The sequence below is a fragment of the Paenibacillus sp. QJM3NY_38 genome (genome assembly GCF_056173265.1).
Genome location: NZ_CM149665.1, coordinates 2,065,687 through 2,181,029, shown reverse-complemented (window position 1 = coordinate 2,181,029; position 115,343 = coordinate 2,065,687). Strand labels below are relative to the sequence as shown.

At 50.2% G+C, this 115,343-nt stretch carries 100 protein-coding genes and 1 other RNA gene (2 of these 101 only partly in view); 7 read left to right on the top strand and 94 right to left on the bottom strand.

Annotated features, from left to right (window positions below; all coding sequences use genetic code 11):
- The 10 genes from carB to lspA all read right to left on the bottom strand — a co-directional run.
- Nucleotides 1-2,275 carry the 5' portion of a carbamoyl-phosphate synthase large subunit gene (gene carB / locus AC0VZ8_RS09555; protein WP_475486708.1) on the bottom strand. 935 nt of this gene lie to the left of the window's left edge, so only the first 2,275 of its 3,210 coding nucleotides appear in the window; its start codon is at nucleotides 2,273-2,275; the stop codon falls past the left edge of the window.
- A 1-nt stretch (nucleotide 2,276) separates the two neighbouring features.
- The gene (locus tag AC0VZ8_RS09550; RefSeq protein WP_071223009.1) at nucleotides 2,277-3,413 is read right to left on the bottom strand and encodes a carbamoyl phosphate synthase small subunit; all 1,137 of its coding nucleotides are present in this window, start codon (nucleotides 3,411-3,413) and stop codon (nucleotides 2,277-2,279) included.
- A 60-nt stretch (nucleotides 3,414-3,473) separates the two neighbouring features.
- Nucleotides 3,474-4,775, bottom strand: a complete 1,302-nt coding sequence (locus AC0VZ8_RS09545) for a dihydroorotase (RefSeq protein WP_071223008.1) — start codon at nucleotides 4,773-4,775, stop codon at nucleotides 3,474-3,476.
- Nucleotides 4,776-4,895: 120 nt separating this feature from the next.
- Complete coding sequence (locus AC0VZ8_RS09540; protein ID WP_201259439.1) at nucleotides 4,896-5,807, bottom strand: aspartate carbamoyltransferase catalytic subunit; 912 nt, start codon at nucleotides 5,805-5,807, stop codon at nucleotides 4,896-4,898.
- Nucleotides 5,807-6,367 (bottom strand): bifunctional pyr operon transcriptional regulator/uracil phosphoribosyltransferase PyrR, encoded by a 561-nt coding sequence (gene pyrR, locus AC0VZ8_RS09535; protein ID WP_071223006.1) that lies wholly within the window; start codon nucleotides 6,365-6,367, stop codon nucleotides 5,807-5,809. The genes AC0VZ8_RS09540 and pyrR overlap by 1 nt, the downstream gene beginning before the upstream one ends.
- Nucleotides 6,368-6,682: 315 nt before the next feature.
- A complete protein-coding gene (locus AC0VZ8_RS09530) occupies nucleotides 6,683-7,936 on the bottom strand; it encodes an LL-diaminopimelate aminotransferase (protein ID WP_071223005.1) in 1,254 nt (417 codons plus the stop codon).
- Between the two features lie 153 nt (nucleotides 7,937-8,089).
- Nucleotides 8,090-10,054 (bottom strand): ribosomal protection-like ABC-F family protein, encoded by a 1,965-nt coding sequence (gene abc-f / locus AC0VZ8_RS09525; RefSeq protein ID WP_475486707.1) that lies wholly within the window; start codon nucleotides 10,052-10,054, stop codon nucleotides 8,090-8,092.
- Nucleotides 10,055-10,196: 142 nt separating this feature from the next.
- Nucleotides 10,197-10,352, bottom strand: a complete 156-nt coding sequence (locus tag AC0VZ8_RS09520) for an RAxF-45 family protein (RefSeq protein WP_475486706.1) — start codon at nucleotides 10,350-10,352, stop codon at nucleotides 10,197-10,199.
- Between the two features lie 154 nt (nucleotides 10,353-10,506).
- Complete coding sequence (locus AC0VZ8_RS09515; protein ID WP_475486705.1) at nucleotides 10,507-11,478, bottom strand: RluA family pseudouridine synthase; 972 nt, start codon at nucleotides 11,476-11,478, stop codon at nucleotides 10,507-10,509.
- Nucleotides 11,478-11,978, bottom strand: coding sequence for a signal peptidase II (gene lspA / locus AC0VZ8_RS09510; protein WP_071223002.1), 501 nt, complete (start codon nucleotides 11,976-11,978; stop codon nucleotides 11,478-11,480). The genes AC0VZ8_RS09515 and lspA overlap by 1 nt, the downstream gene beginning before the upstream one ends.
- A 209-nt stretch (nucleotides 11,979-12,187) precedes the next feature.
- Between lspA and AC0VZ8_RS09505 the strand changes: the two genes are divergently transcribed.
- On the top strand, nucleotides 12,188-12,934 hold the full coding sequence (locus tag AC0VZ8_RS09505; RefSeq protein ID WP_071223001.1) for a TraR/DksA C4-type zinc finger protein: 747 nt from the start codon (nucleotides 12,188-12,190) through the stop codon (nucleotides 12,932-12,934).
- 73 nt (nucleotides 12,935-13,007) lie between these two features.
- Here AC0VZ8_RS09505 and AC0VZ8_RS09500 read toward each other — a convergent pair whose 3' ends face one another.
- The 38 genes from AC0VZ8_RS09500 to AC0VZ8_RS09315 all read right to left on the bottom strand — a co-directional run bounded on the left by AC0VZ8_RS09500 (nucleotide 13,008) and on the right by AC0VZ8_RS09315 (nucleotide 56,056).
- On the bottom strand, nucleotides 13,008-13,355 hold the full coding sequence (locus tag AC0VZ8_RS09500; RefSeq protein ID WP_260064224.1) for a DUF5665 domain-containing protein: 348 nt from the start codon (nucleotides 13,353-13,355) through the stop codon (nucleotides 13,008-13,010).
- Between the two features lie 236 nt (nucleotides 13,356-13,591).
- Nucleotides 13,592-16,681: an isoleucine--tRNA ligase gene (gene ileS, locus AC0VZ8_RS09495; protein ID WP_475486704.1), complete on the bottom strand. Its 3,090-nt coding sequence runs from the start codon at nucleotides 16,679-16,681 to the stop codon at nucleotides 13,592-13,594.
- Nucleotides 16,682-17,463: 782 nt separating this feature from the next.
- Nucleotides 17,464-17,958 carry a DivIVA domain-containing protein gene (locus AC0VZ8_RS09490; protein ID WP_071222998.1) on the bottom strand — a complete coding sequence of 165 codons (495 nt, stop codon included), beginning with the start codon at nucleotides 17,956-17,958 and terminating at the stop codon, nucleotides 17,464-17,466.
- Between the two features lie 172 nt (nucleotides 17,959-18,130).
- Nucleotides 18,131-18,913: a YlmH family RNA-binding protein gene (locus AC0VZ8_RS09485; RefSeq protein WP_216533916.1), complete on the bottom strand. Its 783-nt coding sequence runs from the start codon at nucleotides 18,911-18,913 to the stop codon at nucleotides 18,131-18,133.
- A 7-nt stretch (nucleotides 18,914-18,920) separates the two neighbouring features.
- Entirely contained in the window at nucleotides 18,921-19,193 is a 273-nt protein-coding gene (locus tag AC0VZ8_RS09480) for a YggT family protein (RefSeq protein WP_220686033.1), read from the bottom strand.
- Nucleotides 19,194-19,201: 8 nt separating this feature from the next.
- Entirely contained in the window at nucleotides 19,202-19,648 is a 447-nt protein-coding gene (locus AC0VZ8_RS09475) for a cell division protein SepF (RefSeq protein WP_009589651.1), read from the bottom strand.
- 2 nt (nucleotides 19,649-19,650) lie between these two features.
- Nucleotides 19,651-20,340, bottom strand: a complete 690-nt coding sequence (locus tag AC0VZ8_RS09470; protein ID WP_260064230.1) for a YggS family pyridoxal phosphate-dependent enzyme — start codon at nucleotides 20,338-20,340, stop codon at nucleotides 19,651-19,653.
- 8 nt (nucleotides 20,341-20,348) lie between these two features.
- Nucleotides 20,349-21,206: a peptidoglycan editing factor PgeF gene (gene pgeF, locus AC0VZ8_RS09465; RefSeq protein WP_475486703.1), complete on the bottom strand. Its 858-nt coding sequence runs from the start codon at nucleotides 21,204-21,206 to the stop codon at nucleotides 20,349-20,351.
- A 70-nt stretch (nucleotides 21,207-21,276) separates the two neighbouring features.
- Nucleotides 21,277-21,576 carry a YlmC/YmxH family sporulation protein gene (locus tag AC0VZ8_RS09460; protein WP_233354800.1) on the bottom strand — a complete coding sequence of 100 codons (300 nt, stop codon included), beginning with the start codon at nucleotides 21,574-21,576 and terminating at the stop codon, nucleotides 21,277-21,279.
- Nucleotides 21,577-21,771: 195 nt separating this feature from the next.
- Nucleotides 21,772-22,554, bottom strand: coding sequence for an RNA polymerase sporulation sigma factor SigG (gene sigG, locus AC0VZ8_RS09455; RefSeq protein WP_006209087.1), 783 nt, complete (start codon nucleotides 22,552-22,554; stop codon nucleotides 21,772-21,774).
- Between the two features lie 77 nt (nucleotides 22,555-22,631).
- Nucleotides 22,632-23,354, bottom strand: a complete 723-nt coding sequence (gene sigE, locus AC0VZ8_RS09450; protein WP_071222992.1) for an RNA polymerase sporulation sigma factor SigE — start codon at nucleotides 23,352-23,354, stop codon at nucleotides 22,632-22,634.
- A 170-nt stretch (nucleotides 23,355-23,524) separates the two neighbouring features.
- Nucleotides 23,525-24,571 (bottom strand): sigma-E processing peptidase SpoIIGA, encoded by a 1,047-nt coding sequence (gene spoIIGA / locus AC0VZ8_RS09445; protein ID WP_475487667.1) that lies wholly within the window; start codon nucleotides 24,569-24,571, stop codon nucleotides 23,525-23,527.
- 387 nt (nucleotides 24,572-24,958) lie between these two features.
- The gene (gene ftsZ, locus AC0VZ8_RS09440; protein ID WP_194541671.1) at nucleotides 24,959-26,089 is read right to left on the bottom strand and encodes a cell division protein FtsZ; all 1,131 of its coding nucleotides are present in this window, start codon (nucleotides 26,087-26,089) and stop codon (nucleotides 24,959-24,961) included.
- 57 nt (nucleotides 26,090-26,146) lie between these two features.
- Nucleotides 26,147-27,430, bottom strand: coding sequence for a cell division protein FtsA (gene ftsA / locus AC0VZ8_RS09435; RefSeq protein ID WP_009589690.1), 1,284 nt, complete (start codon nucleotides 27,428-27,430; stop codon nucleotides 26,147-26,149).
- Between the two features lie 215 nt (nucleotides 27,431-27,645).
- Nucleotides 27,646-28,401 (bottom strand): cell division protein FtsQ/DivIB, encoded by a 756-nt coding sequence (locus AC0VZ8_RS09430; protein ID WP_071223069.1) that lies wholly within the window; start codon nucleotides 28,399-28,401, stop codon nucleotides 27,646-27,648.
- 60 nt (nucleotides 28,402-28,461) lie between these two features.
- A complete protein-coding gene (gene murA, locus AC0VZ8_RS09425) occupies nucleotides 28,462-29,745 on the bottom strand; it encodes a UDP-N-acetylglucosamine 1-carboxyvinyltransferase (protein WP_071222989.1) in 1,284 nt (427 codons plus the stop codon).
- 16 nt (nucleotides 29,746-29,761) lie between these two features.
- The gene (gene murB, locus AC0VZ8_RS09420; protein ID WP_071222988.1) at nucleotides 29,762-30,667 is read right to left on the bottom strand and encodes a UDP-N-acetylmuramate dehydrogenase; all 906 of its coding nucleotides are present in this window, start codon (nucleotides 30,665-30,667) and stop codon (nucleotides 29,762-29,764) included.
- Between the two features lie 158 nt (nucleotides 30,668-30,825).
- A complete protein-coding gene (gene murG, locus AC0VZ8_RS09415) occupies nucleotides 30,826-31,935 on the bottom strand; it encodes an undecaprenyldiphospho-muramoylpentapeptide beta-N-acetylglucosaminyltransferase (RefSeq protein ID WP_475486702.1) in 1,110 nt (369 codons plus the stop codon).
- Nucleotides 31,936-31,940: 5 nt separating this feature from the next.
- On the bottom strand, nucleotides 31,941-33,038 hold the full coding sequence (spoVE, locus tag AC0VZ8_RS09410) for a stage V sporulation protein E (RefSeq protein WP_071222986.1): 1,098 nt from the start codon (nucleotides 33,036-33,038) through the stop codon (nucleotides 31,941-31,943).
- A gap of 49 nt (nucleotides 33,039-33,087) precedes the next feature.
- Complete coding sequence (gene murD / locus AC0VZ8_RS09405; protein ID WP_475486701.1) at nucleotides 33,088-34,518, bottom strand: UDP-N-acetylmuramoyl-L-alanine--D-glutamate ligase; 1,431 nt, start codon at nucleotides 34,516-34,518, stop codon at nucleotides 33,088-33,090.
- A gap of 3 nt (nucleotides 34,519-34,521) precedes the next feature.
- A complete protein-coding gene (gene mraY / locus AC0VZ8_RS09400; RefSeq protein WP_339222802.1) occupies nucleotides 34,522-35,487 on the bottom strand; it encodes a phospho-N-acetylmuramoyl-pentapeptide-transferase in 966 nt (321 codons plus the stop codon).
- Between the two features lie 4 nt (nucleotides 35,488-35,491).
- Nucleotides 35,492-36,910: a UDP-N-acetylmuramoyl-tripeptide--D-alanyl-D-alanine ligase gene (locus AC0VZ8_RS09395; protein WP_475486700.1), complete on the bottom strand. Its 1,419-nt coding sequence runs from the start codon at nucleotides 36,908-36,910 to the stop codon at nucleotides 35,492-35,494.
- On the bottom strand, nucleotides 36,910-38,394 hold the full coding sequence (locus tag AC0VZ8_RS09390; RefSeq protein ID WP_260064243.1) for a UDP-N-acetylmuramoyl-L-alanyl-D-glutamate--2,6-diaminopimelate ligase: 1,485 nt from the start codon (nucleotides 38,392-38,394) through the stop codon (nucleotides 36,910-36,912). Before AC0VZ8_RS09390 ends, AC0VZ8_RS09395 begins: the two co-directional genes overlap by 1 nt.
- Nucleotides 38,395-38,454: 60 nt before the next feature.
- Nucleotides 38,455-40,398, bottom strand: coding sequence for a stage V sporulation protein D (locus AC0VZ8_RS09385; RefSeq protein WP_216533897.1), 1,944 nt, complete (start codon nucleotides 40,396-40,398; stop codon nucleotides 38,455-38,457).
- A gap of 86 nt (nucleotides 40,399-40,484) precedes the next feature.
- Nucleotides 40,485-42,791: a penicillin-binding transpeptidase domain-containing protein gene (locus tag AC0VZ8_RS09380; RefSeq protein ID WP_475486699.1), complete on the bottom strand. Its 2,307-nt coding sequence runs from the start codon at nucleotides 42,789-42,791 to the stop codon at nucleotides 40,485-40,487.
- 18 nt (nucleotides 42,792-42,809) lie between these two features.
- Nucleotides 42,810-43,223, bottom strand: coding sequence for a cell division protein FtsL (locus AC0VZ8_RS09375; RefSeq protein WP_071222979.1), 414 nt, complete (start codon nucleotides 43,221-43,223; stop codon nucleotides 42,810-42,812).
- A 33-nt stretch (nucleotides 43,224-43,256) separates the two neighbouring features.
- Nucleotides 43,257-44,210: a 16S rRNA (cytosine(1402)-N(4))-methyltransferase RsmH gene (rsmH, locus tag AC0VZ8_RS09370; RefSeq protein ID WP_071222978.1), complete on the bottom strand. Its 954-nt coding sequence runs from the start codon at nucleotides 44,208-44,210 to the stop codon at nucleotides 43,257-43,259.
- Between the two features lie 76 nt (nucleotides 44,211-44,286).
- Nucleotides 44,287-44,724 carry a division/cell wall cluster transcriptional repressor MraZ gene (gene mraZ / locus AC0VZ8_RS09365; protein ID WP_009590832.1) on the bottom strand — a complete coding sequence of 146 codons (438 nt, stop codon included), beginning with the start codon at nucleotides 44,722-44,724 and terminating at the stop codon, nucleotides 44,287-44,289.
- Between the two features lie 207 nt (nucleotides 44,725-44,931).
- Nucleotides 44,932-46,200, bottom strand: a complete 1,269-nt coding sequence (locus tag AC0VZ8_RS09360) for an adenosylhomocysteinase (protein WP_475486698.1) — start codon at nucleotides 46,198-46,200, stop codon at nucleotides 44,932-44,934.
- 40 nt (nucleotides 46,201-46,240) lie between these two features.
- The gene (bshC, locus tag AC0VZ8_RS09355) at nucleotides 46,241-47,872 is read right to left on the bottom strand and encodes a bacillithiol biosynthesis cysteine-adding enzyme BshC (protein ID WP_475486697.1); all 1,632 of its coding nucleotides are present in this window, start codon (nucleotides 47,870-47,872) and stop codon (nucleotides 46,241-46,243) included.
- A gap of 188 nt (nucleotides 47,873-48,060) precedes the next feature.
- Complete coding sequence (locus AC0VZ8_RS09350) at nucleotides 48,061-48,999, bottom strand: ABC transporter ATP-binding protein (protein WP_071222975.1); 939 nt, start codon at nucleotides 48,997-48,999, stop codon at nucleotides 48,061-48,063.
- On the bottom strand, nucleotides 48,996-49,991 hold the full coding sequence (locus tag AC0VZ8_RS09345; RefSeq protein ID WP_071222974.1) for an ABC transporter ATP-binding protein: 996 nt from the start codon (nucleotides 49,989-49,991) through the stop codon (nucleotides 48,996-48,998). The genes AC0VZ8_RS09350 and AC0VZ8_RS09345 overlap by 4 nt, the downstream gene beginning before the upstream one ends.
- 13 nt (nucleotides 49,992-50,004) lie before the next feature.
- A complete protein-coding gene (locus AC0VZ8_RS09340) occupies nucleotides 50,005-50,955 on the bottom strand; it encodes an ABC transporter permease (RefSeq protein ID WP_071222973.1) in 951 nt (316 codons plus the stop codon).
- Nucleotides 50,956-50,957: 2 nt separating this feature from the next.
- On the bottom strand, nucleotides 50,958-51,890 hold the full coding sequence (locus tag AC0VZ8_RS09335) for an ABC transporter permease (RefSeq protein WP_071222972.1): 933 nt from the start codon (nucleotides 51,888-51,890) through the stop codon (nucleotides 50,958-50,960).
- 209 nt (nucleotides 51,891-52,099) lie between these two features.
- The gene (locus tag AC0VZ8_RS09330) at nucleotides 52,100-53,761 is read right to left on the bottom strand and encodes a peptide ABC transporter substrate-binding protein (RefSeq protein ID WP_071222971.1); all 1,662 of its coding nucleotides are present in this window, start codon (nucleotides 53,759-53,761) and stop codon (nucleotides 52,100-52,102) included.
- A 149-nt stretch (nucleotides 53,762-53,910) separates the two neighbouring features.
- Nucleotides 53,911-54,297 carry a DUF3397 domain-containing protein gene (locus tag AC0VZ8_RS09325; protein ID WP_071222970.1) on the bottom strand — a complete coding sequence of 129 codons (387 nt, stop codon included), beginning with the start codon at nucleotides 54,295-54,297 and terminating at the stop codon, nucleotides 53,911-53,913.
- Between the two features lie 12 nt (nucleotides 54,298-54,309).
- Nucleotides 54,310-55,266: a ketopantoate reductase family protein gene (locus tag AC0VZ8_RS09320; protein ID WP_260064249.1), complete on the bottom strand. Its 957-nt coding sequence runs from the start codon at nucleotides 55,264-55,266 to the stop codon at nucleotides 54,310-54,312.
- 139 nt (nucleotides 55,267-55,405) lie between these two features.
- Nucleotides 55,406-56,056: an RsfA family transcriptional regulator gene (locus AC0VZ8_RS09315; RefSeq protein ID WP_071222968.1), complete on the bottom strand. Its 651-nt coding sequence runs from the start codon at nucleotides 56,054-56,056 to the stop codon at nucleotides 55,406-55,408.
- 341 nt (nucleotides 56,057-56,397) lie between these two features.
- Between AC0VZ8_RS09315 and AC0VZ8_RS09310 the strand changes: the two genes are divergently transcribed.
- Nucleotides 56,398-56,634: a DUF2626 domain-containing protein gene (locus tag AC0VZ8_RS09310; RefSeq protein ID WP_006209059.1), complete on the top strand. Its 237-nt coding sequence runs from the start codon at nucleotides 56,398-56,400 to the stop codon at nucleotides 56,632-56,634.
- 254 nt (nucleotides 56,635-56,888) lie between these two features.
- Nucleotides 56,889-58,001, top strand: coding sequence for a coiled-coil domain-containing protein (locus AC0VZ8_RS09305; RefSeq protein WP_475486696.1), 1,113 nt, complete (start codon nucleotides 56,889-56,891; stop codon nucleotides 57,999-58,001).
- An 89-nt stretch (nucleotides 58,002-58,090) separates the two neighbouring features.
- On the opposite strand, the gene AC0VZ8_RS09300 is transcribed toward AC0VZ8_RS09305, so the two are convergent.
- Both AC0VZ8_RS09300 and AC0VZ8_RS09295 read right to left on the bottom strand, forming a co-directional pair.
- On the bottom strand, nucleotides 58,091-59,344 hold the full coding sequence (locus AC0VZ8_RS09300) for an extracellular solute-binding protein (RefSeq protein WP_475486695.1): 1,254 nt from the start codon (nucleotides 59,342-59,344) through the stop codon (nucleotides 58,091-58,093).
- Nucleotides 59,345-59,541: 197 nt separating this feature from the next.
- Nucleotides 59,542-60,873: a PhoH family protein gene (locus AC0VZ8_RS09295; RefSeq protein ID WP_194541654.1), complete on the bottom strand. Its 1,332-nt coding sequence runs from the start codon at nucleotides 60,871-60,873 to the stop codon at nucleotides 59,542-59,544.
- A 117-nt stretch (nucleotides 60,874-60,990) separates the two neighbouring features.
- Here AC0VZ8_RS09295 and AC0VZ8_RS09290 point away from each other — a divergent pair, with 117 nt between their 5' ends.
- On the top strand, nucleotides 60,991-61,653 hold the full coding sequence (locus tag AC0VZ8_RS09290) for a YhcN/YlaJ family sporulation lipoprotein (RefSeq protein WP_194541653.1): 663 nt from the start codon (nucleotides 60,991-60,993) through the stop codon (nucleotides 61,651-61,653).
- A 79-nt stretch (nucleotides 61,654-61,732) separates the two neighbouring features.
- Here the strand turns inward: AC0VZ8_RS09290 and AC0VZ8_RS09285 are convergent, their stop codons facing one another.
- From AC0VZ8_RS09285 to AC0VZ8_RS09260, 6 genes are all read right to left on the bottom strand, one after another.
- A complete protein-coding gene (locus tag AC0VZ8_RS09285; RefSeq protein ID WP_475486694.1) occupies nucleotides 61,733-62,014 on the bottom strand; it encodes a hypothetical protein in 282 nt (93 codons plus the stop codon).
- A 75-nt stretch (nucleotides 62,015-62,089) separates the two neighbouring features.
- Nucleotides 62,090-63,196, bottom strand: coding sequence for an LCP family protein (locus AC0VZ8_RS09280; RefSeq protein ID WP_475486693.1), 1,107 nt, complete (start codon nucleotides 63,194-63,196; stop codon nucleotides 62,090-62,092).
- A 163-nt stretch (nucleotides 63,197-63,359) separates the two neighbouring features.
- Nucleotides 63,360-63,653 (bottom strand): YlaH-like family protein, encoded by a 294-nt coding sequence (locus tag AC0VZ8_RS09275; protein ID WP_071222961.1) that lies wholly within the window; start codon nucleotides 63,651-63,653, stop codon nucleotides 63,360-63,362.
- Nucleotides 63,654-63,692: 39 nt separating this feature from the next.
- Complete coding sequence (gene typA, locus AC0VZ8_RS09270; protein WP_475486692.1) at nucleotides 63,693-65,534, bottom strand: translational GTPase TypA; 1,842 nt, start codon at nucleotides 65,532-65,534, stop codon at nucleotides 63,693-63,695.
- 152 nt (nucleotides 65,535-65,686) lie between these two features.
- Nucleotides 65,687-66,199: a hypothetical protein gene (locus AC0VZ8_RS09265; protein ID WP_260064259.1), complete on the bottom strand. Its 513-nt coding sequence runs from the start codon at nucleotides 66,197-66,199 to the stop codon at nucleotides 65,687-65,689.
- Between the two features lie 246 nt (nucleotides 66,200-66,445).
- Nucleotides 66,446-67,105, bottom strand: coding sequence for a TerC family protein (locus AC0VZ8_RS09260; RefSeq protein ID WP_071222958.1), 660 nt, complete (start codon nucleotides 67,103-67,105; stop codon nucleotides 66,446-66,448).
- A gap of 130 nt (nucleotides 67,106-67,235) precedes the next feature.
- On the opposite strand from AC0VZ8_RS09260, the gene AC0VZ8_RS09255 reads away from it, so the two are divergent.
- Nucleotides 67,236-67,928 (top strand): TerC family protein, encoded by a 693-nt coding sequence (locus AC0VZ8_RS09255; protein WP_475486691.1) that lies wholly within the window; start codon nucleotides 67,236-67,238, stop codon nucleotides 67,926-67,928.
- 122 nt (nucleotides 67,929-68,050) lie between these two features.
- Here the strand turns inward: AC0VZ8_RS09255 and thiI are convergent, their stop codons facing one another.
- The 6 genes from thiI to AC0VZ8_RS09225 all read right to left on the bottom strand — a co-directional run bounded on the left by thiI (nucleotide 68,051) and on the right by AC0VZ8_RS09225 (nucleotide 72,749).
- Nucleotides 68,051-69,289 (bottom strand): tRNA uracil 4-sulfurtransferase ThiI, encoded by a 1,239-nt coding sequence (gene thiI / locus AC0VZ8_RS09250; protein WP_475486690.1) that lies wholly within the window; start codon nucleotides 69,287-69,289, stop codon nucleotides 68,051-68,053.
- Entirely contained in the window at nucleotides 69,286-70,446 is a 1,161-nt protein-coding gene (locus tag AC0VZ8_RS09245) for a cysteine desulfurase family protein (RefSeq protein ID WP_475486689.1), read from the bottom strand. Before AC0VZ8_RS09245 ends, thiI begins: the two co-directional genes overlap by 4 nt.
- A 169-nt stretch (nucleotides 70,447-70,615) precedes the next feature.
- Nucleotides 70,616-71,302 carry a lytic transglycosylase domain-containing protein gene (locus tag AC0VZ8_RS09240; protein WP_475486688.1) on the bottom strand — a complete coding sequence of 229 codons (687 nt, stop codon included), beginning with the start codon at nucleotides 71,300-71,302 and terminating at the stop codon, nucleotides 70,616-70,618.
- Between the two features lie 146 nt (nucleotides 71,303-71,448).
- Nucleotides 71,449-71,811, bottom strand: a complete 363-nt coding sequence (locus AC0VZ8_RS09235) for a hypothetical protein (protein WP_071222953.1) — start codon at nucleotides 71,809-71,811, stop codon at nucleotides 71,449-71,451.
- 69 nt (nucleotides 71,812-71,880) lie between these two features.
- On the bottom strand, nucleotides 71,881-72,105 hold the full coding sequence (locus AC0VZ8_RS09230; RefSeq protein WP_006209042.1) for a DUF1540 domain-containing protein: 225 nt from the start codon (nucleotides 72,103-72,105) through the stop codon (nucleotides 71,881-71,883).
- 137 nt (nucleotides 72,106-72,242) lie between these two features.
- Nucleotides 72,243-72,749, bottom strand: a complete 507-nt coding sequence (locus AC0VZ8_RS09225; protein ID WP_475486687.1) for a YpuI family protein — start codon at nucleotides 72,747-72,749, stop codon at nucleotides 72,243-72,245.
- A 253-nt stretch (nucleotides 72,750-73,002) separates the two neighbouring features.
- Here AC0VZ8_RS09225 and AC0VZ8_RS09220 point away from each other — a divergent pair, with 253 nt between their 5' ends.
- Entirely contained in the window at nucleotides 73,003-74,928 is a 1,926-nt protein-coding gene (locus AC0VZ8_RS09220) for a S8 family peptidase (protein WP_071222951.1), read from the top strand.
- A gap of 81 nt (nucleotides 74,929-75,009) precedes the next feature.
- Here the strand turns inward: AC0VZ8_RS09220 and AC0VZ8_RS09215 are convergent, their stop codons facing one another.
- From AC0VZ8_RS09215 to AC0VZ8_RS09070, 30 genes are all read right to left on the bottom strand, one after another.
- Nucleotides 75,010-75,288: a hypothetical protein gene (locus tag AC0VZ8_RS09215; protein WP_074961960.1), complete on the bottom strand. Its 279-nt coding sequence runs from the start codon at nucleotides 75,286-75,288 to the stop codon at nucleotides 75,010-75,012.
- Nucleotides 75,289-75,724: 436 nt separating this feature from the next.
- An RNA gene (gene rnpB, locus AC0VZ8_RS09210) (RNase P RNA component class A) lies at nucleotides 75,725-76,131 on the bottom strand.
- Nucleotides 76,132-76,285: 154 nt separating this feature from the next.
- A complete protein-coding gene (locus AC0VZ8_RS09205) occupies nucleotides 76,286-77,401 on the bottom strand; it encodes a Nif3-like dinuclear metal center hexameric protein (protein WP_475486686.1) in 1,116 nt (371 codons plus the stop codon).
- Nucleotides 77,377-78,135 (bottom strand): tRNA (adenine(22)-N(1))-methyltransferase, encoded by a 759-nt coding sequence (locus tag AC0VZ8_RS09200; RefSeq protein WP_260064264.1) that lies wholly within the window; start codon nucleotides 78,133-78,135, stop codon nucleotides 77,377-77,379. Before AC0VZ8_RS09200 ends, AC0VZ8_RS09205 begins: the two co-directional genes overlap by 25 nt.
- A gap of 266 nt (nucleotides 78,136-78,401) precedes the next feature.
- Complete coding sequence (gene rpoD / locus AC0VZ8_RS09195; protein ID WP_071223068.1) at nucleotides 78,402-79,532, bottom strand: RNA polymerase sigma factor RpoD; 1,131 nt, start codon at nucleotides 79,530-79,532, stop codon at nucleotides 78,402-78,404.
- A gap of 42 nt (nucleotides 79,533-79,574) precedes the next feature.
- Nucleotides 79,575-81,392 (bottom strand): DNA primase, encoded by a 1,818-nt coding sequence (gene dnaG, locus AC0VZ8_RS09190; RefSeq protein ID WP_071222947.1) that lies wholly within the window; start codon nucleotides 81,390-81,392, stop codon nucleotides 79,575-79,577.
- A 41-nt stretch (nucleotides 81,393-81,433) separates the two neighbouring features.
- Entirely contained in the window at nucleotides 81,434-81,913 is a 480-nt protein-coding gene (locus AC0VZ8_RS09185; RefSeq protein WP_071222946.1) for a YaiI/YqxD family protein, read from the bottom strand.
- A 325-nt stretch (nucleotides 81,914-82,238) separates the two neighbouring features.
- Nucleotides 82,239-84,314 carry a glycine--tRNA ligase subunit beta gene (gene glyS, locus AC0VZ8_RS09180; RefSeq protein ID WP_475486685.1) on the bottom strand — a complete coding sequence of 692 codons (2,076 nt, stop codon included), beginning with the start codon at nucleotides 84,312-84,314 and terminating at the stop codon, nucleotides 82,239-82,241.
- Nucleotides 84,307-85,194: a glycine--tRNA ligase subunit alpha gene (gene glyQ, locus AC0VZ8_RS09175; RefSeq protein ID WP_071223067.1), complete on the bottom strand. Its 888-nt coding sequence runs from the start codon at nucleotides 85,192-85,194 to the stop codon at nucleotides 84,307-84,309. Before glyQ ends, glyS begins: the two co-directional genes overlap by 8 nt.
- Nucleotides 85,195-85,563: 369 nt before the next feature.
- Nucleotides 85,564-86,319, bottom strand: a complete 756-nt coding sequence (gene recO / locus AC0VZ8_RS09170) for a DNA repair protein RecO (RefSeq protein ID WP_071222944.1) — start codon at nucleotides 86,317-86,319, stop codon at nucleotides 85,564-85,566.
- 36 nt (nucleotides 86,320-86,355) lie between these two features.
- Nucleotides 86,356-86,496 carry a YqzL family protein gene (locus AC0VZ8_RS09165; protein WP_074961956.1) on the bottom strand — a complete coding sequence of 47 codons (141 nt, stop codon included), beginning with the start codon at nucleotides 86,494-86,496 and terminating at the stop codon, nucleotides 86,356-86,358.
- A 138-nt stretch (nucleotides 86,497-86,634) separates the two neighbouring features.
- Nucleotides 86,635-87,537: a GTPase Era gene (gene era / locus AC0VZ8_RS09160; protein WP_475486684.1), complete on the bottom strand. Its 903-nt coding sequence runs from the start codon at nucleotides 87,535-87,537 to the stop codon at nucleotides 86,635-86,637.
- 77 nt (nucleotides 87,538-87,614) lie between these two features.
- Complete coding sequence (gene cdd / locus AC0VZ8_RS09155; RefSeq protein ID WP_071222942.1) at nucleotides 87,615-88,022, bottom strand: cytidine deaminase; 408 nt, start codon at nucleotides 88,020-88,022, stop codon at nucleotides 87,615-87,617.
- A gap of 19 nt (nucleotides 88,023-88,041) precedes the next feature.
- Nucleotides 88,042-88,425, bottom strand: a complete 384-nt coding sequence (locus tag AC0VZ8_RS09150) for a diacylglycerol kinase family protein (RefSeq protein WP_071222941.1) — start codon at nucleotides 88,423-88,425, stop codon at nucleotides 88,042-88,044.
- Nucleotides 88,425-88,922, bottom strand: coding sequence for an rRNA maturation RNase YbeY (ybeY, locus tag AC0VZ8_RS09145; RefSeq protein WP_071222940.1), 498 nt, complete (start codon nucleotides 88,920-88,922; stop codon nucleotides 88,425-88,427). Before ybeY ends, AC0VZ8_RS09150 begins: the two co-directional genes overlap by 1 nt.
- A 2-nt stretch (nucleotides 88,923-88,924) precedes the next feature.
- Entirely contained in the window at nucleotides 88,925-91,225 is a 2,301-nt protein-coding gene (locus AC0VZ8_RS09140; protein WP_071222939.1) for an HD family phosphohydrolase, read from the bottom strand.
- Between the two features lie 14 nt (nucleotides 91,226-91,239).
- Nucleotides 91,240-92,211, bottom strand: a complete 972-nt coding sequence (locus tag AC0VZ8_RS09135) for a PhoH family protein (RefSeq protein ID WP_475486683.1) — start codon at nucleotides 92,209-92,211, stop codon at nucleotides 91,240-91,242.
- A gap of 6 nt (nucleotides 92,212-92,217) precedes the next feature.
- On the bottom strand, nucleotides 92,218-93,411 hold the full coding sequence (yqfD, locus tag AC0VZ8_RS09130; RefSeq protein ID WP_475486682.1) for a sporulation protein YqfD: 1,194 nt from the start codon (nucleotides 93,409-93,411) through the stop codon (nucleotides 92,218-92,220).
- Nucleotides 93,408-93,701 (bottom strand): sporulation protein YqfC, encoded by a 294-nt coding sequence (gene yqfC / locus AC0VZ8_RS09125; protein ID WP_071222936.1) that lies wholly within the window; start codon nucleotides 93,699-93,701, stop codon nucleotides 93,408-93,410. The genes yqfD and yqfC overlap by 4 nt, the downstream gene beginning before the upstream one ends.
- 194 nt (nucleotides 93,702-93,895) lie before the next feature.
- Nucleotides 93,896-94,474: a hypothetical protein gene (locus AC0VZ8_RS09120; RefSeq protein WP_475486681.1), complete on the bottom strand. Its 579-nt coding sequence runs from the start codon at nucleotides 94,472-94,474 to the stop codon at nucleotides 93,896-93,898.
- An 18-nt stretch (nucleotides 94,475-94,492) separates the two neighbouring features.
- Nucleotides 94,493-95,494, bottom strand: a complete 1,002-nt coding sequence (gene floA, locus AC0VZ8_RS09115) for a flotillin-like protein FloA (protein ID WP_475486680.1) — start codon at nucleotides 95,492-95,494, stop codon at nucleotides 94,493-94,495.
- A gap of 94 nt (nucleotides 95,495-95,588) precedes the next feature.
- Nucleotides 95,589-96,950 carry an NfeD family protein gene (locus tag AC0VZ8_RS09110; protein ID WP_475486679.1) on the bottom strand — a complete coding sequence of 454 codons (1,362 nt, stop codon included), beginning with the start codon at nucleotides 96,948-96,950 and terminating at the stop codon, nucleotides 95,589-95,591.
- A gap of 260 nt (nucleotides 96,951-97,210) precedes the next feature.
- Entirely contained in the window at nucleotides 97,211-97,651 is a 441-nt protein-coding gene (locus AC0VZ8_RS09105) for a GatB/YqeY domain-containing protein (protein WP_006209020.1), read from the bottom strand.
- A 16-nt stretch (nucleotides 97,652-97,667) separates the two neighbouring features.
- Nucleotides 97,668-97,841, bottom strand: coding sequence for a 30S ribosomal protein S21 (gene rpsU / locus AC0VZ8_RS09100; RefSeq protein ID WP_005547957.1), 174 nt, complete (start codon nucleotides 97,839-97,841; stop codon nucleotides 97,668-97,670).
- Nucleotides 97,842-98,025: 184 nt separating this feature from the next.
- Nucleotides 98,026-98,385, bottom strand: coding sequence for a histidine triad nucleotide-binding protein (locus AC0VZ8_RS09095; protein ID WP_475486678.1), 360 nt, complete (start codon nucleotides 98,383-98,385; stop codon nucleotides 98,026-98,028).
- A gap of 273 nt (nucleotides 98,386-98,658) precedes the next feature.
- On the bottom strand, nucleotides 98,659-102,108 hold the full coding sequence (locus AC0VZ8_RS09090; protein ID WP_475486677.1) for an AAA family ATPase: 3,450 nt from the start codon (nucleotides 102,106-102,108) through the stop codon (nucleotides 98,659-98,661).
- On the bottom strand, nucleotides 102,109-103,287 hold the full coding sequence (locus tag AC0VZ8_RS09085; RefSeq protein ID WP_475486676.1) for an exonuclease SbcCD subunit D: 1,179 nt from the start codon (nucleotides 103,285-103,287) through the stop codon (nucleotides 102,109-102,111).
- 51 nt (nucleotides 103,288-103,338) lie between these two features.
- Complete coding sequence (gene addA, locus AC0VZ8_RS09080; protein WP_475487666.1) at nucleotides 103,339-107,454, bottom strand: helicase-exonuclease AddAB subunit AddA; 4,116 nt, start codon at nucleotides 107,452-107,454, stop codon at nucleotides 103,339-103,341.
- Between the two features lie 5 nt (nucleotides 107,455-107,459).
- Nucleotides 107,460-110,990: a helicase-exonuclease AddAB subunit AddB gene (addB, locus tag AC0VZ8_RS09075; protein WP_475486675.1), complete on the bottom strand. Its 3,531-nt coding sequence runs from the start codon at nucleotides 110,988-110,990 to the stop codon at nucleotides 107,460-107,462.
- A 602-nt stretch (nucleotides 110,991-111,592) separates the two neighbouring features.
- Nucleotides 111,593-112,966, bottom strand: a complete 1,374-nt coding sequence (locus AC0VZ8_RS09070; protein ID WP_475486674.1) for a class I SAM-dependent rRNA methyltransferase — start codon at nucleotides 112,964-112,966, stop codon at nucleotides 111,593-111,595.
- 336 nt (nucleotides 112,967-113,302) lie between these two features.
- On the opposite strand from AC0VZ8_RS09070, the gene AC0VZ8_RS09065 reads away from it, so the two are divergent.
- Nucleotides 113,303-114,274 carry a Na/Pi cotransporter family protein gene (locus tag AC0VZ8_RS09065; protein WP_475486673.1) on the top strand — a complete coding sequence of 324 codons (972 nt, stop codon included), beginning with the start codon at nucleotides 113,303-113,305 and terminating at the stop codon, nucleotides 114,272-114,274.
- Here the strand turns inward: AC0VZ8_RS09065 and AC0VZ8_RS09060 are convergent.
- Complete coding sequence (locus AC0VZ8_RS09060; RefSeq protein ID WP_113058338.1) at nucleotides 114,271-114,726, bottom strand: NUDIX hydrolase; 456 nt, start codon at nucleotides 114,724-114,726, stop codon at nucleotides 114,271-114,273. The genes AC0VZ8_RS09065 and AC0VZ8_RS09060 overlap by 4 nt on opposite strands.
- Before the next feature lie 86 nt (nucleotides 114,727-114,812).
- On the bottom strand, nucleotides 114,813-115,343 hold the end of the coding sequence (mtaB, locus tag AC0VZ8_RS09055) for a tRNA (N(6)-L-threonylcarbamoyladenosine(37)-C(2))-methylthiotransferase MtaB (RefSeq protein ID WP_194541629.1). 813 nt of this gene lie beyond the right edge of the window; only the last 531 of its 1,344 coding nucleotides appear in the window; its start codon lies off the right edge, out of view — the gene reads right to left on this strand; the stop codon is at nucleotides 114,813-114,815.

The window sequence follows — 115,343 nt, the reverse complement described above, 5'->3', positions numbered from 1 at the left end:
TACCCATCATATAACGGTCGATCAGAACCGGATGATCCGGGTTGATCTTAACCGCCTCTGTCATGTAACTCAGCAGCTCGCTGTCGGAGTAAACAATCTCCATGGCGCGTCCACCGAGTACATACGATGGTCTTACCAGTACAGGATATCCCAGTGATTGCGCGGTTTCTACAGCATCATCAACCGAAGTTACCGTTTTTCCTTTCGGTTGAGCAATCTCCAGTCTGGACAGAAGCGCTTCGAATTTTTTACGGTCCTCGGCTTCGTCAATGCTTTCCAAGCTGGTACCCAGAATCTTCACGCCCGCCTTGCTGAGCGGCTCAGCGAGGTTAATAGCTGTCTGCCCGCCAAACTGTACGATGACACCGATCGGTTTCTCCTGCTCGATGACGTTCATGACATCTTCTAGGAAGAGCGGTTCGAAGTAGAGTCGGTCCGACGTATTAAAGTCAGTGGATACGGTCTCCGGGTTGTTGTTAATAATAACTGCTTCGTATCCCGCCTTCTGGATCGCCCATACAGCGTGCACCGTGGAGTAGTCGAACTCGATGCCTTGACCGATCCGGATCGGTCCGGAGCCCAGTACGACGACCTTCTCCTTGGCGGATTCGATCACTTCATTCTCGGTTTCGTACGTCGAGTAGTAGTACGGTGTCGTTGCTTCAAATTCCGCCGCGCAAGTATCAACCATTTTGTAAACCGGGCGCAATCCATGCTCGCGACGCAGGAATCCGATCGACTCCTCGGTTGTGTGGGTGCTGGCATTGCCTTCCGTGCGCAGCTCCGCTATAGCGCGATCCGTAAAACCGAGTCGCTTCGCTTCGTACAGCGTTTCGTATGTCAGTGCCGCTTCGCTGCGAATGTGATCTTCATACTTAATCAGGCGTTCGATTTTGTCCAGGAACCACCAGTCGATCTTCGTCAGGTCCTGAATCTGTTGAAGTCCATACCCCCGGCGGAATGCTTCTGCGATCAGGAACATCCGCTCATCGTCGGCTTTAATCAGACGCTCCTGGAGCACTTCATCACTCAGCTCATTCGCGCCTTTCAAGTAAAGGCGGTGCACGCCGATCTCCAGAGAACGAACCGCTTTATGGATCGATTCTTCGAAAGTCCGGCCAATCGCCATCACCTCGCCGGTTGCCTTCATCTGAGTTCCGAGCTTCCGGTTAGCATGGATGAACTTGTCGAATGGCCAGCGTGGAATTTTGCTGACGATATAGTCCAGCGTAGGCTCAAAGCAAGCATAGGTCTGTCCCGTTACCGGGTTGACGATCTCGTCCAGGGTGTAACCCATCGCGATTTTTGCTGCCATCTTCGCGATCGGGTAACCCGTTGCCTTGGAAGCAAGGGCAGAAGAGCGGCTGACGCGAGGGTTTACCTCGATGACATAATATTGATAGCTGTTTGGATCGAGCGCGAATTGCACGTTACATCCGCCCTCAATGTTCAGGGCACGGATGATTTTCAGCGATGCCGATCTGAGCATTTGATACTCGCGATCGGACAGCGTTTGGCTTGGCGCCACGACGATGCTGTCACCGGTATGAACGCCGACCGGATCAAAGTTCTCCATGTTACATACCACGATGCAGTTATCGTTTGCGTCGCGCATAACCTCATACTCGACTTCTTTCATTCCCGCGATGCTCTTCTCAATCAAACATTGTGTGATCGGGCTGTAGCGAAGTCCGGAGCTGACCGTTTCACGCAATTCCTCTTCGGTTGCGCAAATACCGCCGCCGGTGCCTCCTAGCGTGTATGCCGGACGCACGATCACCGGATAACCGATCTCATTCGCGAAATCAAGCGCTTCTTCCAGAGTCGTTACGATGGTGCTTTCCGGTACGGGCTGATCGAGTTCGCGCATCAGATCACGGAACAGATCGCGGTCTTCGGCTTTCTCGATGGACTCCAGCTGCGTTCCGAGCAGCTTCACATTCTCCTGCTCCAGAATACCTGCGCGTGCAAGCTCAACTGCCATGTTCAGGCCCGTTTGCCCTCCAAGCGTCGGGAGCAAACCGTCCGGACGCTCTTGACGGATGATCTGTGTAACAAAGTCGAGCGTAATCGGCTCGATATATACTTTATCCGCCATGTTTGTGTCGGTCATGATGGTCGCCGGGTTGCTGTTGATCAGCACAACCTCGATACCTTCTTCTTTCAATGCTTGGCAAGCCTGTGTTCCAGCGTAGTCGAATTCCGCTGCTTGCCCGATGACAATCGGGCCGGAGCCGATGACGAGAATTTTTTTCAATGTATCATTTTTAGGCATATTAATGAGCTCCTTTCACGGCTGCGGCCAGAACCGCCTGGCGCGGTTTCCGGATTTCATTCTGTTTATGGTCTCTTATCATCTCAAGGAATTGATCGAACAGATAGCTGCTGTCGAGCGGACCAGGTGCAGCTTCAGGATGATATTGCACGGAGAAGGCCGGGAATTTCGTGTGCTTCAAGCCTTCGATCGTTTTATCGTTATTGTTAATATGCGTAACTTCCAGATCCGTCCCTTTGATGGATTCTTCGTTTACGGTATATCCATGATTTTGGGAAGTGATGTAGCAGCGTCCGCTGGCAAGCTCTTTTACCGGATGGTTCCCGCCGCGGTGGCCGAATTTCAGCTTCTCGGTATCGGCGCCCGCAGCCAGCGCAAACAATTGGTGGCCAAGGCAGATGCCGAAGATCGGATATTCGCCAAGCAGTTCTTTAACCATGTCGACCGCGTATGGAACGTCTTTCGGGTCCCCAGGGCCGTTGGACAACTGAATGCCGTCCGGGTGAAGTCTGCGGATTTCATCAGCTGTCGTGTCATGCGGAACAACCATCACATCGCAGCCGCGGGAGGTCAGTTCGCGCAGGATTCCGCTTTTTGCACCGAAGTCAACCAGAACGATTCTCTCCTTGGAGCCCGGACTTGTAAACATTTGCGGCGTAGAGGTTTTTGCCACCTGGTTGCGGAGTTCAGCGATCGTCGTATCGCCGAGCATTTCCTTGAGCTCTTCCACCGGTTTGTTTGTAGTGGTCAGAATCCCTTTCATCGTACCGTAGTGGCGAATAATCCGGGTCAGCATCCGTGTATCAATCTCGCTGATACCTGGAATACCATATTCCTTTAATAAACTGTCAACACTGTACTCTGCACGCCAGTTGCTAGGAACAGGCTCATGACGACGAACAACGAATCCGTGGACAAATGGTCGAATGGATTCAAAGTCATCCCGCGTAATGCCGTAGTTCCCGATCAAAGGGTACGTCATGGTCACGATCTGTCCACAGTAAGACGGGTCGCTCAGCACCTCTTGATATCCTGTAATCCCTGTATTGAAAACAACCTCTCCGGTCATTTCAGCATCCGCGCCGAAGGATTTTCCGCTAAACAGCGTTCCGTCCTCCAGTAACAATCTTGCCTGCATCCCGATCACTCCTGTCATCTATGTGTAATTTATTTTATTAGTCAATTGCCCAAGTGTTACTTAGAAACCGCTCTTTTCAGACCATTTCACTTCGCCATCCACCCAAGTCATCACTGGCCAGCCTTTCAGCTTCCAGCCAGTAAACGGCGTGTTGCGGCCTTTCGTTGCGAACTCTTCCGGGTTCACTTCTTTCTCGGCTTCGAGATCAATCATCGTCAGGTCCGCGGCTCTACCGGCTTCCAGCACGCCAGATTCAAGACCGAATACTCTTGCCGGATCGCTTGTCATCCGCTTCACCAGCAAGCTAAGATCCCATTTTCCTGTGACAACGAACTGGGTATAGAGCAGCGGGAATGCTGTTTCGAATCCCACGATACCGAATGGTGCAAGCTCCATGCCCTTCGCCTTCTCTTCCGCGCTGTGCGGCGCATGATCCGTTACGATCATATCAAGCGTTCCATCCAGCAGACCTTCTATACAAGCCTCCACATCACGCGGGGTGCGCAGCGGCGGGTTCATCTTCCAGTTGGCATCCAGGCCGGGAATATCCTCGTCAGAGAGAACCAGATGGTGCGGACATACCTCGGCCGTTACCGAGATGCCAATCGCTTTTGCCTGGCGGATCAAGCGTACGGACTGCTCTGTGCTCACATGGCATACATGGTAATGTACGCCGGTGGCTTCTGTCAGCAGTATGTCCCGTCCGACATGGATTGCTTCCGACTCGTTGGGTATTCCTTTCAGGCCGTGCTTCTGAGCGAACTTGCCTTCAGTCACGCAAGCCCCTTTGACCAGCGAGTCATCCTCACAATGTGCAATGACCGGCATGCCCAGCGCTTTTGCTTGGTTCATGGCATCTTTCATCATCTGTGCGTTCTGCACACCAACGCCGTCATCCGTAAACCCGATCGCACCTGCTGCCTTCAAGGCCTCAAAATCCGTCAGTTCGCGGCCCAACTCGTTTTTCGTAATGGCTGCGTAAGGCAGCACCTTGGCCAGCCCCGCTTCGCTAGCCTTATCCAGAACAAGCTTCACGGTTTCCGGCGAATCGGTCACCGGTCTTGTGTTCGGCATGCAGGCGATGGTTGTAAATCCGCCTTTCACTGCCGAGCGGCTGCCGCTCTCGATCGTTTCCTTGTGCTCATAACCCGGCTCTCTCAAGTGCACATGCATATCGATGAATCCCGGTGTGACCAGTTTGCCCTCGGCATCGATGATCTGAACGTTATCGCCAAGTTCCGGCAAAGCTGCGAGATCACTTGTAACCGACTGAATCAATCCGTCTGCAATGACGATATGTTTATCTTCGAGCTGTCCTTGTTCATTGATCACTTTGGCATTCTTTATCACTTGCATTTGCATCTTGGTCCCCTCCGCAGTAGAAGCACCGTTCGCTTCTTTGTATATTGTATAATAAAAATTCATATTTGTGTATAAATATTAATATTTATTCATCCTGTACACCGTATTTCGCGTTTCGAATCAGCCCATCGCCCGTTCCATAACCGCCATGCGAATCGGCACACCGTTTGCCATCTGCTTGAATATCATCGATTTGGGACTTTCCACGACCGCATCGTCGATTTCAACGTTCCGGTTCACCGGTGCCGGGTGCATAATCATCGTATGCCCGGGCAGCTTGGCCGCCCGTTCTTCCGTCAAACCATACTGCTGCCGGTATTCCGCGCTGGATTTAAATACACCTTCGTTATGGCGTTCCAGCTGAACCCTCAGCATCATCACCACATCTGCCTTCAGTGCCTTCTCCATCGAGACATAGGGTGCATACTGGGCTAGCTCTGGTGCCTGCATCGATTCCGGTGCGCAGAATTGCACATGAGCTCCGAACTTCTGCAGTGCCCACAGGTCTGATCGTGCAACCCGACTATGCTTGATGTCCCCGATAATGGATACCGTCAATCCTTTAAGCTCTCCAAAGCATTTCTTCATCGTGTACAGATCCAGGAGCGCCTGGGTAGGATGTTCGTTGTTGCCGTCCCCCGCATTGACCAGCGGGATCGAGATCCGCTCGGCCAGCTCCTGCAGCACTCCGGAGGGTTTCAGCCGGATGACGCCCGCATCGATCCCCATGGATTCCAGTGTCCTCACGGTATCGTAGATCGACTCACCCTTCTCGACGCTGGAGGCTGCCGCTGCAAAGTTCATCACCTCGGCGCCGAGTCTTTTCTCAGCCATTTCAAACGAAAATCTCGTTCTGGTGCTGTTCTCGAAGAACATATTAACCGCAAATTTCGATTTAAGTACCGGCACCACTTTCTCGGACTGTGCTTCCCAATATGACGCCCGACTCAAGATCGATCCAATCTCGTCTCTGCTAATATCCTTCAAGCCTAAGAGGCTACGTTCTTTCAATGAAATGGCTGTTGTCATGATTATCGTTCCTCTCTTTGGCTAATGGTCACTTCATCCTTGCCGTCGATTTCGGTTAATGCAACCGTAATTTCCTCATGTTTGGAGGTAGGAACGTTCTTGCCGATATAATCCGGCCGGATCGGCAGTTCGCGATGCCCGCGGTCTGCCAGAACCGCCAGCTGTATCATTCTAGGCCGTCCGCAGTCCATCAGGGCGTCCATCGCAGCCCGAATCGTCCGTCCGGTGTACAGCACGTCATCGAACAAAATAACCTTCTTGTCATGAATGTTCAGATGTTCCAGGCTGAGCTTCGCTCCTTCTCCCCGTTCTGCAGCCGCTTCTTTGCTGTCTCGGTCATCGCGGTAGGAAGTCACATCGATCTCTCCCCATGGAATCGGCGTGCCTTCAATCTCATTCATTCGCTCAGCGATTCTCTGAGCCAAGAACACGCCGCGTGTGCGGATGCCGACCAGGACGCAGTCCTCAATCCCTTTATTCTTTTCCAAAATTTCATGGGCAATTCTCGTTAGGGCGCGGCGGATGGCCGTCTCGTCCATAATCACATGCTGTTCGTTGCTCATCCTTAAGTCCTCCTTCTAAACGTTTGATTAGCCCTTTCTAGTTCAGACGATCCGTGAGTTCATTACACACAAAAAAACTCCTTGCCCGGCTGGACAAGGAGTTGATCTCATAGAGATAGTGTGGAAGCTCAGCAACTATCCGCAGACAGAGCTTTGCCTTCTGTTAATGAACCTCGGTTCACGTTACCTTGCCAGCCTCACGGGACTGATTTAAAGGTGCTATTCGATTGAATTCATTATGACAGACCCTACAGGAGATGTCAACCGTAATCAAGTCGAAAGATGTCGCGTACCAAGCGGAGTTATAACATGTCACTAAAATTCAAATTCAACATCGCTAAGTCTTCTGCGAATTTCGGAAATGACGCGTTTCTCTTCTTCCTCACCGTCAGCAATGAAGGTAACGGAGAAGCGTACGAAATGTCCCGCATCATCCCAAGGTACGGTGGAGATCAATTTCTCGCGAATCAGATACTGGGAGAAATCCTCGCCGGATTCAAAACGGCGCCCGCCTTTAACGCCTTTTGGAGCTTCAACGTAGAGGAAGAAGGAGCCCTTCGGCTTCTCGGCTGTAAAACCAAGCCCGTTCAACACGTCCACCAGCATATTGTGACGGCGGGAATACTTCTCAGCGATCTTCTCCGTAATTTGCGGATTGTCCAGACCGTATGCGGCAGCCTTTTGAATGGCGATGAATTGTCCTGAATCGTTGTTGTCCTTCACATCGCCAAACGCTTTAACCACTAGCGGGTTACCGGCGATGAAACCAATGCGCCATCCCGTCATGTTGTAAGATTTGGACAGAGAATGAAGCTCCACGCCAACATCCTTCGCGCCGGGTACGGAGAGAAAACTAAGCGGCTTCAAGCCGTCGTAAGTCAGTGCCGCATAAGGAGCGTCATGGACAACAACAACACCATACTTCCGGGCCCACTCAACGACCTCGGTGAAAAACTCGACCGTTGCGCTGGCACCCGTCGGGTTGTTCGGATAGTTCAGGTAGAGCAGTTTGGCACGGCGGGCAATGTCCTCAGGGATGGAGCTGAGATCCGGCAGAAATCCGTTCTCTTTTTTCAGTTCCACATTGTAAACTTCACCGCCCAAATACTTGGTATGCGTACCGAGTACAGGATATCCGGGAACCGTCATAATGGTGATGTCCCCAGGATTAATGAAGCAGGACGGCAGCATCGCCAGTGCCGGCTTGGAACCGATGGAGTGCAGAACTTCTGTAGCGGCATCAATGCCTTCTACGCCAAATACATTCTTCAAGTAGCGAACGGCTGCTTCCTTGAACTCCGGAATTCCGTTATCCGCATAGCCGCGGTTTTCCCGCTTCCCTGCTTCTTCTGCAAGCTTCGCCACGATGCCTGCATCCGCCATCTCATCCGGCTCGCCAACCCCCATATCGATCAGCTCCGTCCCAGGATGCTCCTGCTTCGCCGCTGCCTTGGCTCTTTTGATCTTCTCGAATTTATAAATGGCTGTATCTTTGCCATAATTAGCACCGCCGATCCGGTTGGCAAAGTTCTGTTGAATGTACGTTTCCTGATATTTATCGATACTCATGATTTGTATTCATCTCCTACTCTAAGCTTTCATACTCATCCTAAATATGCAGGAAAATCACAACGGGAGCCATGCATTATATATCAAATGATTTGTACTTTTTCGGCTGGTGGAGCTGGTAAATCATAAGGTGTTCATATTTGAATTCGTACTTTAAGTTAGCTCCAGCCATTCCGCAAGGAGCTCGTCACGACTCGCGGATAACAGCTCTCGGTCGTTCCAGCGCTGCTCGAGTTGCGACAGATCCGTATCCTCGTGTAAATCGCCGCCTTCTCTCTCAAGCCAGCCGTCAAGCTCCCGAATGCGGGTCTCAATACGAGCAATTTCCTCCTCCAACCATTTGGCCCTTTCAGCGGAAGAACGATCCGCATTTAATTTCTTGGTAAGCAGAGCAGGGCTATCCTTCGCTTGGGGCTGCGGCTCCGCCTTCTGTTTGGGGATACCCTCTCTCCCCGCTGATAAATCCCTTGTCTGAAGTTCAGCTTCAAGCCGTTCTTTCTTATCCCGGAAATCATCATAATTTCCATGATAGACCGTTAACTTCCCTTGATTTAAATCCCACACTTTGCGAGACACTTGATTCACGAAATAACGGTCATGGGAAATGGCAAGAACGGTCCCCGTATAACCCAGCAATGCATCCTCCAACGCTTCACGGGAGGCAATATCCAGATGGTTCGTGGGTTCATCCAGAAGCAGCAGGTTCGGCTTCTGATGGATGAGCAGCGCGAGTCTCAATCGTGTCCATTCCCCTCCGGACAGCTGCCCCACCGATCTGAATACGGCCGCGCCATAGAACAGATACCTTGCCAATATCCCTCGAGCTTCTCCCTCTTCAACTCCGGCCTTCTCCCGGAAATATTGGAGCACCGTTGCCTTCGGATTGTCCGGTTCCTCCTGCTGAGCCAAGTAACCGACATCGACGCGCGAACCCCATTCAAGCGAACCGGAATCGGGTGTCAGCTCGCCCAACAGCACTTTAAAAAGCGTTGTTTTCCCGCTGCCGTTCGAGCCCATCAGCGCGATTTTCTCGCCGAATTCGATTAGACCGGATGCCCCCCTCAGCACCGCCTGTTTCCCATAGGTAACCTCAACTTGTTCAAAGTATGCCACGCGGCGGCCGGAACGATCCTGAGGATTCAGGTCAAACTCAGCCTGTCTTCGTTCCAGCACGGGTCGCTTGACCCGCTCCATGCGCTCCAATGCCCTTCTCATGGAGGCCGCGCGCTTGAAAAACTTCTCATTGCCGCCAATCCGGCCGAACTCTTCAAGCTGCTTGATGGATTCCTTCATCTTCTTGATTACTTTCTGCTGCTCTTGATATTCGGCGAACTGCTGCAGCAATCGCTCTTCCTTCTCTTTCATGAACGCGGTATAGCCGCCATGAGCACTGAAAACTTCGCCATCTTCAATCTCTATCGTTTTGGACACAACCCGGTCCAGAAAATATCGGTCGTGAGAAATAATGACGCAAGTTCCAGGATATTCGCGCAAGAATTCCTCCAACCATTCCGTGCGTGCTAAATCCAGATGGTTGGTTGGTTCATCGAGCAGGAGCAAATCCGGCTGTACAATTAGCTGCGATGCCAGCACGACACGTGTCTGTTCTCCACCCGACAACGAACCAAAGGCCAATCCGTACTCACTCTTGGGTATTTGCAGCCCGGTAGCGATTTTATCGATGCTTGCTTCCAGCTCATAGCCGCCCTCTGTTTCAAACCGTTCCTGAAGCGCTGAGTATTTCCGCAGCACTCGATCGAGCATCTCAGAATCTCCGGCGATGTCCCCGTCACTCATTTTTTCCTCAAGCTCCGTCATTTCCGCTCGGTAATCCTTCAAGTGACGCAATCCCTGTGCCAGTACATCCTGCACCGTCCATGTATCCATATGGCTCGGAATTTGCTCCAAATATCCGATTTTCGCCCCCTTCTTGATGGCCAGCAGCCCTTCGTTGGGCTGCTCCAGACCCGCAAGCAGGCGCATCAGCGTCGACTTTCCGCTGCCGTTCCTTCCGATAAGCGCGACCTTCTCGCTTTCCTGTATTTCAAACGTTATCTGGTCCAGTACCAGATGAGCACCGTGGTATTGCGTCAGTTTCTGTACATTGATCATATTCATTATAGGTTTCCTCCTGTTTGCTGCAAACAATTCAACTCGTTCGCCGAGCGTATAGATTAAGGAGAAGACCGTACTGCAAACGCAAAAAGGGCCTACAGAGCAAGCTCCGCAGACCCTTAAGAATAGTAAGCCTTAATTAGGCTTAATCCGTGTAGGCAGGCAGGTGACTTCTCGCGATGGTACAAACCGTATCATTAAAATTGGACAGACTTCTCCCGTTGTAGAGAAATGCATGAACAATGCCAGCCATAGCTATAGGCAGCTGGCTAATACGGTTGTTAACCATCTCGATATTCATCCTGCTCACCTCCTTCATTAAAGTTATCGTCACTATAACATATCCATGGTTTGGATGGCAAGAGAAATAGCCCCACAAAGTGGAGCCTATGCTTCGATGCTTATTCCAAATGCTTTGCGGGGACCCCAAAACCTATAAATGCAAAAAGGGACCGCTAGCGGCCCCTTAAAATCGTCAACAGTTCTTCCATATCATCCGGCATCGGTGCCGAAAACTCCATGTACTCCCCCGTAGAGGGATGGATAAAACCCAAAATGGCGGCGTGAAGCGCCTGACCGTTTAATTTAATCCCCTTGCTCTTGCCGTATACAGGATCACCTACGAGAGGATGGCCGATATACTTCATATGCACGCGGATTTGATGCGTACGTCCCGTCTCCAGCTTCAGCTCGAGAAGACTGTAATCCCCGAACCGTTCCACTACGGTAAAATGAGTCACCGCATGTTTGCTGTTCCGGTCCGTGACAGTATACAGTTTACGATCCTGCGCGTCGCGGCCGATAGGAGCGTCAATGGTCCCTTGATCATGACTGATGTTGCCGTGCACCAAGGCCAAGTAACGGCGGTTCACGCTGTGATTCTTCAGCTGGGCGGCAAGCGAAGCATGAGCTTTATCATTCTTCGCTGCCATAATCAGACCGGTCGTATCCTTGTCAATCCGATGGACGATGCCGGGGCGAAGCTCCCCATTAATGCCCGATAAGTCGTTGCAGTGAAACATCAACGCATTCACAAGCGTCCCTGACGAATGTCCCGGAGCCGGATGGACCACCATCCCTCGAGGTTTATTCACAACAATGACATCCGCATCTTCATACGCGATCTCAAGCGGGATATCTTCCGGAATAATCTCTACTGCCGATGGCTCAGGAATTTTCAGCAGGATGCGGTCACCCTGACTCACCTTGTAATTGGACTTAACCGGACCTTCATTCACGAAAACATGTCCATCCGTAATCCATAACTGCACCTGGGAGCGCGAGACATCCTCACCGAGGTTCTCCGTTATGTATTTATCTATACGGGTTTTGGCAGATTCGGCATCCACCGTCCATTCGAAAGCTTCCGCTTCGTGCCCCGTCTCACCTGTCCACTCCGGACCTGTATCCATACCGTCTTGCAACATTATTCATTCCCTTCTGTGCCAGAAACTTCACTTGTTGTCTTTATCTTCTCGCGTCTTCCTTCCAGAAGCGTGTCCAATATGATCAATCCCACACCGATGACGATACAAGAATCGGCAATATTAAAAATCGGGAATGTGTAGCTGCCAAAATTAAATTGCAGGAAATCGACAACCTCCCCCATCAACAAGCGATCGATGAAGTTTCCGAGTGCCCCGCCAAGCACAAGCGCAAGAGCGGTCGGCAGCAGCTTCCGTCCTTCCTTCGATACCTTCCGCAGGTACCAGACAATTCCGCCCACAACGATTAGCGTCACAATAATGAAGAACCATAATTGATCCTGCAGTATGCCAAACGCGGCTCCACGGTTTCGGCTGGACGTAATGAGGAAGAAGTCTCCAATCACAGGGATCTGTTCATACATCTCAAGGTTCGAAGCAATCAAGTACTTGGTTCCCTGATCGATAAGAAATAAAACAAATGCAATCAAATAATACACCACTTGTTTATGTCACTCCGTTCTTGTCTTCTCCAATCAGGCGATCACCTCGCTGATTGGTCCGTAACTCGTCTTATTGTAGCACAGCGGCTCAGAAATCGTCCATTCCTGTCCAGTGGCGAGAACATTTTCCGTCAGTAAAACCATCTCAATGGGTGCACTCTATACACATGAACCAGAAGGTCAACTTCGGACCATGAAAGGAGCCTGACATGTCGCATCTAACTCAGGAGCAACTCAATAATTTACAACAAAAGCTGATGGATCGAAAGGTTGAGCTTGAACGGCGCATGGTATATAACGACCAGCATGGGCTGGGGGAATCAGAGCGAGATATGACCGGCGAGCTGTCCCATATTGATAACCATCCCGGGGACTTGGCAAGTGAGATGTTTGAACGAGAAAAAGATCTTGCCCTTCAGGATAGGGTGGATCAGGAGCTGCAGCGAGTTATTTTTTCGCTTGAAGCGATTCATCACGGCCGTTACGGCGTGTGTCTTACCTGCGGCCAGCCGATTCCATACGAACGGTTGGAGGTTCTCCCGGACACACAATATTGTGTAAAGGACACGCCTCGTGAACGAGTCTCCCGCGATCGTCCGGTTGAGGAGGAAGTCCTTGCTCCCGCTTTTGGAAAATCGAGTATGGATGAGCATGAATATGCTGCATTTGACGGCGAGGATGCTTGGCAGATCGTTGAAAGCTGGGGGAATTCCAACTCCCCTGCGCTGGCGGAAGGCAACGAAATTGACAGCTATAACGAGATGGATATCGAGAATGGCGATGATCAAGGCGGATTTGTTGAAGTGTATGAAAATTTCGTTGCAACCAATATCGATGGCTCCGAAGTGTTTATCGTACGAAGCCCGCAATATGTCGATTACCTAAACCGGGGCGAAGGAAGCTATCTGCTTGATCCCCATGGCGATCCTGATGATGATAATGAATCCTTCAGCTAAATAAGCGTTTACGGCCGGCAGCATATTATGAAATCTCAGCGGCTGCCGGGCATTACATATTCATATAGATGACTCACGTCAGTTCAAGCTGACGCTGGACGATCCGGACAATATCTGCAATATAGTCGCCGATAATAGGCAAATTCAACGCACCAAGCGCCTGAAGGACATAAATAATGGTTGCCGCAAAAAAGGTAAAGCCAATCGCGATTCCCACACCGCGGGCCGACCCGGCCAGCAAATTGGTCCAAATCAACTTCCAAGGGCGGTTCAGCAGCTGGGTATACTCCGCGATCCGAGCCTTCTCCAGCTGCTGTGCTATGTCCGTGGTCATGCGGTGTATGGCGCGCAATTGGTCCCGCTCTTCCTCAAGTGATTTTTTTTGTTCAGTTGGCACCCCAGCATCCGGCTTCTCCGCCATTTCTACCGCCCCTTTGCCTAAACTAATCGACTTCAAATTATAGACCCAGAGCAGCTACATTACCTTGTATGCTCGGAATCTGCTTACCATTACATATCAATTCGCTGATTATTATGCATCTATGGGAAGCATCTCATTCGTTTGTGAGAACACCCTTAAGGAATCGATATTTTTTATGAATACAAAAAAACACTGCCCCTGTAGATAAGGGCAGTGTTTTTTAACCAATTTATAACTTAGGCGATGTGGATGCCGATGGTTTTGCCGCCAAGCTCAACCCGCTCCATGCCTTCGCTTTGTCCGAATTGCAAATCGTTCACAAGGACATTCTCGCGCAGCACATCTTCAAATGCGGTGATCGCAACTTTAAGCTCTTCATCCGCATCGAGCGTCAAGTTCACCCGCTTCTCGATCGGCAGGTCCAGCTTCTTCCGCGTATCCTGTACGGCACGCACCACTTCGCGAACCCAGCCTTCCTGCTCGAGCTCCGGCGTGATATCCGTATTAAGCGCAACGGTTAAGCCATAACCTGAAGCGGATGCGAAGCCTTCCTTCGCTTTCTTCTCCACCAGCAGCTCTTCGGACGTGATCTGTAATTCTTCACCTTCCGGCGATGTCACGTTCACGCCGCCCGTTTGGACCACCTTGCGGGTCTCGTCACTGCTCATGGCTTTCAGGAACCCTTGCAGGAAGCCGATATTTTTGCCGTATTTCTTGCCTGCAACCTTTAAGTTCATTTTCAGCGTGAAATCAACGAAACCACTGTCGCTGGTCTCCACCTCAATCGCTTTGACGTTGATCTCATCCTTGATGATGTCTTCATATCCCGCGAGATCAAACTCGCGATCCATGGATACGATGAGCTCAGACAGCGGCTGACGCGTTTTGATCCCGGTCTCGTTGCGGACGTTGCGCGCAAGCTCTACGATCTGTCTAGCCGTCTCCATGTCCTGCTCGAGCGCCTTGTCGATCAACGCTTCGTCTGTTTGCGGGAAGTCGGCCAGATGCACGCTCTCACCGCCGCCCAAGTTGACGAAGATATCTTCGGACAGCATCGGCGTGAATGGTGCCATCAGCTTGGAGAGGGTCAACAGCACGTGCGTAAGCGTCCCGTATGCGGCCAGCTTATCCTCCCCGAGTCCGCTGCCCCAGAAACGGTCGCGCGAACGGCGGATATACCAGTTGCTCAGCTCATCCACGTAAGCTTCGATTGCTTTGGCCGCGTTCAGGAAATCATTCACGGCCAGTCCCTTGTCAACCACTTGAATCAAGCTGTTCAGTCGGGACAGAATCCAGCGGTCCAGCTTGTGGTTCGATCCCTTGAAGTCATGCTCCTTCGGATCATAGCCATCGATGCCGGCATACAATGTCAGGAACGCATGGGTGTTCACCAGCGTATCGACAACCTTGGATTTGGCTTCGCCTACGATTCCTTTCGAAAAGCGTTTGCTGTTCCATGGTGCACTGTCAGCGAGCAGCGCCCAACGGAACGCATCTGTGCCGTACTCTTCGATGATTTCCCAAGGATCGATGACGTTGCCCTTGGATTTGGACATCTTCTGTCCGTTTTCATCAAGAATATGTCCTGTGGCCATAACCGCTTTATAAGGCGCTTTACCCGTAAAGAGAGTCGATACGGCAAGCAAGCTGTAGAACCATCCGCGCGTCTGGTCGATCCCTTCGCAGATCATATCAGCAGGATACTGCTGTTCGAATTTCTCCTTGTCTTCGAATGGATAATGGTATTGCGCATACGGCATCGATCCGCTGTCAAACCATACGTCGATGACTTCCGAGGTCCGTTCCATGACGCCGCCTTCACAGTGAGGGCATTTCACTTTCACTTCATCCACATACGGCTTATGCAGCTCCAGATCCTCCGCTACCTCGCCTACGGCGTTAGCCCGAAGCTCCGCAATGCTGTGCGGCGAGAATTGCCCTTCACAAGAATCGCAGACCCATACGTTAAGCGGTGTTCCCCAATAACGGTTCCGGCTAATATTCCAATCGACCAGATCTTCAAGGAACTTGCCGAAGCGGCCTTCGCGCACATGGCCCGGATACCAGGTGACCTCATTGTTGTTCGCGATCAACTGATCCTTAACCGCTGTCGTTTCGATAAACCAGCTCTCCATCGCATAATAGAGCAGCGGGGATTTACAGCGCCAGCAGAATGGATAGCTGTGCTCGTATTTCTCCTTGCTGTACAGAAGTCCTTTTTCAGACAATGCCTTCACGATGTCCAGATCGCAATCCTTCACGAAGCGTCCGGCAAAATCCGTCACTTCGTCGGTATAACGGCCTTGGCCGTTCACCACACTCACGAAGCTGATGCCATTCTCGCGGCATACGCGATAGTCATCTTCACCGTGCGCAGGAGCCATATGCACAATCCCCGTACCGCTTGCATCGGTAACAAAGGATGCGCCGACGATGAGATTCGCTTTTTCCGCTTTTACAAACGGGAACGGAGGATCGTAAGTCTTGCCGACCAGCTCGGAACCTTTGAGTGTGGACAGAACGGTAAAGTCGCCCTTCATGACATCCTCTACCAGATTCTTCGCCACGATATAGATGCCGTCCTCCTGCTCGACTCGGGCGTAATCCATATCGGGATTCACAGCCAGTGCCACGTGGGATGGAAGCGTCCAAGGCGTCGTTGTCCATGCCAGTACATACTCTCCGCCGTCATGCAGCTTAAATTTCGCCGTTGCGCTAAGGTCTTTAACATCCTCATAACCTTGCGCCACCTCGTGGGAGCTGAGCGTAGTCTGACAGCAAGGACAGTATGGGCTCACGCGATGACCGCGGTACAGAAGGCCTTTATCATGAATCGTCGCCAGAATGTTCCATACACTCTCGATATAGTTGTTCTCAAGCGTGATGTAGGGATGATCCAGATCGGTCCAATAAGCAATTGCCTCGGTCAGCTCGCGCCACTTGTGCTCATATTCAAATACGCTGGCTTTGCATTTTTTGATAAAAGCTTCAACGCCATAATTCTCGATCTCCTGCTTGCCGGAGATGCCAAGCTGCTTCTCTACGCCAAGCTCAACCGGAAGCCCGTGCGTATCCCAGCCCGCTTTCCGAACGACATGGTAGCCCTTCATCGTCTGATAACGGCCCACAAAATCCTTGATGACGCGGCCAAGGACGTGACCGATGTGCGGCGCACCGTTAGCGGTCGGCGGACCTTCGTAGAATACATAATTCGGCTTGCCGGCCCGCAGCTCGATTGATTTCTTAAACGTGTTCTCCTCGTTCCATTTGTTCAAGATGCGCAGCTCTCTGGCCCGCGCCTTCTCCTTGACGTCTACTCTGTTCATACAGATCTTCCTTTCACTCTTTTTCGAGGTTGTTCAAAAAGTCCGATTTTGATAAGAAAACCTCTATCGAGGCCACTTCAAGGATGAGCGACCGCGATGCATAGGTAGGTTTTCTTGCGATATAGAATTTCATCAGTTCCACTGATAACTCATAAATTCTATATCTAACACGAAGTGAATCAAGAAGCAACTCGGCATCGAATCTTGAATTCAGCCGGGCCTAAGTAGTAGCTTCCGAAGTATGTTTCCTACGGAAACATTTCAGGTGCTCACGTACAAACTACGTACGCTCCGCTCCTCACTCCCTAGCTTCATCCAACTGAAGCGTTTTGAAAAAACGCACATCGGAAGCATAAGCCTCGGTGCTGAAAACCGACCTTTTTGAACTCGCCCTTTTTCGTAAATGTTCTGTGAAAATAAAAAAAGGCCTCATCCCCCAAGGGACGAGAACCAGTTCTCGCGATACCACCCTAATTTCGCACGGCCGACTTCAAATATGGAAGTCTGCTCGAGCGACACCTCAATGTCCATGCCTGTTCGTAATAGGCAAGGTCCGATATAACGTTCGGCTGACGGTTCAGCTTACGCACGCGGTTAAACGCTTCAGCTTCACTTCTCCGGGATGATCTTCTGCTTGGTCTGAACGCCGGGCTTTCAGCAACTGCCGGCTCTCTGAGGAACAGATCCTTCGCGTACTATTCCCATCAACGAATGGTTGTATGAATCAACAATATGTTATTAGTTATAGACTTTTTCACGGAAAAAGTCAACCGGATACCCGCCTAGTATACTTCTTTTGGTTCAAGACTCGGTTCCCGGTTCTCGAGCGTCTCCCAGCCTTCTTGTTTCAACAGCTCCAGCTGCGCCTCAACCAGGGAACGGAAGCGGGTGCGGTAGATGGAAGCCTGCTTCTTCAGTTCTTCAACCTCAAGCGCGATTTTGCGGGATTTACCGAGCGCATCATTAATGATCCGATCCGCATTCTTCTCGGATTCCTTAATGATCAGCTGGGCTTCCTTCTTCGCGTTGTTCTTCAGCTCATCCGCCGCCTCCTGAGCGACAATGATGGTCTTAGACAAGGTTTCCTCAATATTCGAAAAATGATCCAGTCTTTCTTGCATCGCAATAAGCTGGTTGCCCAACTCTTTGTTCTCCCGGATCACACTTTCATAATCCTTAATAATCTGATCCAAAAACTCGTTGACCTCGTCCTCATCATAACCCCGAATTCGACGGGCAAATTCCTTGTTATGTATATCAAGCGGCGTCAATGGCATGGTGTGCACCTCCTAAATATATGGGCCTTACAGGACGGTTCATCCGCTGTGTTAGCCAAACCACCCGTCCGTGAAGACAATAGCGGTCATTTACGATTTATCGGTAAATCCATTGTTATTTTGAATAACACTTTGTACTCATTCGACAAAAAAACGGCAATTCCTTCAAAGGTCAGGCATATTTCCCAACCTTGATACGGTACCGCCCTTTTTTCGTCAGGCTTCCTGTCTCCAAAACTTTAAACCGTCCAAAGCCTTGGATGGAAACGACATCGCCTTCTTTTAAATTCGTTGAGGGGTCCTCTTCCACTTTCCAGTTCACGCGGCATCGGCCAGCCTTGATCGGCACCACGATTTTCGTACGGCTGATTCGATATGCATCGCTGGCGATTCCGTCCAGTCTCATGGAAGATACCGTAATATCCATCGTTTCGAAATTCGTGCGGGCAACCTCAAGCTTGTCCAGCGGCAGCAGTTCCGTCATCACATGCACCCGGTGGACCTGGCTGAGATTCAGATGGAGAAACGCGCTGATATCGTCCGCAACGACCGCATGGCAGCCGTCCGCGAGCACATGGATGTCACCAATCTTCGATCTCTTAATGCCAAGACCCAAAATCGAACCCATGTAGTCGCCATGCTCAAGCTCCAGAAACTTCTGATCTCCGGAAGAAATGCTGAGCACCTTCATCTTGAAATCCTCGCCTTCAAGCGCTCGGTAATCCGGAGCGATCCACGCCCGGACGCGTTCTGCATCAGCATGTCCACCATCAAACATGGCATGCACATCCGGATGACGATTCACAAGCGATTCCAGAATGAATCGCTGGCGAGGATCCAGAAAATCCGTCAGTTTCGCTTCATGATATTGTCCGGCATTGACAACCCACTCCCAAGCCCGGTCCACAAACTCCCGTTCATCCTTGTGAAAATGATCGTAGATGTCCAGTTTCATCGCTTATTCACCCAAGGAGATAGCCGAGAATCGCGTATACGCCTCGCTCCGCTAACTGGAGCACAAACAATGCAACAATTGGTGAAATGTCGATCATGCCCATAATCGGGGGGATGAACCTACGGAAAGGCGCCAGATAAGGCTCTACCAGCTTGCCGAGCAGCTCGCCGACAAAGCTTTCCCTCACATTCGGAAGCCATGACATCAAAACATAAACTAAAATCATGTAGAAGTAAATACGGAATAGCGTGCTAACAACGCTAATAATTTCGTAGGTCAAAGCCTAAATCACCTCATTCTGTTATATTCATGCTCGTCTGCTAGAATCTCCGAGATCGAACCTTGGATCTCCACGGTATCCGGCGTGCATAGGAAGATGTTCCCGCCCACCTTCGAGATTCCGCCGCTAAGCGCATACACGGTTCCGCTGAGAAAATCGATAATGCGCAGCGCCTGATCATTCCTCACACGCTGCAGGTTGACCACAACCGTTCGGAATGACCGCAGATGATCTGCAATCTCCTGTGCTTCATCATATGAACGAGGCTCCACTAATACAACCTTCACGTTCTTCTGTGAATGAATGCTTACGATATTGCCGCTTTTTTGGTTCTTCCGATGATCAAACGGCGTTGCCTCCACCGGCTCTTCCTGCGAGGCCAGAACCTCGCGTTCCACAACTTCTTCTTCCTCTTGCAGTCCCAAGAAATTCATAAACCGGTTCATCACGCCCATCGTCAATCCTCCTCTTTCCCTACTAAAATCGAGCCGAGACGCACCCAGGTCGCCCCTTCCTCTATGGCTACTTCAAAGTCATTGGACATGCCCATGGACAATTCGGTCAATGGCTCCGCCGTAAGCGCCTGCTTGTTCAGCTCATCTCTTAGTTGTCTTAAACCACGAAATACAGGACGCGTCTGCTCCGCCGACGATTCGTATGGAGCCATGGTCATGAGTCCGGTCACCTTTACGTGTGAAAGACTGTTGATTTCCTTCAAAAACTCGGCTGCTTTCTCAGGAGGCAAACCATACTTGGATTCCTCGCCCGAGATATTGACCTGCATAAAGGCGGATACCTGCAGATTCAGCGCAGCAGCCCTCTTCTCCAGCTCATGGGCCAGAGACAAGCGGTCGAGCGAATGAATATATTGAAATTTATCAATGACATCCCGAACCTTATTGGTCTGAAGATGGCCGATGAAATGCCATGTGCCGCGGTTTCCAAGAGCGTTCCACTTCGCCTGGGCATCCTGCCAGCGGTTCTCGCCGATATGCAAAAGTCCGTGATCCAGTACCGAAGCTGTCATATCCAAGGAGACATATTTAGTAACCGCAATGATATTTACATCCGTCCGGTTCCTGCCGCTTCTTGCGCAAGCCTCCGTGATTCGCTGTTCCACTTGATCGATACGTTCCTTCAAACTCAAGGGACGACTCACCTCTTTCTCATCCCGATCCAGCTTGCCATACGACCCGTTGTCCCTCCATCTTTACGATAAGAGAAGAACAGATCATGATTGCAGCTTGTACACCATGATGTACATTCGATATGTTCCGCCAATATTCCTGCTTTAATCATAATGTGTCTGTTTATTTCTTTCAAGTTCAGCATGTATTTCCCGTGTCCCTTGTCGATATAAAAAGCTGAATTTGTAACTTTCTCGGATGTGAATTCCTCGATTCCGATATCGCGGACACGATCCATGACCCGATCATCCACCTCGTAGCAGCACTCGCTTATGGATGGACCAATCGCTGCGTGAATGTGCTGGGGCAAGCTTCCGTATTCCACAACCATCCTGTCGACCATTTTCTCAGCGATGCTTCCCACGGTCCCCTTCCAGCCAGCGTGTGCCAAACCGACAGCAGCCGTAACCGGATCCCAAAAATAAAGCGGCACGCAGTCCGCGTAGAAGGACGTCAATAAAACGCCGGGAACATCGGTTACAAGTCCATCCGTATTTTGAAAAGCCGAGGCTCGGTCCAAACTCCCTCTGCCCCTGTCCTTATCATGAACCACGCCAATCTGAACATCATGGACCTGTTCACCGCAAGTCCAGTCTTCCAGAGAAAAACCCAACGCCGCAGCGGTTCGTTTCCGGTTCTCTACAATGTCGCCCGGCTCGTCTCCGACATGAAAGGCCAAATTCAAACTATCATAGGGGGCTCGGCTTACGCCGCCATGCCGGCCTGTGAAGCCGGCCGTGAGTGCGGCGCTTCCTGATCCCCCACTCCATTTTTCGAGCACAAACAGACTCGGTGTCTGCTGATCTTGTCTAACAAACGGTTCCATGCGCATCCCACCTCTATGACCAGTGTAACAGAAAACCCACGCCGGAGACACATTAACCGGATCCGTCTGTTTAGAAGGATCGCCGGTCCGGCCGGTCCAGGTATTCCACCGATTCCTGATCATCGGGCGTTCTTCGCAATTCCTCCATTTTGACAAGGACGACATCCGAGCCAATCTTGACGATATTCCGCCACGGAATGATCAGATCGCTCCCGCCGCCGAACAGCCCCATAAATTTACCGTAACTTGGCACCACAATCGCTTCAATCCGGCCCTGCCGCAAGTCCAGCTCCAGATCGCTGATCTGTCCGAGCCGTTTGCCATCAATGATATTAATAACATCCTTCGTTTGAAAATCAGAAATTTTCATCTTTTTCCCCACCATTTGATTATCAGGTATCATAAGCATCACACCTTAGATGTATTTGAAGGTTTGCCGTCCATCATCTTCAATCCATATCCCTCTGTTCAATATATGAGCCGCTTAGGTAAAATAGCTTATCTAAAATTAAAAAAACGATCCCATAAACGGGATCGTTATCTGTTCGTTTGATTGCTGGTCTTCTTACGTTTTGACGTGCTTCTGCATCTGCTTGATCGCTGACTTCTCCAGGCGGGACACTTGAGCTTGGGAGATGCCGATTTCATCCGCAACCTCCATCTGGGTCTTGCCTTCATAAAACCGCATGGATAAAATCATTTTCTCGCGTTGTCCGAGCTTGTGCATCGCTTCCCGGAGCGCAATTTCCTCAATCCAGGACACATCTTTGTTCTTATCATCACTGATTTGATCCATCACATAAATCGGATCGCCACCGTCATGATAAATCGGCTCAAACAGCGAAACGGGATCTTGAATAGCATCTAGTGCAAAAACAACGTCTTCCTTGGGCACGTTCAGCGCTTCGGAAATTTCAAAAATCGTCGGTTCACGCGAGTTCGCATTTGTCAGCTGATCCCTGACCTGAAGTGCTTTGTAAGCAATATCACGCAGTGATCGGGAGACGCGAATCGGGTTATTGTCCCTTAAATATCGACGTATTTCTCCGATAATCATCGGTACGGCATAAGTGGAAAATTTAACATTTTGCGATAAATCAAAATTGTCGATGGCTTTCATCAATCCGATGCAGCCCACCTGAAACAGATCATCAACAAACTCTCCCCGATTGTTAAACCTTTGGATGACGCTGAGCACCAGTCTCAGGTTGCCGTTCACCAGTTTTTCTCGAGCCGATCGTTCATTGTTCTGCTGCAGATTATGAAACAGTTCCCTCATTTCCACATTCGTCAGAACAGGCAGTTTTGACGTATCCACACCACAAATTTCAACTTTGTTTCGCGTCATGATGACTAACCTCCCAAGGAGAAACATTACTGTACATTATCTCCGAGGGGGGCTATTTTATTCCTTACGATTTCCAGTTACACCATCTTGTTGAATTCTTTGCGGAGCCTCTTTATAATTCTCTTCTCCAATCGGGAAATGTAGGATTGTGAGATTCCAAGCAGATCTGCCACGTCTTTTTGCGTCTTTTCCTCACCGTCCTGAAGACCAAAACGAAGCTCCATAATCATGCGTTCCCGGTCGCTTAATTTATCCAGCGCTTTTTGCAGCAGCTTCCGGTCGACCTGCTCCTCGATATTACGGTAGATGGTGTCATTCTCGGTACCCAATACGTCGGACAAGAGCAATTCATTGCCGTCCCAATCGATATTCAGCGGTTCGTCAAAAGAAACCTCGCTGCGGGTTTTGTTATTCCGGCGCAAATACATCAAAATTTCGTTCTCAATACAGCGCGAGGCGTATGTAGCCAGCTTGATTTTTTTCTCCGGGTCAAACGTATTCACCGCCTTAATCAAACCGATGGCACCAATCGATACCAAATCCTCGATGTTAATGCCGGTGTTCTCGAATTTGCGGGCAATGTAAACGACCAGACGCAGGTTACGTTCGATAAGCATGGCACGGGTGGCTGCATCCCCGGTAGGCAGCTTCTTGAGCAAGAACTCCTCTTCCTCTTTCGTAAGCGGCGGCGGGAGCGCCTCGCTTCCTCCGATATAGTAGATTTCCTGACTCTTCAGGCCTAGCAAAAAAAGTACGCGATAATACTGCAGCTGCAATGCTAATCTCCATTTAACGGGCATCTCTTATCCTCCTAAACGTTTTCCCGTAGGGATAACTGGCTTCATAAACGTAATTTCAATTCTTCTAGTCCGGCATGCTCTGGAAATGTCATAAAGGTTTTCAAAGACTTATTCATGAGTCCGCCGTATTGATGGCAAACTCGAACACTATGAAAATGGCTTCATGGTTATCATCCTGCGTTCTTGGCTGCACCTGATTCCGGACCGGTTCCCCCATTGAGCGATGAAGCGTCCACCTCGGATTTGCAGCTTCCATCGGACACCGGCTTGTTTGAATTGGCATCCATCTTCGTCGTACCTTCTCCTTCCGTTAATGCCGGATGGATAATGGCCCTGTATGCCCTGTCACCCGAGAGCGTCCCGCCATCAAGACCAATCAACACCTTGGATGCCGAATATTCAAATCCTCCCAGTTCGATCCGTACCATGTCGGGCTTTAACGCAAGCATGAAAGCAGCCCCCCGGTTGACACCGCGATAGGGAACAAGCCGCAGACGGTCTTGCCATTCAAATTCCTCTGCCGCGAGCCCCATGATTAATTTGTCCGGTTCCCCCTCCATCAACTGTTTGCTCCATCCCTGAGGCAGGTGGGCTTCCCACAGTGCTGCTTCCATCACCATAACCGGCGTGCGGGTTAAGGGATCACTCAATTGGTTACCTGTATCGAGCAGCCCCACACAGGATATTTTGGCGCTGCCGATCCATACCGACACCTCTCCCAATAAGGCCTCCCGGTTCTCGGTTTTACGTTTCGTGGTCTGAACGGCTTTAAATCCGAATACAACTACAAAAAAGGTAATGCACGCAAACCAGAATCCCACCTTCAATTCAAACGATAGTCCTCCCGATGTCGTATACCATATCCCGCTAAACAGTTCTCCCGAATTTTGGACCAGGTAATGAACACCGATAATGCCTCCGGCCGCCGCAAAATTCACCATATAAAATGCTCCCAAATTTCGCAGATAACTCTGTAAGCTTGCAAAGCCGAAAGCAATCCATAACATGATCAACGAAAGTCCAAATTTGATGAGAAAAGTAAACAAAAATGAGAGTTGCGGGACAAACATCATGACGACATACAGTGCGCCTACCACAGAGGATAATACGAGTCTCCACCACCTTGGCTTGACCCTGCGCATCCAGGCGGTCAAAGCCAGCAACATGCAGTCAATGACGAGGTTTGCCAAAAATATGAGATCAATATAAACAACCAGGTTGTTCACCTGCCTAGTCGAAGAATCACTTCGGTTATCCTTCTGTTGTTTTCTGGGCAACGGGAGATGTTACTAGTATAAGAAGAATAGAATTCAAAGTCTGTCTAAACCTGTGGGCGGATTACAGACTTTTTTTGTCGATGAAGGGCAGTTTTTAGAGACCTGTACCAGGAGCAGCCTCTTAGCGTTATCGGCGATCTCTATCATGGCAGGAAAGTTCGGGGAATATCCTTAATTTCCACTGTAATTGCTGATTGGACTTTCATTCGTGAAAGTGTGACAGCATCAGCTGTTGGCCTTGTAAATAAAATAAATGGAAGATGACGAGGCGTGGATATAAAAATAAGCCTGTCTTCATCATGATGACGAAGCACAGGCTTACCGTTATTAATCATTATTGCGGGAACGATTGCGAAGGAAAGTAGGAATATCAAGCTGATCATTGCTGCTCTGATTGCCAAACGGCTTCAGATTTACATTACTCTTGTCCGTTTCCGGCTGCTGTTGTTGCTGTTGTTCCCCTTGCGGCATTCCAGGACGACGTACCGGCGGGATTTGAGCAGGCTTGCTCTCAAAGCCGGTAGCGATAACCGTTACCTTGATTTCATCCTTCATACTTTCCTCAATGATCGCACCGAAGATCATGTTCACTTCCGGATCAGAAGCAGATGTTACAATCTCGGCCGCTTCATTCACTTCATACAAGGAAAGATTGGTCCCTCCCGTAATATTCATGATCACACCGCGAGCACCTTCGATAGAGGTTTCAAGCAGCGGGCTCATGATCGCCTTGCGGGCAGCCTCGGAGGCACGGTTCTCACCCGTAGCCAGTCCAATACCCATCAGGGCCGAGCCGCGTTCTGTCATGATCGTTTTCACGTCGGCAAAGTCAAGGTTGATCAGACCCGGTACTTGGATCAGATCAGAAATGCCCTGAACGGCCTGACGCAACACGTTATCAGCTTCTCGGAACGCTTCCAGCATCGGTGTCTTCTTATCCACGATCTCCAGCAAGCGATCATTCGGAATGACGATGAGTGTGTCCACTTTCTCTTTCAATGCTTCAATGCCAAGCTCCGCTTGGGAAGCACGCTTGCGTCCTTCGAACGTAAACGGACGTGTGACAACTCCAACCGTTAAAGCCCCGCACTCCTTAGCGATTTCAGCAATGACAGGTGCAGCACCCGTTCCGGTTCCGCCACCCATACCGGCCGTAACGAATACCATATCGGCACCCTTCAGGGTGTTCATGATCAAATCGCGGGATTCTTCCGCAGCCTTCTTGCCTACGTCAGGATTGGCGCCGGCACCAAGTCCGCGAGTGAGCTTGTCCCCGATTTGCAGTTTATGTTCGGATTTAGCAAGGTGGAGTGCCTGAGCATCCGTATTGACCGTAATGAATTCAACACCCTGCACACCATTCTCAATCATTCGGTTAACAGCGTTGCTTCCGCCGCCACCTACTCCGATTACTTTTATTTGAGCTAAGCTCTCCATTTCAAAATCAAATTCCAACATCTAATCCATCTCCCCCTCAATGTGCGTGGATGGCACGTCCACAGTCGAATGAATCCGCTATATAAACTCGCTGAACATCTTTTTCAGGCGTTCAATAAATCCCGGCTTCTGGCTGGTCTCCTGAGTTGCTGCGACAGGATTTTGCTGCTTAGCGCGGTTCACCGGTTTCTTGCTATTTCCGCTGCTGTTGTTGCTTCCTCCTGTATTGCGTACACGTACGTTCCGGATTGCATTATGGAGGATGCCGACTCCGCTGCAGTATCCCGGATCACGAACACCGATGAAATCGGGAACCGCAATCCGTACGGAAGTCGCCAGCTCATTTTGTGCCACCTGCAGCACACCAGGCATGGACATAGTGCCCCCAGTAAGTATATAACCACCAGGAAGCTCGCTGTAACCCAAGCGCTTAATTTCTTGGCGCACCAATTGGAAAATTTCCTGAACGCGAGGTTCTATGATAGCTGCCAGATCTTCCTGAGTGAACTCCTTGTCCACATTGCTTCCAATTCTTGTCACCTTAAACGTTACTTCGTGTGCGGCACTCTCGATCAGCGCGCATCCGTACTTCAGTTTAACCTTCTCTGCTTGATCCGTCAGCGTTCGCAGGCCATATGCAATGTCATTCGTAACGAAATCTCCACCAACCGGAAGCGTCGAAGTTGCGGCAATGCTGCCTCCCTCGAACACAGCCAACGTGGTTGAGCCCGCCCCGACGTCAACCAGCACCGAACCCATCGTTTTCTCATCCTTGGACAAGGCCAGCTGTCCGGCACCAAGCGGAATCAGCACCAGATCCTTCACTTTCAGACCTGATTTCTCCACACAACGTAACAGGTTATGTATTGCCGTTTTGGCGCCAGTAATAATCGTCGCTTCAACTTCCAGTCTTACGCCGATCATTCCTCGCGGATCAGAGATTCCTTCCAAACCGTCAACTACAAACTGTTTAGCAACCACATCGATAATTTCACGATCCGGAGGAAGCGCCACGACTTCCGCAGCTTTCAGCACGCGGTCGATGTCCTCTTCACCAATTTCGCGATCCTCGTTCGATACTGCCACAACTCCATGGCTGGATTGAAGTCCGATATGATTTCCAGAAATGCCGACATATACTTCGGATATTTGAATACCGACCATACGCTCCGCATGATCAACAGCGCTGCGAATGGATTGTACGGTCTGGTCGATATCTACAATTGCACCTTTGCGAATTCCCTCCGAGTCGGCAGATCCAACTCCAATAATATTAAAGGTTCCATTATTAACTTCCCCAATAATAGCACGAACTTTGGATGTACCGATGTCCAAACTAACAATGATGTCATTGTTGCTCAAGCCCTGGCACCTCCTGTTTTTAGCAAATTAATTTTGATTATAAAGAATACATTTCTACTTATTCAACACTCGCAGGTCTTTCCCTCTTTTTTCAACATTTTTTTTACTGCCAACATTTGCTATAACAGGCCGTAAAAGTCATTCAAAAAAGAAGAGCCGAAACAAGTTGTCAATACTTTCAATTGTACCATTTATTCCAATCCCTGAGTAGGGGGTTATTGCCCTTCTTCCGCGTCTTCTCCAACTTCTTCTACAAACGGCACGTAAGAGTCTGCTTCCAGCATCGTAATCACACCCGGCCGCTCCATTTCGGTAACCTGATTCAGATATTCTACTTTGTCACGGAGCAAGGAGACCGAAGTGATAACTTCGAATTTGGAACGTGTATACATCTTGATCCGATCCGGAAAAGATAGCGTTGGTGACGGCATGATTTCCGAGATATCGGAGGTCAGGCTGCCCGAAATCTCCGCAAGCACTTCACTAAGCACAGCCTTGTTGGGGTCGCCCGGATCCCAATTGGTCAAAATAGGTTTCTCAACGGCAATACCGCTCGCTGTAACCGGAACCGAGGTGCCGCTGGCCAGTATGGCTTGAAGTTCCCCGCTGTCAGACAGCTCGTAGGCCACCGTAGGATGTTCCGTCACCACGATGCTGACTTCGCCCGGAAAGCTCTTGACCACTTCAGCCGACTTAATCGTTCCGAGCTTCAGCAGGCGTTCCTGCACATCTTTCGGCTCAACGCCAAAGTACTGGTCTCCGATGTGGAGTCCGCTTTGCTTGATAAGCTGCTCATTGGTATTAAACGTATTGCCTGTAAAATGAATCTCGGTAACTTGGCTGACTGACGACCGGAAAAACAGAATCGTCAGCAGGGCTACGAACAGCAGCAAAAGTATCCATATGATTTTTTTGGCTGTTTTCGGTTTAGGCTTGTCCTGCTTCAGGACAGGCATATGTGTCTTGGACATATCCACTCTCTCCATAAAGACCTGTTATCCCCTCCTTGTTCGGAGGGGAAGCCCAGGACCTCAATTGGCTAAATCAAGCGGTTTTGGCACCGGAGATTGACGATAGATCCGAGCGCCTAAACCTTGGAACATGTTTTCAATACGATCATAACCGCGATCAATATGGTGAACTTGCTCCACCACGGTCGTTCCCTGCGCGGCCAAACCGGCAATGACGAGCGCCGCCCCAGCCCGAAGATCGGTTGCCTCCACCGTAGCTCCATAAATTCTCTGAACACCGCGTATAAACGCGTAGTTCAGATCCGTGGAAATGTCCGCCCCCATACGGGAGAGTTCCTCCACATGCTTGAACCGTCCTTCGAATACCGTCTCTTTCATCACGCTAAATCCGTCCGCCAAGGACAGCAGGACCATAACCTGAGATTGCAAATCAGTCGGGAACGAAGGATACGGTGAAGTCACGATACGTTCCACCGCTTTAGGACGGCTCATACAGCTTATGTTTATTATATCATTGCATATACTGGTTTGAACACCGGCGCGCTTTAGCACATGTATAAGGGAAGTTAAATGAGATGGATTGGTCTTTGTAAGCGTTACACTACCGCGGGTGACGGCTGCTGCGATCATGACGGTGCCGGCAACGATCCGGTCCGGTATAATCTCGTACTCGCAAGGCTCCAGACGCTCCACGCCATGAATCGTAATGGTATCCGTTCCTGCGCCGATAATGTTCGCTCCCATCTTGTTCAGGAAATGCTGAAGGTCCTGAATTTCAGGCTCTCTGGCGGCATTGGTGAGCACCGTTGTGCCAAGCGCAGTTGCTGCTGCCATCATGATATTCTCCGTTGCCCCTACGCTGGCAAAATCCAGATGAATATCCGTTCCAACCAGCCGGCTTGCCCTGCAATGGATCTTATCGTTACTCTCTTCGATTTCCGCACCAAGCGCCTGCAGTCCCTGAAGATGGAGGTCGATCTTGCGTTCTCCGATCGCGCAGCCCCCTGGCTGATAGATCGTCACTTCACCAAAACGGGCCAGCAGAGGTCCCATCAAAAAGATGGAGGATCGCATCTGCTTCATTAAATCTTCCGGGACATGAAACGAATTGGCAGACGAGGTATCCACGGTTACCGTCTCCAGCTCATGCTTGCATTTGGAGCCAAGACGGCTGAGAATGCTGAGCATCACTTCAATATCCAGCAGGTGCGGGACATTGCTTAATCTCACAGTCCCTTCTGCCAGAAGACTAGCTGCTAGAATAGGTAAAGCTGCATTTTTTGCTCCATGGATACGAATGGTTCCAGATAGGGGCCTTCCACCCTCAATCACCAATTTGTCCAATGTATCACCTCCGAGTTTACCGCTCGCCCAGAACGTACACCTCAGGCACCATATGAATTCCGTTCTTTTCCGAGATGGTTTCCTTAATACGTTCCATCAAAGCGAGCACGTCCTCTGCTGTCGCTTGACCGGTATTCTCAATGAAATTGGCATGCTGTAAAGAAACTTCTGCGCCCCCGATCCGCAGGCCCTTAAGACCAGCAGCCTCGATCAACCTCGCGGCATGGTCACCAGGCGGGTTGCGAAAAACACTGCCTGCCGTTGCGGATTGGAGCGGCTGTGTACGCCGGCGACGGTCCTTGTAGGAGGCCATAACAGCTGAAATTTCTTTGCGGTCTCCTTGACGGAGCCCAAATACCGCTTCAGTCACAATCCCTTTTCGTTCATGCAGAATGGAGTGTCGGTAATCAAACGCCATATCTTTCGCAGCATACGTAACCAATTCCCCTGTTTCCAGTACAATGTCAGCGGACTTGAATATGCGTGACACATCAGACCCATGGGCACCTGCATTCATGTAGACGGCCCCTCCAACCGATCCAGGAATGCCTCCGGCAAATTCAAGACCGGATAATCCTTCTTTTCCGGCCAGAACACTGAGCTTGACAAAAGACAGACTGCCGCCTGCAGTTACCGTCTCTCCGTCAAAATGAAGCCCCTCAAATCCCTGGCCCAGCTTGATGACCGCTCCCCGAATGCCTTTATCGGCAACCAACATGTTTGAACCGCGGCCCAATTGTGTCCAAGGTATGTGATGGGCATGGAGAAGGGTGACCAGTTCCCTGAGTTGTTCCTTGTTCTCAGGTATAATCAGGCAATCGGCTGGTCCGCCTATTTTCCACGTCGTATATTTTGCCAGCGGTTCATTCCATAACACTGTTCCGATATTGGCTTCTGATAGTAGCGATTTCCACTGCTGCATTTTAAATAAACCTCCCCTTGACTTTCAAAACCAAAAGGCCATTCCTTCAACTGGATGAAGAGATGGCCGCTGTCAGTAATGCCGGCCTCATGGGTGTGTCACGATTATAGAGTATCTTATGTCAGGCTCCATAGGTGTGTGACAATCGCCCAGCCGATTTAGCGTTTGCCGGTTAACCGGCGGATTTCTTGAACCATGACGGATGCCGAATCCGGTTTGCCGAGCTTTTTCGCAGCCGCGGACATCGCCTCTCTGGAAGTACGACTGGTCATGATCTCCTCAAGCTTTGCGAACAGCGATTCCGCCGTCAAATCCTTTTCGAGAATCATGCTGGACGCACCCGCTTCCTCCAATTGCCTCGCATTTGCCTCCTGATGGTTATTGGTGACGTTAGGTGAAGGGATAAGTACGGATGGAATGCCAAGCGATGTAATCTCCGCCAGGAATGAAGCTCCTGCACGGTTTACAATCAGCGAAGTAGCCGCAAGTACTTCCGGCATATTATGAACGTATGGCACGATATGAAGTTGATTCGGCATGGTAACGAGCTGGGACAGAATGGATTCCCGCGTGTTCTCAAAATAAGTTTCGCCCGTAACAAACACGAAATGTACACCCGGCAGCTTCTGTATGAACGGCGCCATCCCGATCATCGCGTTATTGATCGCCTTGGCACCCCGGCTTCCGCCGACGATCAGTACGACTTGGCTGTCCACCGGAATGCCGAGCGTAGCAAATCCACGTTCACGATTGGCGGATAATACCGTTGTCGCACGTGGATTTCCTGTATATACCGTTCTTTTGGCTTTAGGAAAAGAAGACTCCGATCCCTCAAAGCTGACCGCCACCGTATCCGCATAGCGGCTGAGGAACTGGTTGGTTAGGCCGGGAATCGCATTCTGCTCATGAATCATGGTTGGTATCCCGAGCTTGGCCGCTGCATAAACCACCGGACCGCACACATAACCTCCGGTACCGATCACGACATCGGGTTTAAATTCCTTCAGCAGGGCCTTCGATCGCTTCACGCCTTTGAAAAAACGCATGATTGTCTTCACGTTATCCAGCGACAGCTTGCGCCGGAACCCCGTGATATCGATGCTCTCAAACGGCAGCTTCTCCTGGGGTACAAGCTTGCTTTCGAGACCCCGCGTACCTCCGATATATAAAAACTCCGTTTTCGGATCTTCCTTTTCACATTGTCTTGCAATGGCAACGGCGGGGTAAATATGCCCCCCCGTTCCGCCGCCGGTCAATACGACACGCATACCCTTCACCTCGCATAACGGGAAATATTTAATAGAATGCCCAGCGCCGTCAGCATCAGCGTCAGTGAGCTGCCTCCGTAACTGATGAGCGGCAGCGTAATCCCTGTTACCGGCATTAAACCGATAACGACACCGATATTGATAACGACCTGTATGGCGACCATGCCCACGATCCCAACAGCCAGCAGACTTCCAAAGCCGTCGGATACCGTCATGGCCACTCTCATGCCCCGCCACACCAAGGCAGCGAACAAGAGCAGTACAATCAAACCGCCAATGAATCCAAGCTCTTCGGCCAAAATCGAAAAAATAAAATCAGTCTGCGGCTCAGGTACATAAGCGTACTTCTGACGACTCATGCCAAGCCCGAGCCCGCCGAGTCCGCCCGGCCCTATGGCATAGAGGGATTGAATGATCTGATAGCCTGCGCCAAGCGGATCAGACCATGGATCGAGAAACCCGGTTATCCGCTTCAGCCGGTAGGGGGCTGTCAGAATCAAGCCAATGAAACCGGCTACCCCGCCTAATGCGAGAAAGCCCAGATGCTTCATCTGTGCCCCTGCGGTAAAAACAATCATCATCGCAGCTCCAAGCATAACGGCACCCGTACCCAAATCAGGCTGCAGCATAATCAATCCGAATGCCAGTCCGATTAAACCAAGCGGCGGCAAAAGCCCCCTGGTAAAAGACGTAATATCATAATCTTGCTTACTGAGCCAGCGTGATAGAAACAGAATCATGCCCAGCTTCATAAACTCGGAGGGTTGAATTCCGAACGAGCTGATGCCGAGCCAGCTTCTGGCTCCGCCGCGAACAACGCCGATCCCTGGAATAAGTACGATAATCAGCATAAAAAAGCAGACCAGCAATGCAAGCTTGCTGTATTTCTTCCAAACCCGATAGTCGGTCCTCGATGTGAAGTACATGGCAGCAAGCCCCAAACAGGCAAAAAACAGCTGACGCTTCACAAAATAAAACTTATCGCCATAGTCATGAAATGCGAGGACGGATCCTGCGCTGTATACCATGACGATTCCGATGGCCAGCAGGGCCAAAATACAGATAAGCAGCCACAGATCGGGCGCCTGGCGGTTCTTGTTCATGGAAAGGCCACCTCGTACATCCTTAGTAGGGGCTTATCCACCCCCCTACTTAAAGGTTATGCACCGCCTCTTTAAAAATGCGTCCTCGATCCTCGAAGGAAGGAAACATGTCCCAGCTCGCACATGCGGGAGATAGTAGAACAATATCCCCGCTCTTTGCGAGCCCGGCAGCCTTCTGGACAGCCGAGGTCAAAGTCGCGGCGGCGTCCTTCCCATTATCGACGAGGAAGATGTCCTTTAATCCGGCTTTGGCAGCAGCCTTCGCGATTTTCTCCTTCGTTTCGCCAAGAAGCACGACGGCTTTCACCCGTCCTTGCAAGGAAGGAATCAATTCCTCATAATCCGACCCGCGGTCAAGCCCGCCTGCAATTAATACGATAGGCTCCTTGAACGAAGTCAATGCCATGTGCGTCGCCTTGGAGTTCGTTGCCTTCGAGTTATTGTAATAGGATACGCCCCGAAGCTTGGCAACGTATTCCAGACGATGCTCAACACCGCGGAAGCTGGATAAAGCTTCTTCCAGCTTATCGGGGGCAACGCCGGCCGCTATGGCGATCGCACAGGCAGCCAATGCATTCCCTACATTAAATCTTCCGGGCAGTCCGATGTTCTCCACACGGATGATCTCATGCGTAAACCCTTCGCCATCTGTATAGATCAGCATACGCCCCTGATCGTCGTCCGAGTCCTGGGTACCGGCAACATATGGCGGCATTACGTGAACCCCTTCACGAAGGCTCTCGCTCATCGAAAAAGGCACGATGCGCGCCTTGATATACGGAACAAGGTTTCTGCACACGGGATCATCCCAATTGAGCACAGCGGTATCATCCGCAGTCTGGTTGGCGAACAGCTTGGCTTTGGATGCAACATAATCATCCATCCCGCCATGGTAATCAAGATGCGTTTCCGCAATGTTGAGAAGGCAGGCAATACGCGGCCTGAACTCCTCTGTTCCTTTTAATTGAAAGCTGCTCAGCTCAACAACCATCCAATTGTTTTCAGTTGCTTCTGCTGCAGCCTCGGATAGAGGCGTGCCGATATTGCCGGCTACAATCGGGGATAGACCAGCGCTTTCCAGCAGCTTGCCTACCCAGGTTGTCGTCGTTGTTTTGCCATTCGAGCCTGTGATGCCGATGATCGGTGCTTCACACAGGTGATAGGCGATTTCAACTTCGGTCACGACAGGAATCTTAAGCTCCAGCGCCTTTTGAACTGGCGGGGCGGAATACGGAATTCCGGGATTTTTGACAAGAAGCGTTACACCGGGATGAATAAGATCATCGGGATGTCTACCGCAAATAACAGAAATACCCAAAGCCTCGAGCTCCGAAGCTTCAGGACACTGTTCTCTTTCCTTTCTATCGTTCACAATGACGGAAGCTCCGGCTTGATGCAGCACTTTAGCAACCTGCACTCCGCTTTTGGCCAGTCCCAGTACGACGATATGCTTATCCCGATAATCTTCTAGCTGCTTCATATGTTACAACCCCTTGTTGATATAAAGTCCGAGTCCCGCAAGTATCAGTCCCACGGCCCAAAATGTAAAGACGACGCGCCACTCCGACCACCCGGATAATTCATAATGGTGATGGATCGGGCTCATTTTGAATATTCGCTTGCCTCTGGTTTTGAAGGAAACCACCTGAAGCACAACGGATAACATTTCTATGACGAATACCCCGCCAATAATGAGGAACAGCAGCTCGCTCTTGGTTACGATCGCTATGGCGCCAATAGCGCCCCCGATTCCTAAAGACCCTGTATCTCCCATGAACACTTTAGCAGGGTGAGCGTTAAATACCAGAAAACCAAGTACCGCACCGATCATCGCCGCTGCGCAGAATGCCGCCGCGAACGACGTAGACTGGATCGCCACAATGGCATAAGCGCCAAAGGCAATCGCACTGACACCGGACAGCAGACCGTCCACTCCATCGGTGAAATTGACCGCATTGGTGACCGCAAGCATCATGACTACGATAAACGGATAATAGAACCACGGCCCCCAATCAAAGGACCAATCCATACCTGGAACGCTTATCGCGGTGCTATGGCCGTTGGAGATCAACAGCCAGCACATAATGCCGGAAAACAGAAGCTGTCCAAACAGCTTCTGCCTGGCCGTGAGTCCTAATGATCTGCGAAATACGATCTTAATATAGTCGTCAAGAAAGCCGATCAAACCGAAACCGAGCGTCGCTACGATCATCACATAGAAATCAGTATCGACAGGAGAAAATTTAATATAAGTCAGTGTAAAAGCAAGCAGAATCACAACGCCGCCCATCGTTGGCGTTCCTGCTTTTTTCAAATGGCTCTGCGGACCGTCGTTCCTAACCTGCTGGCCGAACTTCATCCGCCGCAGCAGCGGAATGAGCAGCGGAGCCGATATCACCGCAAGCACAAACGCTACACCGATTGTCAATAACAGCAATTGAAAGTCCATCAGCTCACCCCCTCACTCCGTTGTTGCCGCCAGGCAGGGCCTTCAAGGCGTCAACCACGTGTTCCAGCCTCATGCCGCGCGAGGCTTTCACCAATACGATATCCTTCTCCGTTACCCGCTCCAGCAAGGCTTCGATCAGTTTTTCTTTATCCGTAAACGGAAGCACTGCTCCTTCAGGAAAGCGGTCTTTCGCTTTCCTAGCCGTGTGAAGAGACAATGGGCCGAAGGTGAACACAAGATCCGTGTTGTCCGGAGATAAGTAATCTCCAATCTCGGCATGGAATTCTTCTTCACGCTGACCAAGTTCCAGCATGTCCCCGAGAACGGCAATTCGCCGGTGGTACCCTTTCATATCACCAAGCACGTCCAATGCCGCCTTGGCCGCGGTAGGACTCGAATTATAAGCATCGTTCAGGACGGTGACCCCGAAAGCAGTCTCCACGGCTTCGATCCGCATGCTCGACAGTTTCAGATTGGCAAACCCGCTGCGAATAGCTTCATCGCCGATTCCCAAATGGGCTGCTACAGCCATCGCCGCAAGCGCGTTGACTACGTTATGACGCCCGAGAAGCGGCAAGCTAAAGCCTTCGCCCGCATGCCGGTTCGAAGTAAAGATGATTCCTCTTGCATGGAACATAAGTCCCGTCGGATAATCGTCATTGGTTTCCTGATTGCCAAACGTAAATGTCCGAAGCCCTTCTGGTTTCACCGTAGTTTCTTCAGCAAGCACCTGGCGGATCAACGGTTCGTCCCCATGGTAAATCAGCAAGCCGCCCGGCTTCATGCCGCTAATAATTTCAAGCTTGGCGCGGGCGATTTCTTCGCGCGAACCGAGCTGAAGCATATGCGCTTCCCCTACGTTGGTAATCACCGTCATATCCGGACGTGCAATGCTCGAAAGCAGTTCAATCTCATGACGTCCGCTCATGCCCATCTCAAGCACGATAATATCGGTATCTTCCTTCATCGCGAGGACGGTTAACGGAAGACCGATATGATTGTTGTAATTGCCTTGCGTCTTGTGAACGTTAAACGTGGTTTCAAGCAGTGCGGACACCATGTCCTTCACGGTGGTTTTTCCGTTGCTGCCGGTTATGCCCACCACCTTGGCGCTGCTCTCGGACAAATAGGCCGCCGCAAGCGTCTGAAGAGCCGTTAACGTATCCTCCACGAGAATGAGCGGCAGGTCGGGAATCGGTTGATGATCTCTCTGCCAGAGCACTGCGCCGGCTCCGCTGGCGATCACGCTATCCGCGAACGCATGCCCGTCAAATTTCTCGCCAACAATCGGAACAAACAAATTTCCCGGCTGTATGGTTCGGGAGTCGGTACCGACCCCTTGAATGATAATATTGTCATCTTGGTTACGTGAGAGCGTCCCGCCGCACATGTCGGCGATGCTCTTTAATGATTTATGGATCACTATTGTCTGCCCCTTATCGCGTCTTTGGCTACGATGCGGTCGTCAAAATCTAGCACTTCGCCCGCAATCAGCTGGTAGGTCTCATGACCTTTCCCCGCAATCAATACTACATCGCCCGGGCTTGCCATTTCAATAGCCTTTTCAATCGCTTTCCGGCGATCAACGATGAGCTTGTAGCTTTCTGTTGACACTTCGTCCTCAATCAAGCCGGCTTCGATATCCTTCAGGATCAAATCCGGATCTTCCGTGCGGGGATTATCGGAAGTTACCAATACAATATCACTATATTTCGCAGCAATTTTACCCATGATCGGCCGTTTGGTCCGATCCCGGTCGCCGCCGCAGCCGAATACCGTGAGCACCCGGCCTTCAGCGAATTCATTAACGGTACGCAGTACATTTTCGAGTCCGTCCGGCGTATGCGCATAATCCACGATCACGGCGTACGGCTGACCCTCATCCACGACCTCCACGCGGCCGTCAACGCCGGGCACGGACTCCAAGCTGTTCTTGATATCCTCGAGGGGAATTCCCTCAAGAAGCGCGGCAGCGATCGCGGCCATAGCGTTATACACGTTGAATTTCCCTACCATTCGAATCGCAATATCCGCACTTCCGCGGAAGGTATCCACATGGAACGAGGTGCCTTGAGCGGTGATCGAGATGTTGCTTGCCCGTATATCCGCATCTTCTCCCAAACCATAGGTAATCACTTCCGCCGCTGTCTGCTTGGCAAAATAAGCCGAAGCCTCATCATCCGCATTCAGGACGGCATATTTGCGTGATGATTCATCCTTGGCAAAAGCGTTGCCCAGCCGGGAGAAAAATAACCCTTTTGCCCCGCGATATTCTTCCATCGTATGATGGTAGTCCAGATGATCCTGCGTCAGGTTTGTGAATATAGCCGTTCGGAAGTCCGTTCCCTTCACCCGCCCCTGTTCGAGCGCATGCGAGGATACCTCCATCACGCAGCACTCGGTGCCTGCGTTCGCCATATCGTTCAAGTAACGCTGAAGCTCCAGCGCCTCTGGCGTCGTTCTTGGCATCGGGAATGACTGGCCGTCGTATTTCATCTGAATCGTGCCGATCAATCCAGTTTTCAAACCGTAATCATTCATAATCGTCTCGATCAAATACGTTGTCGTTGTCTTGCCGTTCGTTCCGGTTACGCCAATCATCTTCATGCGGGAGCTCGGCTGATTATAAAAGGCGTTCGCCAAACCCGCCATCGCAAAGCGGCTGTCCCTCACGATGACTTGCGGAAGGTCGACCTCAAGCTTTCGCTCAACAACCAATGCCGCAGCGCCTTGGTCAGCGGCCTGAGCTGCAAACTGGTGTCCATCTACCGTATGGCCCGGCAGACAAATGAACAAATCCCCCGCTTTCACTTGTCTTGAGTCTGTTTCAATCCCCGTGATTTCAACTTCTCCGGATCCTTCGATAACAGCAGCAGCCAATACGGATGATAATTGCTTCAATTTCATTGTTATCCCTCTCTCTATATATCTGCATCATCGTCTCTCGCTCCCGAATCGGATGATGCCTTAATGTTCGTGCTTGGTTCCCTCGGGGTCTTCGCCCATATAGATCCGAATGGTAGACCCTCGCTCTACCCGACTTCCCGGCTTCGGAGCCTGGGAAATCACTGTGTTGCCGGTCCCGGACTTGGCCAGCATGAAATTCATATTCAGATCCTCATACAGATCCTGAACCGTAGCTCCGACCAGGTTCGGTACAGTCACGGTTGGTGTCTCACCATACTTGTATTCACGCGCAAGCTGGTCTTTACGCGGCGGAACATTCATATAATGCAGCGCATCCTCCAGGATGTTCTGCACGATCGGAGCAGCTACGACGCCACCGAATTGAATGCCCTTCGGATTATCTACCGCCGTGTACACCACAATCTCAGGATCATCGGCAGGCGCAAATCCGATGAACGATACGATATGCTCGGTCGATGAGTACCGGCCATTAATAACCTTCTGGGCGGTTCCCGTCTTCCCTCCGACTCGATAGCCGTCGATGAAGGCCGGGCGTCCGGTCCCTTTGGCAACGACGCTCTCGAGCGCCTCGCGCACTTGCTTGGATGTTTCTTCCGAGATCACTTGTCTGACAAGCTCCGGCTTGATTTCCTCGACCGTCTCTCCCGTTTCTGGATTGACCCACGCCTTGGCCACATGCGGCTTAAACAATTTGCCGCCGTTAATGGCGGCGGACACTGCAGCAACCTGCTGGATCGGCGTAACCGATACCCCTTGCCCAAATGCCGTTGTCGCCAGCTCAACAGGACCGACGTTGTCGAGTTTGAACAGGATGCCATTCTCTTCCCCATTCAAATCGATGCCCGTCTTTGCCCCGAAGCCAAAATCACGGATATACTGAAACAGGCTTTCCTTGCCCAGCTTCTGACCTAACGCCACGAAGCCCGGGTTGCAGGAGTTCTGGACAACCTCCATGAAGGTCTGGCTGCCATGGCCGCCTTTTTTCCAGCAGCGCAGTCTCGCTCCACCGACTTCTACCGCTCCACTGTCAAAGAAGTGGTCGTTCTTCAGGTCGACCTTGTCCTCTTCAAGGGCAGCGGCAAGCGTAATAATCTTGAATGTCGAGCCTGGTTCATAGGTCATCCAGATCGGCAGGTTGCGGTTGTACGTCTCGGCTGAAAACTCCTGGTAATTGGCAGGAGAATACCCTGGCCTGCTGGCCATTGCCAAAATCTCGCCAGTCTTGGGGTTCATGGCAATCGACCAAGCCCCATTCGCCTGATACTTCACCATGGCTTGATCAAGCTCCCGCTCCATTATGGACTGAATCGATTTATCGATCGTTAGCTCCAGATTCAAACCATCACGAGGCTCGACATACTTTTCCGAGGAGCCCGGCATGATTCTTCCGCCTGCATCGGACAGATAAGATATTCCGCCTTCAAAGCCTTTCAGCTTGTCGTCATGCATGGCCTCCAAGCCGGTAAGTCCTTGACTGTAGGCCCCCGTGAACCCCAATATATGGGCTGCGAGATCGCCATAAGGATAATACCGTTTGTTATCCTCAGCAACAACGATACCCGGCAGCTTCAAATCACGAATTTCCTGAGCCAGCTCCATCGTAATTTTTCGTCCACCGGGATTTATCCGTTCCAACCTCGAACGTTTCGTAATGATTTTCTTGATATCGGCTTTGTCCATGTTGATAAGCCCGGCCAAGGTTTCGGCCGTATGGTCCGGATCTTTGATTTGTACAGGAATCGCCCAAATGGTCGGTGTTGTTATATTCGTAACCAATGCGGTTCCGTTACGATCCAAAATTTCACCACGCTGGGCCGCAAACGGAATGTCGCGGCGCCAGAGATCCTCCGCCTTCGCCGACAGCTCCGCGCCTTTCCCAATCTGCACATAAGCCAGTCTGATAATCAGTGCTGAGAACAGCAGGAGCAGCAGCAGCAGGCTCCAGAGCAGCCTTCTCCGCTGCGATACCTTGGATACTTTCACCTAAGCTTCCCTCCCTGTTTGAACCCGAAAGCTCATGATATGCGTTCTTCACATGAGTATTCGGGACAAACCCGGGTTAGAACAAGCTATTCCCCTTCTGTCTTGCCTTGTCCTTGGTCGGTTGCCTCGACATCGTTATCGGCAGTTCCATCCGACTCTTTTCCATCGGTTTCTTCCCCGTTCGCATTTTCGCTGCCAACGGAGGAAGTTTCATCGGAACTGCTGCTTCCCGTGATCAACTCTTGAGCCGACTTCAGCGTTAACTGCACGATTCGTTGACCATTCTCCTTGGCTTCCAACTGCGAAACAACGTAGCCCTCACCCTGAACATTAACCTTTACTTTCATCAAAGTGAGCACTTCCATGGCGTCCCTAAGCGATTCACCCTCTAAATTCGGGATTTTCATCGTTGGGCTATCCTCTGTAAGAAGATAGATCCTTTGACCTGCACTAATGATCGCATTGGCAGGCGGGTATTGCTCCTTCACCGTGTTTCCGTTGCCCAAGGTCTCAAACGCCACTCCATCCTTCAGCAGCTTGGCTTTTACATCACTCAGCTTCAACCCCTTAAAATCCGGTGCTTTCAGGGAATCCGTCAGCGATGTTCCTGATTTCGTTTTTTCCTTATCCTGCTTTGCATTCGATTTGGGAACGCCCCAATAATTCAATGTCTTGGAGACGATTTCCTTGAATATAGGCGCTGCCAGAGTACCGCCGCCCTTTTCCACGTTCGGTTCATCGATAATGACCAGTACGGCTATTTTCGGATTCTCGACGGGAGCGTACCCGATGAATGAAACTACTTGTTTCGTACGGTCTTTATATCCGCCGCCGGATTTTATCGCGGTACCGGTTTTGCCCGCAACCCGGTAGCCTTCAATATACGCATTCTTACCTGTTCCGTTTAATTGGTCAGCAACGACCTGCTCAAGGTAAGTCCCCGTTTCTCTTGCGGCCTCAGGAGATATGACCTGGCGCACGACTTTCGGTTCGATTTTCTCAACCTTGCCCGTGTTGGGGTCCTCGATCTGCTTGACCATGTGAGGCTGCATGAGCTTGCCTCCGTTGGCAACGGCTGAAATGGCCGCAATCTGTTGAATAGGCGTTACGGATACGGCGTAACCGTAGGTCATGGTTGAAATATCGGAGTCATAAGTCATATTCAAGGTACCGAGAATCTCCCCCGGAAGATCAATGTCCGTTTTCTGCGTAAACCCAAAATCCCGAATATAGTTGGTAAATCGCTCCTTGCCGAGCATTTCGTATCCCAATTTTACAAATGCCACGTTACTCGACCTTTTTACGCCTTCCAGGTAGGTAATGGGGCCCCAACCTACGCTGTTAATGTCCCGGTGGGTTCTTCCACCAGCTCTTATGGATCCGGATTGATAAATAGCACTCGGGTTAAACAGCTTTTCCTGCACTGCGCTGGCCAGCGTAACAATTTTGAAAGTCGATCCCGGCTCATAGATGGACCGCACGGCATGATTGATAAAATTCTTTTGATTCCATTCCGAATATGTATTGGGATCAAAAGTCGGCATATTGGCCATCCCCAGTATTTCCATCGTGTTCGGATCCGCTGCGATTACCGTCATACTGATTGGTTTATATTGGTTATACGTGTCGCGCATCGCTTCCTCGATATAATACTGGATTGTATCGTCTGTCGTCAGTACTAAATTTTTCCCATTTATTGCAGGCTGGTATAAATCGTCCTCGCTCGGCAGCTTGACCCCTTTCTTATCACTCTTGTACGAAGCGAATCCATCGGTTCCCTTCAGCTTGTCGTCATAAAATTGTTCAATGCCCCCGATACCCTTGCCCTGACGATCGGTATATCCCAAGATATGTGCAGCCACTGTCTTTTGTGGATAAAATCGTTTTGACTCTCGCTGAAAGCCGATGCCCGAATCGGGAACTTTGCCTGCGGCCTTCAATTTATCATTCAAGCTTTCGCTGAACGCTTTGACCTCTTCCATCTTCTCCTTGTCAATCTTCCATCCTTCGCTGCGGACTTCGCGGCCCTTGAGGTATTCGCCTTTATCGTCTTTAGCTTTAACCAGTACACGGAGTTCGTCCTCATCCTTGTCAAGAATCTCATGCAGTCCTTTAACGACCTCATTCTCCATGCCGTTAGCCTGAATGACCGCAGGATTCACAATAACCGTAAAGGCAGGCGCATCCATGGCAAGAATATCGCCGTCCCGATCCGTGATCGTTCCTCGCGTGGCCGGAAGATCCTGTTTACGCGACCATTTCGATAAAGCTTGTTCCTTCCAGAAGTCGTTATCGATGACCTGCAGCCAAAACACCCGACCAATCAATAAAGCAAAAAAGAGGGTTATACATCCCCCTATTAGCACGGTACGCAGTTTGATTTTTTTTATCATCGGTCAAAACCTCACACTTCAATCATTTTGTCCCGAGTCCGAATTCTGTGTCTCGGATGACCCCGAGACCGGTGATAGATGGATTGTATTATTGTCATCAATAGGGACATAGCCCAGCTCTTTCGCCTTGTCCAATATTTGCGTCTCCAGTGTTTGCTTCTCAACCTGAAGCTGATTGATATTTCGTTTAGCTTCGAGTGTCTTATTTTCCGTCGACTGGATCTGCCGGTTCAAGTCATAGGAATGAACATGACTCATGCCAATGACACCCATGACGGCAACCACAAATACCACGGACAGCAAATACAACAGCTTTTCTTTTTGCGGAAGCTGGGAACGACGTTTGACGACTTTTGTCTTCTCGAGATAAGCGGACTGCTGCGTTTCCTTCTGTCTCTCCTGTACGGCTAAATTGCCGCGCGTGTAAGCCATGGCTGATTCTCCTTCTTCAGGGATTTTATGTTTCTACAGTTTCTCCGCAATCCGCAGTTTCGCCGAACGCGCCCTTGGATTACTCTCAATCTCTTCCGCAGAGGGGATAAGCGGTTTGCGGTTCACCAACTTCAGCTCACCTTGGCCGCCTCCGCATACACACATCGGAAAATCTGGAGGGCACGTACACTTGGGAATGTAACTGTTAAAAATTTGTTTGCATATTCGGTCTTCGAGCGAGTGAAACGTGATGACCGACACTCTTCCTCCCGGTGCAAGACATCTCACGGCTTGGTGAAGCGCGTCTTTGAATGCGCCAAGCTCATCATTTACCGCAATCCGAAACGCTTGAAAGCTTCGTTTGGCCGGGTGGCCGCCCGTTCTCCGAGCTGCGGCCGGAATCCCTTCCTTAATCATTTCGACAAGCTCGCCGGTTGTCTGAATAGGACTCTGTGCCCTTCTTTCAACAATGACCTTGGCAATTCGCCTTGAAAATTTCTCTTCGCCGTATTCATACAATATTCGCGCGATTTCCTGTTCCGGCCATTCGTTTACAATCTTGGCTGCGGTAAGCTCGGCGGATTGATCCATCCGCATATCCAGCGGGGCATCATGATTGTAACTAAACCCTCTCTCCCCTTCATCGAACTGTGGAGAAGATACGCCCAAATCGAACAGTATACCGTCAACTTGCGGCTGCCCGTTCTCGTCAACCTCCACTTCGTTTCGGAGCACCTCCTCCAAATCACGAAAATTGGTTTTGACGAGCGTGATCCGGTCCACATACGGCTTCATGACTTCCCGGGCGTTATTCAATGCCCAGTCATCCTGATCCAATGCGATTAACCGACCTTTCGAACTTAGTTGGGAAGCAATCAGCGAGCTGTGCCCTGCTCCCCCGAGCGTACAGTCAACATATATACCGTCTGGTTTGATGCGCAGCCCTTCTGTCGCTTCTTGCTTAAGCACTGTGATGTGATGGAACAAAGCTGCAGCCCTCCATTGTGTCTGATTCATGATTTTAAGTGTTACTTGTCCATTTCAATACGATGTTCCCAGCTGGTTATAAATCAAAATCAAAATCTACCAGCTTCTCAGCAATGTCATTGAATGCTTCCTCCGACTGCTGATAGTAATTCTGCCACTGCTCCTTGCTCCAGATCTCCACTCGGCTCGATACGCCGATGACGACGCATTCCTTCTCGAGCTTGGCGAACTCGCGCAAATTGCCCGGCAAATTTACCCTTCCCTGTTTATCCCATTCACATTCCGTCGCCCCGGAGAAAAAAAACCGGGTGAATGCGCGTGCATCCGACTTCATGAGCGGCAGGGATTTGAGTTTCTGTTCCATGATGGCCCATTCATCTTTGGGGTATACAAAGAGGCAATTGTCCAATCCGCGGGTTACGATAAACGAGGTGCCCAGGAGGTCACGAAACTTAGCAGGGATAATGATTCTCCCTTTATCGTCGATGCTATGTTGAAACTCCCCCATGAACATCAGGCACTCCACCCCTTAACCCCGATTCCCCACTTTGCACCACTTTCCACCACTTTAGGATAATAGATTCGGCGTCAAGAATCAAATACCTTCTAACGAGCATTTGTTTTTTTGGAACTTTCTCTCAGAACATTCGCACAAAAAACCTCCTTTCATCCCGCTTGGGGATGGAAAGGAGGTTTGCAAATGATCTAAAGCTGCTGCTGTTTAGTGCTGAGCCCAGCTGTCCAAGTAAGACTTCTGCTCAGCGCTCAGGCTGTCGATTGTAATACCTAGACTTTCCAGTTTATATAAGGCAACCTGTTCATCCAATTCGTAAGGAACATTTACAACGCGGTTACCGATGTTTTTATACTGATCATTCACGTGTTTGAGCGACAATGCCTGAAGCGCAAACGTCATATCCATAATTTCCGCCGGATGTCCGTCACCTGCCGCCAGATTCACCAAACGGCCTTCGGCAAGCAAATAAATCTTACGGCCATCTTTCAGGTGATATTCTTCGATATTGCGCCGAACCGTCCGAACCGATTGAGACCGTTCTGACAAATCCGGTTTATTGACTTCCACATCGAAGTGACCGGCATTGGATAAAATGGCACCGTCCTTCATGACATCAAAGTCTTCCCCGCTGATGACATCGCGGTTACCCGTGACGGTTACAAAGAAGTCTCCCCATTTGGCCGCTTCGCGCATTGGCATGACGCGGAAGCCGTCCATATAAGCCTCAACGGCCTTAATCGCATCAATCTCGGTCACAATAACGTTGGCACCAAGACCTTTGGCACGCATGGCCACGCCCTTGCCGCACCAGCCATACCCTACAACAACAACCGTCTTGCCTGCAACCACCAGGTTGGTCGTCCGGTTAATTCCGTCCCAAACCGATTGTCCGGTACCGTAACGGTTATCAAACAAGTATTTGCAATATGCATCGTTCACGGCAACCATCGGAAATTTCAGAGCGCCTTCTTTCTCCAAAGATTTCAGGCGCAGGATGCCTGTCGTTGTCTCTTCCGCTCCGCCCCGAATTCCTTCAAGCAGATCGGTACGTTCGGAGTGCAGGATCGTAACGAGATCCCCGCCATCGTCGATGATCAGATCCGGTCTGGTCTCCAGTGTTGAAATGAGATGCTGCTTGTATTCCTTAGGATCCGGGTTATACTTGGCAAACACCGTGATCCCGTCTTCTACCAATGCGGCACATACATCATCTTGAGTTGACAGCGGATTACTGCCCGTAATCGTCACTTCAGCGCCGCCGGCCTGAATGACTTTCGCCAGATAAGCGGTCTTGGCTTCCAGATGCAAGGAGATAGCGACCTTCAACCCTTTGAATGGCTGTTCTTTCTCGAATTGTTCACGCACCCGGTTCAATACCGGCATATGCGCCTGGACCCAATCAATTTTCAAATGACCTTCCGGTGCCAGCTTCAAGTCGGTAATATTGCTGGTTTGTATGGATGATGAGCTCATTTAACGGCCTCCTATGATCTGATGTTTGAATTCCTGATCGTTATACGTAAACGACCCTGTGAATGCCCGAAGCAGCGTATGGGATTTCCATCAGGCGATCCACCAGATTCAATCCATAACGATTCATGTATTCCAGGATGTTGTATACCCTCTCCTGAGGTTTCCCTTCCGGTAACAACGTCTGTTCAATGCGCTTCCACTTTGCCAGCGCGGCCTCATGCTGCTGTTCCAAGGCATTCCGGGATTTACTTAACAGGTAATCCATCTGCTCCAATATTTTATCTTTATTGGTTAGACCTAATTTTAACAGTCCACTTTGCATTTTGCCAAGATCTTCTATTAAAGGCTGATATAATGCTTCAAATTGTCCCCGGGTTTGACTGAATCGTGCTTCCAAATTCAGCTCGTCTTGGCTGGCGAGCCAAGCCTCACGCTTCTCGGACAAGCGAAGCTGGACATCCTCGAAGGACAATCCGTATTTCTCCATCAGCTTATGGACGGTTCCATCTACGATGGAGAATGACATTCTTGGGATGATCAGCGGCATCTGCAAACCCAAGTCGGAGAATGCATAACGCGTAATCGCCCAATAGGAAATCTCGCCTGGACCGAGTATCGTCCCGAGCACGGGCAGCAGCGAATCCTGCATGATTGGACGGGTCAACACATTGTTGCTGAAGCGTTCAGGGTGCTGATGCAAATCCCGAAGCAGTTCATCTTCCGTCAGCGAAACGATGCCTTTCCGGTCTGAGAATACACGTCCTTCTCGGTAAAGCAGCAAGCGTCTGCCTTCATGCAAGTAGAACAAGTTAGCCCCATTCTCGGATACATCAGCCTGGACTTCATAACCCTGACCCGCGATATCCCTCGCAGCCTGCTGGTACGAAAGTCCCATTTGTTCGTTGCGGGTAATCAAGGATTCGAATATGGGTATTTCCAACGCCCGAAGTCCCGGGTCTGCCGAATCCAGGAGTATCAGCCCATATTTGCCGAACAGATAGCTGATCAGTTTAGCGAATGCCTCGCTGAGCCCGGCCGAACCGTTTAGCGATTCCCTCGCCAGTTTCAGCAGATCTGCCTTATATTCGCTGTCTGCCAATTGAGTCTGAAGCTCTGCCAGCATCGCATTCCAATCTTCCTCGGCAACGCCAGTATAACTAACTGACGTCCTGAGTCCGTCCTTGGCATCAAGCTTGATCTTGGAAAGCTGCAGATCCTGATTCAGGAAGTACGTATGATTCACTTCATCCCAATCATGATCCTCCCCGGCGATCCAAAATACAGGCACGACAGGACGTTTCAAGCGCTCTTCCGCCTCGCGGGCCGCTTGAATAACGGTAATTGCTTTATATATGACAAGCAGAGGTCCAGTGAACAAACCGCTTTGTTGTCCACCAACCATCGTAACCGTTCCTGGCTGCTCCAGAAGTTGGAGTGATTTATGTACAGCGGGATGATCATTGTGTTTCTTATTGTACGTCCGAAGACAATCCGCCAGCGCTTTACGCTGAATTCGTTTGTCTTCCGAAAGATCCAGCCATTGTACCCGCTCTGCAAAGCTGTGCTCGCCGCGGTAATCTTCACCGTAGAACCCGCTTACCCGGTCGAAATGATGAATATAATCCTGAGCGAGACGCGAAGCGAGGGATAATGGTTCCGGAACGATATTCATGAGGTATGCCTCCTATTCTACGTCGCAACCAAATCTAGATTGTGCTTAAATTTAATTTCTTCTATATTATTTTGCCTTTCTTGATTGTACCGAATGTTGGCATTCTGCGTCAAAGGAAAAGAATAAGCCGCCGGCACGATGCCAGCGGCTATTCTTGAAGCTGCTTCCTCATACTGAGGCCCGTTTATTCAAGCGTAGGCTTTTGCAACCCAGTGTCCTTTGGACACTTCAACCAATTCCGAATCCTTCACGTCCAGTTGAACCGTTCCGTCTTCGCCTTTGGCAGCTGAAATCGGCCCCTGCATATCGTCTTCCAGCTTGAGCCGCTTTTTGTTTGCCTCAATTTCCGGATCCGGAATCGGAATCGCGGACAGCAAGGTTTTGGTGTAAGGATGGATCGGATTTGCATAGAGCTCTTCACTGTCTGCCAGCTCCACCATTTTACCCAAATACATAACCGCTACCCGGTCACTGATATGCTTAACCATGGACAGGTCATGCGCAATGAAGAGATAGGTCAGGCCAAGTCGGTCCTGCAAATCTTTAAGCAGGTTAACAACCTGCGCCTGAATCGAAACGTCCAGCGCCGAGATCGGCTCGTCACAGATGATAAATTTAGGGTTTACCGCGAGAGCACGGGCAATCCCGATCCGTTGACGCTGACCGCCCGAGAATTCATGTGGGTAGCGCGTGGAGTGGTCACTATTCAAGCCGACCATATCCAGCAGCTCCTCAATCCGCTTCTTGCGTTCGGCGCGGCTGCCTGCCATACCGTGAATATCCAGAGCTTCCCCGATAATATCCGACACCGTGAATCTTGGGTTCAGCGAGGCATACGGATCCTGGAAGATCATTTGCATATCGCGGCGCATCGCCTTCATTTTGCCCGGAGACAGCTTGTAAATATCCGTTCCGTTAAAATTAACGCTGCCTGCCGTAGGTTCATAAAGGCGCAGAATCGTCCGTCCCGCAGTGGATTTACCGCAACCCGACTCTCCCACCATACCAAGCGTTTCGCCTTCACGAATAAAGAAATTCAGATCGTCAACCGCTTTAAGAACCTGGCCTTTGCCCACGTTAAAATACTTCTTCAGGCCTTTTACTTCAATCAAGTGGTTATCCTTCATGAACCTTGCGCCTCCTTCGCCATCGGATGCAGATTCCAGCAGCGCGCCGTGTGCGTGTCGCTGAATTCCGTTGCGCCCGGATCCACCCGTTCACAAATTCGCATAGCTTCGTCACAACGAGCAGCGAACGGACAGCCTACAGGTGGTTTAATCAGATCCGGCGGTGTTCCGATAATCGGAATGAGCGGTTCGTCTTTCTTCTGATCCAGACGCGGCATGGAACGAAGCAAACCTTTGGTGTAAGGGTGCTGCGGATTTTTGAAAATCTCCCATTTCGTTCCCGTTTCCACCACTTCACCTGCATACATGACGATGACACGGTCACACATGCCGGCAACAACGCCGAGGTCATGCGTGATCAGAATGATCGATGTGCCCAAACGTTCCTGCATTTCCTTCATAACGTCCATAATCTGTGCCTGAATGGTCACGTCGAGTGCCGTTGTCGGTTCGTCCGCAATCAGCAGGGTCGGCTTACACGCAAGCGCAATGGCGATCATCGCACGCTGACGCATGCCGCCGGAGAACTCATGCGGATACTGATTAAAGCGCTCCTCCGCATTTTTGATGCCCACCAGCTTCAGCATTTCTATGGCGTGTTTTTTGGCTTCGGAGAAAGACATTCCCTGGTGCTTGATCAGCACCTCTGTAATTTGTTTGCCTATTCTAATGGTCGGATTCAGCGATGTCATCGGATCCTGAAAGATCATTCCAATATCCTTGCCGCGAATCGCTTCCATCTGTTTATTCGTTTTTTTGAGAAGGTCTTGTCCTTGGAAAATGACCTCACCCTTTTTTATTTCTGAGGGCGGGGACGGAATCAATCGCATAATGGTCTGGGCGGTAACACTTTTACCGCTTCCGGACTCACCGACGATGGCAACCGTCTCCCCCTTGCCGACTTCAAAATTCATGCCGCGGACTGCCTTCACTTCACCGCCGCGAACACGAAACGATACGTTGAGGTCCTTTACCTGCAAGATCGGTTCCATACCTTCCCACCTCCTATTTTTTCAATTTCGGATCAAGCGCATCACGCAATCCATCACCGAAAATGTTAAATGCTAACATCGTCAAGCTGATAAATAGAGCAGGAAACAACATCCGCCATGGATAGTACATCCATCCGGACAGGGCATCATTAATCATGGAGCCCCATGAAGCAACCGGTGCTTGAACTCCAAGACCCAGGAAGCTCAGGAATGCCTCGGCAAAGATCGCGCTTGGAACCGACAGGGTCAAGGTAACGATAATCGGACCCATCGCATTCGGAATCAAATGCCGGAACAACAGGCGCGCGGTTCCCGCTCCCATCGAACGTGAGGCGAGGACATATTCTCTGCTCTTCAGCTGCATAATCTCGCCCCGCACAATCCAGGACATGTTAATCCACCCGGTGATGGTTAAGGCGAGTATGATCGTTCCTAAACTTGGTTCAAATACAACCAGCAGCAAAATCGTAACGAGCAGGTACGGAATGGAATACAAAATTTCTGCAAACTTATTCATGAACTCATCGACACGGCCACCGAAATAACCCATGATGCCGCCATATATTACACCAATCATCAAGTCAATCGCAGCTGCTGCAAGACCAACGGTCAAGGATATCCGAGCTCCCATCCAGGTACGAACAAACACGTCGCGGCCCAGATCGTCGGTTCCAAACCAATGTTCTGATGAAGGCGGCATATTCGTATTCATCAAATCATTCGTTTCATAATCATAGTTAGAGATCATCGGGCCGATAATGGCCATGATGACAATCAGGATCATAATAACCAAGCCCGTCATAGCAAGCTTGTTCTTGCGCAATCTTTCCCAGGAATCTCTCCAGGAGGACAAACTTTCACGCTGTATTACCTCGGATTGTTTCTCATCAGGACCAATTTTCTGAAAATCTTCAGGCTTTAAGTTTAGTGCCGCAGGATGAGGCATACTTTGTTCTTTCTCCATGTCTACCTCTCCTTTCCGCCGGTCAATTTAATGCGTGGATCCACAAATACATATACGATATCTGTAACGAAACGCGCCAGCATCAGCAAGATGCCGTAGAATATGGTAATCCCCATAATGACTGTATAATCGCGGTTTGTGATACTTTCAACAAACTGCTTGCCAATGCCGCCAATGCCAAAGATCTGTTCAATAACGACCGAACCGGTAATGATGTTCGCTGTCATTGGCCCGACGTACGTTACGACCGGCAAGATGCCGTTACGGATGACGTGACGGAACATAATGGCGAACCAGTTGAGACCCTTAGCCTTCGCCGTCTTGATATAATCCGAATGCAGCACTTCCAGCATGCTGGATCGCGTTAATCGTGCGATAAATGCAATCGGTTGAGCTGATAGGGCCATAACAGGGAGCACGTAGTCGAGCGGTCCTTCAAAGCCCATAACATTGAAAATGCCCGCTTTCTCTGCGAGAACGTATTGCAACAATGACGCAAGTACGAAACTCGGTACCGCGATGCCGAGAACCGAGATGATCATGGCGATGTTGTCAATCAGCTTGCGGTGATACAGAGCTGCAAGCATCCCTAGCAAGACACCCACGATAACGGATACTACGATCGCGATAAGACCCAATCGGAGTGAAGGGCCAAATGTGTCAACAATAATATCAGTGACGGACTGTCCCTGTTTCTTCATAGACAAACCAAAGTCACCTTGAACGATATTGCCCAAGTATTTCGTATATTGCTGAAATACCGGTTTATCTAAATCATACTGCTCCATCAGCCTCGCCAAAATTTCAGGCGATGGCTTTTTCTCTCCCATAAACGGATCGCCCGGTATGGCTTTCATAAGAAAAAAAGTGGCTGAGATCAGTATGAACAACGATACAAGCATATAAAAAAACTTACTCGCCACATACCTCAGCATTTCGCTAGCCTCCTGATCAGTTGTTCTAAACCAAGCCGTCTATATAATTGTATTATTCTAGAACGGAACTGGCATCCCTTAACTTTCACCAACGGACACAAGATTTGGAAACCTTGCGCTCATACAAAAAAATCGGGATATATATGAGGTTTAAATGCCCCACATATATATCCCGAACCGTAACCTTTTATAAATGGTTTTACAAAAGACTACTCGATATATGCACGTGTGAAATCGATATCACCCTTATAATCCAGATGCAGATTCTTCACCCATGGTTTAACCAAGGACACGCTGGAGTAATAGTAGATCGGCATTACAACTTGGTTTTCTTCAACGAGAATTTTCTCAGCTTTGGACATCAGCTCCATGCGTTTAGCGTTGTCGCTAGTTGCATAAGCATCCTTCACAAGTTTGTCATATTCTTCGTTCTTGAAGCCAGTATCGTTGTTACCACCGTTGGATGTCCACATATCGATATAAGTCATCGGGTCGTTATAATCTGCTCCCCAACCGGAACGGGCAACTTGATAGTTCAAATCCGTACGGTTCTTCAGGAATACGCCCCACTCTTGGTTTTGTACCTTCACAGTAACACCGAGGTTATTCTTCCACATATCTGCGATAGCAAGCGCAATTTTCTTGTGGTTGTCATCGGAGTTATGGATCAGAGTAACTTCCGGCAATGTGGTATAGCCTTTTTCCTTCATACCTTGCTCGAGCAGTTTCTTAGCTTCTTCAAGATTTTCATCGAAGTAAGTATCCGGCACCTCTTTACGGTACTCGTCGGACTCACCTTTGATACCAGGAGGAACAAAACCGTGTGCAGGAAGTTGTCCACCTTGCGTGATTTTCTCTACGATCGCCTGACGATCAATCGCCATGGCAAATGCTTTACGGATGTTCACGTTGTCAAATGGTTCTTCTGTTGTGTTAAAGATATAGAAATACGTTGATGAAATCCCTTTGATCATCAGTTCATCGCCCAATTCCTTCTTGATCGCATTGAGCTGATCCGTCGGAATATTTCCTGTTGGATGTCCTGCATAATCCAATTCATCGTTACGATAGCTTGAAAGTTCAGTTGCCGAGCTGTTCACGATACTCATTTGAACTTTTTCAAGTTTGATTCCATCCTTGTCCCAATATTGGTCGTTCTTCACAAGCTCGATCTTTTGACCTTTGGTCATTTGTGAAACTTTGAACGGACCATTACCGATCAATGTTTCCGGTTTGGTTGCCCAAGAAGCATTACCTTCAACAGAGCTGTGAACCGGGAAGTACGTTTGGAATGACATCAAGCTGAGGAAGTATGGCGTTGGGTTTGCCAGCGTAACTTCGAGCGTATAATCATCGGTTGCTTTTACGCCGACTTCATTGGCGTCTTTGATCTCTCCAAGATTGTAAGCTTCAGCGTTTTTGATGTAATAGAGCTGATACGCATATGGTGATGCAGGAGTAAAGTTCGGATCAAGTACGCGTTTCCATGCATACTCAAAATCTTTTGCTGTTACTGAATCGCCGTTACTCCATTTGGCATCTTTGCGAAGGGTGAAGACATATTTCAATCCATCTTCAGAAACATCCCATTTTTCGGCTACGCCAGGCTCTTCAGAGCCATCTGCACCCTTGCGAACCAAACCTTCAAATACAGCACTGATTACTGTATTCGATGTGTTATCCTGAGCCAAGCCCGGATCCAATGTAGGAGGGTCGGAAGCAAGGTTCATACGGAAGACTTGCTCTTTAGGCTTGTCCGCCGTTCCGCCGTTATTAGCGCCTTCGTTCTTGTCAGCTCCACACGCTGCCAAAACCGAGCTGAAAGCAAGAATTAGCGTCATGAGAAGCAGTAATTTCTTTTGTTTCTTCATCTTGCGGTATCCCCCTCATAGATTTTAGGTATATGCTTATCGATTATACAACCAGTGGTCAAAAAAATCCAGAAATCAATAAATTGAAAAATCTGCCTGACCCAGAGATCAAACAGATTTATCACATAATACTAGTTATTAGATTGTACTTACATCATCTTAATTATGTAGGAGAGGAGACCAAAAAATGTAAAAACTATATAACCAAAACTCATGCTGACAAAACCCAGACGCCACACGGCGCGAAGAAGCCTCTTACCGTTAACCTTGCCTTTCCAGCGGTTCTGCGCACTGCCGATCAACCCCGCTGCAATGAGCAGCATGAGGAGAATGAGATAAAAACCGAATTTGGACTGGAATGTATTATTAAACAAGGCGGAGACGGAAAACAGCATGAAAAATGTGGTTACATCCATGGCCAGCTCCAGCGCTTGCTTTCGATTTTTATTTCTTTGCAAGACAACGAAATACACCAGTAAAAACGGAATGAACGGAAAAAGACTTAATGTGTGAAACAGCCCCTGCAAGAAACCCATGCTAAAGACCCCCTATGTATTCATCCCCTCGATGAGCTGTGTGATCAGCTCGTGTTTTGGCACAGAAATGCCATATTTTTGACCCAAACGGACAATGCTTCCGTTAATCCAGGCAACTTCCGTCGTTCTGCCTTCCGCTACATCCTTAAGCATGGAAGACGTGTTACCTGAAGTTGATTTGCAGACGGATAGGATCCATTCCCAAAGCCCGCTTCCATAAGAAATTCCAGCCGCTTCATATACGGCGATCCCTTCATTATATAACTGCTTCATAAGCCTGACTCGTTCTGGGGAAGTTAACAGCTCTCCATTAGGAATCCGCCACAATGCTGTCAAAGGATTAATGACCGCGTTGATCAGCAGTTTACGATAAATCATCTCATCCATTTCATTCGACAAAAAAGCTTCAAATCCTGCTCTATTCAGCTGTTTAACAAGCTTATTTTCATGATCTTCCTGAGAGAAAGCCTCTATTGGGCTCCCGGCAGGTTTCATTTTGCCGATTGTCGTCGTTCCGTGACCGGCGTGCAAAACGGAGACGCTGCTTGTACGCTTGGCCCCTTCCGTCGTAATGGCAGCGTAGAGCGTCCACATCGGCAGCAGGCCCTGAAGTCGCTCCAAATGGCCTGTACCGTTCTGAAAACATAGGAGTCTGCGGTGATCTTGCCCAAATAGAGCCAGCATCTCCGTTGCCATCTCTTCGATCCCTTGCTGCTTGAGCATGAGGAAAAGATAATCCGCATCGGCCCCGCCACCCGACTCGGCAAAGGATGACCATGAGCTGACCGAGAGAGCATGGGCGTCAACGACCTGCTGCCGGCCCGGCTCCTCGATGGTTATGCCGGAAGCCCGAAGCTTGTCCGCCTGCTCCTCGCTTCGGCACCATAGCGTGACACGGCAACCTGAATCAGCAAGTTTTCCCGCATATAACAGCCCCAATGAGCCGGCTCCGATAATATGGATATTCATGATAATCCCCCATTATTGTAATCAACCACAAAGTACTAGTCCTAGTATATATCAGAATAATCTCCTTTACGCACAAATAACCCGCCAAGCGCATGAAATGCACTAATGCGGGTTACGGCTGGAGCAAGATAATCTTTACCTATTCAATTCGTTCCAGGTTACCGTTTGCGTCCATTTTAAAGCGTGTCTTAAGTTCCTCGTCTTCTTCATTTAAGAAAGCAAGTCTGCGTGCCCGATCCATAATCTGAATCAGTGCCTTATAATCGTCATTGACTACATGATAGTCCGTTTTCACTTCGCTGACTTCCTTCAATAACCTTTGATTCTCACTGCGGAGTCTTGAAAGCTCTTCCTCTTTTTCACGCAAGTTCTTCTCAAGCAATTTATACTGACGTGAACTTTCCTGAAGCCCGCCCTTCCACTGACGAAGGAAACGGATAACGGCATCGATGGACAGTGTTTCTTCGCTTGCACCATCATTCTTATAGACATCGTGCTCCAGTTCCGGAGCAGCCAAACCGGCAACCTGCGGTCCGCTTACCGAAGGCTGTTTTTTATAATAACTTCTCTTTTGACGCTGAGATTTCGCCAAGCTGATAGCATCCTCATATTTCTTGCGAACGCAGCTGTTCCAACGAAATCCACAAGCCGCCGATGTCCGGCCGATTCTTTCTCCCACTTCCTCAAAGGCAGCCAATTGGGTGCTGCCCTCACGAATATGACGAAGGGTCACCTCCGCCAATATTAGGTCGTCCTCTGCACTCCATGCATCCTGTCTCACTGCTGACATACCATAAAACCCTCCTAACGACATCCTAAAATAACCGTCTTCAATACCGTAAATCGGCTGCTGAATAGGGTATAAAAACTGCTTAATTCATTTCTATGCCTCTCATAGAGTTCATAGAATCTATTTGATACTAAAATGTATTTCCATTTTGATTACAGATCATACTCTTACGAAGGCAAAAGGGAAGATTCGTCCAAATTATTCACGAATTCATTGTCCTGCTTCTGGTTAATAATAAAAAATAAAGGGTTTTCTTGAGTTAGGCGTTTACACGTTTTTCCCATAACGCTATAATGTTCATAGCAGCATTATGTGCGTACATACGAGAGGAGGATATAATCGTGGCACGGATGTTTCGAGTCCTTGGCTTTTTCACCCTGACTATCGGGTTGATGGCCTTTGCCGGAGATCATATTGAAATGGCACTGCTTTTCTTCCTGCAGACTGCATTTTTCGTGATCCTGGGATATTTGAAATTCACGGAGAGAACCTATATTCTTCTCTTCTGGGCTTATATGATCGTGACCTTCACAGGCTTTAGCTATTGGACGGTCTTCATTATGGGCAAACCACTCTAATAGGTAAACCATGCAAGTGATGTTTGTGATCCGCCGGCGCTCACCTGGACAAACTGGAGCACGCTGGTGGATTTTCCTTGCAATTAGAGAATGAGAGTACTTAAAAGAGCGATCAGGTGCTTTAGCTGCCGGATCGCTTTTTTAATGCCCAAAGGTTGATAATTGAGTCGTATACGTCATATATTGGTTAAAATGAAGGGACAAACAGCGGTTGGATTCCTTTCGACTAACAACCATTCAAGGAGGACTCCCGTTTGAATGTACGAATAAAACAACCTCTCCTCCCGGTCATACTGTGTATAACCCTGTTGTTCTGCTTCATAGGGGCTCCCGCTTCCGTATATTCCGAGCAGGATGCAAGCCCGGTTATGCCTGATTCGGAAGAGGCGCGCAAACTTCTGGAGGACAGCCTCTCCATTGTGGAGATCGATCATGAAATCGAACGGATAACCAAACGTATCGCCGAATTGCAGCAGCTCCAGAGCGAACTGCAAACTAAAATTCAGGATATGGGCTTGCGAATCGAAGACCGGCGAGATCGGGCGGCTGCCGTCCTTCGGTCATATTACATGGGTGAGCGGGATAACTTATTCTTCATGCTGTTGTCTGCAAAAGACTTAGCCGGTTTTTTCCGGATCATGGACTATTACGATATGATTATTCAAAATGATCGGGATACACTTGCGGAATATAACCTTCAGTACCGCTCCCTTGCCTCCGCTCAGGCTGAAGCCGCACGCAATGCTTCTCAGCTCGTCGAAGTAAAGGACAGCCTTGTCAAGCAGCGTGAACGGGTGCTGGCGCTTGAACAGCAGGTTGACGGAGCACTGACAGCCAGCGGCAACCCGGATGCCATGAAGAAATTGATTGAGGAGTTCACCCTTTATTGGGAGAACGTGGGCCTGTATGAGGTAAAGCGTCACTTCCAGGCTTTAGCCAGCGCCATGGAGAATTTGCCCCAATTTGTTCAGGGTAGCAAGAATATGTTGAAAACAAACGGCAAGGAGTACACCATCGACATCCATGAGAATGATCTCAATGCATTTTTAAGATCCGAAGATGAAATCTTCAACAGCTTTGCTTTCCATTTTGACGATGGAAAAGTAATAGCCTCGGGTGAGAGCGGAAATCTCTCGCTTCTGATTGAAGGAAAATACACCGTGATTAACGAACCGGAGAATTCCATCATGTTCCAAGTCGACAAACTTGTGTTCAATCGGCTGGAATTGCCTGACACCACGCGCAAAGCGCTGCAGGAAGAATTCGACATGAACTTTTATCCCAAGCAGCTGGTGTCTTTCTTAAAAGCAACGCAGGTATCCAGCCAAGATCAAAGATTAGTGGTCAAAATGGAGCTGGATTTATAGAAAAAAGCTGCCCTTCGCTCTGAAGTGACCCCCAATTGTTAGACACATCTAACAGTTGGAGGTGCAGTTCACTCGGGCAGCTTTTTCTTTTATGGTTGAGCAGGCGTGTACATTTTCATATATTCTTCGATCGTGATTTCGCCAAGCAGCAATCGATTCGCTGCTTCGCTATACGTTTGGAAACCTTCCGACTCTCCAAAATCCAAAGCAGCCGGCTCATTCCTGGAGAGGAGCACCTGGGCTGGAACGGCCGCCTTTTGCCAAATGCCCCGGTCACTTAGGTTCGTACCCATGACATACAGCTCCGAAATAACGGGGAGCGTTCCCGCCGCTCTGCTCCATTCACGCTGCATCTCTTTGCCGGTCATATACGTAATCCATTTCATGGCAAGTGCCGATGATTCCGTGTGTGCGGCTACAGCAAAACTTCGGGTTCGGACAACCGGCGTATCCAGACGGGCCTCCCCCATTGCCAATGCATGCGACATTCCGTTGTCATCTTGATCTGATAAGCTCGAATACGGCTTAATGACCACGGCTGCTTCCGTCTTATCGGTGGTGGTCAACGCTTGGTCATCAACCTCTGCTTCCATGGCGCCTTGCTCTGATTCTGCCCATCTTCCCTGATTGCGAATCAGCATATGAAGAACCTCTTGATCCGGCTTGGAGGGATCACCCTCGAGCAAATGAACCGCCGCACCGAACGCGTAAGGATCATTCGAATCAAATAAGAGGACAGGGCTTGCTTTATGCACCTCCGAATATTCCTGCCATGCCTGACGGCTCTGTGGCATTTTAAAAGGTTCGCCGTCCTTCCCCTTGGTCTGCCAGGTCATAATGTAGGGGTCTATATCAAACGGCATTCCCCATTGATACCCGTTCCACTGCAGCGGTGGCAGAAGGCCATTCAAGATGTCTTCGCCCGGCAGCGTGCCCTGAGAAGCATCAACAGGCAGTAGGCATCCACTCATTGCAAGCGCTTTAATATAGTGTGAATCCGTTAATACAATATCAGGTCCTTCACCAAGGGACATCTCGAGCAGAAACGACTCTTTGCGTGTTTCACTCGTTTCCAGGGGCAAGATTTCAACCTCAGCACCGGTCTCTTCCATAAAACGCTCATTAAGAGCTTTTAGTTGTCTCAGTTCATCCGGCTTTACCTGAACACCGACCTTGATCGGACCCAGATCGGTCTCCGGTACCTCCGGCCTTTGCTGCGGAGGATTAGGCTCATCCCCCGGGGGCTCCCGCCTAGTGTGATGAGTGAAGTCAAAGCTGGGAGATAAACTGGATAAAGACAACAGCAAAATGGCAAATAAGAACCAATATTTCTTCCGCTTCATATCCCATCTTCACTCCTTCAATAGTCGCATGCCCTTATTTTACCAAACTTCTAGTACTCTTGTCCTATCTTTTTTGTTAATTATCTAGTCCAGATTTTACTAGTTACGATGGGAAGGAAAAAAGACTGTCCTATGAATCTGGAACAGTCTTAAACCTACAAGTTATTTTAAGAAATCATTTCTCGGGAAATATAAGGTTATAACAAGTCGGCAGCCAGCTGAGCCAGCTTGGAGCGTTCTCCTTTAGTCAGCGTAATATGCCCGCTCAGATTTTCTTGCTTGAATCGTTCAACCACATAGGTCAACCCATTACTCACAGCATCCAGGTAAGGATGATCAATCTGCTCCGGATCTCCCATGAGGATCACCTTACTTCCTTCTCCCGCCCGGGAAACAATCGTTTTGACTTCATGACGGGATAAGTTTTGGGCTTCATCCACAATGATAAACTGGCCTGGTATCGAGCGGCCCCGGATATAAGTCAGTGCTTCCACCTGGATGCTGCCGAGCCCCATCAATATTTTATCGATATCACCCGATTTTTTGGTGTCGAACAAATATTCCAGATTGTCATATATCGGCTGCATCCATGGTCTTAGTTTCTCTTCTTTTTCGCCAGGCAAATAACCGATATCCTTCCCCATCGGAACGACCGGACGCGCAATGAGCAGTTTTTTGTATTTATGCTCATCCTCCACCTTGGATAGGCCTGCTGCCAATGCCAACAAGGTTTTTCCCGTTCCGGCTTTCCCGGTAATGGTGACTAGCGGAATATCGTCGTTTAGAAGAAGCTCAATCGCCATACGCTGTTGGGCGTTACGGGCGCTGATGCCCCATACAGGTTCGTTGCTTAAATGGAGCGGCTCCAATCTGGTTGCATCCTCATTCACATGAAGGAGAGCTGACTTTCCAGTCCCCATCTCATCCTTCAGAATAACAAATTCATGCGGATAAAGCGGATAAGACAATTGAAGAGGTTTAATCGGCAAATAACGATAGCTGTAGAATTCATCGATCACCGAAGGATGTACCTTTAAGGTAGAGAATCCAGGATACAATTCACTTGGATCGGCTGTACGGTCCGATAAATAATCCTGTGTCGTGAGTCCGAGCACATCCGCTTTAATTCGAACAAGCACATCCTTGCTGACCAGAACGACGGGTCTTCCGTCCTCCTTCGGCTCCTCCTCCAATTTATAATTTAACGCGACAGCCAAAATTCGGTTGTCGTTGGATGCTTCGCTAAATAACTCCTGTACCTTGACGAAGCTGCGATGATTCAGCTCAACCTTCAACGTCCCGCCGTTCTCCAGAAGAACTCCGTCATGAAGATGACCTTGCTCTCTTAGCCCATCGAGCAATCGGGAGACCGTGCGGGCATTTCGGCCGATTTCATCCGCGTTTCGCTTCTTCGAATCAATCTCTTCAAGAACCACCGCAGGAATGATGACTTCATGCTCCTCGAATGCATAGATCGACTGAGGATCATGCAGCAATACGTTCGTATCCAGCACAAATATTTTTTTCATCTTATCCCTCCACTGCTTCTTCATCAGGTACACACATAAACCTTTCCGTCCCGGACATAATAAGCGTAGCGACTGGAGTAATTTAGCGAACTCTACTACGAAAGGACAGATCAATCCATGAGAGCTGCTCTATCCATCATGCTAGCGGTGTTGTTGCTCGCAGGCTGCGGGACCGCCAATAACAATGCATCACCCTCTCCTCGTAATCAAACCAATGGAACCACTGCTAACAATGTTCAGAATATGAATGAAAACAGAGGTTATACCACTAACAATGTAGACGGCTGGACTCCGGATAACACGAATACGGGACAGGTTGGCAACGCAAATGATAACAACGGACAAGTTGACGCTACAACCGCAAATCACCTAAAATCACTGGCAGAGAGTGTGCCCGGCGTTAAAAACGCAAACTGTGTTGTCATGGGAAATACGGCTGTTGTTGGACTTAATGTAGACGGAAATTTAGATCGGGCTGAAGTCGGAACCATTAAATACACAGTCGCGGAAGCCCTTCAATCCGATCCGGCAGGTGCCAATGCACTTGTTACGGCTGATTTAGACGTTACAAACCGGATTGCCGATCTTGGCCGGCATATTCAGGAGGGAAATCCGGTTTCAGGACTTGCCAGTGAACTCGCCGACATCGTAGGCCGCATCATTCCTCAGTTGCCTAAAGATGTAACACCTCGTGATCGTAATGCACAAGATAACGGTGCACAAACGGTAAATCCGAATAATCGGGGTAATGCACCAGCCAACCCGAACCGTAATAAATAGGCAAGAAGACAAATCCTGTCATAACCCGAGTTTGTCCGTCACCTGTCTCCAAATTTCATACAAAAAAGCCCAGTGAAGCTCACTGGGCTTTTTTTAAGGTCATAACAACGCCATTAGCGAGCATTTCTGCTTCGCCAGCGACGTCGTGACCCGTATCATATTTAGAGTTTTGCAGCCTGTTCGGTTTGGAATTGACACCCATGTCGAATGAACACGCCTGAGAAGACATGAAATCAGAAGGATGACATTTGAAAGACTCCCATCCCCACATGGAATCTGCTACCACAAATCCATGGGCAGGGTAATCCGTCTGCCGAGTACAGATCAATGGGTGTGTCGTATGCATCATAAGGTAGGACATGCCTTCGGCCTCCTGTACAATGATCTCCATCTGATACATTGTATTATAGCATACAATAAAACTTGCCTTCAATTGTCACGGAGTTGTTGCAGAATCCGCTTCTGTCCCCTGCTCGCCAGCGTTATGCTTGCCGGCAAGCTCGTCTTGCAGCGCTTGTCTGGCTGCATCCAGCTCGCTGCTGCTTATATACACATAAGGGCTCTTCCAATTGCCTGTAACCGGCATGAATTTCACATCATCTTTTCCGATATCATAATAAGTCGCTATCAAATTCCGGATCTGCTCCTGCTCGAAATCGGTGGTCATGTTATCGCTGACCGCATCCAGAGCATTGCCCACCTTCGCAACGCCTCCGAGCGATTTCATCTTATCGAGCAGGGAATGCAATACTTCGCTTTGGCGGGCATTACGCTCAAAATCGCTTGACTCCTTCGTTCTCGGCGAACAGCTATTACTGGATTTACGGTAACGAACATAATCCAGCGCCTTCTTACCATCCAGCTTCTGAGGACCCACCGTGAGGTTAATGTCGGTCCCGTCGGCAGTATCGCGGTAACACATATTGTATTGAACGTTGACATCTACGCCGCCAAAGGTATCCACCACATCACGGAATCCCTGGAAATCGATAACCGTTACATAGTCGATATTAACGCCAAGATACTTGCTCATCATGACCTTCATTTCTTCTTCAGCCGGAATGCCGCTGCCCGGTTCCTTTTTCTCCGCAGCATTGTACGCCGCTTTAAACCTTGGGTAATAAGCGTTCAGCTTCGTCGCTTTATATCCATCGAGCTCAATGAGCGTATCCCGCGGCAGAGAAACCAGCGTCGACGTATTGGTTTCCGGATGCATGGTGGCGACCATGACCACATCCGTCAAGTAAGTCCCCGTTTCCGGGCGATGATCCGTTCCCAAGAGAAGCACCGTGATCGGTTTTTCTTTTGCGGATTGGCCTGGAGCTACAGGTTTGTCGATCCCGCTTTTTTCAATGATCTCATTGCCTTTGAAGAACAAGTAGCCGGCATAACCTGCTGCAGCCAGAACTGCGATTAATAAGACGATAAGAATGAATTTAAAAAATGATTTCCATGCGCTTTTTTTCTTTTTTGGAACTGGCTGTTTCTTGCCCTTCCCCCCACTTTTGGCTCTCGGAGGGAGATTGGTATGAGTAGGATTCATATCATAACACCTGATTTCATTCAAATTAGATGAATGTCCGATAAACGCTTCAAATTACGAAGCATTTACCGGACCTTGGTTAACTTCTCTCTCTTATAAACGATGGGGATTGACAAAAAGTTGCCGTATTGTTGTTACCTGTGTTGCTAAATTTCTACAAAGCTTAAGACTTTGGTTCGGTCTGTGCCTTCTTCTTCTGACGATCTTCAACAAAATATCGAATACGCACCATCAGCATCAATGCCACTGCTACTAACAAGCACTGGATAATCGGCAGCTTATCAATCTGAAACACAAGCAGGATCGCCGAACCCAAGGCCATCAAGACATACAGGAGAATCTCCTTCAACAGAGGGAGCTTCTGCTTCACCCGGAATACCTTGTTGTAAACGTAGGTGATCAGCACAAAAATCACGATATAAGAGATGAGTGGGTGCGAGGCAAACCATTCTTGCATGATAGGTTCACTCCTTTTGGACAAGTAGATCTCTATCTATTATAGATTTGCTTGCGCCATTTTACGATGTTTTTCTGCACGTTCGCGCTCACTCTTGTTCAAAATCTTCTTGCGAAGACGAACGGACTTCGGCGTAATCTCGCAATACTCGTCGTCGTTCAAGTATTCAAGGGCTTGCTCCAGTGAGAAAATAACCGGTGTTTTCAATTTAACCGTGTCATCCTTCGTTGCCGAACGAACGTTGGTCAATTGCTTCTCTTTACAAATATTAACGACGATATCGTTATCGCGGGTATGCTCCCCGACGATCATACCTTCATAAATCTCAGTCCCCGGTTCCAGGAACAGGGTACCGCGATCTTCGACCGACATCATGCCATAGAACGTTGAAGATCCGTTCTCCGTGGAAACCAGCACGCCTTGGTGACGTCCACCCACTTGACCGCCGATAAGCGGACCGTAGCTGTCGAATGCGTGGTTCATAATGCCATAACCGCGTGTGAGGGTCAGGAAATGGGTACGGTAACCGATAAGTCCGCGAGCAGGAATCAAGAATTCCAGACGCACTTGGCCATTTCCGTTATTCACCATGTTCACCATTTCAGCCTTGCGCGTTCCAAGGCTTTCCATAACGGAACCCATGCTTTCTTCTGGTACATCAATCATCAAACGTTCAATCGGCTCCATTTTGACGCCATCAATTTCTCTTACGATAACTTCAGGCTTGGAAACTTGAAGCTCATAACCTTCACGGCGCATATTCTCAATCAAAATACTGAGGTGAAGCTCACCGCGTCCCGATACGATATATGCATCAGGGCTTTCTGTCTCATCCACTCGCAAACTTACGTCCGTTTCCAGTTCTTTAAAGAGACGGTCACGCAGCTTACGGGATGTTACCCATTTGCCTTCGCGTCCGGCAAAAGGACTGTTGTTAACAAGGAACGTCATTTGCAGGGTTGGTTCATCAATTTTAAGGACAGGCAATGCCTCCGGATGCTGTGGATCTGCAATGGTCTCTCCGATGTTAATGTCTTTGATCCCTGCAATCGCCACGATGTCGCCTGCGCCTGCTTCGGCAACCTCGATCCGCTTCAATCCCTGGAAGCCGAACAGCTTCTCGATACGAGCATTCTTGGTCGAGCCGTCACGAAGCATAACGGTAACCGGTTGGCCTTGCTTAATAACACCGCGGTTCACGCGTCCGACGGCGATACGTCCAAGATATTCATTGTAATCCATCAAGGTAACGAGGAACTGGAGAGGCTCGTCCACTTTCTCTGTAGGGGAAGGGATATGGTCAATAATGGTCTCGTAAAGAGCAAGCATGTTATCATCTTGCTTCTCGGGATCCATACTGGAAGTACCGTTTAAGGCAGATGCATATACAACGGGGAAGTCCAATTGGTCGTCATTCGCACCAAGCTCAATGAACAGATCCAGCACTTCATCGATCACTTCAGCTGGGCGGGCGGCCGGACGGTCAATCTTGTTCACAACGACGATTGGAGTCAAGTTATGTGCAAGAGCTTTACCTAACACAAACTTGGTCTGAGGCATACATCCTTCATAAGCGTCAACAACGAGCAGAACGCCGTCAACCATTTTCATAATACGCTCAACTTCACCACCGAAATCGGCGTGTCCAGGTGTATCCACGATGTTAATCAAGAAATCTTTATACGTAATAGCCGTATTCTTGGCTAGGATGGTAATTCCGCGTTCGCGCTCCAAATCATTGGAATCCATCGCGCGTTCCTGCAGCGTCTCATGCTCCCGGAAAATACCGGACTGCTGCAGCAGTTGGTCTACAAGTGTTGTTTTGCCATGGTCAACGTGAGCAATAATGGCAATGTTGCGAATCTGATCTCTTGATTGCATAAATATATCTCAAATCCCTTCTGTTCGAATGAGCCACAAAGAAAGCGCCGGACGACATGCCGACGCTTCAACATACATCCTATAATATAGGTAAACGAGCGGGAAAATCAAGTCTTTTCAGAAAACTTCCAGCAACTTTTACCTCTTACCAATTACCAGCCTCTGCTCCATTTATTATTACGCCCGGAACGATTGCGCCCGAAGATCATCCAAACGCCCGCTGCAATCAAGATCAGGGCAATGATGTAGAACGCTCCAGTCTCAAGCCAGGTGAAGAAGAAAATCAAAACAGAAAGCACCGTCAGTCCAAGCGCAATCGGCAGCGCAGCGCCTGGTCGCGGGCTCTCGTACAGATAATATTCATATAAGCCGACAGCCACGCCGAGAATTAACACAGGCCATAATGAAGCCATCAGTCCCCATCCCCCAATAATACATATGAAGAACAGAAGGCCATATACCGTCAGAATACCGCCCGGAATCAGAACCGCGGCAGTGGCACGGCGACCAAAAAACATGATATGCAAAAAAATACCCGGCAGCAGCAGGACGAGCGGCCATAACGTTCTTCCCAAAAATCCAAATACACCAAGCTTGCCGAGCAAAATAACGACTCCAGCAACAACGATGAAAATACCCAGCGCCAAATCTTTTCTGGAGGACATTTGATCACCCTCTCTTCAATATATGTATCACCAACAATAGCGGTTTCTAAAAGAAGCAGTTACGTTAATTTTAGCCCAAACCGACAAAAAAAACCATATCCCGAGCTTGTTCCACTTGAAATATCCTTTCCCCGTCCCATATACCTGTATGGACCCAACAAAAAATGGACGACTGCACGAGACAGTCATCCATTTTTCAAAAACTTTCCTCTTATGCCGCCAAAGGGTTGTTAAAATAAACTCCCGTTACAAGGGCCGTCTCACCGTCTGTAATCCGCCAATGAGAACGACGGCACCTGCAATGACAATCGGCAGCAGATTGTGGGCATAAGGCATCCAGTAAGCCAGTAGCAGCCCTACGCGGGAATCCTGTATGAGCATTTCTCCTGCTGTAAAAGCTAGAATACCGGCACCTATGTAAAGCAGTACGGGAAACTTGTGAAGCAGGCTTGAGATCATCCCGCTTCCCCATACAACGATGGGAATGCTTAATAATATTCCGATGACAATCAAGGCGAGATCGCCTTTTGCAAGCCCCGCAATGGCCAAGACATTATCCAGGCTCATCACGAAATCGGCAATCAATATCGTATTGACTGCGGCCCATATCGTTGAAGCTTTGGCCAAGTTTGCATGGTCATGCTCCTTTTGCATCATGAGTTTGACTGCGATCCAGATCAACAATAAGGCGCCGCCAGCCTGCAAAAATGGAATTTTCAGCAGCAACACCGCCAAAAAAGTCAGAATACACCGTAAGAGAACAGCCCCTGCGGTCCCGATCCAGACCGCCCGTCTGCGGTGTATTTCGGGAAGGTCTTTGCTGGCCATCGCGATGACCAGTGCATTGTCGCCACTGAGTACAAGATTGATCATCAATATCTGTCCCAACAAAAAAATCGTCTCCACTAAAACAACACCCCCCACTTTACACATATGTGGAAATTGTCCAGGCTATGCTTGCACATCGGGAAAAATAGGCCTATAATAAATCCACTTTGTTTAATGGTGGAACCGTATTCTAAGAGGAGTGACATTCATGGAAACCACAGCCGCTGAATTTTTTCTTGCATTAATCAACATTGTATTTTTGGATCTGATCTTGGCCGGGGACAATGCCATCGTGATCGGTCTTGCAGCACGCAATCTTCCGAAGGAAACCCAGAAAAAAGCAATTATCTACGGCACGGCCGGAGCTGTTATTCTTCGTATCATTGCCACCATCCTCGTGGTCTGGCTGCTTAACATCCCTTGGTTACTGCTTGTGGGAGGCGTACTCCTGATTGGCATTGCCTACAAGCTGATGACCGACGACAATAATGACCATGGCAATATCAAAGCAGAAAAAAGCCTTGGCGCTGCTATTCGTACGATCATTGTAGCGGATGCCGCTATGGGCCTGGACAATGTCATTGCCGTGGCCGGCGCAGCCAAACACAATATGATCCTTGTAACGCTGGGCCTGCTCATCAGCGTACCTATCGTGGTATGGGGCAGCACGCTGTTTATCAAACTGATCAACCGTTTCCCATGGATTATCTATGTAGGTTCTGCGGTACTTGCGTACACGGCGTCCTCCATGATTACCGAGGAGAAGCATTTTCTTGGATATTTCGAAGCGCACCAGATCATTAAATATCTCTTCATTGCTGCCATCATTGTCGGTGTGCTGACTGCAGGACATCTGAAAAAAAGATCTGCCGGACGCCGTCAGTCATCCAGCCAGTCATAAATAAAGGTCGATACGCAAGTTAAAAAAACAAACACCCCAAGGCTTCTAAGAAAGCTTTGGGGTGTTGTTTATGTTTATCGTCCGGTTTACTCAACCCGTTGTTACCTTCGCTTGATACTCGATTAAAACCAGTCTTCGTTTACCACGGGCTCCGCATGCTTTTCTTCAAGCTCGCCGATGTTACTGTCCGGGGTAATAACCACCGTCTCCGTACCTTCAATGGCTGCTTGAATCCGTGCAGGCAGCTCGGGAATGGAAGTCTCCACCTTTTCGATGATCTTCAAATTCGGATTGGTGGTGGGCGATTTAGGTACAAACAACGTACAGCAATCCTCATACGGCAATATCGATGTCTCGAATGTACCAATGTCCATTGCGATATTGATGATATCGTTCTTATCCATCATAACGAGCGGTCGCAGCAGCGGCAGCTCGGTGGCTCTGCCGATCACATTCATGCTAGGCAGCGTCTGACTGGCAACTTGTCCGAGACTGTCACCCGTCACGATCGCCAATGCCCCTTCCCGCTCAGCAAGCGAGGAAGCAATACGCAACATCGCTCTGCGCATAAACGTAATGATCAGATTATCCTGGCCGATGCCGACAAATGAAGTCTGAACATCGGTAAACGGAACGAGGTGCAGCTTGATTTTGCCGGTGTAGCCCGATAACAGCCTTGTTAACTCCATTACCTTTTCCTTCGCAAGTTGGCTGGTGTAAGGGAAGCTGTAGAAGTGTACACATTCAATTTCAAGGCCTCTGCGCATTGCCGACCAGCCCGCTACAGGGCTGTCAATCCCGCCCGAGAGGAGCAGCATTGCCTTCCCATTCGTGCCAATCGGGTACCCCCCGGCGCCGGGTATCACTTCATAATACAGATACGTCTCGTTCTCCCGAATTTCCACACGAAGCTCCATATCGGGCTGCTTTACCTTTACTTTAAGCTGAGGGTAGGTTCGCAGCAAGGGCGATCCGACTAAATGATTCATCTCTTGCGAGGAATGAGGGAATTGTTTCCACACCCTTCTCGCATTGACTTTGAAGGTCGACGGGTCAGCCAGTTCCTTCTGTCCCACAAAATCAACCGCGGTTTCGATAATGCGGTCAAGTTCGGATGGACATACACGAACTGGACTGATGGAAACTAGGCCAAATACCTTTTTAAGGACATGGATCAAGGCCTCGGGAGATTCTCCGTTAAGCTCGACGTACAAGCGGCCGTATTCCTTAACGATTTTCGCTCCCGGAAACGGTTTGAGCACGCTTCGAATATGATTCAAGACCGATCTCTCGAATCGGTTGCGGTTTTTGCCTTTTAGGGTAAATTCGCCAAAGCGTAGCAGCAGTTTATCGTAAGTCATCTCCGGTTACCCTCTCTTTCTATAACGGGACGCAGGTTCCCGCAAACTTTAGCCAAGACTTCAACTAGCCGCGCTGCATCGCCGAGCTGATGCTCTTTGCCGAGACTGATACGAATTCCGGAGGAAGCTACGTTCATGTCCTTCCCCATCGCTAACAGGACCCGGCTGGGCTCGCTTAATTTAGAGGAGCAAGCGGATTTGGTCGATACCAGCATGCCCATCTCTTCCAGAGCATGGACCATCACCTCGGGTTTTAATCCCGGATACGAAAAATGAATGATATGAGGGGCATTCTGCTCGCTGCTGTTTAACACCAATCCCGGGATTTTGCGGATGCCCTGAACCAGAAGCTCCCTTAATTCCGTCATTTTTGCATAAAACTCGGTTTGTCGTTCTCTGGATAATCGCATGGCCTTCGACATCGCGACCGCTCCGGCAACATTCTCCGTTCCTGCCCGGTGTCCATTCTCCTGCGATCCGCCCGATACCAACGGGAACAATTGCACGCCTTGCTTAATATACAGCACGCCCATTCCTCTCGGACCGTTGAATTTATGGGCAGACAGGCTGTATAAGTCGGCCTGCCACTGGGAAAGTGTCACCGGCAATTTGCCAAATCCCTGTACCCCATCGATATGCAGCAGCGTTCGTGAATTTCGATCCTTAACGATACGCCCCACTTCAGTCAGCGGCTGGACGGCCCCGGTCTCATTATTCACATGCATGATGCTGACGAGCACGGTATCTTTGCGCACAGCTTCCGTCAAGGCAGCCAGATCCACCACGCCGGCGGCATCTACCGGCAGATAAGTCACTTCCCATCCAAGCGTTTCCAGCTGCTTGCAGCATTCATATACGGAAGGATGCTCTGTTCCAGTCGTGATGATATGCCGCCCACGGCTGCTGTACTGCATCGCAGCCCCTTTAATCGCCATGTTATTGCCTTCGGTTGCCCCGGAAGTGAATACGATCTCCGTCGGCTGAACGTCCAGCGCGGCTGCACACACCTCTCTTGCCTTTTTCAGCAGTTTAGCGGCAGCCTCGCCTGAACGATGAAGTGCTGACGGATTCGCATAATGCATTTTCATGACTTCTGCCAACGTGTCCACTACTTCATCATAGGGAGGGGTCGTAGCAGCGTGATCCCAATATATCAAGGTAATTTCCCCTTTCCATCATACGCATCGCACGTTGTAAAACTTATTATTCCAGACCTTTATATTTACACAAAAAGACCAAACGGTAAAGCCGCACTCCATCTTTAGATCGGAAAGCGGCGTGTATCGTTTGATCTTCTATCATCTTCCTATTTAACCCTATGCGGGTTTATAACGTGTATTTTGATCGTGCGTTCATGACTTTACCGATGTATGCTTGGGTTTCCTTGGGTAATTCATGAGCAACGGACATCAGCTCTTCATCACTGGATACTCCCAAATTCGTGATACGGGTTGGACCTGCATTATACGCTGCAAGCACCATAGCCATTTCTCCGCCAAACCGCTGAATCAGATTGGACAGGTATTTAGTACCGCCTTCGATATTCTGAGCCGGATCAAAAGGGTTGCTTACCCCAAGTCCCCTTGCTGTGCCATCCATCAGCTGCATCAGTCCCTTGGCGCCTGCAGAGGACACCGCGTTCGGATTAAAGGAAGATTCCGCATCGATGACCGCTTTGATCAGCGATACCGGCACGCCATAGCGTTCCCCGGCCGCAGTTATTAAATCCTCAAAGGTCGTTGGCTTTGTTGCTCCTGTGTCATGCACGACCCCCTCCATAGGTAAAGACGAAGCAGATTCATCTACAGCTCCTAGCTGCTGCCATAACAGCCCATCCTTAAAGGTTACGCCAGGCGCAAGCTGTGTAATCGAACGTTCAACCGGCTTGGAGGTGGAATCTTCGGTAAGCAGGCTGCTTAGCACATTGAGAAATCCGGTTGCCGACTCGGTGGAATTCGTATTCATCTGTGGTATATCCGCCATTTGCTTCCATGATATCGGATCTATTTGCATCGTTTAACTCACTTTCTGCAGCGAAATTTCAAACTTGTCCTTTATTTTATCATGGAACTGGAACAATCTGCTATACCTATTCGGCAAAAAATAAGCGAATCAACCGTTCTGGTTGACCCGCCCTGTGTTCATCATCATAAAATGAATTATCTACTGAAAGGAATCAAGATAAAATAACTGAGCGTTGCCAATATGCCGAGTCCGATCGACCAGGCGCCTGTCGTTTTGCTGCCTTTGCTGTAGGCGTAATATCCAACAACCGCCGCGATGGGTCCCAGGATTACCGACCACATGAACAAGGAGGCGATGCCTAATACCAAGCCCACATATCCGACGGTACGACCGGTAGAGACGTCTGCCTTATCCTCGTCTACTCTTCGTGCCGAAACATCCACAGGGGGAGCCACCTCGGCCGCATATTCTTCACGGTGATCCTTGCGCGGGAAGTCTACCCTGTTTCGCTTGCCTTCAACAACCTTCATTTTATGCTTGCGATGTTTTTTATCCATAAACTAGCTTCCTCCATTTCCATCATCCTAAAGTGCCCAGCACCCGGATTTTATCCGGCTTATTTCCCGTCAGCCCTTCGGCTTGAAGGTTAAACAGCAGGTCTCGGAAGACTTGTCAGCAACATCCTGATGGTCGTCTACATAAGGCTCTGCTCCATACTCTTCATTGAGTTTTACATTCGCATGACGGTCAATTTCAATCATGATCATCTCGGCATGACATAGGTTTTGTTCTCCCCAGTAATGGCAATTGCTGACACTGCACTTTACTAATGGTTTGGCTTCGTTGGCCATTTTAGCATCACCTCGTCAACATTTTTTCCTTAGTTTACTGCCGGTATGCACAAGAACGATTGTCAGTTGGTGCCTCAGGCCCGAAACGCAAAAAGAGATGCCAATGGTTGGCATCTCTTGAATGTTCCTTATTATGGCTATGCGTGTCTTTTCTCTGATTGCATACGGCGTTCCGTCAAATAGTCGCTTTCGTAGTAAGCAAGATCATCGCGGAGCTCTTCATAAATCTTGGTAATGTTCATAATGACATCACGGGCAGGACGAACCGGCTTCTTCCGGAAACGAATCGCATCCTGTCCGGTATAGGCGTAACGACCATCTTCGGAATAACTTTCATTTTTGGGATAGAAGAAGCTGTTGACACATCGGTGATACAAATTATACAAAGCCTTCTCGGCAAAATCGATATCAAAATTAGGGCGACGCTGTACAACACCCAGCTTCTCATAGGAAACTTCAGAAAACACAAGCAAATGGCGAACATCCGACAGAAATCCTTTGTAAAAATGAACGGTTTCCTCGTCCTGTACCGTTACCAATTGAGATAAAGCATGTTCATTCAAAAACGTTTCCATAATCGAAATAGCAGATTTCAACTTTTCTCTGGACTCCGAGCATAAATTCTGAAGATTGTCTGCTGGCATTACGATAGATCCCCCTTAAATGGTCGTGACCCTACAGGTCATATAGCCTGGCGGTCGTTATAATATGTACTATCCTAACACAAATTTTGGGATAACGAAATCCCTTTCATGAATACACTTACAAGGTTATTTTTAGTACGTTTCATTTTGCGCGTTCCCATCTGTTTTACTCATGATATGGAACGCATAAAAAGGATTCACTCTCCCCACGCTAAGACTAATTCAATCATGAATGCGGCGAGGAGGAAAACTTGTGAAATCCCGTACCCTGTGGAGCATCCTAGGTGCAGCGTCAGTTATTGGCGCGCTTCTGATCTTACTGTTCATCCCCGGTTCGAAACAGCCGGCTCCCACGGCTGAGCCAACACAGCCTTTAAGGCCCCAGCAGGAGAACAAGGCTAAGCACTTTACGATGCTAAGCGATATCCATGCGACGGATCAACTCAACCGTCTTGATGCAAAAGGTCACCTGCGCAAAATGCTGAACAATAACGCTTTGCGCAGTCCGGGTCAAATAAAAGCCTATACGCAAAAAGAACAAAAGCTGCACAAGCATTTTCAGCAAGTACGGTGGTATAACCTTAAGCAAAACAAAATGACGGATGTTCAGGGTCTGCTTCCCAAACTGAACAAAAAAGATAAAAATCTGATCACTCATCATTTCCAAATGGCACAGCAAAAGCTGAAACGGGGAGAAACTTATGATTCACCCAAGTTCAATGTCGCGGGACAGCCTTATTTTGTTGTTGCGGAGCCGTCCAAGGATGGCAAGTATGGCGCCGCCGCTTTGGTTAATCAAGGCGTACTGCATGAAGTAAGCAATCACCAGAAGCGGAATCTTCGCTTAATTCCGTACCCGAAGGAAGGTAAATTCAAGGTCGAATCCATTCATGCGGATACCCTCTCCGATATTACCGTCAAAACGGGACATGATAATGAAAAGGCCAGTCACTTTTACGAAAATGAAATTGTGGTGTCCTTTCAAAATGAGCCGTCTAAGCAGCAGCTCCTGAACATCTCTAAGGAGATATCATGTGAAACTCCGAGGAAACTTGGTTATGCCTATGTTTTTCGTTCCAAGGATATGGACTACCATAAACTCCGCTCCTATTTCGAGCAGAAGTGGAAAACGAAGTATACCGAGCCTCACTACATCTATTTAACCAATGACCGACACCCTCAATCCAGAATAAACTCGGATTTCATGCCGGATGGAGCGAACGAGCAGGTCAATATCCCGAATGATCTGCTGTTTTCTCAATATCAGTGGAATCTGCCCGTCATTGAGACGAACCGGGGCTGGGATCTGTCCAAAGGCAGTGAAGATGTCATCATCGCCGTCATTGACACTGGTGTGGATCTTCAGCATTCCGATTTGGATGGACAGTTGGTGGAAGGATACAACATCGTCGAGAAGGACAAGCAGCCGCTGGATGATGTGGGACACGGGACGCATGTAGCCGGGATCATCGGTGCCCTGGTCAACAACGGTGAAGGTGTTGCCGGGGTAAGCTGGTACAACAAAATCATGCCGGTCAAAGCGCTTGACGGATCCGGCTCAGGAACAACCTATGCCGTCGCAGAAGGCATAATTTGGGCCACGGATCACGGAGCCAAGGTGATCAATATGAGTCTTGGCAACTATGCGGACTCCCAGTTCCTGCACGATGCCGTGAAATATGCTTATGATCGTGACGTTGTTCTTGTTGCTGCCTCAGGCAATGACAACACGGAGCGCCCTGGTTATCCTGCCGCCTATCCGGAAGTGCTGGCTGTCGCCGCAACGGATTCCAATCAGAAGCGGGCGGAATACTCCAACTACGGCGATTATATCGATGTGGCTGCTCCCGGGACCAATATTGCAAGCACGTTTCCTGGGAATCAATATGCGGCTTTATCCGGAACCTCCATGGCCAGCCCTCATGCAGCCGCCATGGCAGGTCTCATTCGATCCCTTAACCCTGACCTGACCAATCAGGAAGTCATGGACGTCATGATAAACCAAACGGTCGATCTTGGCGATAAAGGAAAAGATAAATATTACGGTCATGGTCAGATTGATATTTTCCAATCCTTGAAGGCGGTTGGCGCACCTGAAGTCCCTCTTCAAATGTGGCCGGGTCAAACGCTTCAAAATCTGGAGCAGGAGCTTCGTAAATTAAACGGCTCCAACGAATAAAATACACGAAATAAAGCAGCTAACGCGATCGAGGCGGAAGCTGCTTTATTTATTCATATCGGAGGCAAGGAGCACTTACATTTATTTCTTCCGGCGGGAACGGCTAGTACGTACTGCAGCTTTCTTCGAACGCTTACCGGAGACCGTAACTCCACCATAGCCTACATTGTCGCTCACAACTTCTTCTTCGCTGTACGTGTATATATGTTTTTCTACAGGTACGCAGTGAATCTTATCCACCACTTTAATCGGATGAATAACAGGTACGATTTGCGGTACATAGTGGTCTCTAACGACAACGATCGGCTCGCACACAATCGGTGACACAGGAGGACATGGATTTTCTTTATGACAAGACATGTTTTTACATCTCCTTTCCGTTGATGATTATAGCTTATTATCCCGAGGGCTATTTGGTATGGACGATTATCCGTACAGGGCACATGATCTGCCAATATTTTCACGAGGCCATAAAAAAAACGTCTATCGACGTACTTTCTCAGAAGACAGACCGCGGCTAGAGGAAGTTTTTCTTGCGATATCAGGAAGGCCTGTGCTTCGTAGTTTATACTTTCTGATATCTAAAGAAAAACGTCTATCGACGTACTTTCTCAGCAGACAGACCGCGGTTAGAGGATGTTTTTCTTGCGATATCAGGAAGACCCATGCTTCGTAGTTTATTCTTTCTGATATCTTAAAGAAAAAACGCGCATTTCCTCAACACCCCTCAAGAGGAGTCCTAAGAAAATACGCGTTTGTACCATAGCGGTATTAGTAAAGCAATATGTTGTTCAGTTGGGAAAGCTTTCCGTAAGCCGGGTTCTGTGCTCTTCGTGGTCATAACGGGAACTACCCTGCCACCATGAGCGACAATCATCTATCTAGGCCGATTATTACTAATCGACTCAAGCGACCAACCCGGACGCGCCTCGGGCTAAGGCTGTCTCCTCGAAAGAGACTGCGTCCCATTAGGTCTTGCTCCAGGTGGGGTTTACCAGGAACGAAGTCACCAGCGTTCCTCGGGGTCTCTTACACCTCGGTTCCATCCTTGCCTGTGCCACCCTAAGGCGGCCATCGGCGGTCCATTTCTGTGGCACTATCCTTCAACTCGCGCTGACTGGACGTTATCCAGCACCCTGCCCTATGGAGCCCGGACTTTCCTCTCGCGGCTTTGACACCGCCAGCGATTGTCTGTCAAACTTTCCGGACAACATTCATATTATACAGTGATTTGAAGCAGTACACAACCCATTAAACATTAACAATAACTGATTAATTTCCCAGCTTGGCCGAAGTACTCTATAGGCCAGGCGGTGTCAGAATGAGGCCTCTTTACCTTGCCTTACATTTCTGTTCACTACACGAACTGGAATGGCTCTGTATTGATGCGGGAAGCAACAACTCGGGTTTCATACTTATGCTCCTGCAGTTTCTGTTCCATCCACTCGGCGACCTTGACCTTCATAATCTTCTCGGCATTGTGACCCGGATCAATGATGGTAAGTCCTGCTGCGAGCGCATCCTGTGCCGTATGATAATCGACATCTCCCGTTACCAGCACATCCGCTCCACGGAACAGCGCCTTCATCATGTAGCGTCCTCCGGATCCCCCGATGACGGCCGCCTTGCGGATGGTGCGGTCGAGCTCTCCTACGACACGAACATGAGGGACCTCCAGCTTCTCTTTTACCACGTCTACCAGCTCAGCCAACGTCATAGGCTCTTTTAACTTGCCGACCCGGCCAAGACCAAGGGATCTCCCCTTAAGGTCCATGGCATACAGATCATAGGCAACCTCTTCATAAGGATGCGCCTTCAGCATCGCCTGGATCACTTTGTTGCGGATGGCATGAGGAACAATCGTCTCGATCCGAACCTCATTAGCACGTTCCATCTTGCCTTCCTGACCTAGAAATGGGTTGCTGCCTTCTCGCGGGACGTAGGTGCCGAAGCCCTCAATGTTGAAACTGCAGTGGCTGTAATTTCCGATCCAGCCTGCACCGGCGCCGAGCACGGCATCCAGCACCTCTTGATGATGACTCTTCGGCACAAATACCACCAGCTTGGATAACTGTTCATTATGCATGTCATGGATAGGCGACGTATTCTCGATTCCCAAGGCCTCCGCCATCCAATCGTTCATTCCGCCTTCGGATACATCGAGATTGGTATGACTTATATATACCGCGATATCGTGTTTGATCAGCTTTTCATACACCTTGCCCATCGGTGTATCCGTCTGCAGCTGCTTCAGCGGACGGTAAATAATCGCATGATGCGCGATAATCAGATCAGCCCCAAGCTCAATGGCTTCATCCACCACATCATCATTGACATCCAGTGCAATCAGCACGGTGCGAATGTCCTTTTGCAATGTTCCAAGCTGGAGTCCGATCCGGTCATCGGGTTCGGCCACGTGCTTCGGGGCCAATTGCTCCATATATTGAATTACGGTTTGTCCTTTGGCAAGCATGCCAGCACCTCCTGAATAAACTCGATATCCGAACGAATCTCACTCGCCTTGTCGGCTGCCGTGGTGAGATCTGAACGCGAAAGCGATTGAAGAATATACTCCATCTTCTCTATCTCCGATTTCCATTTATCATAGAATACCGGATTCGGGGACTGCGTGAGCCAAGGTCCCATACGGAAAAGCCAGTCCGTAGATAATCGGAGACCGCCCCCAATCGCCCTATCCTTGTAAACCTGCTCATTCGTCAGGTCTGTTGTATGCGAAGGCTCGGCGACCAGCACTTCGTAAATTTTGCCGTCTTCCTCCAGGATCCATTCCTCAATCAGCACCCAGCCATGGGAGTACAGCCATTTGCGCAAAATATCTTCTCCTACATTCGGCTGCAGGACCAGCCTGCGGACGCCTGTCAGCTTATCGATGCCCCGGTCCAAAATCGCTGCAATCAAGCTGCCTCCCATACCGGCAATCGTAATAACGTCGGCCTCACCGACTGAGAGTACGTTCAAACCGTCTCCTCTTCGCACGCTGATGACCTCAGTCATCCCTGATTCGATGACCTGCTTGACGGCAGCATCATAAGGGCCGGGATTGACTTCACCGGCGATTGCTTGAATGGCTGCTCCGCTTTCTACGGCAGCCACAGGCAGCAGTGCATGGTCGGATCCGATATCAGCAAGTCGGCTGCCGCGTGGAATCTTCTCCAGTATTTGCGTTAATCTTCTTGATAATTTCACGGTTGATACACCTTACCATTCCATATTTTCGTCCAAATCACGATCTATACCTTACCCTAACAGAGACGATACCAAACTGCAAACCGGTAAATCCGGTTGAAAAACGTCGTGCCTGTTCATTTGCAATGGGTCTGGAAAAGAGCTAAAATAAAGACCAATAAAACAAATGCAGGAAGAAATTCCATAACTAAGAAACTCATACATGCCATGCATAATTTCGAAAAAAAGGACCTGCTGCCGTTACTGCAGAAGGTCCTTGGATTAAGCTATTCGAGGAAATCCTTTAACCGTTTGCTGCGGCTCGGGTGACGAAGCTTACGGAGCGCTTTCGCTTCAATCTGTCGAATACGCTCGCGGGTAACACCGAACACTTTGCCGACCTCTTCCAGTGTTCTGGTGCGGCCATCATCGAGTCCGAAACGAAGACGAAGCACATTCTCCTCGCGCTCTGTCAGCGTATCCAGCACATCTTCGAGCTGTTCCTTCAGAAGCTCGTAAGCTGCCGCGTCAGCAGGAGCAAGTGCTTCCTGATCCTCGATGAAATCTCCGAGATGGGAATCATCTTCTTCACCGATCGGCGTTTCCAGCGAAACCGGCTCCTGGGCAATCTTCATAATCTCCCGGACTTTCTCAACACTGAGTTCCATCTCGGCAGCAATTTCCTCCGGCGAAGGCTCACGTCCGAGCTCCTGCAGAAGCTGTCTGGATACACGAATCAGTTTGTTGATGGTCTCGACCATATGCACGGGAATTCGGATGGTACGGGCCTGGTCAGCAATAGCGCGCGTGATCGCTTGGCGAATCCACCAAGTCGCATACGTACTGAATTTGAAACCCTTTTTGTAATCAAACTTCTCCACGGCTTTGATCAAGCCCATGTTGCCCTCCTGAATCAAATCCAGGAACAGCATTCCTCGTCCGACGTAACGCTTCGCGATACTTACAACGAGACGCAGGTTGGCTTCAGCCAGACGGCGCTTGGCTTCCTCATCTCCCTGTTCAATCCGGTTGGCAAGTTCAATCTCATCATCAGCTGACAACAGCGGAACCCGGCCAATTTCCTTCAGGTACATCCGTACCGGGTCGTTAATTTTGATCCCAGGAGGCAGCGAAAGATCGTCGTCAAACCCAAAATCCTCATTATCATGGGATTCGGAATCTCCCGCTTGCCGGTGAGTACCCTCTTCATCATTCTCATTAACTACATCGATACCCAGGTCGGCCAGCTGTTCATAGAACTCTTCCATCTGCTCCGTGTCCTGATCAAATGGCGATAATTTCTCCATAATATCTTTATAGCTCAATACGGATCTCTTTTTACCCTGTTCAATCAACTGATCCTTGACTTGATCCAGCGTAAATTCCGTTTCTAGTTCAGTATGCTGATCATTCGCCATCATTCGACTCCCTCCTCCCTAGAAACAGCAATGCGCGGGGCCTCATTGTCTTTCTAGGGCGATAATCTCACTTGCAATTTGTGCGGCTCGCAAAAAATCACCTGAGCGCTCCGCTTTAATCATCTCTTCTTTTTTCTGGTCGATCTCTCTCTGCTGCGGAAATTTCAGCACCTCACGTATGCAATCATCGAGCACTTGAACATTCCACTCGGCTGGTGCTTCCATCATCATGATCGAGCTGACCGTCATTTCCAAACGATCGTCGTGGAGCGATGACATGAAACGGCTGATATCCGGAGATTTACCCTGTGCGTAAAAAGCATATAGATAAGCAGCAATTGCCGCATGATCCTCAATATTAAACGCTTCTCCCAGGCGATCGCCAACGTATCGCGCGGCCTCCGCATCCTGCAGCATCAGCGACAGCAGCCGCCGCTCTGCAGCATGGTAAGCAGGCAGAAGTACCGGGGCGGGCTGGCGCCCTTTTTTATGCCTACCATTATTCCACCTTTTTTCCTTATTATCCCCATCGCCCATCTTTTTTTGCATCGATTGCCGAAGCAGATTGCAATCCTGCTTAAGACTCTCGTAGGAAAGATGAAGCTCGGAGGACAATTCCCTCAAGTAAACTTCTCGTTCAGTCGAGGAATTCAGTACGGCGATAATGGGCAATGCTTCTTTGGCGTACGCAATCTTACCATCTTCTTCTAGCAGTATATGGTTTTTCTTCAGATATATAAGTTTAAATTTTGTTGTTGAAACAGCTGTTTCTACTACATGCCTGAAACGCTCGGCACCGAATTTGCGGATGTAATCATCCGGGTCCATTCCTTCGTTCACCAAAGCGATTCGTACTCTGAGTCCAACGCCTTCCAGCATTGGAATGACTTTTAACGCAGCAGCCATACCGGCTTTATCGCCGTCATAGACAACAACAACTTCTTCAGCCACCGATTTCATGATTGCCACTTGGTTTTCCGTTAGAGAGGTTCCCATGGTTGCCACACCATTCTGTAGTCCTGCTTCCCATGACGAAATCACATCGCCGTAACCTTCGAATAACAGAACTTGACGCAATTTGCGTATGGATGTTTTGGCCTGGTGCAGGTTGTACAATGTGCGGCTCTTATTAAATAGAAGTGTCTCCGGGGAATTCAGGTACTTTGGTTGACCGTCCCCCAGTATTCTGCCAGCAAACGCAATGACCTTGCCGCTGCGGTCATGTATCGGAAACATGATGCGTCCGCGAAAACGGTCGAGATAGCCTTCCTGTTCATTTCTTGCGGATAATAAACCGCCCTTTTCCATCTCTTTCAAGTCAAAGGATCGCTTCGTCAGGAACTGTACAAGCGTGTCCCAACGATCTGGAGCGTAACCGATTTGGAACTGGTCAATCATTTTGTCGCTCATTCCGCGGGATCGTAAATACTTCATGGCTTCCGTACCATGCTCCGTATTCTTAAGCAGGAAATGGTACAGCTTGGCGCTAAGCTCATAGGCTTCAATCAAACGTTCTTTTTCCGGATTACGAGGAATTACGGGAACTCCTTGACCTTCCGGCAACGAGATATCATTCTCTTCTGCCATTGTCTTTACGGCTTCGGGAAAAGAAAATCCTTCGATTTCCATTCTAAATTTAATGGCGTTTCCGCCCTTACCGCAGCCATAGCAGTAAAAGATTTGGCGTTCCGGCGTAACCGTAAAGGAAGGAGTCTTCTCTGAGTGAAACGGGCACAAGCCCTTCAGGTATTTCCCCTGTTTGGTAAGATGCACGTATTTGCTGACCGTGTCCACAATATCGCTCTTGGCCAGTACTTCCTCAATGACATCATCCGGAATATTACCTTGTCCGGTACTCATCCAAACCACCTTCATCTCTTTTGGCACGTAAATAGTATTCGCTACGGGTGGACATTCTCCTGCAATTCATGCAAAAGTTTTGTCAGTTTATGTTGAAAAAAACTCCGGTCTTCGTCAAGCAGCTTTTTGGGCCCTTTGCCATACTTTCCTTGCTTCCTCGCCTTAGCCTGATGGTGACGGGAATCCAGCATGAAATCGATATCCCCATTATGGAAAATACGACCACGAAAGGAAATCACATGGCATGATTTGGCAAGCGCAAGTGCAGCCAGTCCATAATCCTGCGTTACCACGATATCCCCCCTGGATATGTGGTTAGCGATGTATAGATCCGCACTTTGATCACTCCGATCCACCTGGACCGTCGTAACCCCTTCTTCTGCCTGCTGCAGATGATCATAGGAAGAAACAAGCAGTACCGGCACACGAAATGTACGAGCTGTCTCTGCGATTTCCTTCTTGACTGGACATGCATCACCGTCAACCACAATCGAAATGGAGTTGCTTTCGTTCATTCGCATCACCGGCTCTTATCGTTAATCTTGGATTCATCTTTACGCTGTATATTATTATATACGTCTTTGGCAGATTAAAATCCTTCTTCTAAGAAAAACGTCTATCGACGTACTTTCACAGAAGACAGACCGCGTATAGCGGAAGTTTATCTTGCGAGATAAGGATGGTAAGCCTCTGAAGCTTATACTTTCATATCTCTTCAAATAACAATGACCCAGCACTTGCTTGATTCAGGCCGTTCATAGCGAAAGCGCCATCCCGTGCATAACCGCGGGCTGTCGCTTTCACTGAACAATGCATTATAACATTAGTAAAATCATGCTGTCACTACTACCACACCAATTTCGTAAAATCGGCGTATCGCTTCAAATCTCCATCGATACCGGAGAGCAGTGCGAGACGATTGGCCCGAACCGCTTCGTCCTCTGCCATGACCATAACGGAGTCGAAGAATCCGGTAATCGGTTCTTTGAGTCCACCCAGCAAGGACAATGAACGTTCGCCGTCAGCAGCTTGCAGCGCGGCATGATAATCTTCGCGAATCGCGTTCCAAGCTTCGTACAGCTTGCCTTCTTCCGTTTCCGTAAACAATTCTGGATTGACAGCAGCCTTGCCGGCCTTGGCAGCCAAATTGCTGACCCGGTTGAAGGATTCTACCGTCGTTTTGAAGTCTTCGACATGATCGACAGCATTCATCAGCGCATGACCGCGGGATACAACCGACACCACGTGATCAAATCCTGCGGTAATTACGGCATCCACCACATCATAACGCTGATCTTCGGACAGAAGCTTCTTCACGCGAAGTCCGAAGAACTCTTTAAGGTCCTTGCGGATTTCGTCCGTCGAGCGTTTCAATACGCGAATGTTCTCGTGAACCTCCAGGGCCACACCGAAGACATCCGATAACGTCACCGGGAGTTTGTGCTCCAGGATGATCTGAACGATGCCCGCCGCCTGACGGCGCAGCGCGTAAGGGTCCTGGGAGCCTGTCGGAATGATGCCGATGGAGAAGCAGCCCACGATCGTGTCGATTTTATCCGCAATGCTCACGATGGATCCGACCGAGGTGGAAGGCACCGCGTCACCGGCGAACCGAGGCTGGTAATGCTCAAACACCGCTTTGGCCACCTGCTCCTTTTCACCGGCTTTTCTTGCGTAATCCTCACCCATTACACCCTGCAGTTCAGGGAATTCGTAAACCATCTGGGTCACCAGATCGAATTTGCAAATATCGGCCGCACGGCTCACGGAATCTGCATCGTCAGCCGAAATGCTAAGCTTCGCGGACAACTGATCGGAAATCCGGTGGATTCTGCGGACTTTATCGCCGATAGTCCCCAGTTCCTCATGGAACACGATGCTCTCCAGCTTCGATAAGGCGTCTTTGATCTGAAGCTTCTGATCTTCCTCATAGAAGAATTTCGCGTCCGACAAACGGGCTCGCAGCACCTTCTCATTCCCTCTAGCGATAACGTCCAGGGAACGGCTGTCCCCGCTGCGCACCGTGACAAAGAACGGAAGCAATTGTCCCTGCTTATCCAGCACAGGGAAGTACCGCTGATGCTCACGCATGGAAGTAATCAATACTTCCTGCGGAATATGAAGGAATGAGGAGTCGAATGATCCGTACAGTACGGTTGGCGTCTCAACCAGGAATAATACCTCTTCAAGCAAATCATCCTTGATGGCGATATTCCAATCTTTCTCTTGGGCCAATGCCTGGATCTGCGACACAATCATCTCCTGGCGTTCATTCACGTCCACGATGACATGCTGTTCGCGTAATACGTCGCGATAAGCCGATGCCTCAGGAATAACGGCTTCTCCGCCAAGGAAACGATGTCCACGGGTCACGTTCCCAGCTTTCACGCCCGTAATTTCCAGTTCTATGGTCTCACTGCCGAGCAGAGCGACCATCCACTTAATCGGACGAACGAATTTAAATTCGTGCGCGCCCCAGCGCATATTTTTCGGGAAGGTCATCGAAGTCAAAATGCCAAGAAGTCCTTCAGGCAGGATCGACTTCGTATCCACCCCGACGCTGTTTTTCGTCACATAGATATACTCTACCCCGCCGAGCTCCTTAAACGTAAAACTCTCGGGATCAACGCCCTGGCTTTTTGCAAAACCAAGCGCTGCCTTGCTCCACTGTCCGCTATCATCCAACGCGATCTTGCGGGAAGGCCCCTTCACTTCCTCGCTGACGTCTTCTTGTTTATCCGCAACATTCTGTACCCATACCGCCAAGCGACGCGGCGTAGCATATGCCGTTACTTCTCCATGCCCGATTCTGGAAGCATCCAGCCATTTGACCAATTTGTCCTGAAGCTGTCCCATCGCGGCGCGCAGAAATCTCGCCGGGACTTCTTCCAGACCGATTTCAAACAATAAATCCTTAGACATGGTCTGCGCCCCCTTTCTTAATCAGCGGGAAGCCCAGCTTCTCGCGCTCTTCCAAATACGTGGCTGCAACCTGACGAGCCAGGTTTCGCACGCGCATAATGTATCCCGTTCTCTCCGTTACGCTGATCGCGCCTCTGGCATCCAGCAGGTTAAACGTGTGGGAGCATTTTAGTACATAGTCGTACGCCGGGAATACTAAATTTTGGTTCATCGCTTTATTCGCTTCTTCTTCATACATGTTAAACAGCGTAAACAGCATTTTAACGTCGGACACTTCAAAAGTGTATTTTGAATGCTCGAATTCCGGCTGATGGAATACGTCTCCATAGGTGATGCCGTCTACCCATTCCAGATCAAACACATTCTCTTTATCCTGGATATAGGATGCAAGCCGCTCCATTCCGTAGGTAATCTCTACAGCGACTGGACTTGCATCGATGCCGCCAACCTGCTGGAAGTACGTAAACTGCGTAATTTCCATACCATCCAGCCAAACTTCCCAGCCAAGGCCCCATGCACCAAGCGTCGGCGCTTCCCAATTGTCCTCAACAAAACGGATGTCATGATCGAGCGGATTGATGCCAAGACGCTTCAAGCTCTCCAAATAAAGCTCTTGAATATTGTCCGGTGAAGGTTTCAAAATGACCTGAAATTGGTGATGCTGATACAGACGGTTCGGGTTCTCTCCATAACGGCCGTCAGCCGGGCGACGGGAAGGCTCCACATAAGCCACATTCCAGGGCTCGGGTCCGATCGAACGCAAATACGTCATCGGGTTCATTGTACCTGCACCCTTTTCCGTGTCATACGGCTGCACAATGATACAATTCTGTTCCGCCCAAAATTGCTGCAGCGTCAAAATCATCTGCTGGAAATTCATGATTTTTAGCTCCTTTACATTCTTTTTCAAATTCATTCCAACATACATATCGATTCTCTGTACAACAAAAAGCTCTCGCCCTACGCCTGTTGTACAGACATAGGGACGAGAGCTGTAGCTTCCCGCGGTTCCACCCTACTTGGCCCTGCTGCGTCGCAGACATTATCTTAGTCTTCAGCGATCAGCAAAACCCACTTTATCGTTTCATCATGCTCCCGGGTGCCCTGTTCATGAATATCTCCTACCAGGCTTCCACCACCCCCGGCTCGCTTTCACGGATCGATTATTCACTACTTTCCCGTTCAATGCATGTCAGTATTCAAAAAACTAATAAACTGATAAATATAATACCTCATTCTATACCTTACGTCAAATATCATACTTGTCCATTTGATCCAAAAAATTTTGCGATTTCAAACGCAGCCCAAGCTGCATATCCATCAAAGCACGCATGACCTTTTTGAGCTCGGCCTTCGTTTCGTCCTTCACATCCACATTGCCCAGCCGTCTTAAATCCAGCCGTCCAAACAGGCGCAGCAGCTTCAGCGTTCTGGGCGAGATCGCCGTTGCCGGCGGATCCAGATGTTTGCAGTAACGGCACAGGACGCCGCCAAGGCGGGGGCTCACCAGCATATCCTCGTCTTTTCTGGATTGATTGCATGAAATGCAAACATCCAGCTCCGGCCCGTACCCTGCCGCCTGCAAAATTTTCATCTCATACAGATTGATGATAATTTGGGGATCCTTATCCTCCTGAAGGGCTTCCAGGCAGGCCTTAAGCTGATGAAACCAAAAAGCGCCCGTCTCCTCATCCTGCAGCACCCGATCCAAGAGCTCGCAGGCATAAGAAGCATAGGCGGCTTTGATAAGATCCTCCCTGAGCCCGTGGTGAGATTCCATAATCTCACCGGCGTTCAAGTTGCCGAGCCCGGTACCATTCCGGAAGAACACATATTCTCCATAAGTAAACAGCTGCGTCAGAGCAGCATGACGGCTTTTCACCTTCTTGGCTCCTCTGACCAGCACGCCTACCTTGCCCGATTCTTTGGTGCAAAGTGTAATGATTTTGTTCCCTTCACCGTAGTCCATGCTGCGGATGACGATCCCTTCCGCCCGATATAGCATGCGCTTTCCCCCAACCATTCCTGGAACAACCAATGATTACTCGTCTTCTTCATGCGGGGCCGCCTCATCTTCAACGGATGCAGCTGTAAGAACCGACTCACCCTCGGTTTCCTTATACAGCAAATACGCATCGACATCTCCAGTCATCGCAAAATACTTCCACGAAAAATCTCGCATTCGTATTCATCCTCTCTTCGGAAATGGCGTTTCGCATCTACGAAAATTAGGATGTGCGCCTAGAGCAGATTTATGAAATGCAATTGTTGGCAGGCGGCTGCCGTGTATGATTTCCCTCCGATTTGCACAGCGGCTCTATTATTCCCCGCGGTGAAATCCGAGATCGCGAAGTACGCGTTCTTGGTTACGCCAATCTTTTTTAACTTTAACCCAGAGCTCCAAGAAAATCTTGGACCCCAGCAGTCTTTGAATGTCCTGACGGGCTTGTCTGCCAACCTCTTTTAACAGAGCACCCTGCTTGCCGATAATGATACCTTTTTGGGAGTCGCGTTCCACAAAAATCACGGCTGAAATATATACGGTTCCGTTCTCTTCCACCCGCATATCCTCAATCGTAACCGCAATGGAGTGAGGAACTTCCTCTCTTGTCATGTGCAAAATTTTCTCGCGAATCAGCTCTGCGCACACGAACTGCTCCGGATGATCCGTCACTTGGTCTTCAGGATAATACTGCGGGCCTGGAGGCAAGTATTTCTGAATTTGTTCAAGGAGCGTGTCGACATTGTTGCCCAGCTTGGCGGAAATCGGGACGATCTCTGTAAAATCATGCAGCTTCCGATACTGCTCAATCAGAGGGAGCAGAGCGGGCGGCTCAATCTTATCGATTTTGTTCATGACCAGGATGATCGGAGTCTTGATTTTCTGCAATTGCTCGGCGATGTAACGGTCTCCCCCGCCGATGCCCTCGGATGCGTCTACCAGAAACAACGCGGCTTCAACCTCGCCCAGCGTGCTTAAAGCGGTCTGGTTCATGTAATCCCCAAGCTTGGATTGACGTTTATGAATGCCCGGTGTATCCAGAAAAACCACTTGGGATTCGTTGGTCGTATAGACGCCATGTATTTTATTTCTTGTTGTTTGCGGTTTGTCCGACATGATGGCAATCTTTTGACCGATCACCTGGTTCATCAGTGTTGATTTCCCTACATTCGGTCTTCCGATAATAGCCACAAACCCGGATTTAAATTGTTTTTTTTGCATACCATTCCTCCGCTACTGTTCCTGTATCTACATGTTGTTGTTTTTAAACCTTAGTTCGATCCTGTTCAATTGCAAACTTACTGTTTGTTTAAATCCCAAGGACCAAACGCGCCCGGCAGCAGTTCACTGACGGTCGTTTCCTTGATGTCACCCTTCATATTCCCCATGATCACCTTCATATCGGGTTTGCACAGCTCCACCAGCACTTGCCGGCATACCCCACACGGCGTACACGGGCCATCTGTATCGGCAACGATGGCAATCGCCTGGAAGCTCCCTGCTTCATGGCCATCGGCAATCGCACGAAACAATGCCGTGCGTTCAGCGCAATTGGTAGGACCGTATGCGGCATTCTCTACATTACATCCAAGATGTACCTCTCCGCGCGAATCGAGCAGAGCTGCCCCTACACCAAATGTTGAATAGGGTATGTAAGCTCGCGTACGTGCTTTAATCGCTTCCTGCATTAACAATCCTGCATCCATATCCAGTTCCTCCTATTGTTCAACTTGTCATTGATTGTATCCATTCCCATACCGGTTCATAGAAGACCAGAATGCCGATTACGACGGCAAACACCGCTGCAACTAACGCTGCACCGGCTGCTGTGTCCTTAGCCACCCGAGCTAAAACATGTTCTTCTGGCGAGATCAGATCGATAATGGCCTCTACCGCAGTATTTACCAGCTCCGCGATAAATACGAGGGCAATCGCCAATACCAAAAACAACCAGCTCATTCGGTCCAATTGCAGCAAAGCTGCTGCGATGAATACAATCAAGGCAGCAGCAATGTGGATTTTCATATTGCGTTCCGTTTGTACAGCCGTCAAGATGCCGCGGATCGCGCACCCAAATGCCCTGTATAACGATTGTCTGTGCGGCTTCACTATCTTGTCAATCCTACTTCTGCAAGTACAGCCTCCTGCTTGCCCATCATTTCCGCTTCGCTCGCCTCATCCTGATGATCATATCCGAGCAAATGCAGAAATCCGTGAACAAACAGAAAACCGAGTTCCCGTTCCAAGGAATGACCGTATTCTTCGCTTTGCAGCTTTGCCCGAGGGACCGAGATAATGATATCACCCAGAACATCCGGCACGCTCTCCAGTTCTTCTCCTTCATCAAGCTCATAAATGATCTCGAGCTCATCGTTCGTAATCTCATTCATCGCAAAGGAGAGGACGTCGGTCGGACGATCGATTCCCCGGTACTCCCGGTTCAATTCATGGATCTGTTTATCATCGACAAAGGTCAGATCAACCTCGCCGTCGGAAACGCCTTCAGCCTCTCCGGCCTTCTGAAGAATCACTTCAAGCAAGGCGATCAAATCCTCGCTAATCTGAAAATCCTCTTGTTCATTATTCCATGCCAGCTGCAGGCTCATTCTTATACGCTCCTTCTCTGTTCCTCACTCGTTGCCGATGTCTCGGAAGCGGTCGGGTTATCTCCATTTGGCGCTGTCGGCTTGGGACGCTTCACATCTTCAGGATACTCGATCCGGGAATGGAAAATCCCCATCACCGTCTCCTTTAACGTCTTGGCGATAATATCCAGTTCCTTCATCGTTAAATCGCAATCATTAAACTGATGGTCATCCAGGCGGCCTTTGATGATCTTCTCGATCATCGATTCAACCTGTTCCACCGTCGGTTTACGCAATGAACGAACAGCCGCTTCCACGCTGTCGGCTATGCCGACAATCGCGGATTCCTTGGATTGAGCCTTCGGCCCTGGATAACGGAAATCATCTTCGGTGAAATCCAGTTCTATGCCCTGCTCCTCCGCCTGGCGAACCGCTTTATGATAAAAATAGTGTAAAAACGTTGTGCCATGATGCTGCTCTGCGATATCTCGTATCGGTTTAGGCAGCTTGTACTCCTTGAGCATTTCCACGCCATCCCTTGCGTGTGCAACGATAATGGATTTGCTCAGCTTCGGTTCAATGGAGTCATGCGGGTTCTCCATATTGTTCTGATTCTCGATAAAATAGATCGGACGCTTGGTTTTTCCAATATCATGATAGTAGGATCCGACGCGGCACAGCAGTCCGTTGGCGCCAATCGCTTCTGCCGCCGCTTCGGACAAGTTTCCGACCATGACACTGTGATGATAAGTGCCCGGCGTCTCCGTCAACAGTTTGCGGAGCAGCGGATGGTTCGGGTTCGATAATTCCACCAGCTTCAGTGCCGACAAAATACCGAAGGTGACTTCGAAGAACGGCATTAACCCGATGACCAGGATGGCCGTTAACAATCCGCCCGCGATCGCAAAACCGATCGAATACAGCGTTTCACTCGTGGTCCACGTATCGTTATTGAGCAGCAGCATGATGAACACGATCAGCGCGCCGAAGAGAGATGCCATAATGCCGCCCTTCAGCATGGTTGACCGCTGACTCGCCCGATGGATAGAGAAGATCGCCACGCATGAAGTCACGGCCGCGAATAAACCAAATTGGAAATCAAACAGCTCCCCTTGGACATTCAATATGACACTCGCCATGATGCTGAAAATAATGACGCTGAAATAGGCAAGCGAGATTTCCAGCAGCAGGGTTACCAAAATTGCGCCAATCGCGACGGGTGCAAGATAACCCACATATATCTGGGAATCACTCTGCAGAAATGCTGTCAAATGCATGGTGATCAATGTGATCACATACACCAGTACCAGCATTAACAGCTGCGAGTTGTTGTATTTAAATTTACCGGGATCCGATTGCCGGATGAACATTAGTATGCCGAGGGACAGCAAGATTGATAACAACAAGACCCCTAACTCAGGCCAATAGTTGATATCATCTTTCAGCAATCCGTTTTTACCAAGCAGCTCATACATCTCGGGTGTAATGAGTTGACCCTTAGCCACAAGGATATCCCCTTGTTTAATAAAGACAGGTGCGGTATTCTCGCGTTTTTCAACCCTTGCTTCCTTGGTCGCTACTTCGTCAAGAAATTTGTTTGGGGTGATCGCAAGTCGAGACAGCTCTTGAACAACTTCTCTTGAGGTACGATCGTTCAATCGACTTGTGCTTACCATCTCTGCAACCCGTGCCCGGGCTGTTTGCGCATCAAAGATCTCGTTGAGCATCAGCCTGGATACGATATCCCGGGCGACCGTTTTCATCTCGATAATCTCTTCGGAAGTCAGTCTCGGCAGCTTAATAAAAGTCTCTTCAGGAATCCGATAGGTCTGTTCATCAATGACACGCTGCATTTCTTCAAGCAGCTCTTTGGAGTAAGCTTCATTCGTGCTGTTGGCCGACACGAAGTTTTGCACGAATTCTCGAGCCATCCTCGGAATTTCATTACGATAAATTTCGACCTTTTCGCCAGAGCTGATATCGACGTCCTGATTCAAACGTTCAATGCGGTCAAGGATTTGCGTGACCAGAACGTCATTCCGCAGAGGAACGAGAGGGTAAATCGGCTGGACGTTCTCCGCCGCCGCCTCCTGTGCCTTTAGCGTTGCCTTGCTATCCTCAATTTGCACGGGCGCCACGATATTCTTTTCGCTTTTCGTATTGACCTGTATGTCATAGCGTTCCGGCAAAAGCTTGGATGCTAGACTGATATAAAAGAGTAAAGCAAGCAGCAAAAACAGAATATAGCGTGTTGCCACGCTATATTTCCATCCGCTGTTTTTACCCCATATGGACTTGTCCGTCGATGGTTCTTTGGAGGCCATTGCGACAATCCCCTTTAATCTTGGTTTTCTGCTGCTTTATCATAAGCGACGATGATTTTTTGCACTAAAGAGTGACGTACAACATCCTGTTCGGCAAAATAGACGAATCCGACTTCCTCAATTCCGCTTAATATCGATTTAGCTTCGATAAGTCCTGATTTCTTGCCCCGCGGCAGGTCAATCTGGGTCACGTCCCCTGTGATGACCATCTTCGAGCCGAATCCAAGCCGTGTCAGAAACATCTTCATCTGTTCCGGCGTGGTGTTCTGTGCTTCATCCAAAATAATAAATGAATCATCCAGCGTCCGCCCGCGCATGTAAGCAAGCGGCGCAATTTCAATCAATCCACGCTCCAGCGCCTTGGCCGTTTGATCCGGGCCCATAACATCGTATAAGGCATCGTACAGTGGTCTAAGATAAGGATCAACCTTCTCCTGCAGATCACCCGGCAGGAAGCCCAGACTCTCTCCAGCCTCTACTGCCGGCCTTGTCAGAATGATCCTTTTGACGGAACCTTCCTTCAGGGCGGCAACAGCCAGAACGACAGCCAAGTAGGTTTTCCCTGTTCCGGCAGGACCGATTCCGAATACAACATCCCGCTTTTTGATGGTGGTCACATAGTGCTTCTGACCGATGGTTTTTACACGAATAGGCTTGCCCTTGAAGGTTGTCGTGATTTCGCCCTTGTACAGATCCAGCAATTGATCAGCTCTCAGATCCTTGGCGAGTTCTACAGCATAAAGGATATCACGCTCGGTCAAAATGTAGCCGTTGCGCACAAGCTGGAGCAGCACTTCAAACAGCTGCTGAAGACTCTCCACATTTCGATGTTGTCCACGAATCGTGATGATCGCTTCCCGTGAATCTATCGTCGCAGGAATTTCTTTTTCGATTAATTTAAGAAATGTATCTTGTGGTCCGAATAACGACAGACCTTCTGACGCGCTTTGAAGTAAAATTTGAATGCTGGTCGTTTGCTGTGACAAATAGCCTCATTCTCCTTGATCGTATACTATGGGAAGTTCTTTCGCGATGGTCTCTTCCACCTCAAAAAGCACTTTCATATAAACTTTACCATTCTCTTTCTTATCATGCAAAATTTTTTGGCTTACAAATCTTGAATCGGTCCCATATTTCGCCAAAATATCCCGGCGTGCCCCCTCGATTCCCTCTTTTTTCGCTTCATCCTCGCTTATGGTCCGCTGCACCTCGGTAACCTCCATGATTTTTTCCGTCATCCAGCCCAGCGGAAGCACGCGCGTCCTCCACGTAAGCGGATCATAGAAGGTCAAGGTCTCCTGCTGCGAAAACGGAATATCCCCGTAGCCCCACAGCTGGACGGCCCGATCGCCAAATACGATATACGAACGCTTCTTTCCTTCCCCCGTATACACCTTATGGGTCTTCACCAATGGGATTTCGATATCGTATTCATGCCATACAAGGCCCTTCACTTCCCCTTTGGCTACAATTCGTTCCGAATTTTCCTCGTCCCCAAGGACACCGGAAATCAGAATGTCGCCTTTCTTCACCCGGCTGTTAATCCCTACTTTCGGGACCCCCTTCTCGGCGTAAATATGGGTGATCACAGCGTCCTGCGTACTGATTAGATGCCTCGGGCTCTGGAGCGGCGGTTTCTCCGGTACGGCCGCCTCTACGATCTGGATGCGAATGCGCGTCCCGTTGCGTTCCACCCCTACCCATGAAGTCCCCGGGAGGCGGGCGGTCATATTTCCGGACAGCTTGTCCATCGATTGCAGCTTGAATATCCACTGAAACGGATAAATGCCTTCCAACTTGGCCGCATCAAGAACATCCTCCGAAGCGATCGTTTCATTCCCCTCGACTTCCACGTTCCACACCATCGAGGAAAGCGTGAGCAGGATCATAAAAAACGCAACAATGCCGATAACAAACGCTTTGCGTATCAACAGACGGCGAGCTTTGAAGGGGTATCCGTAACGCCCCTTGATCCGCGTACGGCAGCCTGTCCGTTTTAACAGCGGCCGGAGCCCTTTGAAATCCTTCAGCAGCAGCCTAAGCTCTGCTGAGTGGGCCCCTGTCGGTGTTACATCCCAAACCGGAATCCCCGCCTCCGCCAATGAATTGATGAATGCTTCCACATGCTCACCGCGAACAGCGAGCTTCAAATATCCTCGAAGATGGATCATCGTCGGAATTTTCACGGTTTCTCCCCCGTTCCTATGTATTGAATATGATGAATGGTGCCAATGATGGTCACTTCATGGCTTTGAATAGCCTGAATCGCAAGTCCGGTCCCCGAAATCTCCAAAGAACCCTGCGTTAAAGACAACACAAGTCGTTCCTCGGAAAAATGCCGGACTCCGCGATGATTTTCGATATGCAGCTCTTTATTGCCAATCAGGGTCAACCGCGGCAAATCAAATAACAGGTCCTGTGGCAAATCAAGCATCTCTTGGGTCCATTTCTGCAGCTTGCGGCTGATGCGGGACATATGGAGACTTTCCCCCTTCCTGTACTGTACACCTTATGCCCCAGGAAGCCGTTTTATGAGATCAAAAGTAAAAAGACCGCCCCGTCAAAAAAATCTGACAAGGCGGTCTCCTGCTTCTATGAATCTATGAATTGTATCTTTACGCATATCTTATTCAAGTAATCGGGTCGAATGTCCCTTATGAATCCGCCAAGTTAACGACGAGGATTCATGGGGCGCTTGGCACGCGGAGTTCCCAGAATTTCGGCCCAAACAATGCCGTTTCGAGCTTGTTCTGCAAGAAACGATCCACTGCCCCTGGACTGTTCATGATCTTCATCCCGGCTTTCGACAACCGTTTCAGGTAATGCGATGGTCATCCGGTTCAAATTCGAGTGAATTCGGTTCAAATCCCGCTCCATCATCTCGAGTCTATGATCTATGCTGTCAGGTCGAGACCTCATCTCTTCCTCACGTCTGGCTCGGTCAATCTCTTGATGTTCAAGAGAGTATCCGTTGCCGGTATCCATTTCTTCTTCATCCATCCGCTCGATCCGGGTGCTTTCCTGAACAGGTGCCGGACGGGAGACTTGCGGAGTCGTCTGTACCCGTCTTGCTTCAGGCCGCTGTGGTCGCTGCTGCCCCGGTCTTGCAGGACGATCCCCTTCGCCGCCGAAGGACGGCATACGGGGGTTTTTCCCCTCCTCAGGGTTCTTGCCGCGTCTTCCGAGGGCGGAGATAATGAAGAAGCCTATAACAGCTACAACGTAAAAGTTTTCGATTAACCAGCTCACTATAGGCTCACCTCATCGTTACTTGGTTTTGTTGTCCCCGGAATTGTCATTATTCTCACCCAGTTTACCGAAGGAACCCCTCATCTGCGTGTCGGCTTCGATATTCTTCAGGTTCATATAATCCATCACGCCCAATTGGCCGCTGCGAAGCGCTTCAGCCATAGCCAGCGGAACTTGGGATTCCGATTCCACAACGCGTGCTCTCATCTCTACGACGCGAGCCTTCATCTCTTGCTCTTGGGCTACCGCCATCGCGCGGCGTTCTTCCGCCTTCGCTTGGGCAATACGCTTGTCGGCTTCCGCCTGTTCGGTCTGCAAGTAGGCGCCGATGTTTTTGCCTACATCCACGTCCGCGATATCGATGGACAGAATTTCAAATGCTGTTCCCGCGTCGAGTCCCTTGGACAGAACCGTTCTCGAAATCAGATCCGGATTTTCAAGAACATCTTTATGCGAATTACTGGAACCTACCGTCGTTACGATCCCTTCGCCGACACGAGCAATAATCGTCTCTTCGCCAGCCCCCCCGACCAAACGGTCAATGTTGGCACGAACGGTAACACGAGCCTTAACCTTCACTTCAATACCGTCTCTAGCAACAGCTGCTACAACCGGTGTCTCGATAACACGCGGGTTAACGCTCATCTGAACAGCCTGCAGAACATCGCGTCCTGCCAGGTCAATCGCAGCAGCTCTTTCGAATTCGAGCGGAATATTCGCACGCTGGGCTGCAATCAATGCATTAACCACCCGGTCAACGTTACCGCCTGCGAGATAGTGACTCTCAAGTTGGTTAATATTCAGGCCTAGACCTGCTTTTGTCGCCTTGATGAGCGGATTCACGATCCGGCTCGGCGTTACGCGCCGCAGTCGCATGGCCACCAATGTAATAATCCCGATGCGCACGCCGGAAGCGATCGCCGAGATCCAGAGCATTAACGGGAAGAAACTGAAAAACACGCTTAGCACAATGATCGCGACAACCCCGATTAGTAGTACTGGTATCAAAGAACCATCCATATTTACTTTACCCTCCATTTTTAAAATATTTACGTTTCTCACTTGAACGCTTAAACATTAGCCCATTTAATACTACACAATTCCGTGACGAGGTTCACCCTTTTTCTTCCTCTACGACAATTCTGGTGCCGTCCGTCTTGATGACGCGGACCGGCCGACCGGAATCGATAAACCCTCCAAGGGTAACTACATCAAGGCGTCGCCCCTCAAGCTCCATCGTTCCAGCTGGTCGCAGCGGCGTTATCGATGTGCCGACCAGACCGATAAGTACATCCCGGTCTTCATTCGGAATATACCCTTGCTCTTTGGATAAGCTGTCGCTGAGAATAAACTTCCGCCATATTCCCCGTTCCTTAAATACGAGAGCGACCACGATGATAGCCACCAGAGCACAAGCCGCCCCAATACCTAGGGATAGAGCCACATGAGACGTGCTGTAGGCAGCCATAACAACGCCGGCAATCAAGCTGGCTGATCCTATGATGCCCAGTATCCCGAAGCTTGGCACAAACAGCTCCATCGCCAGCATCACGATACCGATCACAAACAGCAGCCAGTTCTCCCAACCGGCAAATCCTGCGACCTGGTTACCGAAGAAATACAGTACAAATGCGGTCACCCCTAGAATGCCCGGCACACCAAAGCCCGGAACTATCACTTCGATAATGACACCTGCAATACCGATGAAGAGCAGGAGCGCCATGACACCGGGATGCGTTAGGAAGGTAGCCAGCTTCTCTGAAAAGGTCTGCTCCATCCGAAATATGTCCTGCGTGGAGTAGTCCATCCACGTGATAACTTCTTCTGTGCTGTTCGCAATCGTATCCGCATAACCCGTCTTCAGCGCTTCATCATGCGTCAACGATATGATCTCCCCGGGTTGCTTCGTCAAACCGACTTCAGGTAGGTCCATCTTCATCTTGAGATCAGCCATCCCCTTGGCAATCTCCGGATTTCGACCTGAAGCTTCAGCGGCACTCGCCATGCTTGTTTTCCACCAGGAAACCATCTTGGCATCCTCGATCGGATTCCCCCTGGCATCCACCATATAAGCCGCGCCAATCATGCTGCCTTCCGCCATGGCAATCTTGTCTGCGTTCAGCGCAATGTAACTTCCAGCCGATGCGGCATCACCCGTGATGTGAGCCACAATCGGAATATCGCTGGCCTTCATCAAGGATGCAATTTTACCCGCTTGGTCGACCAAGCCTCCCGGCGTATCAATTTCCAGGATGATCAGTCCAGCCGACATCTTCTCGGCTTCCTTAAATCCACGTTCCATGAAGCTGGTTAAGCCGCGCTCGATCTGCTGCTTGACCGGAATGACATACACCGATCCGATGTTAGCAGCCACCGCGGATTTCATCGGACCTACATACATACCGATCGATATCAGCATCATAACGACGGCTGCCGTGAATGTCAGGAATTTGCGGATCCATAACGGTCTGCTCATCTGTTCCCCTCCTTTTCGACGTATTAAGCCATCTGTACCCCTATACTTCGACAAAACGGGTTCAGCGACCTGCCTTTTGCATAAGCATATGTATCTACTTGCCCTCATATGGTAGTTACTACGAATCAGAAACGATTTCGTTTCAAAAAGTATGCCCATCCTTAGAAAAAACCATCGCCAAGAGGCGGTTCATGAATACATCCCCCGGATAAAAAGAAAAAACACCCCTTGAGAAAACAAGGGGTGTTTCACTTATGTTGTTACAGAAATTGTTGAACAACTTGATTGACAAGCTTTCCATCTGCACGCCCTTTAACTTTTGGCATGAGAGCGCTCATTACTTTACCCATCTCGGCTTTTGAAGAAGCACCGGTTTCCTGGATGGTCTGCTGTACAATGACTTTAATTTCTTCTTCAGTAAGCTGTTCCGGGAGGTAGGCGCTTAGGAGCTCAATTTCTGCTTTTGCATCGGCGGCAAGATCGTCGCGTCCCGCTTTTTCAAATTCTTGGAGGGCATCTTTGCGCTGTTTGATTTCACGACTAAAAATATCAAGCACTTCGTTGTCATCCAAACTTCGTTTCAAATCTATTTCAAGATTTTTTATCGTCGAACGAACCATTCGAATCGTTGAGAGTTTGAACTTGTCCTTACTCTTCATCGCTTGCTTCATATCTTCGTTCAATCGTTCGCTAAGATTCATGCTAGTTCAGATCCTCCTAAAACTTTCTCTTACGAGCAGCCTCGGACTTTTTCTTGCGCTTTACGCTTGGCTTTTCATAATGCTTGCGTTTCTTCACTTCAGCCAATACGCCATCTTTAGCAATGGAACGCTTGAAGCGACGAAGTGCAGCATCAATTGTCTCGTTTTTGCGAACTTTAGTTTCAGACACCAGTTTTCCCTCCCTCCGACCAGACCGTCCAAGAGCATTAACACGGTTCATCAAACTTCATTATAGGGCAAACGGAAATAAGGTGTCAACCTTAGGCGTCTATTTTACAATAGTCGCAGGAATTGGAACAACCCCGCCACGACGTTCCGCTGCGAGGCTGATCTATTTCTTCATTGGCCTGATGTTATGTATGCGTGGGCGAAATCCCTGTTAGAGCGCCTAAACGGCGACCGCCCATCAGATGATAGTGCACATGAAACACCGATTGTTCCCCGTCAGGTCCGCAGTTGTTAATTAATCGATAACCGCTCTCCGCAATGCCCAGCTTGGCAGCGGCTTCTTTCGCCGCTTTGTGCATCTCGCCAATCAGCAGCAAATCTTCATCCTGAATATCGTTCATGGATGCGATATGCTTCTTGGGAATAATCAGAACATGAACCGGCGCCTCCGGGTTAATGTTTTGAAATACAAGCACCTTATCATTCTCGAGTACTTTCGTGGAAGGAAGCTCCCCCTCTACGATTTTACAAAAAAGACAATCCATCACGGTTACCCCTTTCATACGTTTACATGCTTTTATCATATAAGAAATTAGGCAGTGCGTCCAATAGATGACAATGAGACATACGCAAAAAAAAAGAGAAGCACCCCCGGAACGCAGCTGTCCAGTAAGGAGGCGCTTCATCACGAGAGCAAGGGAAAAGATTGGAATCTCTCATGATCAAGCGCCTGCCCGGTGCTTCTTATATATGTCGGCTTATCTGTACTATAACAGCGCCATGTAGCTGTTTCCGTGATTTAGATCACATCAACCGTGCTACATCGATTCGATCGCAAGCTGTGATCCGGCTCCCGCTTGCTCCGCCGGCCGTACGACCAGCTTGCGCGGCAGACGCGCCCGAAGCTCGGGCACATGACTGATGATGCCAACGGTCAGCTTATCGGTATGGAGCCGCTCAAGGGCGGTGATGACCGTTTCCAGCAGCTCCGGATCCAGCGTGCCGAACCCTTCGTCGAGGAAAAAGAACTGCAGCGGATATTGCCCGCGCAGCTGAATCTGTGCCGAGAGTGCCAAAGCCAAGGCCAATGAGGTAAGAAATGTTTCGCCGCCCGATAGTGTGGATACCGGACGCCGGACGCCGCCGTTGGCATCGTCCCGAATGACGAAGCCTCCACCGGAATCCACCTCAAGCGAATAGCGCTGCTTGGTTAAATAACGAAGACGCTGGGAAGCCGACTGACTCACCTGCATTAGCTGTTCTTCCGCAATATATTCAACAAATGCGTTTCCACGCAAGCAGGACTGCAGTTTGGACAAGCGCTCGCTCTCTCGTTGAAGGCTAAGACGCTGCTCTTCCAATTCCATAAACCGGATGTGACGTTTGGTCAGGTCCTCCAAGTCACGCTCGGCTCGGGCTCTCGCCTGAAGGGCCTCCTCATCGGCTGTACGAGCCGCCTGAAGGTCGGCTGTGCACCGTTCCCACTCCTCTTCATGAAAAGGGCTCGCACCAAGCTTCTGCTCGACGTCGCGAAGCCTCAGCGTCCATTCCCGCTGTCCTTCCCGATGGGCTTTCACTAACTGTGCGCATCGTTCACTTTCTTCCGCGGTTAAACAGGCTTCCAGGACGGCAAGCTCCGTAGCGAACGGTGAGGCTGCCAGCTGGTTCTCCCAGGCAAGCTTGGCAGCTTGGTGCTGCTCCTGCGCAGATCTCTCAGCCTGTTCTGCAAGAGCCGCTTCCTTGGCTGCATGCTGAGCCTTCTCTTCTGCCTTCCTGCACTCGCTTCTGGCTTGTTCAGCAGCTTCCTTCAGCAGGGTCGCTCTGGACCGGCATTCTCCGAGCAGCTCTTCAGCCGACCGGTCGCCGATCCATGCCCGAAGACGCTCTTCCTTATCCTTCAGTCCATCCGCCTTTCCCTCACGCTGAGCATCCCATTGAATCAGCTGCTTCTCCAGCTCACGAAGCTGCTGCTCCAAGCGAAGGACGGCCTGCTTCTTCTCCTCAATAAATGGAACGCTGCGCTCCAGCCCTTCCTTTATGGACTCGGCTTCCGCATCCTTCTCTTGCATGAGCTGAAAACGGCCGGTTGCTTCCTCCAGAGAGAAGTCCGGCTTGACTGCCTGCCAGGAGGTTAAAATGCCTTCAGCTTCAGCTTCCAGTCCTGCCAGCTGATCCCGAAGCTGGTTCCAAGTCATTTGCCCATTCTCAAGCGCGGCGCTCTGTTTCATAAGCTCCTGCCGGCATGTGGAGAGGCTCTGCTGTACCTTGGACGCTTCCATACGGCATTGCCCGATGGCTGCAGCCTGGGTTTCGGCTGCTTTTATGAGCCATGCCGTGTCTGAAGCCAGCTTTTCTACATCGTACGTTTTATCAGCGGCTGGTATCGTTGACACCGCTGCCTCCATCCATCCTTGTTGCTCCTGCCCGGCTAGTTTGACGGCAAGCAGCTCGTCATCTGCATACGGCTCAATCTGCGAACGCGTTTGGCTTGCCAGCGCTTCCGCTTCATTCACTTGCCCCCGCAGGGTTAATCTGGCCTCCTGGATCTGATGAGTGATCTGTGCCAGCTGATTCATGGTCTCATCGAGATGATCTTCAGGGTGCCCTGATGAGGCAGCAGGATGAGGATGATGTTCACTTCCGCAAACCGGACAAGGAGCTCCTTCCCGAAGCTCGGCGGCGAGCGAAAGGGACAGCGCATGAAGCTGCTTGTTGCGAAGCGAGTCGCTCATCGCCTGGTTTACCTGAGCTGCCGCGGCCGCCATCCCATCGGCAAACGACGAGGCTTCGGCTGCATCACGCTGCAAGCTGTCAGCTTGCACGGAGAGCTGTATGTAGTGCCGCTGCAATTCTTGCTCCTGCTTCTGCAGGGCAATAAGGCTTGCTTCTTGCTCCTTCAGCTTGCTCTCCTGCGATTTTAACTCGAGCTCAGCCTTTTGTTTCCGTCTGCCGGCTGACTCAAGGGCTTGGACCTTCTGCATCGCCATATGAAGCGCTTGACGCTCACCAGAGCGGATCTCAAGCCCTTTCAGCTTGGTCTGCAGCTCCTCCTGCCGCTTTTGCCCCCGTTCGAGCAGCTCCTGTTCCTTCTGCAGTTGGGCAGTTACTCCATCAAGCTCTTTGCGTGCGTCCACTCGCTGCGCATCCAGCCTAATCAGTTCTTCACGTAATCCGTCACGTTCCCGCTGCAATAAAACGGCTTGCTCCAGCTGCTGCTCCCGAAGCACCAGCTTCGGCTCCTCGGCCCGAAGGGCTGCCTGGGCAGCTTCATCCGCCTTGACGGCTTGCTCCGCCGCGTTCTGAGCGGATGCGGCTTGCGCGGTGAGTCCTTCGGCAACCTGCCTCCGATGATCCCAGACCTTGCCGGATTCGCGCCAAGCTTCCAGCGCAGGAAGAACTGCGGCTGCCGCCCCTGTCAGCTCAAGCCGTCGTTCCAGCTGCTTCATCTCTTCCTCATGAAGGGCAAGTTCATCCAGCTTCCCTTGGAGCCGCCGTTTTTCCATATCCAACTCACGGATTTTCCCCATAGCTTCATGGGCTTCAATGGCGGCCTGGAGAAGATTCCGTGATGACGCCGCGTGTTTCTTGGCATCTTCCAGCACCGTAGTCGCTTCCGCCAGAGCTTCTTTGCCTGCACTGCCCAGCCCTTGCTGCTCGGCTTCGACGGATTTCAGCGAACCCTCTGTATCCTTCACGCGGCGGCTCAGCTTGATCGCAAGCTGGTCTCCGTACCGTTCCAAATGAAACAGCCGCTGAAGCATCTGCCGACGCTCACTCCCCTTCAGGGAGAGGAATTCAGCAAACTTACCTTGAGGAAGAACGACCGCACGGGTGAAATCATCCATTTTAAGTCCGATTTTCTCTTCTACGCAGCGGGTGACTTCGGCCAGTTTATCCGCCATCACCTGATCCCCATCGGGGGTAACTTGGATAAATCGACTCACCGTATTGCTGATGGAGAGCTCATTGACCCGTTTGAATCGGCGCTCTACCCGGTATCGCTCCAGTCCGGCAGCGGATGACAACTCAAACGTAAAAGAGACGGACAAGCTGTCCTCCGAATGGTTCATGATGCCCTGGGTTCCGTTAACCGCACGCTCCACCTTTCCGTACATGGCTAAAGTAATAGCATCCAGCAGTGTGGATTTCCCGCTTCCCGTCGGTCCGAAAATACCGAAAAGTCCGGTTTCGCACAACGTCTCAAAATCAATCTCCTGCGGTTCTCGATAACTCTGCAGTCCGGATAATTTCAACAAGATCGGTTTCATCTACGACTTCACCTCCGTCCCGTCAGTCTCCTCTTCCTCAACAAGCTCCAGAAACAAATCGACCAGATGATCCTCGGGCTCCGCCCCGCCGGTTTGCCGCTGGTAGAACTTTCGGAACAGGTCCGGCAGCGGCAGCCGGGAGCGCTCGCTCTCCAGCTCCAGTGCCTCCATCTCCGGGTAAACCGGACGAATGTGAACAATGCCGTCCCTGCTCTTTCGAAGTCGCTGAATGTCGGCAAGCCCCATGGCCTCCGTTAGGGATACCTCTAAATCGATGAATGCTTCAGGATCACGCCCCTCATCCAGCCACCGATACACTTCTTCCAGGCCGCCTTTTGCCTTCCAGCGAACAAGCGGGCGGCCGCTGCTAAGAAACAGCTCCTCGATCACGGGGGCTCCTCCTGGCGATACGTCAACCAGGGTCACCGATTTGGCCTGTCCCGCTTCCGAGAAGCTATAGGCCAGCGGTGAACCGCTGTAGCGGATGATCCCCTCCCCTTTTACTGCCTGAGAACGATGCAGGTGGCCAAGGGCCGTGTAGGATGCACCTACAGAAAGTGCCAACGGGTCAACCGTGTACGCTCCACCGACCTGAATCGGTCGCTCGGAATCGCTCTCGACGCCGCCAAGCACATAGATATGGCTCATGGCCAGATTGACCGTCTGCGGAGAAAAATCCCTCGCCATCTTCCTCATCAGTTGTCCGACTCTCTCGCTATAGGCACGGCGGAGCTGATCCTCATCTCCATCGATCGAAAGCAGCTCATTGAGCCTGGCCTCCGACGGATATGGGAGTGCCGCAATCTTGGCCGTTTCTCCGGTACGTGCCGCTGCAACAGTGACCGCATCGGCAATAGGTGTCCCGATCAGCGTTATGCCTCTGGTTGCAACAAGCGGCGTGACCGACGCAACCCGTTCCGGCTGATCGTGGTTGCCTGCAATGACCACCATAGGGCGCCCCCCCTCCGTAAGCCTGGCGGCCACATCGTAGAACAACTGCTCTGCTGCCGCAGGCGGATTTACGGAATCATAGACGTCCCCCGCCATGAGAATCAGATCGGCCTGCTCTTCGTCTGCCAGCTTAACCAGCTCATCCAGAAAGCGCTCCTGCTCGGCAAGCCTGCTCCGGCCTTCGAGCGTGCGTCCCAGATGCCAGTCTCCGGTATGCAAAATACGCATTGCTAATCTCCTCTCCCGTTTCAAACTTCCATATCAAATCAATAGAATTGACTATAGTTGAACGGCATGTCCCCCATCAAAAAAGTACAGCCATTTTTCATGAACGGGCTCGCCTAAAATATCCTCCAAGGCCTTCGCATATAGATCCAGCTGAAAGCGATACTGCTCGGCCAAGGCAAAAACGCCGCCGCGATGCTCCAGCACCCGGTCTGTTTTATAATCCAGCAGCACAAGTCTTCCGTTATGCCTGAACAGGCAGTCCACAACCCCTTGGATCAGGACGGTTTCGTCCTGAAGAAGCTGCACATCCGGGGCTGCTTGGGCCGCTTGGGCCGAGATTTGGTCCATGAAAGCGAGCCCTTGATAAGCTTCAGCTGCAGGGAGTGCATATGAAAACGGCATCTCGCGCCAGACATCCTCTGCAGTCAGCAGCTGCTTCCCTACCTCGCAATCAAAAAGGCCGCTGATCTCCTGAGCTTCTACCGCGGCTGCCTGCTCACCGGTTATGATTTCTTTTTCTACAAGATAGCGGATCGTGTCTTCGATCTCCGGCGTCGGTTCCGTAGCTCCCTCCAGTCGTTGAAGAGGCACATGCTGCATGATCGTATGATACACGGTTCCCCGTTCCGCGGGTGTCAGCTTCGTTGACTCCATAAATTTCGGCCGCCGCAAGCTCAGTGTGAAGGAAGCGTCTCCCCCGATATTTTCGTTGCTCTGACGTTGTACAGCCTGCTCCTGAAGCAGATCCAGGGAGGGGCTGTCCTGTAAGGCAAGCAGCTTCTTCATCTCCGTTACGGACGTTTTGGCGGAAATTTGACTAACCGTTTCATATCGATAACTCCAAGACAAACGCTCATAGATGCCTGCACGTTGATCGTCCCCACCCTTATCTTCCGCTTCGGCTATACCTGCCACCGGAACAATCGGCTCGAGCTTGCGCAGGGCACTCAGCTTATTCATCCGATCGTCGCTATCCGCCCGCGTGTCTTCCTCAATGCCGGTCATGCCCTGCGCCAAGGATTCCGGCGTCTCGATCGAAAATATCCATTGCGATCGATCTTCCCCCAACACGCGTGAGCTCGTCTCCCCGGATAATCCCGCCTTTTCGCGGAGCACACCCGCGGATGGATGGCGTATCACGGCCGGACCGATCCAATCCAAGTAACTCCGGCCCCGGGCAAGGACGTAATCCGGCAGAAGAAGCTCCGGGTTAAAGTCGGCTTGTGCCCACGCAGTTACCTTCTTCGGCAAATCCTTCACCGTGCCGACGAGGATCATTTTCTCTTTAGGCCGGGTAAGGGCAACGTAAAGCACACGCATCTCCTCAGCCAACAGCTCCAGCTGTGACCTGCGCCGGATCGCCAGATTAGGCAGCGTCGGATAGCTAACGCGCATCCCTTCATCCACAAACTTCGGTCCAAAGCCTAGCTCCTTATGCATCAGGAAAGGGGAATTCAAATCCTGCTGGTTGAAATTTTTGGATAATCCCGCAACAAAAACAACCGGGAATTCCAGCCCCTTACTCTTGTGGATGGTCATCAAGCGCACCGCGTTGCCCTGACTTTCCGTACCGCCGGCCGTGCCGAGATCCCCGCCTCGCTCCCGGAGCCGGGAGATAAAGGTCAGGAAGCGGAAGAGACCTCTGGAGGCTGTATCCTGTTCATACTGCACGGCTCTGTCATACAAAGCAGTCAGATTGCCCTGACGCTGCTTGCCGCCGGGCAGACCGCCAACCCAATCCAAATAGCCGGTTTCACTGTAAATTCGCCAGATCAGATCGCTCAAACTTCCTTGGCGGGCTTCCTGCCGCCAGCGCTGAAGCCGATCCATAAACAATCCGAGTTTTGAGCCAAGCTCCGGGGATATTTCGATATTCTGACCTTCGGCTGATGGCGGAGCATCCGAAAGAAAGCTGCCAACCACAAGCTCATGACCTGCTGCTGCTTCAGCCAAGCCTTCCAGTTCTACGCCCGGGGTCCATTTGCCATCCACAAAGCCCACAGGGCGTGCCGAATCCATGACCGACGGGGCGCTGCTTAACGCGACTGCCGCTTGAAGCGCATCGTAATAAGTCCCTTTGGCACACAGGCGCACCTGTGCCATCTCTTCCTCGGATAATCCGAGGATGGGCGAGCGCAATACGGAAGCCAGGGGAATATCCTGCCGGGGATTATCAATCACCTGCAGTAGAGATAAGATGATCTCCACTTCCGTCGCCTGAAAATATCCTTTGTTCTGCTCGCCAAACGCCGGAATTCCTTCCTGACGCAGCTCCTCTATAATTAACGGTGCCCATACCATGGCTGAGCGCAGCAAAATAACCATGTCCCCGTACCCCGCGGGCCGCATCGATTTCAGTCCCTTATCGTACACCATGAGCGGCTTCCCGCTTTCGCCTGTCATCTCACGGATTCTGCGGGCAATGGCGCGGGCCTCCAGCTGGGCGGTTTCCATTTCAAGCGCCTCAACCTCAAGATGAGCCCCGTCTTCCTCGGAAGCCGAGTCTTCGGACTGCTCCTCCGTCCCTTTTCCAAGGCGGTCAATCAGGAGCAATTCAGGGATGTAAGGGTTCGTGCCATCCTGAATCTCCTGCTCCGGAAAGGAAGCCCCGCATACAAGCTCAGCCCTGGCATCATAGGCAATCTCGGCTACGGATTCATTCATGATCTGCCGGAACAGCAAATTGACGGCATCCACCACTTCCATCCGGCTGCGGAAATTACGGGCCAAATCAATCCGGATGCCGGCTTGAGCCGTGCTCGCGTCGGAAGAGAACGTCTTATATTTATCGAGAAACAGTCCCGGCTCCGCCAGGCGGAACCGATAAATACTCTGCTTCACGTCTCCGACCATAAACCGGTTACCCGGCATTTCCCGGGAGATCAATCGTACAATGTCTTCCTGTACGCTATTCGTATCCTGATATTCGTCGAGCAGCACTTCATCAAACTGCTCGCGATATTCCATCGCCGCATCGGAAGGCATCATATGGCCCGGCACGGAATCGGGGTGGCGAAGAATATGGAGGCAATAATGCTCAAGGTCGTTAAAGTCGACCATGCCTTTGGCTGCCTTGGCCTCCCGGTATCGCTCGCCAAAAGCGATAACCGTCTCGGCCAGCTCCATCATCAGCGGCGCTGCCGTGTGAAGTTCCTGTAAAAACTCCGATGCCGGACGGCCAAACAATGCACTTTTCAACTCGTTGACCATTTTCTTCACGTTATCGCGCAGTTCCTTAACCTGTTCCTGAAGCTCCGGCAGCACCTCATCCTTCCGAACGGATTTGAGCTTGCCGAAAGACGCCTCACGGAAAATGCCGTACAACGATTCCCACGGCGAAATATCGATAGCCTCGAGCAGGGAGGCGACCAGGCGCAAGTCGTCATCCAGATTGTCCACATACGGCGCAGGACCTCCCGGCTGCATGGCGATCGCCCTGGCTTGCTGCAGCAACCCGGCTGCTCCATTCAAGGCCAACCGCGCATCCGCCAATATGCTTTGAACCCATGGCGTTTGCCCAAGAGCCTCCGTATCTTGCACCTGGAAGCCGGCAGCCGTTTCCCTAAGCCAATGTGCCGGCCAAGAATGGCTGCGGGAGAAATCGTAGAGACGCTGCACGAGTCTGTACAGCGCGTCATCTGTTCGCTCGCCGCTAAACCAGTCCGCAAATCTTACAAAACGGCTCTCCGAATCGCCCTCGGCCTCGCCGTATTTCTCTTCGAACAGCTCCTCCAGCAAATCCTGCCGCATTAAATCCGCCTCATGTTCATTCAGGATGCGGAATCCCGGATCCAGGGGTATTAACTGATAATATCGCCGAATGACTTCCATGCAAAAGGAATGCAGCGTTGTAATCGACGCCCTGCCAAGCAAAGCGAGCTGGCGCCGGACATGCTCATTGTCCGGATCCCGGTCCAGCTCACGGTCAAGCGCTTCCCGGATCCGTCCTCGCATTTCGGCAGCCGCTGCCTTGGTAAATGTAGCCACAAGAAGCCGGTCAACGCTGAACCCCGCGGAATCGTCGAGGATTTTGCGAATGATCCGTTCAACCAGCACGGCGGTCTTCCCTGAACCAGCCGCAGCTGCAACCAACATGTCATCGCCCGAGAGCGCGATGGCTTTCCACTGGTCGTCACTCCACATGCTGCCCTCGGGTTTTGCTATCATCTCTCTCACCGGCTCTCTCCTCCCTTCGGATGTCCAAGCATATCCCAAACCTGATCTTTACCCGGTTTACCCAGCAGCTGATATTCGCTGCCCTCAATTGCGTCGTCAAACTGGCATACAGGCCGGAAGGAACAGTACGTGCAGGCCGTCTCCTGCTGAATCCGGTACGGCACAATCGCGACATCGCCTCCCGTAATTCTGGAGCCGATATTCAGCATGTTCTCCCGCACGGCTGACAACAAGGTCTTCCACTGGTCAGGCGTTGCCACAGCCGCGCTGCTGTAGAAGCTGCCGTCCGTTTTGACGGCGACGGGCAGAATGGCCGAGTGCCCTTTTTCAAGGAACGAATCCATGAGGGAAACCGCTTCGCGGTCTGCCAGCAGCAGGCCCTTCATTTTGTATCGTTTAAGCAGCTCCTCTGCCGCCTGCTCCGGCGTCATGCCGTTTGCGGATTGCAGGATTGGATCATGAACGTGGAAATACAAGGTTCCCGCAGGCAATGCCTGCTCGCCGAGCCAGTCCTCCGCAAACGTCAGCAGCACGTCCAGATAGGTCAGCATCTGCAAGGATAACCCGTAATAGACCTCATGCAATCGCAGATCCTTCTGGCTGGATTTATAATCAATGACCCGGAGCATGATCCCATGCTCTCCGCGTGCCATGTCGACCCGGTCAATCCGCCCGACAATCTCCATCTTGACCCCGTTCGGCAATTCAAACGTCAGCGGCGGCAGCGGCTTCCCGGGACCGAAATCGAGCTCGAGACCGATCGGCTCAAATTTGCCGCGCCTTGCTTGTTCGCCCAAAATTACGGACGCTCTGCCCACGATGTTTTTCAGCTTGCGCGAAATATATCCGTATCGCTTGGAGCTCAATAGAATTTCACCCTGCAGCATGGGAGCAAGCCGATCGACCGTTGCTTCCGCCTCGCGCAGGCATTCCTCCGCGCTCAAGTCTCCCCAGCTTCGATGCTGTGATTGAAACTTCACGGCCATGCTGCTTAAGGCAGCATGAAACAGCTGCCCGATGTCAGGAGCCTGAAGACGGTACAACTGCCGTTCTCTCAGCTTCAAACCATGGGAGGCAAAATGGGAAAACGGACACGCAACAAAGCGCTCCATCCGGGATACGCTCGTCCGCAGCTTCGTTCCGTACAACTGCCTGCTGGTTTCCTGCTTAAGCGGCCGGGCTTCATTTCGGTAAGACAAGGACGAGAGCATCGAAGAAAGACGCGGCCTTAATTCCGGCTGTTCCGCATACCAATTGTACACATGCCACCAAAAGTCCGGAATCTCCTCGCCATTCCTCCAGTCACGAAGGCGACCCGTTAAATAAGCAAGCGTCTTATCCGGACGGGCTGCATAATGCTCCTGCTCGCTGGCCGATTGCCCGGCATGCGGTCTTGGAAACAAAGGGACCTCTTCCATCTGAAACATCAGCTTCAAATGGCGGATGACCTCGGATGGCAGCAACGTCTTGCCTTCATCGTCCGCCGCAGGATAGCTGACCCACAGCTGATTACTGGCCGAAGTCAGAGCATTATAAATCAGGAACCGTTCATCCAGCAGTCTGCGGGATATGCTTGGAGCAAGCTCCAAGCCGCGGTCTTCGAGCTGAACACGCTCCGGTTCTGTCAGGATCCCATCGTCCTGGAACTGGGCTGGGAGAACTCCATCGTTAATGCCGAGCAGAAAAGCATATTTCACCCCGCCCGTCCGTGTCCGATCCATGCTGCCGATCAGCACTTGATCTAGAGAAGGAGGCACCAGAGCCATTTTCATCTCCGTAAGTCCCGTACCCAGCACACCCGTGAACAATTCGGTGCTGAGCTTCTCCGTACCCATCATCTCCACAATCTGATCGAGCAGGTCAAGCACTGCCCCCCATACCTGGCGATGCTCCCTGGCCTCCTCAGGACGCCCGGCATCCAGAGCAGCGCGGCTTAACAGCTCGAGCTTCTCAGGAACAGCGGCTTCCTCCAAAAGCCGGTAGACTGCCGTGCTCTGATCCATTGCATTCGCTGCCTTCTTCATCCGCTTCTCAAACGCATGCAGCGGCTCCGTAATCACCTTTCTGGCATACTCAATCGCCTGCATCCCATGCGGATTTCGCACCTCACTCTCTCCATCTTCTAATGAGAGACTTGGAATCCCCTTCCAGGGGCGTCCATCCGTCCAGCGTGTGCCCTGGATTCCGGAAGCCAGCACATGGTTCTCCAGACGGTCCATGTCCTCACGGGTAAGCGATCCGTCCAGCGGCAGCAGCAGATCCGTCTTCACGCAGCGGAATACGTCCTCATAACGCCAGCGGCGTCCGATGATATCCAGCGCAGAGCGAATAAATTCGACCAGCGGATGATGGAGCTCGCTTCGCTTCTGATCCAGAAAATAAGGAACGCCGTGTTCCCTGAACAAAGGACCTATCAGATGCTCATATTCTCCCATATTCCGGACAAACACGGCCATTTCCCGGTATCTTGCTCCTTTTTCCCGAGCGAGACGCACCATTTCGCGTACAGCCCCTTCAATTTCAGCCCGGCGGTGACTCGCAGCATACAGAAGAAGACCTGCCCTGCTGCCGTCCGGATGGCTCACTGTAACTCCGTCCCGGGCAGCTTCCGTCCAACGTTTCTTCCGATCATAACCGCGCTCGAGATGGGCAAGCAGAGGGGATTCTTTAAACCGCGGAAGAACATCAGGTTGTAGAACGCGATACTCCATATCCAACCCCATCTCATCGGCAATGCCTTCAAGCTTTATGTATGTCACCGCGGTAGGATGAAAGAGATCCAGCTCATGCGGAACATTCCCGTTCGGATAAGGCTTGTCCAGTGTCAACGCAATCGTTACGCGGTTGGCATGCGTCATAATTTCCCGGAGCACCCGGTACTCCTGCGGCGTAAAGCCATGGAAGCCATCGATCCAAATGTCCGCGCGCTTGATATACTCCGATTGGGTCACGCCTTCTGCCAATGAAGCCAGCGTATCTTCCTCATCCATGTAGAACCTTGAAATCTCAAGCTCAAAATCTCGAAAGACCGTAACGATGTCCTCCAGCTTGCGCCGAAGCATCGGAGAATTCCCAGAGCCTGACAGCATCTGTCCCAGCTGATCCTCCACGCAGGCAGCGTCAATGCAATAGCGCTTCATCTCCGTATACAGCTCGCTCAGCTTACCGACAAAACCATGCTGCTCTCCCGAAGCACCGAACAATTGGAGCTCTTCTTTGCGCCTCCGCAAAATTTTGTACAGCAGCATGCGTTTTCCTTCTTCGCTGATCGCCACCTTCGCGGCCCCGCCGGTTTCCTGCATGACACGGTAAGCCAGTCGACGGAAACTGAGCACTTGCGCGCGCATCATCCCGCGAATGCCTCCCGCATTAACGAGTGCGTGCTCCGCTTCATAGGAACCTTGCTCGGGAACGATCAGTATCATCGGATTCCCCTTGGGATCCTGCTCCAATCGCTCGATCATCTCTTGGCGGATCGACGTGCTCTTACCGCTGCCCGACCTGCCGATAATAAATTGAACGCTCATGCTATGCCTCCTTTACATCGTCTCCGAAAAGGACTCCTTCACCCTCCAACAAGCTGCGTGTCCGGTGAAATCATGCCCTTGAATCTATTAGAGGTTGTTCAAAAAGTCCGCTTTTGATAAGAAAACCAATCGAGGCCACTTCAAGGATGAGCGACCGCGGTTCAAAGGTAGGTTTTCTTGCGATATCGAATTTCATCAGTTCCACTGATAACTCATAAATTCTATATCTAACACGAAGCAAATCAGGAAGCAACTCGGCATCGAATCTTGAATTCAGCCGGGCCTTCCGGTGCTCACGTACCCAAATCGTACGCTCCGCTCCTGACGTCCCTAGCTTCATCCAACCTTCTCGGTGCTGAAAATCGACCTTTTTGAACACGTACTATATAGTCAAATGTATCAAAATTCATATGAAATCCACGTTTTGGTTCGTTCTCTATCAAAAAAGATGCTGATTACTAGTATAGCATAAGTAACGTTTGATGGAACATACGTTTGGATTTCATTCCCATTCCAAATTATTGCGGGCATACAAAAAAGGACCCTGCCACGTGGTTCACCCACCATGGCAAGATCCTTCGCTTCTACCGTGCTGCTGCACTTTAAAGTTTCGATTTGCTGCGCACTTCAAACACGGCAAATTTTAAATAATGCCCCTCGTCGACCCCGAGAATTTGCGGATGATCCTTGCCAGCCGCACGCCATTCCACGAGTCTCAGAATTTTTCCGGCGTCTTTTGCCGCATCCTGAATGGTCTCCAGGAACAAATCCGGCCGCATATGGTACGAGCAGCTTGCCGTAACCAAATAACCGCCCTCATTCACCAGTTTCATGCCATGAAGATTGATGTCTTTATATCCGCGGCAAGCCCCTTTGACGGCAGACCTGGTTTTGGCAAAAGCTGGTGGGTCCAGAATAACCACATCCCATGAACGTCCGCCTCCTGCGGTCAGCGGTTTGGAGGTATCCACTTTTTGATCCCCTTGCGCACGCAACTCGCGTTCCTCCAGCCCTTTTACCTGATTGCGCAAATATTGGAAGGCATCGTCCACTACAAACTCCACGCGATCCTGGAATCCGTTCAATTCCACATTCTCTTTGGCGCTTTCAATGGCATGCTCCGATATGTCAAGGCAGGTCACTTTCTTGGCGCCATAAAGGCAGGCATGCAACGTGAAACTGCCCGTATGCGAAAAGCATTCCAGCACTGTGGCTCCATCCCAATAAGGAAAAGTAACTTCCTTTCCGCTTTTGTTCACCGGTAAGGTCTTCTTCTCACCGTCTCGTTCCACCGTCTGGAGCGAGATCCCGCTGCGGCTTCCCCAACCGTTCATTAACGGTTTAATGGATGCCCGGTTCTCGCGCTGATCAAAGAAATATCCGGTCTTCTGGCCTTCTTCGATATCGACCTTGATCTTTAGGCCGTTCTCCGTCACCGTGACGTGGCGAGGACATTCCCCGTATAGAATACCCGTGCGCTGCTCCAGCCCTTCCAGTTCCCGGATGGATACGTCGCTTCGTTCATAGATTCCTTTCGGCTGGACCACCTCGACAAGCGCGTTCACGATGTCCTCACGGCAGCGATCCATCCCCAGCGTCAGCAGCTGCATGACCAGTACGTCATCAAACCGGTCCACAATCAGCCCCGGCAGAAAATCCGCCTCGCCATATACCAGCCGGTAGGCGTTCTCATCTCCGATAAACCGTTCCCGGTGTTTCAGGCATTCCTGAAACCTGGCGGCGAAAAAAGCCTTGTCCATCGTCTCAACGGGCTCGTATGAAACGGTGCGTACGGTGATTTGCGATTGCGGGTTGTAATAACCGGAGGCGAGAAAACGGCCTTGATGATTTAATACCGATACGATATCCCCCGGCTTGGGTTCACCTTCAACAGAGGCAATCTCGCTTTTATAAACCCAGGGATGCCCCTGCTCCAGTCTCTTTTTTCGACTGCGCTCCAAAATTACCGATGGCACTGTATTTCACTCCTTAAGTTATCCCTGGCCATTTCCATAGGCATGCATGTCCGCCAAGGGTCATATACGTAATTAAGAAAATAAGTTTTTCGCCGGACTTTCACAGCAGCGGATGCTTCATATCCCCATTTTATTTCACTAAAAATGCGTGTTCAAAAAGGTCGGTTTTCAGCACCGAGAAGGTTGGATGAAGCAAGGGACTGAGGAGCAGAGCGTACGTTTGGTACGTGAGCACCAGAAGGCCCGGCTGAATTCAAAATTCGATGCTGAGTGACTTCCTGATTTACTTCGTGATCAAAAGAGAGCTTTTTGAACAACCTCTAAAAGGAGAACATCATGCTATCCTCACTCTGGTTTCCCATCTGTTATGGTCTTGTCCTGTTCCTGTTCGGCATGAAGGTCATGGAGGTTGCCCTCCACCGCTGGGCCGGTCCGCTGCTGCATAAGTGGCTTCACAAAGCGACATCCACGCCCCTTAAAGGCATGATCGCCAGCACGGCGGTCACGGCTCTGCTGCAAAGCAGTACCGCCGTCACCGTGCTGGCAATCGGTTTCGCCAATGCCGGATTGTTAAGCCTCGCCGGTACCCTGGGCGTTATTCTCGGCACCAACATCGGCACAACGGTAACCACCGAGCTCATCAGCCTCCAGATCGGACAAGCCGCCATGCCGCTGCTTGTCCTCTCGCTAATGCTATGGGTCGGGGCCGTACTCGTCAGCGAACGCGTGCCTCCGAGCTACGACAAGTTAAAAAACAATTTGATCCGCAGCCAGTTTTTATGCCTTGCCGTCGCCGGATTCTCGCTGGTGCTGCTTGCTATACAATTCATGCAATCCATCGGCCCGACCCTTCAAAGCCTCGGTGTGTTCCAATGGTTCCTGGACCACGCTTCGCGGAGCGTCCTCTGGGGCATTGCAGCCGGAACGATATTGACTGCTCTGATGCACAGCAGCGCTGCTGTCATCGCTATGGCTATGGGGCTTGCAGCCAGTGGCGCCCTGCCTCCGGAGATCGGCGTTGCCATCGTTCTGGGCTCGAATGTCGGCACCTGCGCCACAGCGCTTATAGCAGCCATCGGCAGTACCCGAGCAGGGCGATTCGTGGCATGGTCCCATATGGGGCTGAATATCGGCGGAGTCCTGCTCTTTACTCCGTTCATATCGGGCTTAACTGCCGTATCCGGATGGTTAGCGGCGGATCCGGCCGGGCAAATCGCCCATGCGCAAACCTTGTTTAATATCGTATGCTCGCTTATCGCGCTCCCACTGTGCTATCTGCCCTTCTGGAACAAGCGGGCACAGACCTAAAATTTCATATCTTCATCCGCAGGAATGCTAACCTCAAGCAGCGTTAGCGCTTTACGCAGGATGATATCATTGTTATTATATCCGTTGCTGCGCTGCTTCCTCCATGCGGCCAAAGGCTCGAACCAGTCCACCCCGTTGATTTCCTCGATTTGGGGTTTTAAGCTGCCTTTTTCCGCCTTAACCAAATAGTAATGAACTTCCTTGTCCACCTGGCCGAACTCGGGATGATGGTATTTATATGCAATAATGTCCACTGGAGAGGTGATAGATCCGACTATACCTGTCTCCTCGCAAATCTCTCGAAGTGCCGTTTGCTCGACGGTTTCACCGGCTTCCATCTTGCCTTTGGGAAGCGAGGTTTTTCCATAACGGTCCAAAATAAGCTGGATCTGAAGCGCCCCTTCATGATGACGGTATACCACGCCGCCTGCGGAAATCTGTGTATATGTCATGTCCTATTCCTCCTTCATGTACAACAAGGATTCCACTTCCGGTAGCCAGGAAATGAAATCCTTGTCTGGTATGGCCGCTATTGGAATTACTGGGCAGCTGCCTTTAGTCCATGATCCATGACGCTGAGGAGTTCACCCTCGCATTCATTCACACCGGCTTTGGTTACTTTTACGCGACACAGTTTGCCTTCGAGATCAGGCGATCCGTTGAATACAAGCTGCAGGTAATTATCGCTGTACCCCTGCATCTTTCCGCCGTTAGGAGCTCCCTTGTATTCACGCTCCGGTATCACTTCCAGAATCTGACCCACAAAACGTTCAGCATAAGCAAGCTGCAGCTGCTCTGACAAGTCAATCAAATCATGCACACGTGCATTCTTCACTTCCTCGTCCACCTGATCCTCCATCCGTGCCGCCGGCGTGCCGGTACGCTTCGAATATGGGAATACATGCATCTCGGAGAACTGAATTGCCTTCATCAGATCATAACCGTTACGGAACATCTCGTCGGTTTCGCCAGGGAAGCCAACGATAACGTCCGTCGTAATGCCCACATCGGGCATCGCTTGACGAATCAAGCCCATCTTGTTATAGAACTCTTCGGTTGTATATTTACG

What these genes read in the sequence shown, in the direction of transcription:
- AC0VZ8_RS09550 (WP_071223009.1), bottom strand. Translation starts at nt 3,413, where the DNA reads ATGCAGGCAAGATTGTTACTGGAGGACGGAACGCTGTTTAGCGGAAAA.
- AC0VZ8_RS09545 (WP_071223008.1), bottom strand. Translation starts at nt 4,775, where the DNA reads ATGCAAATGCAAGTGATAAAGAATGCCAAAGTGATCAATGAACAAGGA.
- pyrR (WP_071223006.1), bottom strand. Translation starts at nt 6,367, where the DNA reads ATGAGCAACGAACAGCATGTGATTATGGACGAGACGGCCATCCGCCGC.
- AC0VZ8_RS09530 (WP_071223005.1), bottom strand. Translation starts at nt 7,936, where the DNA reads ATGAGTATCGATAAATATCAGGAAACGTACATTCAACAGAACTTTGCC.
- abc-f (WP_475486707.1), bottom strand. Translation starts at nt 10,054, where the DNA reads ATGAATATGATCAATGTACAGAAACTGACGCAATACCACGGTGCTCAT.
- AC0VZ8_RS09520 (WP_475486706.1), bottom strand. Translation starts at nt 10,352, where the DNA reads ATGAATATCGAGATGGTTAACAACCGTATTAGCCAGCTGCCTATAGCT.
- AC0VZ8_RS09515 (WP_475486705.1), bottom strand. Translation starts at nt 11,478, where the DNA reads ATGTTGCAAGACGGTATGGATACAGGTCCGGAGTGGACAGGTGAGACG.
- AC0VZ8_RS09505 (WP_071223001.1), top strand. Translation starts at nt 12,188, where the DNA reads ATGTCGCATCTAACTCAGGAGCAACTCAATAATTTACAACAAAAGCTG.
- AC0VZ8_RS09500 (WP_260064224.1), bottom strand. Translation starts at nt 13,355, where the DNA reads ATGGCGGAGAAGCCGGATGCTGGGGTGCCAACTGAACAAAAAAAATCA.
- ileS (WP_475486704.1), bottom strand. Translation starts at nt 16,681, where the DNA reads ATGAACAGAGTAGACGTCAAGGAGAAGGCGCGGGCCAGAGAGCTGCGC.
- AC0VZ8_RS09490 (WP_071222998.1), bottom strand. Translation starts at nt 17,958, where the DNA reads ATGCCATTGACGCCGCTTGATATACATAACAAGGAATTTGCCCGTCGA.
- AC0VZ8_RS09485 (WP_216533916.1), bottom strand. Translation starts at nt 18,913, where the DNA reads ATGAAACTGGACATCTACGATCATTTTCACAAGGATGAACGGGAGTTT.
- AC0VZ8_RS09475 (WP_009589651.1), bottom strand. Translation starts at nt 19,648, where the DNA reads ATGGGCGTGATGAACCGGTTTATGAATTTCTTGGGACTGCAAGAGGAA.
- pgeF (WP_475486703.1), bottom strand. Translation starts at nt 21,206, where the DNA reads ATGGAACCGTTTGTTAGACAAGATCAGCAGACACCGAGTCTGTTTGTG.
- AC0VZ8_RS09460 (WP_233354800.1), bottom strand. Translation starts at nt 21,576, where the DNA reads ATGAAAATTTCTGATTTTCAAACGAAGGATGTTATTAATATCATTGAT.
- sigG (WP_006209087.1), bottom strand. Translation starts at nt 22,554, where the DNA reads ATGACGCGAAACAAAGTTGAAATTTGTGGTGTGGATACGTCAAAACTG.
- sigE (WP_071222992.1), bottom strand. Translation starts at nt 23,354, where the DNA reads ATGCCCGTTAAATGGAGATTAGCATTGCAGCTGCAGTATTATCGCGTA.
- ftsZ (WP_194541671.1), bottom strand. Translation starts at nt 26,089, where the DNA reads ATGTTGGAATTTGATTTTGAAATGGAGAGCTTAGCTCAAATAAAAGTA.
- AC0VZ8_RS09430 (WP_071223069.1), bottom strand. Translation starts at nt 28,401, where the DNA reads ATGTCCAAGACACATATGCCTGTCCTGAAGCAGGACAAGCCTAAACCG.
- murB (WP_071222988.1), bottom strand. Translation starts at nt 30,667, where the DNA reads ATGCAGCAGTGGAAATCGCTACTATCAGAAGCCAATATCGGAACAGTG.
- murG (WP_475486702.1), bottom strand. Translation starts at nt 31,935, where the DNA reads ATGCGTGTCGTATTGACCGGCGGCGGAACGGGGGGGCATATTTACCCC.
- spoVE (WP_071222986.1), bottom strand. Translation starts at nt 33,038, where the DNA reads ATGAACAAGAACCGCCAGGCGCCCGATCTGTGGCTGCTTATCTGTATT.
- murD (WP_475486701.1), bottom strand. Translation starts at nt 34,518, where the DNA reads ATGAAGCAGCTAGAAGATTATCGGGATAAGCATATCGTCGTACTGGGA.
- mraY (WP_339222802.1), bottom strand. Translation starts at nt 35,487, where the DNA reads ATGGACTTTCAATTGCTGTTATTGACAATCGGTGTAGCGTTTGTGCTT.
- AC0VZ8_RS09390 (WP_260064243.1), bottom strand. Translation starts at nt 38,394, where the DNA reads ATGAAATTGAAGCAATTATCATCCGTATTGGCTGCTGCTGTTATCGAA.
- AC0VZ8_RS09380 (WP_475486699.1), bottom strand. Translation starts at nt 42,791, where the DNA reads ATGATAAAAAAAATCAAACTGCGTACCGTGCTAATAGGGGGATGTATA.
- AC0VZ8_RS09375 (WP_071222979.1), bottom strand. Translation starts at nt 43,223, where the DNA reads ATGGCTTACACGCGCGGCAATTTAGCCGTACAGGAGAGACAGAAGGAA.
- mraZ (WP_009590832.1), bottom strand. Translation starts at nt 44,724, where the DNA reads ATGTTCATGGGGGAGTTTCAACATAGCATCGACGATAAAGGGAGAATC.
- AC0VZ8_RS09360 (WP_475486698.1), bottom strand. Translation starts at nt 46,200, where the DNA reads ATGAGCTCATCATCCATACAAACCAGCAATATTACCGACTTGAAGCTG.
- bshC (WP_475486697.1), bottom strand. Translation starts at nt 47,872, where the DNA reads ATGAATATCGTTCCGGAACCATTATCCCTCGCTTCGCGTCTCGCTCAG.
- AC0VZ8_RS09350 (WP_071222975.1), bottom strand. Translation starts at nt 48,999, where the DNA reads ATGAAGGATAACCACTTGATTGAAGTAAAAGGCCTGAAGAAGTATTTT.
- AC0VZ8_RS09345 (WP_071222974.1), bottom strand. Translation starts at nt 49,991, where the DNA reads ATGGAACCGATCTTGCAGGTAAAGGACCTCAACGTATCGTTTCGTGTT.
- AC0VZ8_RS09340 (WP_071222973.1), bottom strand. Translation starts at nt 50,955, where the DNA reads ATGGAGAAAGAACAAAGTATGCCTCATCCTGCGGCACTAAACTTAAAG.
- AC0VZ8_RS09335 (WP_071222972.1), bottom strand. Translation starts at nt 51,890, where the DNA reads ATGCTGAGGTATGTGGCGAGTAAGTTTTTTTATATGCTTGTATCGTTG.
- AC0VZ8_RS09330 (WP_071222971.1), bottom strand. Translation starts at nt 53,761, where the DNA reads ATGAAGAAACAAAAGAAATTACTGCTTCTCATGACGCTAATTCTTGCT.
- AC0VZ8_RS09325 (WP_071222970.1), bottom strand. Translation starts at nt 54,297, where the DNA reads ATGGGTTTCTTGCAGGGGCTGTTTCACACATTAAGTCTTTTTCCGTTC.
- AC0VZ8_RS09320 (WP_260064249.1), bottom strand. Translation starts at nt 55,266, where the DNA reads ATGAATATCCATATTATCGGAGCCGGCTCATTGGGGCTGTTATATGCG.
- AC0VZ8_RS09315 (WP_071222968.1), bottom strand. Translation starts at nt 56,056, where the DNA reads ATGTCAGCAGTGAGACAGGATGCATGGAGTGCAGAGGACGACCTAATA.
- AC0VZ8_RS09300 (WP_475486695.1), bottom strand. Translation starts at nt 59,344, where the DNA reads ATGAAGCGGAAGAAATATTGGTTCTTATTTGCCATTTTGCTGTTGTCT.
- AC0VZ8_RS09295 (WP_194541654.1), bottom strand. Translation starts at nt 60,873, where the DNA reads ATGAAAAAAATATTTGTGCTGGATACGAACGTATTGCTGCATGATCCT.
- AC0VZ8_RS09290 (WP_194541653.1), top strand. Translation starts at nt 60,991, where the DNA reads ATGAGAGCTGCTCTATCCATCATGCTAGCGGTGTTGTTGCTCGCAGGC.
- AC0VZ8_RS09285 (WP_475486694.1), bottom strand. Translation starts at nt 62,014, where the DNA reads ATGTCCTACCTTATGATGCATACGACACACCCATTGATCTGTACTCGG.
- AC0VZ8_RS09280 (WP_475486693.1), bottom strand. Translation starts at nt 63,196, where the DNA reads ATGAATCCTACTCATACCAATCTCCCTCCGAGAGCCAAAAGTGGGGGG.
- AC0VZ8_RS09275 (WP_071222961.1), bottom strand. Translation starts at nt 63,653, where the DNA reads ATGCAAGAATGGTTTGCCTCGCACCCACTCATCTCTTATATCGTGATT.
- typA (WP_475486692.1), bottom strand. Translation starts at nt 65,534, where the DNA reads ATGCAATCAAGAGATCAGATTCGCAACATTGCCATTATTGCTCACGTT.
- AC0VZ8_RS09265 (WP_260064259.1), bottom strand. Translation starts at nt 66,199, where the DNA reads ATGTCCTCCAGAAAAGATTTGGCGCTGGGTATTTTCATCGTTGTTGCT.
- AC0VZ8_RS09255 (WP_475486691.1), top strand. Translation starts at nt 67,236, where the DNA reads ATGGAAACCACAGCCGCTGAATTTTTTCTTGCATTAATCAACATTGTA.
- thiI (WP_475486690.1), bottom strand. Translation starts at nt 69,289, where the DNA reads ATGACTTACGATAAACTGCTGCTACGCTTTGGCGAATTTACCCTAAAA.
- AC0VZ8_RS09240 (WP_475486688.1), bottom strand. Translation starts at nt 71,302, where the DNA reads ATGCAAATAGATCCGATATCATGGAAGCAAATGGCGGATATACCACAG.
- AC0VZ8_RS09235 (WP_071222953.1), bottom strand. Translation starts at nt 71,811, where the DNA reads ATGGATAAAAAACATCGCAAGCATAAAATGAAGGTTGTTGAAGGCAAG.
- AC0VZ8_RS09230 (WP_006209042.1), bottom strand. Translation starts at nt 72,105, where the DNA reads ATGGCCAACGAAGCCAAACCATTAGTAAAGTGCAGTGTCAGCAATTGC.
- AC0VZ8_RS09225 (WP_475486687.1), bottom strand. Translation starts at nt 72,749, where the DNA reads ATGCCAGCAGACAATCTTCAGAATTTATGCTCGGAGTCCAGAGAAAAG.
- AC0VZ8_RS09215 (WP_074961960.1), bottom strand. Translation starts at nt 75,288, where the DNA reads ATGTCTTGTCATAAAGAAAATCCATGTCCTCCTGTGTCACCGATTGTG.
- AC0VZ8_RS09205 (WP_475486686.1), bottom strand. Translation starts at nt 77,401, where the DNA reads ATGCTTGCCAAAGGACAAACCGTAATTCAATATATGGAGCAATTGGCC.
- rpoD (WP_071223068.1), bottom strand. Translation starts at nt 79,532, where the DNA reads ATGGCGAATGATCAGCATACTGAACTAGAAACGGAATTTACGCTGGAT.
- dnaG (WP_071222947.1), bottom strand. Translation starts at nt 81,392, where the DNA reads ATGAGTACCGGACAAGGTAATATTCCGGATGATGTCATTGAGGAAGTA.
- AC0VZ8_RS09185 (WP_071222946.1), bottom strand. Translation starts at nt 81,913, where the DNA reads ATGCGAATGAACGAAAGCAACTCCATTTCGATTGTGGTTGACGGTGAT.
- glyS (WP_475486685.1), bottom strand. Translation starts at nt 84,314, where the DNA reads ATGTCTAAGGATTTATTGTTTGAAATCGGTCTGGAAGAAGTCCCGGCG.
- glyQ (WP_071223067.1), bottom strand. Translation starts at nt 85,194, where the DNA reads ATGAATTTCCAGCAGATGATTTTGACGCTGCAGCAATTTTGGGCGGAA.
- recO (WP_071222944.1), bottom strand. Translation starts at nt 86,319, where the DNA reads ATGCTATATCGGGCGGAAGGGATCGTCATCCGCAGCATGGACTACGGT.
- AC0VZ8_RS09165 (WP_074961956.1), bottom strand. Translation starts at nt 86,496, where the DNA reads ATGCGAGATTTTTCGTGGAAGTATTTTGCGATGACTGGAGATGTCGAT.
- era (WP_475486684.1), bottom strand. Translation starts at nt 87,537, where the DNA reads ATGCAAAAAAAACAATTTAAATCCGGGTTTGTGGCTATTATCGGAAGA.
- cdd (WP_071222942.1), bottom strand. Translation starts at nt 88,022, where the DNA reads ATGGATGCAGGATTGTTAATGCAGGAAGCGATTAAAGCACGTACGCGA.
- ybeY (WP_071222940.1), bottom strand. Translation starts at nt 88,922, where the DNA reads ATGAGCCTGCAGCTGGCATGGAATAATGAACAAGAGGATTTTCAGATT.
- AC0VZ8_RS09140 (WP_071222939.1), bottom strand. Translation starts at nt 91,225, where the DNA reads ATGGCCTCCAAAGAACCATCGACGGACAAGTCCATATGGGGTAAAAAC.
- yqfC (WP_071222936.1), bottom strand. Translation starts at nt 93,701, where the DNA reads ATGTCCCGCATCAGCCGCAAGCTGCAGAAATGGACCCAAGAGATGCTT.
- floA (WP_475486680.1), bottom strand. Translation starts at nt 95,494, where the DNA reads ATGGATGGTTCTTTGATACCAGTACTACTAATCGGGGTTGTCGCGATC.
- AC0VZ8_RS09110 (WP_475486679.1), bottom strand. Translation starts at nt 96,950, where the DNA reads ATGAGCAGACCGTTATGGATCCGCAAATTCCTGACATTCACGGCAGCC.
- AC0VZ8_RS09105 (WP_006209020.1), bottom strand. Translation starts at nt 97,651, where the DNA reads ATGAATCTTAGCGAACGATTGAACGAAGATATGAAGCAAGCGATGAAG.
- AC0VZ8_RS09095 (WP_475486678.1), bottom strand. Translation starts at nt 98,385, where the DNA reads ATGGATTGTCTTTTTTGTAAAATCGTAGAGGGGGAGCTTCCTTCCACG.
- AC0VZ8_RS09090 (WP_475486677.1), bottom strand. Translation starts at nt 102,108, where the DNA reads ATGAAACCGATCTTGTTGAAATTATCCGGACTGCAGAGTTATCGAGAA.
- AC0VZ8_RS09085 (WP_475486676.1), bottom strand. Translation starts at nt 103,287, where the DNA reads ATGCGTATTTTGCATACCGGAGACTGGCATCTGGGACGCACGCTCGAA.
- addA (WP_475487666.1), bottom strand. Translation starts at nt 107,454, where the DNA reads ATGATAGCAAAACCCGAGGGCAGCATGTGGAGTGACGACCAGTGGAAA.
- addB (WP_475486675.1), bottom strand. Translation starts at nt 110,990, where the DNA reads ATGAGCGTTCAATTTATTATCGGCAGGTCGGGCAGCGGTAAGAGCACG.
- AC0VZ8_RS09065 (WP_475486673.1), top strand. Translation starts at nt 113,303, where the DNA reads ATGCTATCCTCACTCTGGTTTCCCATCTGTTATGGTCTTGTCCTGTTC.
- AC0VZ8_RS09060 (WP_113058338.1), bottom strand. Translation starts at nt 114,726, where the DNA reads ATGACATATACACAGATTTCCGCAGGCGGCGTGGTATACCGTCATCAT.